This window comes from Candidatus Zixiibacteriota bacterium, assembly GCA_040752815.1.
Lineage (GTDB): Bacteria > Zixibacteria > MSB-5A5 > GN15 > FEB-12 > JAGGTI01.
Genome location: JBFMGC010000002.1, coordinates 1 through 115,343, shown reverse-complemented (window position 1 = coordinate 115,343; position 115,343 = coordinate 1). Strand labels below are relative to the sequence as shown.

The following is a 115,343-nucleotide window of genomic DNA, read 5'->3' as shown; positions in this document are numbered from 1 at the left end:
GCCAAGGGCCGGAACTGTATGTCTGACATTATCTTGACACGACCGGAAAAGAGCGGAAATGGCCGTATATTAACCTTGACAGGGGGTTTGGGAAAATTTTGATTTGGGGCCGTTTGTGCCCTGAGAGTGTTCCTGGGGGCGGTCGATTTTCAGTTGCCTCCTCAGCCACATTGTTTCGGGACACAGAAATGATAACGAGAACCATAAGTTCTTAGAGTACCGAAACATTTGCTTGCCGGCGAAAGCCCAGACGTAAATCGATGTGAGCTTTAGCCGGACGGACTAGCACAGGCCGGACCGACCCTGTTGATGTCCGTAGAGTTTAACCCAAGCGTCCAAGAGGATGGTCGGTCGAAAGGAAACAACATATGTTAACGCGTGTGTCGTCAATCCTGGTGGCACTCGCTGTCGCCCTTCTGGTCACGGGTTGCGCCAAGGCCCCGCAGGAAGAGCTCAAAGCCAGCGAAGATGCAATGGCCAACGCTCAATTGGCTGAGGCCCAGGATTACGCTCCGGCGTCGTACCAACAGGCGATGGATTCTCTCAACGCCGCCAAAGTCGAGATTCAGAATCAAGATTCCAAGTTTGCTCTGTTCCGCGGCTATGGTCGGGCGAAAGAACTCCTGGCTGCTGCTCAGAGACTGAGCGACCAGGCGGTGACCGACGCCCAGGCCGCCAAAGAGCAGGTTCGTCTCGAAGACAGCACGTTGATCGCTCAGATCGACGGTCTGTTCGTAACCGCCAAGGACGCCCTGGCCAAGGCCCCCAAGGGGAAAGGCACCAAGGCCGACCTGGAACTGATAGCGTCCGACCTCGCTGCGGTTGAGCAGGCTCATGCTGCTGCGCTGGCCGACTACAACGCCGGCAAGTACCTCGCTGCGAAACCGAAATTCGAGGCTGCGGTATCACAGTTGAACCGCATCATCTCGGACATCGAGGCCGCCAAGGCCAAGGCATCGGGGAAGCGGTAAGATAGTACTGAACCGCAAAAGACTGCCATAAGCGGAGGGTTGCCTGGAAACGGGCAGCCCTCCGCGCAGTTGTAGGAGCCAATGAGACCACGGATGACACCGGGCAAGAAGCGCTGGATCTTTGCGATATCGATACTCCTCCCCCTCCTGCCGGCCGTGGCTTGGATGGCCGCCCTGCATTACCGCACGCCGCCACTGGGGAGTCTCCACAGGGCATACCGGGCGATCGATCGCGCCCGGCTGGCAGGCGCCGAGAAGCACGCCCAAGCTAAGCTGCACGACGCCGAGTTGTTCCTAAAGCTTGGCGAAGATGCTCTCCAGGCGGAAAACGCCTCGTGGCATCCCTTTGGGTCATACCGTTTCGCCGATTCCCTGCTCACTCTGGCGGCGGTCAAGGCAGGCATAGCCCGCGAAGCCACGACGGACATCAAGGAGGCCGCCCGCGATGAAGTAAGCAAGGCGCTCTCGGCAACCGAGCGCGAGATCGACGGCTGGCGGCGTCGTTTGGACAGCGGTCTGGCGCCCATGGACTGTCAGCATCTGCTGACTGCGGCCAGTACGAGTCTGAATCTCGCCCGCGATCTGACTGTCAGGAACCAGCACCACGAGGCAGAGTCGCTGCTGCAGACTACAGATTCGCTCATCGAAAGACTCGCCTCACACTACGAACGCTACCAGACCCAGAACGAGGAGAACCTCCGTCATTGGAACGCCAACGTCCGCCGAACAAAAGAACACTCCCGCAAGACCGGCGAGCCGGCCATCATAGTCGACAAGACCGCCCACAAATTGTACTTGATTCTGAAAGGCGAAGTGGCCGCAATCTACCCCTGTGATCTGGGTTACAAATCGGCCGTGCAAAAGAGGGTGTCGGGTGACGGCGCCACCCCGGAAGGCATGTACCGCGTCACTGAAATCAAGCGTTATAGCAAGTACTACCGGGCGCTGCTTCTGAATTATCCCAACGAGTCGGACCGGCAGCGCTTTCGGCAGGCGCAGCGCGACGGCACGATTTCGAAGCGGGCGCGGATCGGCGGGCTAATCGAAATCCATGGCGATGGCGGTCAGGGCAAGGACTGGACCGACGGGTGCGTGGCCGTCACCAATGAGCAGATGGACAAACTGCTGAAGTACGCGGTAAAAGGTATGTGGGTGACAATCGTACGCATGACGGAGCCGCTGCCGTGAACAGATGGCTGGTAATCATACCGGCGGGTGCAATTACGCTGGTTTTGCTTCTGATGGGGATCCTCCTCTGGACTTCACAGGAGTCGTTCGTGAGTCCACTCCAAACGTCGGCGAGCTCAACGAGCAACGAAAGCGCCATTACCGACAAGACCAAGGGCAAATCCAAACCTAAGAAAACGCGCAGCAAAGTACCGTCGGGGCGGCTCAGGCTCACCAAGCCGTATGTCGTGATCGACCGCTACGCCAACCGGCTGTACTACCGAACCGAAGACACCGTGCTGCTCAGCGCGGACTGCTCCACCGGCTCCGGTGCGGAGCTGATCGACACCCTCACCGGTCGCCACTGGAAATTCGATACGCCGGTGGGTGTCTTTTTCGCCGACAGCAAACTCGAGGGTCCCTGGTGGCGCAAGCCGGACTGGGCGTTTATCGAGGAGGGTGAGGAGATCCCGCTCACCGATGAGGAGCGCATGGATCCGTATGTTATGGGGGAGTATGCGATCGGATTCGGCGACGGTTTCTTTATCCATGGCACGCTGTACGAGCGTCTGCTGGGGGTGAGTGTCACCCACGGGTGTGTCAGGCTGGGGGAAAAGGACCTTGAGTATCTCTACAATCGGGTACAATACGGAACATATATCTTCGCATACTAAGTCGTTCTTGAGGATTGCCCGTGTAACGGTGCCGGCTTTTCTGTTGCTCGCGGCACTGACTGGGGCAGACCCGGTTTTCGCCCAGACCAAAGGGAAAACTCAGCCGGCCAAAACACAGCAAACCAAAACCCCGCCCACCCCGGAGAGCGAATACGCCGCCCGCTACAAGGGAGCCGAGGCCGCCCTCGCCGGCGGAGACCGCCCGTATTTCATACTCGATTCCAAGAAGCTGCGGCTGCGTCTCAAAATCCGTGGCGCTACGGTGAAGGACTATTACTTCAAGCTGGCCGACGGCGACTCCGAGGACGTCAAGGATTTTTGCGAGCTGGCAGGGTCAGGAGATTCGGTTGCGAAGGCTATGGTCCGCCTGCACGTGTTCGAATCCGAGCGGCAGCTCAATGATACCGTGCTCGGTATCGTGGCGGGGGCGACCACCGCACCGGCCGAGCTGATCCAGCGATACCGTCCCGAACGGCTGACAGTGACTTTCCAGGACAGACTCGTGCTCGACGTGCGGGCACTGGACATCAACGGCACGGAATCGTCATGGTCGGCGAACCTGGCGGAGAGACTGCGGCTGTTTGCCGACGATCTACTCGGCGGTGAGACGCTGACCATCTATATCCCTCGCGATGACGCCATGTCGTTTTATGGCGCCTGCCAGAACGCGCCGCCGCTTCTGGTGGCGCCCTGACGCCATTCCGTCAACCGTTCGTGCCGGTGGGCGGCAGACCCCTTGATCTCCTTCACGAGGCAACCCTCTTGGGTTGGACGGGTTTGACCGTCAATTTGGCGGCAAATTCTATCACTATGCCAGAAGAAACTCTTGACAACAGTTTCGGCCTAAAGTATATTAGCATATACTTAAGTAGATCGGAGTTAGGATGAGCCGTGTGAGTACAGCAGAACTATTTAAACTACTGTCGGTAGATAAAAGGATAGAGATTATCGAACTTCTCAAAAAGAAAGCCATGAGTGTCAACGCTATGGCCGAGGCTCTGGGAACGACGCAATCAGCGGTATCCCAACACTTGCGAGTTCTTAAAAGCGCCGGTTTTGTAAAGAATGAAAGACGAGGATATTGGATATATTACTCCTTAAATCGAGATAGCCTTGAAAGATGCCGTCAAAGGCTCAACCGCGTGTGCACCTGTGGCTGCTTAGGAAAACGTGTCAAGATGGAGCGGCCGCAAAAAGAGCCGTACAAAACAAAGGTAGGGTGAATTTTTTCCCCCATATAAATAAGTAACTACGCATAGACTTAATCGGAAAGGAGGTGAGAGGCATGACAAGGGACAATAGAGCATCTAAAAAGAAGAAGCCGCAAGTTAAGAACGACGCTAAGAGCTCCTGTGGTTGTGGTTGCGTTCGGCCCGTGAAGACAAGGTAGACAGGAGCTTTGGTTAAGGGAGGGCGGGTTATCCAAGACAATTCGCCCTCCCGGTCAAGAAGTGCCTGGAGGACAATATAATTCCCGTAGGTCCGGACCCTTGCGGTCCTGACATCTTGGTGTCAGGAGGATAAACCTCCTGACCTACAAGGCTGGGCTAATCCGCCTCACCCCACCGGCTGCGGGACGGACACCAGCGGCTCGAAACGGGCCTGGAAGAAACGGAGTTGCTGAGGCTCGAACGTGAACTTCAGACCCTTGATTTGATCGCGACGCTTGTAAAGCTGCGCGATTCCCTCGGCGGTGTAATCGAGATGACTCTGCGTGTACACGCGCCGTGGAATAGTCAGCCGGACCAGTTCGAGTTTCGGGCGGCGGTTCTGGCCGGTCTCCGGGTTGCGCCCCGATGACACATTGCCACGTTCCATAGTGCGGACGCCGGTCTCAACATAGATTTCCGCGGCCAGCGCCTGTGCGGGGAATTGATCCTGATCGATATGGGGTAGGAACCGTTTGGCGTCGATAAAAATCGCGTGCCCGCCGTGCGGAATGACGTGCGGGATGCCGTATTGGTTCATCAGTTCACCAAGGTAGTTGGTCTGCTCGACTCGATAGCGGATGTAATCATCGGTGGTCACCGCCTCGCGAATCCCCTGCGCCAGCGCCGCCATGTCACGGCCGGCCAGTCCGCCATACGTGTGCAGCCCCTCGTAGATGACCACCTGTGCCTTGGCGTTGATGTAGAACTCCTCGTCGTTCATGGCGAGGAAACCGCCGATATTGACCAGGCAGTCCTTCTTGGCCGAACAGGTACAGCCGTCGGTGTAGGAACAGATCTCCTTCACGATCTCTTTCACCGACTTGTGGGCATAACCCGGCTCGCGCTGCTGAATAAAATAAGAGTTTTCGATCGTGCGGGTGTTGTCCAGCATGATGGCGATGTTGTACTTGTCACAGAACTTGCGCAGCTCGCGAAGATTGGCGATAGAAATCGGTTGGCCGCCCGCCATGTTCACGCAGGTTTCGTAGCTGATATACGGTATCCGGTCGGCGCCGACTTCGTCCACCAGCCGCTGCATCTTGGCGATATCGACATTCCCCTTGAACGGATGGTTGCTGGTGGTGTCGTGGGCTTCGTCGATGATGACATCGACAAACTTCCCGCCTGCCAGTTCCTGATGCAGACGGGTGGTAGTGAAATACATGTTTCCGGGGACATAGTCGCCCGGACGGATCAGCAGCCGCGACATGATATGCTCCGCGGCGCGCCCCTGGTGGGTCGGGACCACGTACTTGTAGCCGAACACGTCGCGGATAGTCTCTTCGAGATCGTAGAAGTTCTTGCTTCCCGCGTAGGCCTCGTCGCCGAGCTGAAGCGCCGCCCATTGGGCATCGGACATGGCCGACGTGCCGCTGTCGGTCAGGAGGTCTATATAGACATCCTCGCTCTTGAGCAGAAAGGTGTTATAGCCCGCTTCCTCGATCGCCTTGCGGCGATACTCGCGGGTGGTCATCTTGATCGGTTCGACTGTTTTGATCTTAAAGGGTTCCGGTATGTACTTCATAGTTGTCTGTGCCTCATCGCTTCCGGCCGCCGATGCTGAGTAGACCACTATCGGCGCCTGCTGCCAATTCTTTCCGTCGCAATAAAATCGTTACAAACCGGCCCGTAAAGCGGATTTGTGACGCGCCGATTGGCCTTCTGCCCTTGCCAGCCAGATTAGCAGTTCTTATTTTGATATCAGGCTGCTTCTGCCTGCGATCGACGCACTACCTTGTTCCTGAAGCAGACGGCGCTTTGTCGAGGCCGAACTGGGACCACAGGCTTGAAACTAGAGCAAAAAAGTATGGAATCGCTTAAATCACTTACGTGGTATCGCGACCGCGATGCCGCTCGCAGGGGCGAGCCGGGAATCGTTCATTCGTACATGGCGAGCGAAGCCACTGTCCTGCATCACCTGTCGGGTGCGCTGGATCCGGTGTGGCTGATGGGAAGCAGTGGCTTCGCTTTTCGCATCATGGCCTCTCCAACCCTTTGTCCGAGCGCCATGAGTGTGTTCCAGTGGAGAAAAGTCCTACCCGAGGCATTCGAGCAAGTTGGCTACGGCTGCACCCACATTTCACGATTGTGGGATGAGGGAGAAAGCGACGCGGAACGCCGCGAGGAAGCCCACAGGTGCATTACCGAGTCCCTGGATTCCGGGGTTCCCTGCGTGGTCTGGGATATGCACCAGAGCGAATGGGGGGTCATCTCAGGGTACAACCACCGCCTCCAGGTGTATTTGGGACTAAGTTATCTAGGCGAGCCGGTGAGCCTCCCATTCGACAATCTGGGTCGAAACGGTATTGACATTCTATCAGTGATCATACCTGGAAACAGAACCTATCAGTCGAAAAGCGAAGCGGTACTCAGGGCGCTCCGCACGGCTGTTGATCATGCCGACCAGCGCAAATGGAATGATCGCCCCAAATACCAGGACGGGCCGCTAGCTTATGACGCATGGTCGACTGCGCTTGGCCGCTGGGCCGATATCGTTGAACGCGGTGACCCGGACCGGATCGGTGTCGACATTTGCGCACATGCGCGCTATTACGCCAGCCACTACTTTTCCGCCCGCTGCTACGCGAGGGAGTTCCTGGCAAGCATCGCAGGAGATATTTCAGATCTGGTGAGAGCGACCAAGTGCTTTGCTGATACGGCCGTCTGCCTGAGACCGGTCTGGAATGACTCACCTCGGTCCCGCGACGCGGAAAGCGTTGTCCTCAAAACTCTGTCGTCAGCTGTCAGGGATGCAAAGGCGGCCGAATCCGAAGGTATAGAGTACATAAGAAACTACCTGGCGACGTGTCAGTGAGTGCAGTCTCTCTTGATGGAGTGCATAAAGATGGTCCGACTTTTTATAGCCCTCCCGTTACCGCACGAGGTTGAGATCGAGCTTGACCGCTTGCTTGCTGTTTTTCGCCCCAAAGGACCCGATGTAAAGTGGGTGCCGGCGAAAAACATCCATCTGACGGTCAAGTTTCTTGGCGACACCGACCTGAAGCTGGTGCCGCGGATCACGACGGCGATTAACCAAGTGGCCTCTCACTTCCAACCGTTCGAAACGAAACTGGACCGGGTGGGCGGCTTCCCGAATCTGAATAGACCGCGAGTGATTTGGGTGGGAGGGTCTGCGCCGCTTGAAGGTGCCGCGCAGATGGCGCGGGAAATCGATCACAGGATGCATGAGCTACGATTTGAGAAAGAGAAGAGGCCGTTCAAAGCGCATCTGACCCTGGGGAGGGTGCGGGAGGGTCGCCGGGTGGATGATCTGGCGGCCTACCTGGATTCTTTTATACCGCGGCCGATTCCGACAAAGCTTGACCGTTTGGTGCTTTTCAAATCGACTCTGACACCTCAAGGGTCGATTTACGAGCGATTACACGAGGCGATGCTGGGGCAGGCAAAATCCCAAGAGTAGGATGCCAAATCTCGTTTCTCCTCGTGAGAGTGTGGTCTGGCAATAGCAGCATAAGGAGCGAGCTCTAAGTCTATTACATATAAACAGTTATAGGCCTCTATATAAGGGGCGGCGCCCTTAGACTCCCCACTTTCATTTGTGTCAACCCGCATTTTCACTGACAGGATCTGACAGTGGTCAAAATGATTATTGGGGCAGGCGCAAAAGTGATATATTTGACCGTTCGTATAGACGAACTTTCGCGTCATGGAACGAGGTAAGATCCAGCTTAAGAAAGGCAGGTCGGAGATGGCCCAGTCCTCATCAACCGCGGCCGACCGCAAAAAAGCGCTTTCCGCCGCGCTCACGCAAATCGAACGCTCCTTCGGCAAAGGCTCTATTATGCGTCTTGGCGACGGCACCGTGCTCGAAGTCGAGACTATCCCCACCGGCTCGATCGGGCTGGACCACGCCCTGGGCGTAGGCGGGATACCGCGCGGGCGGGTGATTGAGATTTTTGGCCCGGAAGCGTCGGGCAAGACCACGCTGGCGCTGCACATGATCGCCGAGACCCAGAAACTGGGCGGGCAGGCGGCGTTTATCGACGCCGAGCATGCGCTCGACGCGCAGTATGCCCATGCGCTGGGGGTCAACACCGAGGATCTGTTGGTGGCCCAGCCCGACAGCGGCGAGCAGGCACTCGATATCACCGAGACGCTGGTCCGTTCCGGTGCGGTCGATATTATCGTGATCGACTCGGTGGCGGCGTTGACGCCGCGCTCGGAGATCGAGGGTGAGATGGGCGACGCGCACATGGGGCTTCACGCCCGGCTAATGTCCCAGGCGCTGCGGAAACTGACCGCGATTACGTCCAAGTCGCACACGGCGATTGTCTTTATCAACCAGATCCGCATGAAGATCGGGGTGATGTTCGGCAACCCGGAGACTACCACCGGCGGCAACGCGCTGAAATTCTATGCGTCGCTGCGGCTTGATATCCGCCGTATCGCGGCTATCAAAGACGGCCAGGAAGTGGTCGGCAACCGAACCCGTGTGCGGGTGGTGAAGAACAAAGTGGCGCCGCCGTTCCGCGAGTGCGAGTTTGACATCATCTACGGCAGGGGTGTTTCGCGTTCGGGCGAACTGCTCGATATGGCGGTGGAGCGGAACATTATCGAGAAGTCCGGCGCCTGGTTCAGCTACGAGGGGGCGCGACTCGGCCAGGGACGGGAGAACGCGCGGCAGTTTATCGAGACCAATCAGCAGGTATTCGACGAGATTCTGGCGAAGGTGCGCGCGGTGCCGAGCGCAAAGCCGGAGGCGGCCGGCAGCCGCCCGGCGGACTCGGAGGAAGGCGCCGAAGGGGAGTTTTGAGCAAGTTGGTGGCAGAAGGATTGTAGGGCGGGGGCCGCTTCGATGCCGCCATTAATCAGTTTGTGAATTTGTAGATTGTGTTCACGGGTAGGGTGCGGCGCACTCGATAAGTAGCTCGCCAATCAGTATTGGGGCCACCTGTTTGAACTTGATATGCCAATTTGGAATATCAAGTTGTTCTGGAGCGCGCCGGGTCGTGGTGGATGAGGACGTCCACCACGCACGGGTTATTTGCCCATCCCCGCTTCGCTAGTCCAGGTGCGAGGCAATACCACCCTCGCCCGCTCGGTTGACACCAGCCGGCCAACCGCCTACCTTGCTGGTTCATGAACACGCCCAACCTGCTCACCCTCATCCGCATAGGCCTGGCGCCAGTCTTCATGTTTTTCTTCCTGGTCGACAACTTCTACATGCGGATGATCGCCCTCGGGCTGTTTCTGGTGGCGGCTTTGACTGACCTGGCCGACGGTTACTACGCTCGCAAGATGGGTGTGATCACCGGGTTCGGCAAGTTTATGGACCCGCTGGCGGACAAAATCCTGGTGTCGTCGGCGCTGATCTCGTTTATCGCGCTCGGCTACGCCTCCCCGCTGCCGGTGGTGCTGATTGTCGGGCGTGAGTTCTCGGTCACCGGGCTGCGCCTTTTGGCCGCCTACAAGGGGGTGGTCATTCCCCCCACCTGGATGGCCAAAGTGAAGACCTTCCTCCAGATGACCGTAGTCGGCACGGTCATGGGATATATCTGCCTGATCAGCAGCCTCGAGCATTTCGACCATCCGGCGCGCGTGTGGCTTCAGTTCGACTATCGTTACTATTCCGGCTGGCTGCTCTGGATCACCGCGGCGGTGACGGTCTGGACCGGGGTGGACTATATCGTGAAATACTTCCACATGATCAAATCGGTACTCAAATAGGACTGGGCATGAAGAACTTTGTGATCAAGCTCCTGGCGTCCGGATTCTTCACCGGCTACCTCAAACCATTCCCCGGCACCTGGGGCACGATTCCCGCCTGGCTGATCGGGTGGTTTCTGCTCAAAGGGGATCCGTCGCTCACTATAGGCGCCGCGGTTCTGTCCTCGCTGCTTGCCATCGCGGTGGCGTCGCTGGCGGAGCCGATTATGGGCCACGACGCCCGCCGGATTGTGATCGACGAGTGGGCCGGGATGTTTGTGTCGCTGCTGTTTGTGCCGTACTCTCTGCAGATGTATATCGCCGCGTTTGTGGCCTTTCGAGCTTTCGACGTAGTCAAACTCTGGCCCGCCCGCCAGCTCGAAAAGCTGCCTGGCGGCCTGGGAGTGACTATGGATGATATCGCCGCTGGGGTCCACACGACCATCTTCGTGCAGATTGCCATTTACGCCGTGAACCGATTCGCGTAGCTTGACCCCTTCAGGAAGTGCGGACAGATGAAAGCTGAGATTATCACGATCGGCGACGAAATTCTGCTGGGCTACACGGTCGATACCAACGCCCCTTTTATCGCCCGGCAGCTCACCGGTCTCGGCTTCACGGTCCAGGCCACGAGCGTGGTCGGCGATCAAGTCGAAGCGATGGAAGAAGCGTTTCGTCTCGCGCTCAAGTGCTCGCAGGTTGTGATCGCCACCGGCGGGCTGGGGCCTACCGACGACGACCTCACCAAGCGGGCCATAGTCAAGGTCTTCAAGCGGAATCTGATCCTTAACGACGATGTTCTGGAGGCGATCCGCCGCCGTTTTGCCGATCGCGGCATGGAGATGCCCGCCCTCAGTCAAAACCAGGCGCTCCTGCCACAGGGGGCGACATTTTTCCCCAACCGGATTGGATCGGCGGTGGGAATTTGCATTGCTGAAAAGGGAAAAGTGTTCATCGCGCTGCCGGGGGTGCCGGCGGAGATGCGCCAGATCATGACCGATGAGGTGGCGCCGTATCTGGCGAGGCTCGATATCGGCCAGGTGGTAAGTACTATTACGCTGCGAACCACGGGAGCGGGGGAATCGCGCCTGTCTGACCTGATAGCGCCGGAGCTGAAAACCGAGTCGGGTGTAAAGCTGGCATACCTGCCGCATTTCGGCTCAGTGGACCTGCGCATCATAGCGACAGCGGCTTCCAAACTCGACGCCGACGAGAAAGCGGCTCGCCTGGCCCGGCATGTCGAGAAAGCGGTCGGCAATTACATCTACGGGCGCGACGATGATACTCTCGCCGGAGTTGTCGGGCAACTGCTCAGGGACAATGACAAGTCAGTGGCAGTCGCCGAGTCGTGCACCGGGGGACAGCTGGGCATGGCCATTACCGATATACCGGGGGCATCTGTGTATTTTCGGGGCGGTGTCGTTGCCTACGATAACGACGTCAAGACAGCGCAGCTTGGAATCACCGAGGACATCCTGAATCAGCACGGTGCGGTTTCCGAGGAGTGTGCGCTGGCGATGGCGACCGGCTGCCGGAAGCTCTTCAAGAGTGACTACGCGCTTTCGATCACCGGAGTAGCCGGCCCCGACGGCGGCACGGAACTGAAGCCCGTGGGCACGACATACATCGGGCTCGCCTCGGCCCACACCGCGTACGCGAAGCACTACCGTTTCGGTACCGAGCGGCCGATCAACCGCACGCGCGCGGTCAACGCGGCGCTGGAGCTGCTGAGGCGGGACATCCTCGACATCAAATAGGACATGACAACGCTGGCACCCCACCCAACCCACGGATATCTCACTCGTGAGCGGCAGACCTCCCGGTCTGCCCCTTCCGAATCTGTCCTCGATACTCGGGCAGACGAGGACCTCGGATCAAGTCCGGGGCAGGCTCTGCCGCGCACGGAACACGCGTCTTGTGAACTACGCTTTATGAACACAGCTACCCTCATCGGTCTGATTGCCGGAACCTGCACGACTACCGCATTCGTTCCGCAACTCCTGAAAATCTGGAAAAGCAAGTCGACCCGCGATATCTCTCTCTGGATGTACGTGGTAATCTGCACCGGTATCGCCCTATGGCTCATCTACGGGATCATCATTGATTCCCTGCCGGTGATACTGGCGAATGTTGTCACGCTGGTGATTGCCTCGGCGATACTGATTCTGAAGATCCGTTACAGGTAGCCTCGCTACGGAGTGCTGGCAAAATATGCCGCTCAACGCTCGGGTCCGCCCACCACTTAGGTCACCCCGAGCTTGTCAAAGGCTGACATGGTCAGAACAAACGTCATGCTTCGACAAGCTCAGCAGGATGTTTTGCGCCGGGTCGACATCACCCTAATCACGTCGAAATCAGCCGGTGCACGGTAATCTCCGACGGTGCGCCGATTCTGATCTGCGGTCCCCAGTAGCCGGTACCACGGCTGACATAGATACGAGTGTCGCCGTGCTGGTGCATCCCTGAAACATACGGTTGGGCCAGCGCGACCAGAAAATGGTACGGGAAATACTGCCCGCCATGGGTGTGGCCGGACAGAACATAGTCATATCCCGCTTTGACCGCCTCGAAAACACTGCGCGGCTGGTGGGCCAACAGGATTTTCGTGTGTGTCGGCGGCGCGCCGGCCAGAGCGAGATGCGGATCGGTGGTGTGATCCGCGCGGAATTGGCCGCCGGAATAATCTGTCACACCCGCCAACAGCAGGCGGGCGTCGCCGCGCTCGATGACCCAGTGTTCGTTCAGGAGCACGGTGAAACCGAGCCGGGCGGCCTCATCGACCCATTGCTGGACTCCGGAATAATAATCATGATTGCCGGTGATGAAGAATCGACCGTGGGGGCCGTCAGGTCGGCGAGCGGCGCGACATCGTCACGAAGCCGCGCGACCGAGCCGTCGGCCAAATCGCCGGTGAGCGCCACCAGGTCCGGATTGAGGCTGTTGACCGTGTCGACCACCGCCTGCACCCACGGGCGCTTGATGGTGTGGCTGACGTGAAGGTCCGTGATCTGCACAATCCGGAAGCGGTCGAGCGCGGGCGGCAGATTAGCCAGGGGTACATCTACTTCGATCACCCGCGGCGTGCGCGTCGCCTCGAAAAGACCGTAGCCGGTCAGGGCGCCGGACACACCGAGCAGCCCCACATTGACCGCGTTCGTGAGCATTCGGCGTCGCTCCGGATCGACCGAGTCGGCGACAATGTCCGCCCCGTTGAAGAGGTGCGCTATCCAGTGCGCCGACTTCTGAACCACGCCGGCCACCAGAAACGACACGTCCTTCGCAATCAAGAACGCGAACAACAAGGTCATGAACCCGAAGCTCAGGTAGGCCGCCCAGGCCAACGGGTCGGCCCAGAACGGGTGCGAACCTTGCATCCGAGTGAAGATGGGCACGAAGGGAAGAATCAGCAGGGCGACAATTAGTGCCCAGAGCAGTAAACTAACCGGCAAACTGAAAGTGGCCGGCACGATCATGCGCCAGCCGATATAGCCGTACACAAGGGTCAGGGCAAGGATGACGACGACGAAGAAACCCACGGTGGCCTCAGATGTCCTAACGAGTTGTCCTGGCGGCGGGTTCCGGCCGGGCGCGGTCTCTCCGGTGACCAAGCCGACGTGCCCCCCAGCCTGCCGGGGGGCCCCCCGCTTGCGGGTGGGACTGAGATGACTCTCGCGTAAGAAACCCCTCGGTGCCCTAGAGCTTGCCCTGGGGTGAGTCTGGTAGGCGTTGCTCCAAGAGCGCGATGCCCTCCGCCGGCAGATGTGGACATCTGCCGGGCACGTTTTCCGATCCGTCGGCAGATAAGGACCCCGCGCTTCGGCGCGGGGCCGGGCACGATCACACCTCCGCCTGCAGATGTTGGACCGCAGCGAGAAATGTTACCACCCGCTCAGCGGTGTTCGTGAGATTGTGGCGAGGTCTCTGGTTCGACCTCATGCCCATGCGATTCACCCGCCGCTAGGGCGTAAAGTCCCTCGACATAATGTATATACGACACGTACGCCTCGACAAACTCCCGTCCGGCGTCGACATCGTCGGCCTTGTAGTTCTTGCCGACCATGGCTGCCTCGAATCGCGCGTGAAGACCTATGTGAATCGCGTCGAGAATAAGCCCCACCACCGGTTCGAGATTGCCGTCGACCAGCGCCTTATCGGCTGCCGGGAGGACCGGGCCGATTTCCCGTCCCACCGGCTTGAGGCCAGTGTACGGTGCGCCCTCGCCGGCCCGGTGAACGCGCACCAGCGTCTCGAAGAAATACATGTCGGCCAGGGCCATTGCCTCTGGTCCTAGTTTGCGAACAGCGAGGGTCTGATTGAACGCCTCGAAGATCGTCTGGGCGTCCTCGGCCTGCACCCAGACCAGCACGAAGTTTATGTCGCCGGTTTCCAGCGCCTGTCTGGCGGCAGTCACCACCGGACCATCGAGTCCGTCGCAATGGGCGCCTGCGACTCCGGCCATGAGCAGCCAAAGCAGCGTCGCCAGGAGCACCGTCGTCACGAGAAAAACTCTGGAACGTTTCATAACCAACCTTCCTCTCCGTTGGTGATAGCCGCACAATCAGAGCGCCAGCAACCTGCGGACGGGTGATTGCGGGTTAATCTACAGTTATATCTACAATAAACGAGGGCCCGTCTGGGCGCTAGGGGGAGGCACGTATTTCTGCGGCAGGGATCGAAATGGTGATTGAATTGGTGGGTATTTGGTGCCGGGGGCGACTCGCAACTCGGCTGAGGGTGCTTACGATCTTTGCAGCGGATTTGTCGGGTTTCGCGCTCAATTGGGCAACGCGCGGAACCCGACCGACAGCTTCTTGCGCGAGGGTCGTATCAATCCCACTCCGCTGCCGGCTGAGTGGGCCATCGGGGCGCTGGTCGAGTTACGGTTGCTATCATGGTGCGGAGGATGTACCTTTGCGGGTGGACTTGATTGAGGTATGAGCGTTGTTTCAGAGATCCCAAGTACCTACAGCGGAGTCGTAGGCTACCGGTTTACGCTTCAGGCATGAAAGAGTGAACGATAGGGCGTTATTTTGGAATCGTCACCCACTGCAAGCGGCAGGGCACCTGGCTCACCGCAAGGTACATGACCGCCACAGTCCCTAAACGACCTTGCGGCGGGCCGGGCGCTCGGTAGTCTCGAAGGCGGCCTGCTCGTACTCGTCAATCAGCGATAAGACGAGCTCTTTCACCGAGACGATCTCCGTCACCCGGTGTACGTTAGCGCCGGCGAAGGCAAAGCCGCTTCGGAAGCGACCCCGTTTGGCGCTTATGAGAGCGTGAGCTATGCAGTAGGGGGAGTTCTTGTAGTCGCAAGTGTGAATGCAGTGATACGGACAACTGTACGGTTTCTTGATACCGTCGCTGACATCGTCAAGGTAGGCGTTGCGGATCGCCCGTCCGGGCATCCCGACCGGACTGTGAATGATGACGATATCTTCCGGGCGGGCGTCAATGTACGCCTGCTTGAAGGCCAGACTGGCGTCGCACTCGTGCGTGGCGACAAAGCGAGTCCCCATCTGGACACCGTCGGCGCCAAGCTCCATGATAGCGCGAATGTCGGCGCCCGTGTATATCCCGCCGGCGGCGATCACCGGAATCGGTTTGCCGTAGCGTTCGGAGAATCCTCGTACTTCCGCAACCACCTCCGGCACGAGTCGTTCCAGCGCGAAGGCCGGATCGAATATCTGAGACTCGGAAAAACCGAGATGTCCGCCGGCGCGGGGCCCCTCGACCACGACCGCATCGGGCAGGTAATCGTACTTGCTCAGCCAACGTTTGCAGATCAGCGCGGCCGCCCGCCCGGAGGAGATAATCGGCACCAGCCTGGTAGTCGAGTTGCTATCGAGATACTGGGGCAGGTTCATTGGGAGTCCGGCGCCGGAGAAGATGATGTCGATTCCTTCGTCGACCGCCGTCCGCACCAGGTCGCCGTAGTTGGAGAAGGCCACCATGATGTTCAGTCCGAGAATGCCGCCGGTCAGCAGTTTGGCTTTGCGGATTTCACTTGCCAGCGCGCGAGTGTTGGCCTGAAGATAGTTGGTATAAAAGTCGCTCTCGTACATGCCGATACCGGCCGCGGCGATCACGCCTACACCGCCCATGTTTGCCACAGCCGAAGCCAGACCGGATAATGAGATGCCCACGCCCATTCCGCCCTGCACTATCGGCAGCGGGGCGATCTTATTGCCAATGACCAACGGACTCAGTTTTGCGGATAGCACGATCGGACACTTCTTTCCACCAGGCATATGGCACGGCGGGAAGTATCCGAGCAGATAGTTCTGGTTACTTGGAGGTTAGCAGGACTGCCGGGGCAGGAGGTCTTATTGCGGCAAAGGATGTATCGCGTTCGGAGTCGCTCTCTTCAGTTGGGGTCAGTAATTGTCTTTTCCATTGTAACTAACAACTATCCGATCTCCAACTATAATCAGAGCCACAAAACTGTAAACAGGGGCCGGGCGCCGATACATGTGGCCGACCCAAGGTCCTCTGCCGAGTAGGCAAGCATCTGAACGATAGTGACTTGGACCTACGATTCCAATGATCCGACACCCATTCGCTTTGAGGTTGACCGCACCGAGAATTGTCCTTACCCATCATGTATAAGGACTTAATCTTGGAAAACTGGCCCAAAATCAGTGTTGTTCTGCCTATCCGCAACGAGGCGAAGTATATCGCCCGAACCATCCAGTATCTTCTGGACCAGGACTACCCGCGAGACAAGCTGGAGATCATTGTGGGAGTCGGTGACTCGATAGACGACACGGCAGAGATCGTGCAGCGACTTTCGATGAGCGACTCACGGGTCAGGTATCTGCACAATCCGAAGCGGTGGTCGTCGCCGGCGCGAAACCTCGGCGCCCGCGCCGCGACGGGTGACATAATCACCTTCATCGACGGCCACACCTATATCGACAACGATCAGCTCCTGAAGAGTACGGCGCGTTTGATGGCCGAGCACAATGTCGCCGTGCTCAGCCGACCGCAGTTTCTCGAAACCCCGGAGAACGCGACATTTCAAACCGCGGTGGCGCTGGTGCGGCGGTCGCCTCTTGGCCACGGGCTTGATTCGACAATCTACACCGACAAGGACATGTTCGTAAATCCGGCCAGCGCGGGAGCATCGTATCGGCGCGAGGTGTTCGAAAAAGTCGGCTATTTCGACGAGACTTTCGACGCCAGCGAGGATTACGAGTTCAATTACCGAGTGGCCCAGGCAGGATTCAAAGCGTTTACCTCGCTGAAGCTGGCAGTCTACTATTATCCCCGAAACTCAATCGCCGGCCTGTTTCGACAGATGGCCCGCTACGGCACCGGGCGAATGCGCCTCGCGCGCAAACACCCGGCGACTCTCGGAATCGGCACGCTCATTCCGCCACTTTTCGCCCTCGGCCTCGTGGTGTTGCCGTTGGTGGCGCTGTGGTTGTCAGCGTTCTGGTATGTGTTCGCCGTACTGTACGGGCTTTATGTCGCAGCGGTACTGGTGTCATCGATGGCGATTGCACTGCGCCACGGAATTGTTCACCTGGTGCTGGCTCCGCCGATATTCCTAACCATTCATCTCGGCCTTGGCTGCGGCTTTCTCCAGGAGCTGGTTCGTGGCCGGGAATCTAACGCTGGGGAGAGACCTTCATGACAGGCAAATGGCGAATGGTGCTGCTGGTTTCGCTGATCGGCAACCTGACGATAATCTATGTCGGCTACAAGGCCTGGCAGTACCGTACGAATATCAACTACTGGTTGGATAAATACCTGTACGTGGTCGACGAATTCTCCGGGCGGAGTACCTACGAGTCTGCCGACGCGGCCCTGAAGTCGGATACCATCGTTCCCGGCCGGATCGTTTTCTTCGGATCCCAGGTCATGGCCGAGTGGCCGCTCGCGGAATACTTCCCGGATTTTGAGGCCATCAACCGGGGTGTAACCGGACAGCGCGTGGCCGGGTTCCTGCTTCGGTTCCGGCCCGATGTTATCGAACTTGGGCCGGAGTATGTGGTAATCGAGGTCAGCTCGTACAACTTTCGCCCCAATAGCCGGCCCCGGGAGATTCTCGACTACGTCATCTCACTGGCCGAGATGGCGCGATGTTACGGTATCGAGCCTGTCCTGACCACCTGTATCCCTCCCAGAGATGATTTCGAGGTGGACGAACACGAGGATTATATCGTGCGGGACACGGTCGCGACGTACAGCCAATGGCTGGCCGAGTACGCCCACAAGCACCGAATCACAGTAGCTGACTGGCGCTCGGCCGTGGCCGACACGGCGGGGTATCTTCGGCATGACCTGGCCCGGACCAAGGTCGACCTGAACCCCGACGGCTACCGGGCGATTGCTGCGACGGTTCTGGAGGCTTTCCGGACCGCAAATCATCGGCCTGCCGACAGCGGGGATCGCCATGAATAGCGCCGGTTTTACCGGAACTCGGGCAGTTTTTTGAGTGAACCTTTTACCTGTCGATACGGTTGACCGATAAGTAGTTCAGAAACAGCAAGAACCGGTTTACATTTACTTAGAGCGGGTATCATCTTGGTCAAGCAAAATCGTCCCCGGCTGGGCATTATCGGCGGCATGGGTTCAGTGGCGGCGGCCTACTTTTTCAAGCGTCTGATCGAGCTGACCCCGGCCAAGACTGATCAGGAATATGTCGAGACGTTTGTCCACAACAACACGCAAATCCCGGACCGCACCGCCGGCATTCTCTACGGCCAGCCGAGCCCGCTGCCTGAGCTTCGGCGTTCGGTTGAAATCCTCAACCGGATGGGCGCCGACTACATCGTCCTGGCCTGCATGACGTCGCACTACTTCATTCCCCAACTGCAGGAGCACTCGCAAGCGACTATTCTCGACGGCATCGCCCACACCGCTGAGCGCTGCCGCGATCTGGGTCTGAAAAGAGTCGGCGTGATCGCATCGACAGGAGCAATCAAGCTCGGCCTGTTTCAAAAGCAACTTCTCCAGCGCGATATCGAGGCGCTGGTGCTACGCGATAAGGACCAGGAATTCTACTTCACCGAACCGATTTATGCCCCCTGGGGAATCAAAGCCGGTAATGTTACCGGCCAGCCCAAAGAGCGGCTGCGCCAGGGCGCACAGATTCTGATTGAGTCCGGCGCCGAGGCGATTGTTGCCGGGTGCTCCGAACTCCCTCTGGTATTCAAGCCAGAAGAATTCCCGGTACCGCTGGTGGATACAATTGACATCCTGCTTGAAACCGCGATTCGGAAATGCCTCCAGCCCGACGCGCCAAGCCGTCTGACCCCGGGCCGGTAAAGCGGATTCCTCGATTACACGACATACCTATCATGAAAGAAGCATATCGCGTTCTCATTGGCAGTGTCGGCGACGATATCCACGCGGTCGGCATGGCCCTCCTGACTCTCGCTTTTCGCGAGGCCGGTTTTGTCGCCCGCAATCTCGGCATTTTGAATCAGCTCGACGACTTTTTTCATCAGGCGCCTGGATACGACATTATCATGATCTCCTGCAACAACGGCCACGCTGATCTCTATCTCCACGGTTTCGCGCGCAAGCTCGCGGCGTACAAACTGGCCGACTCTACACCTCGGCTGTGGTATCTGGGCGGCAATTTGTCCGTAAGCGACGATGCCGAGATCACCAAAAAGAAGTATCTCCAAATGGGTTTCGATTTTGTCGCTCCCAAGCCGGTGACGCTTGAAGTCATCATGGAGAATCTAACCGCCGACCTTCATCGCCGGGGCATGAAGCAGCAGCCGGTAGCGGATCGTGTCGCGGACGACTTTCCCATACTGGCCAATCTCGAAACTGTCAGCGATGACCCGATGTCCGACGAGGTCTTTGCTGCCACCCGTACCGAAGTGCTGGAGTCATGGAAAACCGGCAGCGCCGTGCTGACGACCGATGTCAGGAAGAACCACACCGTTCCTTCCAAAAACCTGCACAACGTGATCGTAGACCGAATGCAAAACGACGGCGGTCCTCTACTGCAGCCTCGCACCGGTGTGGCCCATGTCAGCGACCAGATCGACCTTCTCCGGTACCTGCGGGGGTTCGGGCTCGATGTTTCGTCGATTCAGCTCGACGCCGCCAGCCGCAAGAATATGTACGCCCAGGCGGAGGAGGGAGTCCGCCGAACAGAAAAAGGGAAGCGGTCGTTTCTCAACGGGTACCCGGTGCCGGTGCACGGCGTGCCGGGAGTGGAGCAGATCGTGCAAGCAATCGAAACCCCGTTTCAAATCCGCGCGGGCTCGCCTGATCACCGCTTAGTCTATGAGATTGCGCTGGCCGGTGGGGCGACCTCACTCGAGGGCGGGTTTATCTGTTATCTGTTCCCCTACGACAAGAAGCTCTCGCCGGTCGACAACCTGAGGTACTGGAAGTACGTCGACAAGCTGACCGGGTTGTACTTCCGCCAGTACGGGATCGTGATCAACCGGGAGTTTTTCGGACCGCTGACGACCAGCCTTATCGAACCGACCATTCCAATCTGTGTGAACATAGTCCAGTCAGTGCTCTCCGCCCGAACAGGCGTCCAGTGCCTTAGTGTCGGTCTGGCCGAGCAGGGCAACCGGATTCAGGACATCGCCAGCCTCAGGGTGCTCGAAACCGCCACACAGCAGTATTTGAGCAGGTATGGTTTCCCTCACTGTACCGTCTCGACGGTCTACCATCACTATATGGCAGCCTTCCCTACCGATCCGGCCAAGGCTCGCGAGGTAATTGTTAATTCCTCGACCACGGGAGCACTGGCGAAAGCCTCGCGGTTTATGGTCAAGTCCCCGGTCGAAGCCTACAAGATTCCGTCGAAGGAAGACAACGGCGAGGCCCTGCAGTTGACTCGTAAGGGAGTTCAGCAAGCGGCCCATGTCAAAGTTGATCAGGCCCGGATCGAGGCCGAAATGACCCGCCTCCGTAAACAGGTGGATGCGGTTATGGCGCAGATTGAATCGCTCGGTCGCGGTTCTTTGGCTCGTGGGGCGATTCTCGCATTTCAAACCGGCCTTCTCGATATTCCGTTCTCGCCAAGCACTTACAACCGTAATCAACTACTCACCGCACGCGATTGCGACGGTGCAGTCAGGTTTGTCAATCCTCAGCGGATGCCGTTCGACGAGGCCACACGCGATTTCCACCTTCAGCGCATTCACGAGCGCAAGACCCGCGAGCGTGTGACTAGGGACTCGCAACTGCTTGCCCGCGACCTTACCCGTATCGGCAAGAACGACTTCGCACACTGGCCGCTCGACGGCGGCTACGTGGTTTGATTGGGAACCATTTCCCCGCTTTGTAGGTATTATCCCCGAGAGGTATAAGGGGCATTTTATTGTGTTCTTTGCTTGACAGATCGAGAAGGGTTCGATAGTTTTCGCTTAAGGTTTGCCGATTATCGTACTTACCTTTGCCGACCGGTCATGGCTGGTGATAGGACTCGGCTAATCAGGATCTACTGATCTGCAGGCAGGCAGCCCCAAACAAACATTCTGTCGCGTTGGAGTGGCCCAAGCGCTTTGTGTGGAAATGAGTTATTGCGTTAGGCTATACCATGTTCGAGCGCGCGTTTTCGCTTTCCTGAAAACGCTTCGCCCAATTCTGGCCATTCTGCTTCTGCCCACCTTGGCACTTAGTGAGGACCAGGCGGTCGCCGGTCCCGACGCCACCGGCGGGATCAAGCTCAAGTGGACGGCTCCGGGCGACGACGGCTATGTCGGCAAGGCGACTGGCTACGATATTCGCTTTCAACCGCTTAGCCTGGGCCCACTGAATACCGAGGCCGAATGGCAGGCTGCTACCATGATCGCTGCGGTCCCTATCCCTTCCCCGGCAGGCCAGAAGGACTCGGTGCTGGTCCTGGGTCTTACTCCGGGACTCGGCTACTATTTCGCACTGCGCACGTGTGACGAGGTCGGGAACAAATCTCAACTATCCAACTCCCCGTTGATTGTGGCTACGTCCGTGGTCTGCTGCACGGGAAGAGTGGGCGATGTAAACGGCCTTGACGGCGACGAACCGACTATCGGCGACGCGACCACGCTGATCGATCATCTCTTCGTGAGCAGGAGAGCTCTCTGGTGTCCCGGCGAGGCCGACATGAATCTGTCGGGCGGTTCCAATCCTCAGCAGGGCGCCGACAGCGATATCTCGATCGGCGATATTACCATCCTTATAGACTATCTCTTCCTGACCGGGCGACCTCTGCCGTATTGCATGTAGGCTGACGCCGTGAACCGACGGGAGCGGGGCTCCATCCATCGTTGACGACTCGTATTACGCGATGCGAGAGGGATCGCACCGTCTTGCGATGCGCTTCGGGAGCGTAAAGAGGGAAACGTACTGACGCGAAGCCTCGCGGACTTCTTTGCCGAGCTTCCCACCGGGGGGCGCCGCCCGTCACCAGAATCCTGTTGACTTCCGGCGGTTTTGCGCTACTTTTCACCCCCATAACAGGTGTTTGGCCCCTGTCTGTTGACGGCGATGTCGGGTGGCCGGCCCAGCCAGAACCTATCTCCTCAACCTGGCATTTCCGTTAACTGTTTAAGGGGTAGCAAGATGGCTGGTAGTAACGGCTCGGTAATAAACCGCAATGTTCTGATGCTCAATCAGAACTATGAACCGCTGACGGTCTGTTCGGCGCGACGGGCGATTGTGTTACTATTCCAGGGAAAAGCTGAGATGGTGGAAACCGCCGACGGTCTCAAAGTACACTCAGTCTCGCGCAGTTTCGCGCTGCCGTCGGTGGTCAGGCTGGCCGAGTACCGCCGGGTGCCCTTTCGTTATATCATGCTCACCCGTAAAAACATAATCGTCCGCGACGGCCACCGTTGCCAGTATTGCGGCACCGGACGCGGGGCGATGACTATAGATCATGTCATCCCGCGCAAGCTTCACGGGACCGATACCTGGGAAAACATGGTGTGCGCCTGCATCAAATGCAATAATCTCAAGGGCGACCGCACCCCTGAGCAAGCCGGGCTGCAATTGATCAAGAAACCCACGCGCCCCTCGCATATTACCTTCATTCAGCGCCATCTTAGCGCCAACGATCATCGCTGGCGCCGCTATCTCTTCATGGATTAGCGACTTAACTATACCGCCACCCCCGGAACATCATCTTAGTCCGAGCGTTTCAGTTTGCGTATAACCGTCAAAAGACCTATGATGGGTCGTTTAAGTTGAGTTTGTTTGAAACCGTTGTTGTGACAAGTCGACCGACTTTAGGAGATAGATTTGGGACCCGAAGTACCCGGTCAATTAGCTATATGGCTGGCGCTGTTGATGAATCTTATCAGCGGCGCGGCCTTTTTCCTCGTGGCCCGCGGCCGCGAAGAACTTAGATCGCTCGCCACACGAGCGTATTATGCCTTTCTGGGCTTCACCGTACTGGCTGTCGGCTGTTTGTACTACGCCTTTTTCACTCACAACTATGCGTTCAAGTATGTCGCGGCTTACTCGGAGCGGGCGCAGCAACCGTTCTACGTTCTCTCCGCGTTCTGGGGCGGACAGGAGGGGACGTATCTGCTTTGGCTTCTCCTCTGCGGATTCTGGGGGCTGCTGATTCTGCGGCGGGGCGGCCGCTACACGAACTACGGCATGGCGGTCTACTCGACAGTCAACTTATTCCTGCTGTTCCTGCTGATAAAGCTGTCTCCCTTTGCGCTCATTCCGGGTGGGGTGCCGGCCGACGGCCAGGGGCTCAATCCGCTTTTGCAGGATCCGTGGATGGTGATCCATCCGCCGATCATGTTCACCGGTTTCGCGGCGACCGCGGTGCCGTTTGCGCTGGCGCTGGCGGCCATGATCAGGAACGACTACACCGATTGGACCAAGCGGGCCTTCCCGTGGGTCGCTACGGTTGCCCTGTTTCTCGGCATGGGGAATGTCATGGGTGGCTACTGGGCGTACAAGACGCTCGGCTGGGGCGGATACTGGGCGTGGGATCCGGTGGAGAATACGTCCATGGTGCCGTGGATGATCTCATTAGCACTGATTCACGGACTCATAGTTGAAAAACGGACCGGCGCCTTGCGCAAGAGCAATCTGCTGCTGGCGATATTCCTGTTCATGCTGGTCATCTACGGTACGTTTTTGACCCGCAGCGGGGTGCTTGCCGATTTCTCGGTTCACAGTTTTACCGACCTGGGGATCAATGTCAACCTGATCGGTTTCATGGCGTTCTTTGCCGTGTCTTCGATGGCGGTCTTCTTCTGGCGGGCGCGCAGCATTCAGTCCGCTCCGATCAATTACAACTATTTCGGAAAAGAATTCTCGCTGGTGGCCTCGGTGGCCGTGCTGTTCGTATTCGGCCTGATCGTGCTGTTCTGGTCATCGCTGCCAATACTGTCCGGATGGTTCTCGGATGAACCCCGTGCCGCCGAAATCGTGACCTACAACAGCTTCGCCGTGCCGCTGGCGGTGGTTATGGCGTTTCTGCTCACCCTTGTGCCGCATGTGAAATTCTCCGGATACCGTCTCGAAAACGGGCTTCAAAAGAGCCTTGTAGTAGTCGGGTCCTGTGTGGTGATCGGGTTCGGCTTGTTCTATCTGATTCTTGACGCTACGATGGTGTTTGCGGTCATGTTCAGTCTGGTTGTCGGCGGCATGCTCGTGTATTTGTTCAATCCGGAGTTTCGCAAGCCGCTCATACCCGCCCTGGCACTGTTCATAGCCTCGGTCGTGATTTCGCTGATTGCGGGCGTGCGTGACTACATGACGCTGTTGTTTTACGCGGCGGCTGCGATGGCGGCGGTGTCAAACTTGATTCATCTGGCCGGGTACCTTCCCGACCGGATTCGTTTCGCCGCAGCGCCGCTTACGCACTTTGGATTCGGTGTCATGCTGGTCGGCGTGATGGCCTCGTCGGCATTTGACTCCAACGAGCGGTTGGTTGTCGAGCAGGGGAAAACAGTGGCCTCACAGCATTACGGCGTCTCTGTGGGCTACAACGGGATGAGGGATGCTATTGATCATCCCAAAAACGAGCTTTTGTTGTCGCTCGATGATGGGTCCGGTCCGCGCGAGGTGCGGCCGCAACTGTATTACTCGGCGCGCATGGACGGCATCATGCGCAAGCCGTACATCAACCGCGCGCTGGCGTACGATCTGTATCTCGCCCCGATGCAGGTGGAGGAGGGCAAGTCGGGCGGCGGGCTGGCGTTGCGAAAGGGTGAGACCAAGCTGGAAGGCGACTACACCTTTACGTTTGAGGAATTCGAAATCGGCGGTCATGACGAGATGGGCGCAGCCGGGATGTCTGTTGCCGCAAAGATAATCGTCGCGCATGGCGACAGTGCGCAGACCATCGCTCCCAAGGTGATTCAGGGCAGCGGCGATACGGGCGTGGAGAGCCAACCGGCCGAGATTTCGCTCAACGGCCGGAAGTATCAGGCGTCGATTCGTCAGATCATAGCCGACCAGGGAGTGGTGGTGCTCGATATACCCGGCTTATTGCCGGGGATTTCACCGGAGAAGCTGATTCTCGATATCTCGAAGAAGCCGATGATCACGCTGGTGTGGGTGGGCACCACGCTGATATTGCTGGGGTCGCTGACCTCGTTATACCGCCGCCGCACTGAGCTGGTGGCCGCGGACGACGGCCAGTAGAGTGTGAGCGGAAGATCTCGCCGGGCTGTCGCGAGAGTCAGCGACGATATGGGGGATTCTCGCCCCGTCTTCGATCGCAAACGGCAATTACCGGTTATTCGTTTCGATGATTAACTCCAGGCGTTGCGGAATTCGCCTATTCGGGATAGGGCCGCTGCCGTGATTTCACGCGGTACAGCGAAGTGTTCAGCCACTGCGTTAACAAGGGTGTTGCGGTCGGGGAGTTGCCGGGTGCTCCAGCGGGAGCCGGCAGATTCGAGCACGGTCAAATTGTGAATCGCCAGCGACCGGCCCGGCCAGAATCGCACCAGCAGAAGCGCATTCATAAAAGTGGCCTCGTCGCGATACGAATCAGCGATGACACCCGAGAAATAATCTATAGCCCGGTGCTGAGGCTTGATTGTGTATCCGTGTTTCAACTGACCATCGCGAATAAGATGCATCACTGATCGGCCATCGCCGTCCTGTGGCTTCAGCAAGTACCTGTCGCGGCCGAGCGAAACTTCGTAGTCCTGGGACAGGTCGCGCGGCAGGGGTTCCAGAAACGGAGCGGCATAGCCGGCATCAACAATATACTCCCGACCCTCTACAACGACCAGGTTGACGACGTGTACGTCCGAGTAGTTCATGTCCGCCCCACAGAGCTTCACCTGATATCCAAGATTCCGGAGCAGGAGGTGGAAGTAGTAGTTGTTGGAGTAGCAAGTACCACCAAAGTGACAATGCTCGATTCCGTCGAGGTATTGCTCCAGGCCGGGTAGCGCACGCAGGTTATAGTGTTGCAGGTAATGGAGTTTTGAGATATTCTCGAAAGGAATGCGTGTCAGATGGGCCGCTACCAGCTCGGTTAACGCTTGAAGACTGGGAGATTTCGGAGCGGTTCCGAGGATGCGAAGGAGGCGTTCAAAGTGATCCATAGTTACCGTTGGTGACGGCAGGGTAGTTTCCCCCACCTGATATCCAGCCAATCAGCTCAGAACTCACACCAGCTTCGATTTCAAGATGTCATGCAAATGTATCACGCCCGTCAAGCGGCCATGGTCGTCGACTGTCGGGAGCTGGGTGATCTCTTTCTGCTCCATGAGCGCAAGGGCGGCGTCGAGAATGGCATCCTGACGAATCGTCTTGGGGTTCTTCACAATGACATCCGACGCTCTCAAACCGAATATGGCTTTGTCGCCGACCCTTTCCAGCAGGCGGCGCAGGTCTCCGTCACAGAAAATCCCAGTCACCCTGTGATCTGAATCCGTCGTGACCACACAGCCCAGCCGCTTTTCGCTCATAATCACCATCATCTCGGAAAATGTGGCGTCGGGGCGGACGAGCGGGATCGAGTCACCCGTGTGATGATATTCCAAAACTCGCTTAAGCAGCCTGCGCCCAAGAAACCCGGCCGGGTGCAGCTCGGCGAAATCCTCTTTGGTGAAATGGCGGGCCTTGAGAAGTGCGAGCGCAAGGGCGTCGCCCATAACCAGTGTGGCGGTCGATGATGACGTCGGCACCAGGTTATTCGGACAGGCCTCGCTGGCGACCGAGCAGTCCAGGGCGATGTCGGCCTTCTGGTACAGATCCGATTCGGTATTGCCGCCGAGCACCATGATCGTCACACCGAGTCGCCGAGCCACCGCGATTATCATCTCGAGTTCCTCCTGACGGCCTGACTTGGAGATGATCATCAGGATATCCTCGGCGCGGATCAGGCCAAGGTCGCCGTGGAGGGCATCGGCCGGGTGCAGAAAGAACGACGAGATACCAGTCGAGTTGAAAGTGGCGACAATCTTGCGGCCGATCAGGCCCGATTTGCCCAGCCCGGCGACAATGACTCGTCCCCTGCACTCAAGTATTGCCTCCACCGCCTGCTGGAAGCTCGGTCCCAGGCGATCTGCCATGGCCGCAACCGCTCCCGCCTCGCTGCGGATCACCTCCTGCGCATACCTGATCAGGTCCATCAGATCACCAGCTCTTTCGGATTGACTCCAACAGCCTCAAAGTAGCATTCCAATACTTCGCGCACCGCGCCGTGCCCGCCCTTTCGTTCGGTGACATAGGCTACTTCGTCGAGCAGGCCTTTGGCCGAGTCAGCTACAGCAATCGGCAGCGCCACCCGGCGAGCGAGTTTGATATCGAGAATCTCGTTCCCCATGAATGCCACCTGCTCAAAACCGATGCGCAGGCCAGCCAGGAGCGGGGCGATCATCTCGACTTTATCTTTTCTGGCCTGCAGCACATGTTTTATGCCGAGATCTTTCATGCGGGTATCGGTTGCGGCTGAGTGGCGGCCGGAAACGATCGCTAGTTCGAGACCGTGGCGCATGGCCAGCACCATGTAGAAGCCGTCGGAGATGTTAAACCTCTTCAGCTCGAATCCGTCCGGGCCGAAGTAGATCGAATCGTCAGTTAGCACGCCGTCGACATCAATAGCCAGCAGCCTGATCAATTTCAGACGCTCGACGAATTCGGTACGCGTGAGTTTATTCATAACCAGCCTATTTGAGGGCGTCCCTGATACGCAGTACTGAATCGAGCAACTGCTCCATCCGGTCAATTGGAAGCATGACACCGGCGTCACATAAGGCCTTAGCCGGTTCGGGGTGCGTTTCGACAAAGAGCCCGTCGATTCCCACCGCCATCGCGGCCCGGGCCATCGGAATGACAAACTCCGGCTGCCCCAGCGAGACACCGTCGCCGCCGCCGGGCAACTGCAAGGAGTGGGTGGCGTCGAAAACAACCCGGCAGCCGGTTTTCTTCATGATTACAAGCGAGCGGAAATCGATCACGAGATTGTGGTATCCGAATGTTGAACCGCGCTCGGTAAGCATAATCTTCCCGGAGCCGGCCTTGGCGGCGATTCGGGTCATGTCATCGGGTGCGAGGAACTGGCCCTTCTTGATGTTGATCCAGCGCCCAGTCGCGGCGGCCTGCACGACCAGATCGGTCTGACGGCATAGGAACGCGGGTATCTGGAGGACGTCGGCGACTTCGGCAACTGGACCGATTTCCGGCGTTTCGTGGATGTCGGTCAGCACCGGGATACCGAGTTCAGCCTTGACTTTCTTCAGCACGATCAGACCGGCTTCGAGTCCCGGACCCGCGTAGGTTCCCGCCGCCGACCGGTTGGCTTTCTTGTACGATGACTTGAAGATATAGGGCAGATCGTGCCGGCGGGCGAGATCATTGACACGAGCGGCGACATCAAGACAGAGCTGTTCCGATTCGATCGCGCACGGGCCGGCGATCAGAAAAAACTCGCCCCGTTCAATACGCTCGAGTGTGTTATTCATGGTAGTCGGAAATATATGCCGACCCCGGCAAAACGCCAGCCGGAAATAGACATGAAAACGGCCCGGCGGCTTGCGGCTTCCGGGCCGTGTCAGTGACGACAGGGAGTGCCGCCGCTTACGTCTTCGGCAAGACTAGCAGCCCTTCTTCTTGCTCTTCTTGGGCTTCTTAGTCTCTTTTTTCGGTTTGTCTTTTCCCTTAGCCATAATGACCTCCTTTAAGGTGCTGGCAGAATTAAGAGATACTCCGTTGTACGCGCAACATTAAAGTGAATTCACATATAGATAATACCCGGTCGCAGCCGGGATCATATCCCGACCTTGCGGTAATGCCAGCGTACGCGGTCGTTGGTCCGCGTGAGATACTGGTCGCAGGCAACCCGTGCCATCGTGTCATTGACCGAATAGAGCCAGAAGTATTCGGCGCTGTTTTTGGCGTCGCCGATCGCCACCACGAACGCCCCGCCGGCGGTGACACGGTAATCGACCCGGTGCTTTGCCAAAAGCAGGTCAAGTACTGTGGTTGAGTCGATACCGACCAGATCGATCACGAGACTGTCCTGCGGCGCTGGTTGGGCCGAAGCGGCGGTGTCAGACAGGCGATTCTCGGCCTGCTGACCCCGGCCGCAGCCGGTGATTATGGCGAGGAAAGTCAGGATGGAAATGACCGGAATCAACCTACTGACCGAGTGCATGATCGGCGCTCTCACAACATCCGTAAGTGTCACACTTCGGCAATGAGTAACGTTATACTGTCCCGGAGGCAAGCTCAAAACGTGTCACGGATGAACTGTGTACGGCTAGCCGGCGCACCGGGAGACGCGCCGGCCACAGCTGTCGAGCCGGGTCGCCCGACAGCACAAGACGGCGTCACGTCATCGCCCGACCCCCGACCGGTTCGCGAGCCAGGTCGTGCTCAGGACCCGACGCAACAGTTCACAGCCACGGACTCTTGCAGCTACCGACTCTTGTAGGGAAGAACCCATGGACCGCGCGCGTCAGCACGCGGTCGGCGGTTCTGCCATCCCTGGCTAGTGGATATCCCCGTCCACCAGCTCGCACGCCATACATCGCCGTTGCGAGCATATTTAACAACTCCGTATATTCGGCCGACATAATCTACCCTGGAGGCTGATATGGGCATTGATTTCGGCGCAATCATACAGAAGTCATTTGAGATGGCCTGGCGCTTCAAGACGCTTTGGATCTTCGGGCTGTTTGCGGGCGGAGGCGATGCATTCAATTTCAACTGGACCGAGAAGGTGGACTCGGACGAGCTTGACATGAGTTTTGCCTACGACTGGTTTGACCAGATGGGCCTGCCCACCGACCTGGTCCCGCCGGAATTCGCGGTCCTCAGCGCGCTGCTCCTGTGGGTCGTGGCGCTGGGGCTTCTATTTTTCATCTGCTACTTGATCGCCCAGCCGGCTATTATCGACGCGGTCAACAAGATCACGCGGGGCGGACAGTACAGTTTTGGCACGTCGTTCTCACGCGGCACAGATTTCTTCTGGCGGTTCTTCGGCATAACCATGGTGGAGTTTTTCGCAGCTATCGCGCTGATCGCGGCGATCGTAGTCCTGGCGATTGTACTGACCCCGTTCAGTCTTCTGCTCACTATTCCAGCCGGTCTGGTTGTATTCTTCGGTATATACCACACTTTCAGCCTTGCGGAGGTAGCGATGGTGGCGCGCGACAACGCCATCGCCGACGCCATTGTCGAGGGCTGGAATCTGCTCATGCGGAACAAGGCCAACTGCTTTATCATGAGCCTGATCATGATCGGGCTGGGAATAGGCATTGCTATCGTGGTTGTTATCCTGGCGGCGATCTTCTATCTACCGATTAACCTGCTCGTGCTCGGGGTGACTGAGAATCTCGTGGCGATATTGTTTCTGGCGCTGTTTATCGGTCTGCCGGTGGCGCTGGTAATCGGCGGGTATGTTGGGGCGTTCTTTAACGCCCTGTATGTGCAGTTTTATTTTCGACTGGTCGAGCCGCCGCAGGCGGCGGCGGTGCCCGGGTCAGTTGTGAATACGTAGCACAAGAAGGGCGGATCCGCTTTTTAACCGCCTCTCCAGCATAATGGGTTGCGTCAGTTCTTGCCCCTTTTGCCTTGACCGTTGAGCGAGGCAAAAGGGGTGTGAACTGACGCTCGCAATGCTTATGAAGTTGACGGCGTCAGGTCACCGCCCGACCCTGGCCGCTTCGCGGGCCGGGTCGTGCTCTAGACCTGACCCAACAGATCATACCCACGTGCCGTGGCTGGTGGATGTCCTCGCCCACCAGCCATCCGCCAAATCACCCACGCTAAATCCTTGCGATCGGTCGCCGGGCCGTCTTTATTACAATGGATATGGTCTTCCGAGTGTCCATCCTCCTCGTGATGACCCTCGTGTCGTCGGTAGTCGCACAAGAGGCGGCCAAAGATACCGCCGCTGCGCGACTGCGTCAGGTGCAATATGATCTGCCGGTTCCGGAAGTCCGGTTCAACAACCGGTCGTTCATGTTTCAGTCTGAAATCTACCCCGAATTCTATAAGACCCACTCGGTCTTGCAGGATCTTCGTTGGGTGCGGGAAAACGATTCGGCGCTCGCCTGGTTCTGGGAAGTCAAGGGGGACAGCATCCTGTGGCTCCTGACCCAGTTCTCGGGACTCGATTGGGTGGAGGATCGTTTCGACCTTTACGTTCTGCGATATTACCCGTCGTTCGGCGGCTCCGAGCCGTTCGTAATTCCGGTCGGCGGGATGCGGCGCGGTGAGATGGCAATTGCCGCACCGCAGGGGGCTGTTCAAGAGTTCAACCTTATATACCACCTGGCGCACCGGATGCTCGCCCAGGCGGAGAAGGCGGACGACCCGTTGTATCGCTCGATGGCGGCCCATCCGCTCATGCAGCCGGGCCCATACCGCCGCGACAACCTTGCCATGCTGCTCGCGCTGGTGACATCGCAGACGATCATCGGGCTTGATTCCACATTCGAAGCGTACCAGTCGGAGTTCTGGAGGAGTCAGAGTCTCGGGCGCGAAATATTCGAGAAATACCTGCTCACGCAGTGGGTGCTGGTCTTCGACCATCCGCTGGTTCAGTGGCTGCTCGACGAGTCACCGCTTTCAGCTCTGGTCGAAGCCACGCGGGCGCCTGCGAGCTCCGCCGAGGGATCGATGGGGGACGGCCAGGGGAGTGTCGAGGGTATTCCGATCAAAGGGCAGCTTGGATTCGCCGTAAGTATCGGTGACAATAATCGGCTGACGGTGAACAAAATCGACACCACCCGTCTGGGGTACGCCTGCGGATTACGCGAGGGGGACATTATCCGCGCGGTCGACGGCAAGCGGCCGCGGAATCATCGGCAGTTGGTCGAGTTTCTGCTAGTGGGACTGGACCGCGGAGGTGCCACGTTGTCTTTGCTGCGCAACGAAGTAGATCTAACCTTGGTTGTCCGCCCCGGCAAGTTTGCGTCGGACAAAGAGGACGCTTATCGGCGGTTTCAGAACGTCGAGGACACTTTGATTATCGAATCAACCCCGCCCGACACCGGCCGGACCGTTCCGCCGCCGCGACACTGATCTCCGGCTGTGGCTGCAGTCAGCGACCCTTGCGGTTGCGGCAACGGTCCCCAACGGCTTAGGCCCGGCTGCTTGCCTCTCCCCAACAAGTTGCCTACACTATCTTCAGAAGTGAATGTCCTGAAGTCCACAAAACGCACGGCCGTCTATTTTCTTGTCAGGCTGTTGTCCCGTCTGTTGAATCGCCTGCCGAGACGGAGCGCGATCACCCTCGGCGGATGGCTTGGACTGGCCGCGTGGGGGCTGGCCCCGCGAGATCAACACCGGGCGGTACGACACCTCACACTGGTCTACGGTGGACAATTGACACACCGGCAGAAGCTGCAGATCGGCAGGGATTTCTTTGTCAACAGCGGCAGGAACATGGCCGACGTGCTCCGTTTTAGGAGGCACTTTGGGACCGAGCTCAGAGCTTTGGTGCAGGTCGAGGGGCTGGAGTATTTCGACATCGCCTATCGCCGCGGCAAGGGTGTGATCGGGGTAACCGGGCATATCGGCAACTTTGAACTGCTGGCAGCCTATATCGCGAGCCTCGGCTACGAAGTCGCGGTCATAGGACGCGAGCTGTACGATCCGCGGCTGGATCGCCTCTTGAGCGCCAATCGCGAGGCGGTGGGACTGGTTAATATCGCCACCACCGAGTCGCCCAAGATCATACTCGGATGGCTCAGGCAGGGAAGAGCGCTGGGTGTTTTGATTGACACCGATTCTCACCGGGTGCGCGGCCAGTTTGTCCCCGCGTTCGGGCGGTGGTCGTACACGCCGGTGGGCCAGAGTGTGCTCGGGCTTCGAACCGGGGCGGCGTTCGTACCGATGGCCTGCGTGAGGACCCCCGATAATCGTTACCGGCTCATTATTCAACCGCCGGTTGAAATCAAACCGAGCGGTGACTTCGAGGCCGATGTTTACAACATGACGTTGAAGTGCACGCAGGCGCTCGAAGAGTTTATCCGGGCGTACCCAGACCAGTGGCCGTGGCAGCACAACCGCTGGCGAACCAGGAAGATTCCAGCCGCTTGACTTGCCGCTGATTTGAGCGATCTTATTTGTCGATATACGTATAATAGCCTCAAGGCAGTACTATGGTTAGAATCGACCTCATTACGCTCATTCTGGCAACCTCACTTTGGTGGGGGTGCGGACGGAAAACTGTCTCGCAGGTGGACCAGACCGCCGCCGATTCGACCTTGCGCCCCGACTCCGAAGTCTCGGGGGCCACGATCCTTCTGTACGACCGCGACCTGGTGACGGCGGAAATCCGGTCCCACCTGATGCGACGGTTCGAGGCGGTCGACTCGACTGTCGGCTACGTCCTGGACATAGACTTTTTCGATTCGGCCGGCCACAAGACATCCAATCTGATCGCCGATTCGGGGGTCATTCGTGAGAAGAACGACCGCCTGGAGGTATTCGGGAAGGTGGTCGTCATCACCGAGGATTCAGCCCGCCTTGATACCAAGTTCCTGCGCTGGAACCCCGAAAGGCACAAGATCGAGTCGGACGCCTTTGTCAAGTTCACTCGTCGCTCCGATGTCATGACCGGTTGGGGGATGGAGGCCGATCCTGATCTGGGGCGGCTCAAGATCCTAAGCCAGGTTTCTGGCTCGGTGACCGAGGTTTCTGACTCCACCGGACAGTGAATTCTGCACACATTTGACGCTGGGGAGTGAATACGTCGGCCTTTTTGCGCGTATTGAAGTAGAAGTTTTGATTTCGTATCCGATGTCCCGCTCCGCGTGCGGCGGATGGGATGGCAAGCGTATCGGGCAAGGACAGGTTATGAATTACGCACATTCGTTTATCAAGTATCGCAACATGTGGGGGCAGGTTGGGCTGATGATAATCACTCTCGGCCTGTATGCGGTCTACTGGTTTTACCAGACCGCGGTCGAACTGGCTCGGCTGGCCGACGACCGTCGGGCGGAACCGGGGCTCTGGACGCTCCTGCTGTTTATCCCGTTTGCGGGGCTGTACTCCTATTACAAGTATGGCGAGCTCTACGAAGCGGTCAGCCGCGACCACATGAATCGCTGGATTGTCTGGTTTCTGTGGGTGTTCTTCTGCCCGGCAGTGTGGCTAATTATCCAGTCCGATCTTAATCGCCGCGCCCTCGCCCCACCTGCTGCCCAGCCAGCCTAACTGACGGGACGGCTTGTACTTCTCTGGCAATGTGGGTGGGATGGGTGGCCCCATGCCCCGGACTTCCGATCGATCGCCCGTAGCGCGACCATACTCCGCCTCTTGTGTTCTCGAACCCCTCAGCATATTTTCCGCAAAACCGAGTTGATGACGCGATGGGCAGGCTGGCGGATTTCTTTCAATTCTCGACCGCGCAATTGCGCTTTCTGATCGTACTGTCCGCGACCGCACTGGTGATGACGCTCTACCTGCTGATCCGAAGCCTCGCCAGCCCCACACCCGAGGCCCTGGCCATGCCCGTATTTCTTGGCGACGAGGACACCGAGTACACCGGCGTATTCGTTCTCGATCCCAACACCGCGCCGGTCGATTCTCTCGAACTGCTGCCGGGAATCGGGAGGGTGTTGGCCGATCGCATTGTCGAATATCGCCAGAAACATCGTTTCGTGCGTACGGTTGATCTTACCGAAGTCAAAGGCATCGGACCACGCCTTCTCGAACAGCTGCGCCCTTATATTCGCATCAGTAATCCATGAACCGGCGACGCATCGGTGTAGATTTTCACGCGGATTTTGTCCGTGTTGCAACCACCCACAGCGAATTCGGCAGGACCGTTGTCGAAAAACTGGAGCAACTGGCGCCACCAATTCCGGAGGAATGGGCGCGCGATACCGGCGGCCGCTTCGCGCTCTCCGTTCCCGATTCCCAGACAATGGTCAAGGCTTTGCGAATTGATCCGAGCGGATCGATCCCCCTCGCGGACAGGCTCCGTTTCGAGCTTGCGCAGTCAGTGCTTGAGAGCGAGTCGCTTTTCCACATGGATACTATCGGGACGGTCCTGCCTGACCGGCATCTCGGCATGATTTTCCGTCGCGAACACGTCAAGGAACTGACCCACAAGGTCGGTCTGGCGCCGATCCTGGAGAGTGAAGGTGTATCAGTTCAGTCGCGGGCGATTGCCTTAGGGCGAGGTTACCTGACGTTCTGCATGTGCCAAGACGGCGGCCTGGTAGTATTGGCGGACGTGTCGGCAAAAGCAGCCTCGATCTGCCTCCTTTATGACCGCCAAATCGCCGATGTTACATCACTGCCGATGTTGGACTATAACATGGCAGACGATTCCGGTCGCGCCCGATTCGGCGCGGATCTGAAGACGATTCTGAATTACCGGCAGTCGCTTTTGCGCGAGGCCGGTATCTCGGTGCCACCATCGGCGATATTCGTCGCCGGTGAGATGTCTGAGGAGACTGTCTTAAAAACTCTGCAGCCGCACTTTGCGGTTGACGTATCCGCCCCCCGGTTGATCGAGGGGTATTTTGCCGGACTTGGACAGGCTGACCATAGTGTGCTTTCCGCCTACCTGGTAGCGCTAGGCCTGACTGTCAATTAGCTTGCGAGGGGTGCGTTTTGGCTCTATGTTATCCGGCCCGGCGACCGAGTCGCCGCGCAGGAGCAAGGTGTAACCATGAGTGACCACAGAGACGCCCGCCGCGGCCTTTACCCCGGCACCTTTGATCCGGTTACCAATGGCCATCTGTCGCTTATCGAGCGGGCCTGTCACATATTCGACGAGGTAATCGTGGCGCTGGCGGTAAATGTGGGTAAAGAGCCTCTGTTCACGTTGCCGGAAAGACTCGATCTGATGCGCCAGTCGGTGTCGCCTATGCCGAGCGCAGCACAGATCCGTGTCGTGTCATTCGACGGCCTCTTGGCGGATTTTGTGCGGGAGCAGAAAGCTACCGCGATTATCCGCGGCCTGCGCGCGGTGTCCGATTTCGAGTACGAGTTCCAAATGGCGCTGATGAATCGCAAGCTGGCCCGGGAGGCCGAGACGGTCTTCCTGATGCCCGCGCTGTCATGGGTCTACCTGTCATCATCGATTGTCAAGGATGTGGCCGCCAATCGCGGTGATGTCAGCGGCCTGGTTCCGGACCCGGTGGCCGCGGCCCTGCTGAAGAAATTCCCCCGAAAGTAGCGCACGAGGAAAGGCGCCTGACGAGATGCCTCGGGTCTCGCCAGGCTGGATTGTCATGAGCGAAGAGAAAGAAGAAACGCCACCAGTCGAGGAAATCCAAATTCCGCTGACCGACCTGGTGCGGATTCGGCGCTCCAAAGCGCGCGAGTTGATCGCCGCCGGCATTAACCCGTATCCGTACCGCTATGCCAACCTACGCTACATAAGCGATATTCTTCGCGATTTCGAGAAGTTCACGGCTGAGGCGGCCGTTGTCAGAATTGCCGGGCGAGTCATGCTAAACCGGAAAATGGGTAAGGTGTTTTTCGCCCACGTGCAGGACAGCAGCGACCGGCTCCAGATTTATGTCCGGCGCGATGATGTCGGCGAGGACGCTTTCAAGTTGTTTGACCAGATCGATCTCGGCGATATCATCGGGTGCGAAGGCACACTATTTGTCACCAAGACCGGTGAACGCACCCTGAGAGTGGCCTCGGTTGAAATCTTGACCAAGGCGCTCCATCCGCTGCCCGACAAGCACTCCGGCCTGACTGACAAAGAGACGCGGTATCGCCGCCGTTATGCCGACCTGATAGTCAATCCGGAGGTGCGAGAGAACTTTCGGAAACGGTCACGCATCATCCAGGTCATTCGCGACTTTCTGAACGGCGAGGGATTTCTCGAAGTCGAGACGCCGATCTTGCAGCCGCTTTACGGGGGCGCCAGCGCCCGGCCGTTCAAGACCCATCACTATCGGCTTGATATTCCAATGTACCTGCGTATAGCCGATGAGCTTTATCTGAAGCGTCTTATTGTCGGCGGATATGACAAAGTATGGGAATTCTGCAAGGACTTCCGCAACGAGGGGCTGGACAGGCTGCACAACCCGGAATTCTCGATGATCGAGCTGTACTGGGCGTTCGCCGACTATCGCGACATGGCGGCGTTGTTCGAGAAGCTCCTGCGCCACACGGTGAAGGCTATCAACGGATCGTACAAGCTGTCCTACGGCGGCCGGGAAATCGATTTCGAGCCGGAGTTTAGTTGGGTGACGATGATTGGCGCGATCAAGGACCGCACCGGAGTAGATTTTGCCGATCTCGACTTCGCGGCGGCCAGGGCGGCGGCGAGGAAGCTCGGTGTCGAGGGCGACGAACTGATCAACCGAGGGAAGGTGATCGCGGCGGTTTTCGAGGCGAAGGTGGAGCCGACCCTGATTCAACCGACATTCGTGGCCGATTTCCCGGTGGAGATCTCTCCCCTGGCCAAGAAGCACCGCTCCGATGACCGCCTCACCGAAAGATTCGAGCTGTTTGTCGCGGCGCAGGAGATGGGTAATGCCTTTTCCGAGTTGAACGATCCGATAGACCAGATGCAGCGCTTTTTGCAGCAGGGTAAGGCGCTGGCGGCGGGCGACGAGGAGGCGCAGCCGTTAGACGACGATTTCATCACCGCCCTCGCCTACGGCATGCCGCCGACCGCCGGGCTCGGTTTTGGAATTGATCGGCTGGTCATGCTGCTGACCGATGCGCACTCGATTCGCGATGTCATTTTCTTCCCCCAAATGAAGGATTTGCGCGAGGGTTCGGTGCTGGTATCTCACATCCTGGCGCAGCTTTTGGAAGAAGAACAACTGTCTGATTGAGCCGTTTAGTGGATATGCGGCTTGGTGTCTTGCGTAATACGGATCTTGTCACGGCCTGTGTTTGCGTAGTGCTGGCAATCACCGCCTGCTCAGTGTATCGTTCCCGATATTTCCAGCGCGTCGACAACGAGGAAGTTCGGTTGGATAGTTTTCGCATCTCGCCACGAATCTTTGCCTTCAAAGATGAAAAAGCAGGCTCTGCCCGAGCTGTGAAGGGGACATTTACAGTTACCGTGCGTGTCGAAGACGCCCTTGCGAATCCGGAAGACCAGCTCTGGCAGTCGGGGCAAGCCGTAATCGACAGCCTCGCGGACCGGTTTCTCGATCGGGTCACGGCGGTTTTCGTAGTCGACTCTCTCGTGCTGCATGAAATCCCATCGACTCGAATCGAGTACGATTCCGTGGGGCTTGACGAAGTGGAGATGCACGTTCTGGATGACGGCCCGCCGTTCCATCGGTTGTTGCTGCAGCCGGACCGGAGAAACTACTCGCCCCGCCGGGAGACCTTCCTGACGCTCAAGTTCGGTGAAACGGTCCTGGGCGAGACCACCGCCGCCGTGCGTGCCGTCCTTCATGTCACTCGCCCCGGATCGCCACATCCGGCCGACTCGGCTGTCTTCCTGATGAGTCGGGTAGATTCCGAGGGTAAGGGCCTGATGATGTTCCGCGAGAGTGTGCAGGGGTACTAATCACTTTGAAAAAACCGGTAGTTGGGATAGTCGAACAATGTCCGCCACAGCCTACAAACCCCCAATGAACCTGTTCGATGACATCCGCACCATTGCCGTGGCGGGTGTCTCGCGCCGAAAAAACAAGTTTGGCTCGGTCGCACTTCGAGAACTGACGAAGCGCGGCTATGAAGTCTATCCCGTGCACCCAGCGCTCGACTCGACAGATGGCATCAGATGTTTCCATTCGCTGGCCGATCTCCCCGTGTTGCCGGACATGGTCTTGGTGACGCTCAAACCGGGTGGGGCAGTCGATATAGTGGACCAGGCGGCTACGCTGGGGATTCGCAAGGTCTGGTTCCAGCAGGGGGCGGATTTCAGCGAGGCCATCTCCCGGGCCAGAGACGCCGGAATGGAGATTGTCAGCCGACGCTGCGTCCTTATGTACGCCGGGCCGTTGACCGGCATTCATCGGGTTCATCGCTTTTTCAGCAGGCTGTTGGGGCAGTACTGAACTTTTCGGTGTTGCATTCGTCTGGAAGTGTAATTCGCATCGAGCTCGAATTGGAAGAGGTGTGAGGTGTCAGAAGTCCGTGTTCTCAAAGACGAAGAATTTCCCGAAATGATCCGCATCTGCGCCGAGGCCTACCCTTCTATGGGTATGGTCACCCCGGAGGACAAGCGGCAGTGGGAACAGAAGTTCAGATCCTCTCGGCGCGACCCGACCTGGACACCATACGGCCTTTTCCGCGGCGGCCAACTGGTCGGAGTTTGGCGGAATTTTGATTTTACACTGAACGTACGCGGCAATCTCATCTCCGCCGGCGGGCTTGGCATGGTGGCGGTGCATCTCGCCCACAAAAAGGAACATGTCGCCAGGGAGATTGTCGAGACATTTCTGGCGCATTATTACGAACGCGGCGATGCCATGACCACGCTCTGGCCGTTTCGCATCGACTTCTACCACAAGATGGGTTTCGGTCTCGGGGGGCGGCGATATCAATACCGGGTGCGGCCCGAAAGCCTGCCCAAAGGGCGGGGCAAGGAGCACGTAAGATTTCTCGGTGAAGCGGACATTCCTGCTTTGAACGAGTGCTACAACCGTATAGTCGAAAAGCAGACCGGGATGATTCTTCACAACGAGGGCCGCTGGCACAACCGGTTCGAGTTCTGGGAGAAACTACGCAGCGTCGGTTGCGAGATCGACGGCAGACTGGAAGGTTATCTGATTTACTCCTTCAAGACCCCCGACAATCCGGTCAGCTTCATGGATGCCGAACTTGTCGTCAACGAACTCATCTACCACACCCCAAAGGCGCTATCTGAGCTCCTGGCTTTTCTCCGTTCACAATTGGATCAGGTGTCGTTGATTACGCTCGAAGTGTCCGAGGACGAGTTCTATTTCCTGATGTCGAATCCGACAATTGCCTCCGGCGATAGAATGGCGCCAACGTATCACGAGAGCCATGTCGCCGGCCTCGGTATCATGTACCGGGTCATGGATCTCAAGCGGCTGTTTGATGGGCTGAGGCAGCCGTCATTTGCGGACGATCAGATCACCATAGAGATCGACCTGAGCGATACCTTCCTGCCCCAAAACGATGGTCCTCGGGTGGTGCGTTTCGAGAACGGAGTGGGTAAACTGATTGACCGTTCGGCTGCCGACGTGAAAGTCAGCCTCGATGTGGCGGAGTTTTCGTCGCTGCTGATGGGGGCGGTCGGATTCCGCAATCTGCACACCTACAGCCTGGCCCGGATATCTGATCTGGGGTTTATCGACCGAATCGACAGGTTGTTTGCTTACTCTCAACGGCCGTCCTGCGTGACGGCGTTCTAGGCTCGACACGCCTGCCCCTGACTCTGCCGCTGCTGTTGTTCAACAACTGATCAGAGAGAGGGGTAGAGGTCGATATTTGGTCTTTCCCCGGATCGTGCGGCTAAAGAGACCTGCGGCACTGACGATTTCAAGCAATAACCGTTAACTGACAGACGGCCTGCCCCCAAAAAGCGGCCCGTCTCACCCTGGCGATCCGGAGGACCTGCATGCTTAGTCTGCGCGACCGCTCTATCAGAGCTAAACTAACTCTCTTGGTTTTGCTCGTAACCATGGTGTCTCTCTTCCTTGCATCCGCAGCTTACATCGTAAACGACCGTAAGAGCTATCGCAACGAACTCGTCCAAAACTGCTCGCTGCTTGCAGCGGTCCTGGCCGGTAACTGCGCCAGCGCGGTAGCGTTCGATGATGCCGAATCGGCCAGGGAGGCACTGGCGGCTATCGAGAACGACCGCCATTTGGTCTGGGCGCTGGTTGCGCTCCCCGACGGCCGTGTATTTGCCAGCCATGCCCGCTCCGGTTCCGCCGCGCCTGCCGTTCCGCCGTCGCTTGGCGATGGCCAGCACACGTTCGATGACGACCACTTCGTGGTGGGTCGCTCAGTCAGAGCCGGCAACAAGACTGTCGGCAGTTTGATGATCTGTTCCGATTTGAAGCGCGCCGAAGAGCGGACAGCTTGGTTTCTCTGGACCAGTCTGGCGATCTGCGTGGTCATCTCCCTGGTGGGGCTGGTCATAGCGACCCTTTTCCAGCGGGTCATTTCCGGCCCGATCAAAGAGCTTCAGAGCGCGGCGAGCCGGCTGGCGGTAGGTGATCTGGAACTGAAAGTGGCTTACGGTTCGCAGGATGAAATCGGGCGGCTGGCCAGAGCAATAGTCGACATTCGGGACTATATGAAGACTCTCTCCGGTGCGGCCCGGCGGATTGCCGACAATGACCTGACCGTGGCTATTGAACCGCGTTCCGACCAGGATATCCTGAGCCAGTCGTTCTCGAGCATGGTGGCGAATCTATCGACGATGGTTAACAAGCTGCGCGAGCTCACCACGCGGGTTGTGAGCGCCGCCACCGAGATCGCCGCGTCCGCCGAGCAAATGTCAGCCGGCGCGCAGAGCCAGGCAGACAAAGTTCGCCAAGTGACAGCCGCAGTGCAGGAAATGGCTGCCACCATTACCGAAGCCACTCGCCACGCCACCGATGCCACCGAGGCGTCGCGCAAGGCATCCGAAACCGCTGGTTCGGGCGGTCAGATAGTCGGCCAGACGATCAAGGGGATGGGCGAAATCGCCAACCTGGTCAGCGAATCGTCGGAGTCTATCGGACGCCTGGCTGAATCGGCCGAGCAAATAGACAAGATTGTAAGCGTGATCGAGGATATTGCCGACCAGACCAACCTGCTGGCGCTTAACGCGGCTATCGAGGCCGCCCGCGCCGGCGAGCAGGGGCGGGGATTCGCGGTCGTGGCCGACGAGGTCCGCAAACTGGCCGAACGCACCAGCCGCGCCACCGGCGAAATCAAAGATGTTATCTCTGCCGTGCAACAGAAGACCGGCGATGCGGTCGGGGCGATGGAGACCGGAATCAGAAGTGTTGATAAAGGTCGCGAACTGGCCGACCGAGCAGGCAGTTCCCTTCAGGAGATTGTCACTACGTCTCAAAATGTTATGGCCATGATCGAGCAGATCGCCTCGGGGGCGCTCGAGCAATCGGCTACGGCCGCGGAAATCTCACGCAGTGTCGAGGATATCTCCGTGGTAACTTCGGAGACCGCCAAGGGCGCCGGAGAGATGGCCGAAGCGGCGGAGGATCTCAACCGTCAGGCGGACTCGCTGCGCGAGATGGTGGCGCGATTCAAGACAATCTCGTAGACCGAGCAATCGCTCGTCTGAGGCATGGGCGCGTCGGGCCGCAACGCAACGCGTCACGCACCTGAGCAGACCCCGCGCCTCAGTGCCACGCGCCGATAATAACGCCTATCAAGATAAAACCGACCAGGTGGTAGAGGATATTGATGGCCGACAATAGCCGAGGTCGCTGCTCAAAGAGATCGTTAACACCCATTGACGTCAGCACGAAGCAGATCCCGGCAAGCAGTCCCAGCACGATTCCGTCCCACACGGTCGCAAGTTTCGCCCACACATAAATCCGAGCGATTCCATAAGCGACAAGGAAAGATAGTATCAGGGCCCAGACATAGGTCACCGGAGAGAAGCCGGCGGCTATCTGTTCTTTGGTCTTGCCGATACCGTTCATCCAGGCGCCGGCGAAAAGCGGTGGCGAATACCAGACCGCGCCGAGAGCCATATAGGCGATTGCCGCCACTATCACCGCCCACCAGTTCATTGAGATTGCCGCCATACAAGGTTACCTCCTTGTTTAGCGTTTACCGGGCCGGATTATGAAATTGTGGTGTCAATAAGTCAAGTTTTTTATATTGGCACAGTGACTTGCGACCACACAGGGCAACTATACAACCAATCGGGCAGTGGTATGTCCGACGCATATTCCTTAAACTTGCGCCTGATCCCCCAAAGGAGAACCGCTATGCGCGCTTTTGTGTCATTGTTGCTCGCTGCTTCCTGTTTTCAGATGTTCGCCCTGGCGTATCCCCTGGCTGCCCAGGACGACACGTTGCCGGCGTTCCTAAAAGACCGCGGCACGGGAATTCCGACCTCGATGTTCGGCACCTACGTTCGCGAAGGGGAACTACTCATCTACCCGTTCTTTGAGTATTACCTCGACAATGATCTCGAGTATAAGCCGGACGAGTTGGGGTACGGTGCCGATATCGACTACCGCGGAAAGTACCGGGCCTCGGAAGGGCTGATCTTCCTGGGCTACGGCATCTCCGACCGGCTGGCTATCGAATTCGAAGCGGCCGTAATCGACGCCTCGCTGGAGTCTGCGGAAGACGACACTACCGACGTTCCCGATAAAATACAGGAATCGGGGCTGGGCGATGTCGAGGGACAACTCCGCCTGCGCTGGAATCACGAGAGTGAACGCAGCCCTGAGTTTTTTACTTACTTCGAGGCGGTCGCGCCGAATCAGAGGGACAAAGTGCTGATCGGGACGCCCGATTGGGAGTTGAAGCTGGGATCGGGAGCGGTCAGGGGATTCTCGTGGGGTACAATGGCTGGCCGGCTGGCCATGGAGTACTCGGTGGAGGAGGACAAGTTCGAACTAGGGGAATTCGCGCTCGAATACTTGAAGCGGTTGTCGCCGACCTGGCGTGTCTATCTTGGGGCGGAAGGGGCGCAGGATGAAATTGGGCTTATCGCCGAGGCGCAGTGGCACGTTACCAAGTCGGTGTTCTTCAAGTTTAACAACGGGATTGGGATAACGTCGAAAGCGACCGATTGGGCTCCGGAGGTAGGGGTGGTGTTCTCGGTGCCGGTGAGATGATTTAACCTGTAGGTAGAGACGCCTCTCGGTGGCACTCTATTTCCGATGGGATTGAGAAAGTGCTCGGTGCCCCACCCCTTTGGGTGGGATGGAAGTAATTCTCGAGTGAAGAACTGCCCTTCCGTCGGCAGATGAGGGCATCTGCCGGGCACGGTTATGAAGCCCTCGGTGGCCCAGCACTCTTGGTGGGATTGAAATGCCTTTGTAACTGATCGGCAGGCCTCCGCGCCTGCCGCAGGTCGACGCGGCAGGGATGGAACCCTGCCGATCAAAAAAAAAAGAGATTCATCTCGCGAAAAGGAGATCCGGCAGGCTCACCTTTTAAGGTGGGATTTATAATGAGCGATGTCGGGTTTCTCGCTCAAATGGTCAATGCTCGGAACCCGACCTACAAGCCTGAGATTGGCAGGTTCGAGGCGAACCTGCCCTACCGGATCTACCCCTTCATCACCCCCACCGGGCGCAGGCGGGCGACTTTCCGCGCGATCCCGGCGTTGTGTGCGATCTGTACGACCTCGTCAACGTCTTTGTAAACTCCTGGCGCTTCTTCGGCCACACCGCTCTTGCTGGCGGCGCGAAGGTAGATACCCTGTTGTTCCAGTCTCGCCCGCACCTGATCGGCCCGGAACATCTTTGTAGCGGCCGTGCGCGACATGCGGCGTCCCGCTCCATGACAAGTGGAGCCGAACGTCTCCCGCATCGCCTGGTCCGTTCCCACAAGCAAATACGACGCGGACCCCATGTCGCCCGGAATCAACACCGGCTGGCCGACATTTCGATAAGCCATCGGCACCGCTGAATTTCCCGGCCCGAACGCCCGAGTCGCGCCTTTGCGATGCACATACAGTTTGCGCCGTCGCCCTTCGTATTCATGCTCCTCGAATTTGGCCATGTTATGAGCGATGTCGTAAATGAGGGCGAGCCCAAGACGGTGCGCATCCTCGCCCAGCACCTGTTCAAAAGACTCGCGCACCCAGTGGGTGATCATCTGGCGGTTGGCCCAGGCGTAATTGGCACCGCACTTCATGGCCGCAAAGTACCTCCGCGCCTCGGGTGACGATGCCGGGGCGCAGGAAAGCTCACGGTCAACCAACGGAATGTTGTATTTCTGATTGGCGCGGCGCATCGTATCGAGATAGTCGGTGCAGATTTGATGGCCGCAGCCGCGCGAGCCGGTGTGGATCATGATCGTGATCTGGCCTTGTTCGGTGATGCCGAACGCCTTGGCGGCGTCGCGGTCGAAGATTTCATCCACCTTTTGGATTTCGAGAAAGTGGTTGCCTGCCCCGAGCGACCCCAGTTGCGGCGCGCCCCGTTTCTTGGCGTTTTCCGAGACCGCCTCAGGATCGGCCCCGCGAATGCATCCGTTTTCCTCGGTGGCCTCGAGATCGCCCTTCCAGCCGTACCCCTCGGTAACCGCCCATTCAGAACCGCGCGCCAGGACTTCGTCGATCTCAGTGTGCGACAGCTTGCGCTTACCTCCGGCGCCGACCCCGGATGGGACATTGCTGAACATCGCGTCCACCAGCGGTTTGATGTGCGCCTTGACGTCATCGAAACGCAGCGATGATCGTATTAGCCGCACCCCGCAGTTGATATCATAGCCCACTCCTCCCGGCGAGATGATCCCCTCTTCGGCGTCGAACGCCGCCACTCCGCCGATCGCGAAGCCGTAGCCGTGGTGAATGTCCGGCATGGCGAACGAAGATCCGACAATGCCTGGCAACGTGGCGACATTGGCCACCTGATCGGGGGAATCATCCTGGATGATCTGGTTGAACATCGGCTGATCGGCATAAATCAGCCCCGGCACCCGCATACGGAGATTGGCCCGTTTCATGGCGTCCGACTGATAAGTCGGCTCGATACGAAACCGGCAATCATCTACTTTGGTCGCTACTCCGCGCCACACCATGGCTGACTCCTTTGGCCGACGATATTCCAGCGTGCCATATCGTAAACCGTGCCTGGCAGATGCTCACATCGGTCCCGCTCAGCGGCGGGGACGAGTGGCGCGGCCGTTGCGACCGCAACGGACGTGACACGCGGCTCCGTCCGCTGCAGCGGCTGGTTGGGCGACACCAAGCCTACTCGAGCCTCAGCCGCATCCACTTCTCGGGGGCCTCCTGCGATACTCCTAACGGGAGCGATTTCTCGGGCCGCTTAAGGTGCACGAAGAGGTACACGTCGGCACCAAGCTCGCGACGGTCGAGCTGGAACTCGAATGCCTCGGGTTCAAGGAACCGTTGACGATCCCCCTCCACGATCGTCCCGACCACATTCGCCGACCACCAAGAATTGCGACCCCACGACATCTCCGCCCAGCGCCCCTCGTCGAGCACTTTCTCCCCAAGTGCTGAAGAGACGTGCAACATCCGCGTCCGCTCATGCGATCGGAGATACAGGTCTACACCCGTGTGCCGAGGCCCCTGGAAGGCGATGGCCAGGAACAGGCCACTACCGTCTTTGTGGACTCGAATCTCGGTGTCTGCGTCGAGTCGCGCACTGGCCGAGCTGTCCCATTCTCCGTCACCCAGAAACCCGTTGACAAGTACGCAACCGCCATCAGGCACGGACACGACAGTCAGAGTAGTGGCGATCACCAAAGCAAGTACAGTCACAGATCCTCCTTTCGGCTGAGCGCTCTACGTCGTAGTGTCGCCCAACTGCCAGATATGCTGACACTATATATCAAACAGCACCTGCACATGGCAAGGGGTGTCGCCAATTCCCTCATTGATCTCCATCAGGTGATACGAAACACCCTTGACCACTATGCCGCCGCCGTGCCGTTTGGAGTCAAACGGCTCACCGAAACAGACCGCTAACAGGCGGCGATCACTATCGAACGTAACTCGAAACTCACTCAGCACGATGTTCCGGGTCTCGTGCATGACTATCAGCTCTGAGAGGAACGTGACCAGCAGCCCTTCGACATCGATAGACTCGACTGTAATGTAATGTTTCTCCACCGCTCGAATCTCCGCTCCGCCGGTGATGATGTCGAACATCGCTCTCGCGGCGTTGGCAAACGCCTCCGCTAAGGTCGCGCCTTCGGCGCGGGCGATTATATCGGCGGTGTGGTCTTTGAATTCGTACGGTTTCACGACTTTCATAGTCCAGGAGTAGATCGGGACCCTCGTGGTCCCGACAGCGCTTCCGGCCCTATGCGCGAAAATAGGTCAGCGCACGAAGCGACGCAATCCGCCGCCTGATCGCGTACCGAGTCAGGTTTGCGGTCGCGCGGCAACTGAAATCCTGAACGCAGAACGACGCCATCACGGTCCCGGTCGCCATTGCCCGGCGAAAAGCGTGTTCGTCGAGGCGGTCGGCCCCGCAAAGGCTGCCTATAAACCCGCCGGCAAAGGTGTCGCCCGCGCCGGTGGGGTCTTTCACTTTCATCAGAGGCAGCGCCGGCAAGGCGAAAAACGAGTTTTTGCCGTACATCTGAACACCGTAGCCGCCTAGCTTGACGATAACACGTTTGGGGCCGAGCTTGAGAAGCGCCCGCGCCGCGTTGGGAAGCGCATGGCAGCCGGTGAACTGGCGGGCCTCGGCGTCATTGATACAAATCACATGAGAGCGGCGGAAGATCCGTTCAAGTCGTGACCTCTCTGACTTTATCCAGTAGTTCATCGTGTCGCACAACACCAGGCGCGGCCTTTTCATCTGGCGAAGCACCTGAAGCTGCAGGTCGGGCTGGATGTTGCCGAGAAACAGAAACGGCGCCCGACGGTATTCGAGCGGTATAATCGGCGTGAACGCCTGGAACACATTCAACCGAGTGGCGCGTGTGTAGGCGTGGTTCATGTCGCCCTCGTAGAAGCCCGACCAGTGAAAAGTCCGTCCCCGCGGGACCACCTGCAGCCCCTCGAGATCGATCTTCCGTCGCTCTAACAGATCGAAATGCCGCGGCTCGAAATCCCCGCCTACTACTCCGACTATTCCGGTTTTGGCGAAATACGACGCCGCCACCGACGCGTACGTCGCGGTGCCGCCCAGGGCGCGGGAGACCTTGCCGTGCGGCGTCTGGACCGTGTCGAGCGCGACCGATCCTACTATGACCAGATCAACCAAACTCACTTCTCCTGTCGCGAGGGGTGCCGATTCAACCTCCGGGCCGTCCGCCGTCAGTCGGGGTCGGCAGGCAACACATATAGCGGCCGGCCATTAAGCGGGAAACTCGACTTTGGCGAACCACTCCAATTCGATTTCCGGGAAAAGCGTGTCACGTTTGGCGCAGTCGCGGAAATACTGCCACTCGCCGTCCGAGACCGGGTCCCCGGCAATCAGCTTTTCAGCCAGCGTGGCCAGCCGCTTGAAATCTTCGTAATGTTCAGTCAGCCTCAGTTCAGCGTAGTCACGAGCCGCAAAAGTCGAAATCAGGAACTGCCAGTCTGACGCCGACAGCAGCATCAGCTCCCGTGCCGCCTGCTTGAGTACCTGCTCCAGTTCGGAGGTCCGCCGCGCCGGTTCGTCGAGCCAGATCCGGGCCAGCTTGCACATCCGCGATTCGGCCTCGTAAATGTGCACCCAGGTCCACTCCGTGTGCTGGTTGAGCCATATGTAATGGTGATTCCCCTGACCCCAGCTTCCTTCGGGGACTGAAACAACCTGGGTCGGTTTGCGGCGGTCAAGATCTTCGGACAGGAAAGAGAGGTCGATATTCTTTGACTCGCATGCCTTCCTGAGGACCTGTTTGAGAAAGAGCGGCCCCTCGAACCACCAGTGGCCGAACAGTTCGGCGTCGTACGGCGCCACCAGAATGCCGGCACGCTTGCTCTCGTCGTGGTAGGCACAGAGGATTTCTTCGGCCTTGCCGGCGAAATGGGCGGCGTTTTCTTCCAGTCGTCCCAGTGCAGAATGGCGGTGGTACTCGACCTTGTCGGCCAGGTCGGATTTCGCCGAGGTAACCGCCCAGTAGCGCAGGCCGCCGGGGAACCGCTTCTTATGGAAGTCAAGATAGTGCCCGTCGCCGGGATAGCCATGTTCACCCGACCAAACCAGAAGGCCGGTCTCGGGGTCGCGGGTGAACACCGCGGTGGGCGCTTTGCCCTCGGTGTTGGAGGCGGCGAAGTAGACCTCGCGGGGAGTCTTGTCGAACTCTTCGGCTCTCGGTTGATAATACTTCTCGAACTGGTCCCAGAGCAGTTTGAGGGCGTCGAACCGATCGATATACACGCCTATCGATTTGCCGCCCTTGAGCAGGGCCGAGTCAATGATGAAAAAGTCGAGCCCGTTTTCGGAAAGAAACTCCTCGACCCCTTTCCGGTGGTATCCGTTCCGGCTGCCGTGTATCGGCACGGGTGGTGTCCATTGATAGCGCGGCCGGTAGGCACATTCAGGAAGCCAAATGCCGCGCGGTTTACGGCCGAAGTGTTTCTCGTAGTTTTTGACCGCCGCTTTGGTCTGTGCCTGCAAGGATTCATCGCGAGATAACAGCGGGAAGTATCCGTGAGTCGCCCCGCAGGTGATGATCTCCAGATAGCCGTCGTCTTGAAGTCGGCGGAACTCATACAGGATGTCCTGGCCTATGTAATTGAACTGCTCGAGCGTCTTTTCGTAAAACGCCTCCCACATGTGCGATGTGGCCAGCAGGTTTTCCTGGCCGTACTTGTAGAACTCCTCGCTGTCGTGACGAGCGGCGCGGATTTTCTGGTTGAGATAAGCGACAAACTCTTCCTTGAATTCGCTGTCGGAGAGCTGTTCACACAGCACCGGTGACAGCCCGATAGTCAGTTTTGGGCGGTACCCTTCGGCGACCAGCTCGTGGAGGGCGCGAATCAACGGCTGATAGGTCTCGGCAGCGGCCTCGCACAGCCAGTCCGTCCCGTGGGGCCAGCGGCCATGAGAAAGAACATACGGCAGGTGTGAGTGCAGGACTACAGTGAAGTATCCCTTTTTCACTTGGCCGCTCCCATGGAACCGGTTTCAAACCCGATCGGCTTGGCGCCGGTTTGCGGGCCGCCGTGCATCTTGATCTCCCCGAACTGTTCCTCATGTTTCTTGATGTTTTGTTCCAGTGTCTGGAGCAGCAGCTTGGTGTGCATGGGGGTCATGATAATGCGCGCCACCACCTTAGCCTTGGGGGCGGCGGGCATTACGCGCGCAAAATCGAGCACCATTTCCGTCGGCGAGTTGTGGATCATTGCCAAATTGGCATAAGTTCCCTCGGCCTCTTTTTCGCCAAGTTCGATATTGATCTGCTGTCTGGGTGGGGTGGTCATCGGTATTTTCCCTCCGGGAAACCGGTCTGTGGTTCTTCGCTTGTAACAGAACCACCATTGTAATATATTCGGCCCCCGAGTCAACCTCTTTGTCGATAAGATCGTACGAGGTCGACTGAGGGCCGACTCCAAACAGGAGCCACATGTCCTTAAGCCGAAAGCGCATCCAGCAACTGACCGCCGCTATCGGGCACGCCCGGGTGCTAATCCTGGGCGATATCATGCTGGACGAGTACCTCTTTGGCTCGGTGGCCCGGATTTCCCCCGAAGCTCCGGTACCAGTGGTGGATATCGAGTCGACGCGCCAACTGCTGGGGGGCGCCGCCAACGTGGCGGCCAATATCCGGGCCCTGGGGGACAAGCCGATTCTGCTCGGTGTGGTGGGGCACGATCGCGCAGCGGACCAACTGCGCTCTCTCATGCGGGAGCGTGGGATGGCCACCGACTACCTGGTTGAGGACCGTTCCCGTCAAACGACCATCAAAACCCGAATCATGGCCCACAGCCAGCAGGTGGTGCGTGCGGATCGCGAGACTCGCCACGATCTGGATCCGTCGGCCGAGCGCGAAATAATGGCGCGCTTTGAAAAGGCGGCCCGAACCGTTTCGGCGGTGATAATCTCCGACTACGGCAAGGGGATGATCACCCTGTCGCTGCTCCAGAGTGTGGTCGAATACTGTCTCAAGAAGAAGATCTTCGTGGCGGTCGATCCGAAGGAAAACCGCTTCCACCATTATCGCCGAGTATCACTCATAACGCCGAACCACCACGAGGCCGGTTTTGCGTTCGGGCGGCGGATTCTCAACATGGATGACCTCCTGGCGGTCGGTCAGGGGCTGCTCGACAAGCTCGAAGCAGAAGCTATCCTGATCACCCGCGGCCCGCAGGGGATGTCCCTGTTTCGGCGGGGTCACCCGCCTACCCATATTCCGACCTTTGCGCGCCACGTGTACGACGTCACCGGCGCGGGGGACACGGTTATCGCGGTGTACGTTTCGGCGGTGGCGGCTGGGGCCGATCCGGTCGAGGCGGCGATCGTATCCAATGCCGGCGCCGGGGTGACAGTCGCCGAGGTCGGCACGGCCTCGGTTACGGTTGCACAGCTCCGCGAAGAGCTGGAGCACCATCTAAACAGCGGGCGTCTCGCCGAGGCGAAGCCGACCCTCAAATCCAAAGGACGTAAATCGTGAGACAACTCATCTGTATCGCCCTGCTCGCTCTGGCGGCTTGTTCTGCCAACCAGGAACCACCACAACCCTTGAGATTCACTTACCACCCGCCCGATTCAGTCTCTTTTGTGGTCGAGTTGGCGATGACCCAGGTGTCGGCTCAGGACCAGCAGCAGATGGTCGACAGCACCTGGACCAGAACCCGTCACTCCCAGGTGGCAGTCCCCGGCGGGTACCAACTGTCCGGATTGACCGATACGGTGATCGTTTTCCGCGACGGGCAACCGGTGATTAATCCGCTGGTGGGACTTTTTTCCCAGGGCCATATCGTGTTCCAGATAGATGCATCCGGCCGGATAACGCGGGTGTCCGGTTTCCAGGAGCTGCTTGACAAACTCGACCAGTTGGTCGGAGCGGATACAGCCGCGGCGGTGCGACAAGCCGTCACGGCCCAGGTCCTTGAGCAGCAGGAAATCGAAACCTGGAATGCCAAGTTCTCCCCGTTTGTGGAGCGCGAAATGCGCCTGGGCCAGGCTTACTGCGATACCACCTATCCCACCCTACCGGTCGAAGGGAGGCTGACATCGTACGGTATCAGCGAACTGGTGGATACTGTCAGAATCGGATCAAAACTGTGCGGCAAGCTGCTGATCACGTCCAGCACTAATCCGGCCGAACTGGCCCGGCTGTCCGATAGGACAGTCGATGACGTCAATAAGCTCTTCGGTTTGGGAGGAGACGCCGCGTCACAGGCCGCCCAGCGGCAGGCTGGGCTTTCGACACGGCGGGAGTGGCTGGTCGAGTTCGAATCGATGCTTTCTCACACGGAATCGTCGCGTCAGGAGGCCTTTTATTACGAGCTGACCGCGAGCGGCATGCCGGTAAAAAACACTATTTCTGAGTCACAGAGCAAGAAGTTCGTGTATCCGTGAGTATCGGGAAACGCAAGGACCGCGGCGTAACGCCTCGGATATTGCCGATTGGAAATCACTGTCTCACGACCAGAGGTTTGCACCATATGAACAGCCTGGGATTACGGTTCAATCAAACACGACTGACTATGTTGGTCGCAGCAATCCTGCTGCTTTCGCATTCTGTGCTAAGCGCACCCGCCACTCGAGTGCGCGATTCGATCCCGGAACAGTACAGGTGGGACCTGAGCGATATCTATCCGAACCGGGCGGCTTGGGAACGTGCGTACGACTCGGCCTCCGGCATGATGGACTCTTTCGGTTCGTTCAAAGGGCGGGCCTCGAAAACCCCCAAGGATCTGGCGACAGTGCTCGAGTTCCGGGATCAGGTGGGGATGAAAGTCGACCGGGTCTCGCTCTTTGCCGATCTGAATCTGGCCACGGCGATAGGCGACAACGAGCTAACCGCTCGCAATCAGCGGGCCGAGAACCTGCGTTCTCGCCTGGCCGAAGCCGCATCCTGGCTCGAGCCGGAATTGCTGCAGCTATCCTCGGAGACGGTTCGGAAATGGCTGGACCGGGAGCCTGCTCTAACTCCGTACCGCTACTGGCTGGACAACCTGTTTCGCATGAAGCCGCACTATCTGGATGAAAAAGGGGAACGGCTGCTTTCATATTTCGGAACTTTCAACAGCTCTGTGGACGCTGTTTATTCTGGTTTCGTTTACTCCGACATCCAGTATCCCACGTATATAAGCGTGAGTGGGGATACGCTTCTGCTCAGCGAAGGCCAGGTCTGGTACCAGATGCGCACCAACCGGGACCAGGAGGAGCGCCGCCGGATATTTCAGACTTTCTACAAGGCTTACGACAGCTATATCAACACCTATGCCGCCATGTACAACAGTATTCTTCAGCGCGACTGGGCGCTGGCTCGGGCGCGCAATTACGAACTGACGCTGGAGGCGGCTCTTGACGGCGATAATGTCCCCGGCGAGGTGTACCGCAATCTGATCAGCACGGTGCGAAAGGGCACAGGACCGCTCCAAAAATACCATCAACTGCGCAAGGAGGCGCTCGATCTGGAGCATTACTACTGGTCTGACCGCCAAGCGTCGCTGATTAGCTCCGACCACAGCTACGAGTATGATCAGGTCGTGCCGTGGATGTACGAGGCGATGGCTCCGCTAGGCGACGATTACGCCCGGCGGCTAGGGCAGCTTTTTGGCGGGCGGCGGATCGATGTCTACGAAAATGAGGACAAGTACACCGGCGGGTTTCAGTCGGACGCCTACGGCACCCCACAGTACATCCTGATGAACTTCAATGGCACGCTGGAGGAGGTCTTTACCCTGGCGCACGAGGCGGGACACGCCATTCACGCGAACTACTCGGGCGAGAATCAGCCCTACGCCACCGTATACTCGACTATTTTTGTCGCCGAGGTGCCGTCGACTCTCAACGAAGCGCTGCTGCTAGATTACATGATGCAGCGCACCGATTCGCCGGAGGATCGCGTGGCCATGCTCCAGCGCGCGATTGAGAACATCGAGGGGACATTCTACCTGCAGACCATGTTCGCCGATTTTGAATGGCAGGCCCACCAGCTCGTGGAGACAGGCGAACCAGTGACCGCCGAATCGCTCCGCGGCATCTGTGGGCAACTCATGAGCGATTACTACGGAGAGGCGATTGAGGTAGACAGCCTTTACTACTCGTACTGGACCCGAATCGGGCACTTCTTCTCCAGCCCGTACTATGTTTACAAGTACGCCACCAGCTTTGCGGCGTCGGCGCAGATCGTACAGGGGATCCGGTCCAGCGATCCTGAAACCCGCGACAAATCTCTGGACGCATACCTGGCCCTGCTGAAAGCGGGCGGCAACAATTACCCGATGGCGCAGTTGAAAGCAGCCGGTATCGATATGACATCGCCCGAGGCCATTCAGGCGGTCATCGACCAACTCGACACTCTCGTAAATCGCCTGGAGGCCGAGCTCGCCAGGATCTGATTTATTGCTGGACAGGCCGTTCATGCTCGTACCTCGCAACAAGATAGCCGCCCTGGCTGACCGTCTCCGGCGCAAGGGCAAGAAGCTGGTGTTCACCAACGGTGTGTTCGACATCCTTCACCGTGGCCATGTCGAGTATCTGGCCAAGGCGAAGTCGTGTGGCGACGTGCTGATAGTGGGCCTCAACAGCGATACGTCTGTCCGCCGCCTCAAGGGATCTGCGCGCCCAGTCCAGAGCCAACGCGATCGCGCCGCGATATTGCTCGCGCTGAAATCGGTGGACTATGTCGTAGTCTTCCATGAAGACCGGCCGGACCGGCTTATTGAGCAGGTGCGCCCGGATGTGCTCGTGAAAGGGGCGGACTACAGACTGAGCGAAATCGCCGGCGCCGCGTTTGTCAAAGCGTACGGCGGCAAGGTTAGCCGTATCGGGCTTACGCCGGGTCGCTCCACCAGCCGCCTTCTGAAAAAGCTGGGCTGAGTCGGCGTGGTGTGTTCGCTAGCGGAGCCGTAAGTATGTCTCAAGTTGAAACTCGGACCGAATCCGCGCTTGTAGACCGTCTGGCGGCGGACGGGTACTGGGTCGCGATTGCCGTCAAACGCCTGAGCGAGGGGAAATACGCCGATGCCATTGCGCTCTGCCGAGAAAACCTCGAGAGCCGGCCCGATCTGGTGTCCGGGCGGCTGGTGTACGCTCAAGCGCTCTTCCGCTCAGGTCAGGCCGAGAGCGCGGCTGCACATTTCCGGCGGGTCCTGGCGCTGGATCCGGTCAACATTGTCGCGCTCAAATACCTGGGAGATATCGCCTTTGAGGCCGGTGATGTCGTCTCGGCTATGAGCAACTACGGCCGCATACTCGAGATCGACCCGTTCTGCCGCGGGTTAAGATCCGATATCGTACGCCATCGTACGGAAACAACTCGAACCATCACACTGACACGCCGCGCCGAGGCAAAAGCCGACTCGGTGGCGGAAAACCTGCGGGAAATACCGTTTTATACCGAAACGATCGGCGACCTTTATCTCGCCCAGGGGTATCCTCGACTGGCGGCGCGAGTGTTTCGCAAGCTGAGCCTCGAGAGTGACTCACCCCGCATCACCGAAAAACTTAGCCTCGCTGAGAGCAAAAAAAGAGATAAGGATGACTGACTATGTCCGCAAAACGTCTTGCTGCTGTTCGCGCCCAACTTCAGGAAAGCAATCTCGACGGGCTGATTGTTGTCAACCGCAATCAGGTTCGTTACCTCACGGGTTTCTACGGCCACGATGACCTCGATGGCCTGCTGGTTCTGGCGGGTCGAAGTTCATTTCTGTTCACCGATTTCAGGTACACCGACGATGCCAGAAAGTCGGTGCGTGGCGCGAAGGTCGAGATCGTCAAAGGCTCCAAAATCGCTGCCCTCAAGGAGTGCCCGGGACTTGGTGGGGCCAACTTTCGCCTGGGGTACGACGCCGCCACGATGACTATGGCGATCGCCGAACAGGTGCGCAAACACCTCCCCGGCTGCCTGCTGGTGCCCGCCGAAAAGGTCTTCGCCGAGTTCGGCTGGGTCAAGGATGGGTCGGAATTGGCCAGCATACAAGAAGCGGTCGACATCTCCGACCGGGCGTTCGAGCGCATTCTGAACCTGGTTATCCCCGGAATTCGGGAGCGGGAGCTGGCGGCGGAACTCGAGTACCAGATGGCCATGCTTGGTTCGGAGAAGCCGGCGTTCGAGACGATTGTGGCCTCCGGGTACCGCGCAGCCATGCCCCACGGGCTGGCATCCGCAAAGAAAGTGCAGAAGGGTGACTTTGTGACCTTCGACTTTGGAGCGACTGTTGGCGGGTACCTTTCTGACATCACCCGCACCGTAGTAGTCGGCAGGGCCACCAGCCGTCAGAAGAAAGTGTATAATACGGTACTGAAGGCTCAGTTGGCTGCGATCCGCAGGATCAAGGCCGGGGCGAGCGGCAAAATGGTCGATAAAACCGCCCGTGACCTGATCAAACGGGCCGGCTATGGCAAGAACTTCGGCCACGGGACCGGCCACGGGATCAGCATGGAAATCCATTCCGGTCCCCGGCTCTCGCCTCTGGCCGACGATAACCTCAAGGCGGGCAACGTAGTAACAGTGGAGCCCGGCATTTATATCAGCGGCTGGGGCGGGGTCAGGATCGAAGACGATGTACTTGTCACCCGCAATGGCTGTCGGGTCCTGAACCGGGCGCCAAAAAACTTGTTGGAGCTATAACCCGAAAACGGTATTATCCCTATCGCTTGGGTTTTGCCACTGTCGGAGGCCCTGCGCGGCCGCCGCTATCGGCCGTCAGGGAGGAGTCCAATGAGAGAGAAATATATCAAAAGCCTGATACGCCTGGTTGAAGAGTCAGATATTGAATCGCTGGAAGTTTCCAGTTGGGGCCGCAAGGTGCGCATCACCCAGCGTCTCGGCGCGCATCCCAACGGCCACAACAACGGCGGAAACGTCGTTCCGATGCCCTCCCTGGGGTCCCCCCAGGCCACCGCGTCGACCCCGCCCCGGGAAGTTCCGGCTGAACCATCCCAACCAGTTGCCGACAATACCAGTAACCTGGTCGAGATCAAGTCGCCCATGGTAGGCACGTTTTATCGGTCACCGGCGCCCGACGCCGACCCGTACGTGTCCCTCAATGAGCGAATTACCGAGGGCCAGGTAGTGTGTATTGTCGAGGCAATGAAACTGATGAACGAGATTGAATCGGAAGTCAGTGGTCGGGTGGTCAAAATCACGGTGGAAAACGGCAAGCCGGTCGAATTCGGCCAGGTTCTCTTCCTGATCGATCCCACGAGCTGACCTCCCGGTTCTCGGGAAAGGCGCTTCCATGAATCTCAAGCAGATGCTGGTTGAGATGCTCAACCGCAAGGCTTCGGATTTGCATATCCGGGTCGGGGTACGGCCGCACCTGCGGGTCAACGGTTCCCTTCAGCATATCGCCACCGATCCGATCACGATCGAGGCCATGGAACAGGTGGTCGGCCAGATCCTCAACGAAAAGCAATTCGAGCGCTTCCAGCGCAAGAACGAGATGGATCTGGCGTTGTCGGTGGCCAAGCTGGGTCGATTCCGTATCAATCTGTTTCGTCAGCGCGGCACCACCGGTATCGCCATTCGTGCGGTCAACACGGTTGTACCCGGTTTCGAGGAATTGAACCTGCCCAAGATAGCCAAGGACCTGGCCAGGGAGCGGCGCGGCCTTATTATTGTCACCGGCACTACGGGTTCGGGAAAGTCGACGTCACTGGCGGCGGTCATAGAGGAAATCAACGCGAATTCAGCCATGAATATCCTCACCGTCGAAGACCCGATCGAGTATATCTATCGCGACAAGAAAGCGATCATCTCGCAGCGCGAAGTCGGCGGGGATACCGAGTCATTCGCCACGTCACTTCGCCATGCTTTCCGACAGGACCCGGACGTGATCATGATCGGCGAGGTGCGCGATTTAGAGACAATGTCAATCGCGCTGACCGCCGCGGATACCGGCCATCTGGTGTTGACCACCCTGCACACGTTGAACGTCGTCGAGACCATCACGCGTATCGTGTCGTTCTTCCCGCCTCACCAGCATCAGCAAATTCGTCTGTTGCTGGCGGGCACGCTCAAGGCTATCATCTGCCAGCGCCTGTTGGCCCGTTGCGACATGCCCGGCCGCGTGCCTGCGCTGGAGATCATGGTCAATCATGGTGCGATCAAAGAGTGCATCATGGATCCCGACAAGACTGTAGATATCCCGGACCTGATGGAAGCCGGCAACGTACAGTACGGCATGCAGACGTTTGATCAGTCGATCATGCGGCTGTACAAGCAGGGGATGATCTCGTTCGAAGAGGCGATGGCGAACGCGTCGAACCCGGATGATCTCGATCTGCGCCTGAAGGGGATCGTGGGCGCGGCCGACCGCTGGGCGGACGAGCAAAACGCAAGCGAATCCGCGGATTCAGCGCCTCGCACACCTTCGCGCCGCGGCTCCGAGCTCCCCGGCGGCTTTGCGAAGTACTGATCTTGCTTATGATCGGCAACCCTCCGTGTCTGCCGAAAGTTCCGTGAGCGGCAGAAGTCCGGATCAATGGTGGGCGGCAGATCCTGCCCCGGACTTGATCCGGGGTCCTCGTCTTTCCCTGACTACCAGCTACAGATTTGTGCGTGGTGAACGTCCTGTCCACCACGGCCCCATGCGTCGCAGAACGACCGGTATGCCCCAGGGACCTGGCGCACCGGGAGGTACGCCATGCACGACTTCGAACGCTAAGCTAGCGCCCGTGGGGTGGAACCCTGCTGGTCAACGTCTCCCAATCTGCTTGTCGCCTGAACCCGCGGAGGTGCTGGTAGAAATCACCGCTGCACTGATCGTCTCAAACGCAGAGCCCACCGTCAGCGATTTTCACCGCGTCACCGCCAATTTGGATCTCGTTATCGGACGGATTAAATCTGGCAATCACCAGGCCGCCGCGAGTTGCGAAATCACCCTGGTGGATGCGCAGTTGATCGATGCTCTCTCCAGCGTGTCGGTAGAACGCCAGAATGGCACCGGCCGCCCCTCCCGTGACGGCATCTTCCGCACCCAGAAGCGAAGTTGTGAAGTGGTGCGAACGTACCAACGGTGGTTGGTCATTTCCATACGCGCACAACACGACTTCTGTTATCCCGAGCGTGCGGCAGATGGCTATTACCTGTGCACGAGCGAGGTCGACACGCTCCAGTTCCGAATGCCGCACGTCCAAGATCAGGCGCTTTCGCCCCAGGTCGACAAACGCCATCATATCCGGTTTGATTCGAGTCCGACCAAGAAGTTCACCAATCTGCAGACGTTGGTCACTTGGGAGTTCAGTAATCGTCGGCCTTCCCAGGGAGCAAAAAACTGACAGTGAGTCGTGCCGCTCGATCACGACTTCCCTGTTGCCAATTGCGGTTTCGACGGTGTGCTGGCCAGATAGAATGTCCCGGTCCTCCATCAGGGCGTACACCGCCCCGACCAGGCCTTGTCCGCATATTTCGAGTTCCTGGTAGGGTGTGAAGGTACGCGACGTGAAAAGCAGGTCCGGCCGGCTGCCGGGCAGGAGGAAGATAGTGTCGGGGAGGGAAAGCTCATTGGCCAGACGCTGCATCAGGTCAGTCTCGAGGGAGTGGTCGGCATAGACAACACCGGTTGGGTTGCCCTCGAAAGGTCTCTGTGCGGAGACGTCATAGATCTGGAATCGCATAGTGGGATGATATCCCGCCGGCTGGATTGCGTCAACACTGGCACGTACATCCGCGATTGCCGTTTACGGCGACTCTTTGCGCGACGCCGGAGACAGCGCCACCCTTTTAGCTTGCCCTAAATCGCTCAAACCGGTAAACTTACCGCCGACAACGCACGATATAGGCTGTAGGCACTTTATGGTCGTCGGGACCGGCCCATAGATTACAAACGTGGCTAAAAGGACTTAACTTGGGATTCTTCGATCTGCTCTCAAACGACATTGGTATCGATCTCGGAACGGCCAACACGCTGGTGTATGTCCGCAATCAGGGGATCGTACTTAACGAACCATCGGTGGTGGCGGTGGAAAAATCGTCGGGCAAAATCCTGGCGATCGGCTCCGCCGCGAAAGAAATGACTGGCCGTACGCCCGGCGGGATCGAGGCGATTCGCCCGCTAAAAGACGGCGTGATTGCCGATTTCGACATGTCCGAGCGGCTGATTGCCGACTTCATCCGCCGCGTGGTCAAGCGCAAATATATAATGAAGCCACGCGTGGTGATTTCGGTGCCGTCAGGGATAACCGAGGTCGAAAAGCGAGCGGTGAGGGACTCCGCCGAGGGGGCGGGCGCCCGCGAGGTGTATCTGATTCAGGAGCCGATGGCCGCGGCGATCGGGGTCGGCCTGGCGGTCGATCAGCCCAGCGGCATTATGGTGATCGATGTCGGCGGGGGGACATCGGAGATCGCGGTGATCGCCCTGAACGGGATAGTCAATGATACGTCGATTCGTGTCGCCGGCGATGAGTTCAACGAGGCAATCATCAATTACCTGAAGAAGAACTACAACCTGCTTATCGGTGAGCTGACCGCTGAGGATATCAAGATCAAAATCGGTTCCGCTTACGCGCTGGACAAGGAACTCTCGATGGAGGTCAAGGGGCGCGACCTGGTGGCAGGTGTGCCGAAAAACCTGACTGTTTCATCGGTGCAGATTCGCGAGGCGCTCTCCGAAACGCTGGATATTGTAGTCGAGGCGGTCCGGCAGGCGCTCGAACAAACTCCTCCCGAGCTGGCCGCCGACATTCTGCAGCGCGGGATTGTGCTTACCGGCGGCGGGGCGCTTCTCCGCGGGCTGGATAAACGCCTTCGCCAGGAAACCAACCTGCCTGTCAATATCGCCGAGGACCCGCTCACCTGTGTCGTTCGTGGGACCGGCAAGGTTCTGGAGGATTTCATTAAGTACACCAAGGTTCTGGAAAAAAGTCGGCGCGACTGAGCCGCGCCGCTTGCCAGTTTTCGGCCGGAACTCGTTCCGGCCGTTTTCTTTTGTGGGCATTAATCTTTCGCCCCGGTAAATTGTCATCAAGGTAGAAATGGTGATATGACGGATTCAGCCCCAGAGACGATGGAAAGTCTGGTCGAAAAGGCGCTGGCCGGTGATCGGCAGGCTTTCTCCGTCATCGTGAGGCAACTGATGACACGCGTAACTGCCTTGACATATAGAATGACCGGCGACATGGAAATCGCTAAAGAGCTGGCCCAGGATACTTTCGTTTCGGCCTGGGAGAATCTGCGGACCTACAGGGGCGACGCCGGCTTTGCCAATTGGGTGTTCCGAATCGCAACCAACAAGTCGCTCAACCATCTGCGAAGTGCAGCCCGGCACGGAACTGAGAGCGGGTCAACTCTCGACGATCTGGAATCATCCGCCCCCGATCCGGAAAGACAGTTAAATCGCCGCGAGCTGGCCGACAGGGTGCGGGAGTTCATGTCCGGCCTGCCGCCGCAACAGCGGGCAATTTTCGAGCTTCGGTTTTACAAGCAGATGCCGTTCGAGCAGATCGCCGAAGCGCTGGATCGGGCGGTGGGGACGGTCAAAACCGGTTACCGCGAGGCGGTTATCAAGCTTCGCGCCCACGCCCTCGAAAAAGGATGGCAGGTATGAACTGCGATAAGGTGCGCGAAGAGCTCGAGCTTGATTTCGGGACCAATCAGTCTTCGGCTGAGGTTGCAGATCATCTTCGCACTTGCGAATCTTGTCGCGCTTACCGTGATGAGCTGATCAATCTCGCTCCGAGACTGGGTGACGATGACAATATCGCCCTGACGTTTGCTGAGATCGAGCACGCCGTTCGGATGGTGGAGGGTCGGATTGCGCCTCGCCGGTCATATCGTCCGGTTTTTCGCCGATGGCTTCAACCACTGGTGCGCGTCGCGGCGGCCGCGGCGATCGCCCTGTTCGCCTACGGCGCTTACGAACTTGGTCAAATGCAGGGCATGAGCGAGGATGGCGTGTCGTTAACATCGACAGGTGTTACAACTGACAATCTGACATTGTTGCTCACGGGTGATCTTGGCACTGAGCTTGATGACGACATGGTCAGAGTGCTGATAGATGAGTTCAGCTCAAGCGCTCCCCTCGGCGCGAGTGAGAGCTTACTGGACGACATAAGCGAGGAAGAAATGAAATATCTCGAAGAACATTTCGAGATTGGAGATTTGCTATGATGAGCCTGAAGCTAATTGGCGCTGTGCTGATCAGCGGTGTCCTCACATTCGCAGTGACGGTTGCGGATGACCTGACTGTTCCGTCGGCGGAACCGGCCGGCCACTTCGATTGCCGTCCGATGCCCGGGTGTATGCTGGCGCAGGCACCAGACGAGGGAATGATGATGCCGCGCGAGCAGCGTCGCCGGATGCATCACGAGATGATGCAGCAGCGGAAGCATCTCGAACAGCTGCGTATCCTCAAAATGCTCGAGCTGCTCGATCTGAAACCCGATCAGGAGGTGCCGTTCCTGACCGCGTTCAATGCAATGCGGGAGCGTCAGCGCGAGCTCGACACCCGCACCGACCAGGCGCTGGATTCACTCGCGCAGGTGATACACGACGGTGCCGGCTCTGACGCTCGGATCAACGCTCTGATCGATCAGGTGAAGGCGCTCGAGGTCGAGCGGCACGGCAACATCATGGCGTTTGTCGATCGGATGCGCGGGATGCTGACCCCGGAACAGACCGGTAAGTTCATCATCTTCCATAAGCGTTTTGAGGCGGAGCTGCTGGAGCAGGTGGGCCGCTTCCGTCGCGGCATGGGTGCGCCCGGATCACCGGAAGGCGAGGGATGAACTATGATTGTGGCATCTGTACCCCACCCAACGGGTGGGATTCGCAACGGCAATAACCCGGTAGTTTTCGTAGGGCAGGAGCCCTGCGCTCGTGCCATCAACGCATCGCGGTGACTATTATAATGGCAGGACCACGGGGGTCCTGCCCTACGAATCATAAGACCGGTAGCCCACAGCTCTGCTGTGGGTCGATGGATATGGCTATGACGCAATCATTAACATAAGAAACTGAATGTCGGTAGAAAGGAACCACACTATGAAAAAACAACTGTTCGCAATCGCGGCGGTCGCACTTCTTCTGCCGCTGGCCGCATTCGCGCAACCGGGATCCGGCGACGGTCCGTTTTGTCCGCAGGGTCGTGGGATGGGGCAGGGACCCGGTCAGTGCTGCATGGGCGGCGGGATGCATCGCGGCGGCCCTATGGGGGATGACGATCACCCCGGTATCGGCCATCTGATCGGGCTCGCTGACGAACTCGGCCTCAGTGAGCAGCAGCGCGATCAGCTCAAGAAGATGCAGGTCGAGTTCCGGATGCAGATGATCGACCGCGAGGCGGAGGTCGAGAAGGCGGAAATTCGTCTGCGCACGCTGATGATGGACAAGAACGCGCCGGAGGCTGAGGTTGGCCGGATGATCGACGATGTCGCGCGCCTTCGCGCCGACGTGCAGAAACTGAAGTACGGCCACCACAAGCAGATGCGCGGCGTGCTGACTAACGAGCAGTTCGAGAAACTGCAGAAGATGCGCGAGGAGCGCCGCGAAGAGCGCCGGGGCCACGGCATGGGGCACGGCATGGGCCAGGGCATGGGGCCGTGCCAGGGACAAGGCATGGGGCAGAAGGCGTGCCCTCCCGGTTGCGGCAAGCACAGCATGGGCGGCCGTTCGTAAGACTTACGCTAGGGTGCCCCACCCCTTGGGGTGGGTTGAGATTTCGTGCCGTCGGGCGACCCTGCCCGACGGCTCAGGATTGCGAATCGCAACCTTCCTCCTCGTTGCGGCTCATGTGTCACGTGAGCCATTGTCAAGGCCCGCACCCGCAGGCCTTCCTTTTGGGGCCTCGTGAACGAAGAGTCTTGTAGGGCAGGTCTGCTTCAAACCTGCCAATGATGGCAGGACCACCAAGGGGCCCTGCCCTACGAACCTGGAGATCAATTCTCTATGATTACTCCTTCTGGGGCTTCCTACTGAATACCCTATCCCACCATGAATTGACCGGGGTCTCATCGGACGTTTGTCTTTCGAAAATTGAAAGAGGTGAAGCAGAGAGAATTTTGATTGCTTCCTCGCAGAGATACGGCAGCCCCTTATCAGCCGATACCTCAGACATCTGGGTTTTATAACCCTCGAAAGATCGAGAGACCGTTTCCTTAAAAGCATAGACTTCTTCGAGGCGAATCATGTGGCCGAAATTTCTGCCAAAAAACCAACCGGCCCAAATAAACGGAAATGTCAGCGGAGTTCTCTGGAGTACGTGTTGCCACCAGTCGGCGTTAGTTTGCGTGGCAGTGCCTGAGGGATACTCCAGAACTATCAAGATAACAAATCCAACCAAACTAAGTATCGACGCCGCGAAATAGATGAACCATAATTTCTTCGTTTTCGCTATGTCCTCCTTCCGCTGACGGAATGCATGTGCCAATCCCGCGCTCGTAGTACCGGGCAGTAAACTCTCTGCGCGATCGTGCACTTGATTGAGCTTTTCCACCATATCATCTCTGGTCTCAAAGGTATTTTTCAATTCCTTATTCAGCCTAGAAACCAAGTCGTCAGCTTTGGTGTTGATCTCAGCAACCGAGTCTTTGTATTCCTTGATCTCGCCGTCCCGGAGGTCCACCTGTGTTTTCACGGCCTCAATCGAGGATAGTAGTTTGGATACCTTGTCCCTATCTGTCTCTATCTGAGTAACAGTATTAGTAGCGGCACCACCAAGGGTATCTATATCGGTTTTCACTTTGGTTGACTCATCCGCGTTCTGCTTGATCAGGGTATATTGGGTAGCAAAGTTGGTCTGAGCTTCCTCCAGCTGTGTAACCAAGTTCTGGAGTTTATCCCGTAGATCGAGGGCTTGTGTCAGTTCGTTCACGACACGTTGTGCTTGAATCTCGAGGTTTTTGAGACGGTTCTCTGTATCTTTGTATACCGCGGTTTGACCGGAGAGGTCTTGCAAGCGACTTTGCCAAGTGAGAGTAAACAAGCGTTCAATAGACGAGCTCAAATTCACAACCTCATCCACGCCGCCAGCCAGGGACACCAGAGCTTTTGAGATCGCAGTTAGTTCACCGTGGATCGAATTTTGAATAGATAGAGGTATTTGTATTAGCTTCTTGCTCTGGATGGCATCCTCTAGAAGCGCTTTCATATTTTTTAGATTTATGAGGGATTCCTCAAGGGAAATTTCGCCGCGCGTTTTGTCAAAGCCCAGTTCCTCACACTTTCCGAGCGCGGCAGCAATGGCCTCCTCACTGAACGTTGTGAGGATTGGCCAAATCTCGTCGATTTTTACCATTCTGTCCTCCTGAATACCATACTAGAGCAACAAGAGGGAAAGTAGGAACATCGGTCTGCTTTCAGCAATCAGAAAAAGTAGGGTCTGAAAAGACTTGTCGAGGTCACCAACATGGGTGACGTACCCAGTCAACCTTGTCTGGACTCCTGCCTCCGCAGGAATGACAGTTTCTATCACCCTGCCAAAATGGCAGATTAGGGCTTGACTGACATGGGCCGCCGCTATAGCTTAACCCCATGCCCCTGAACAAGAAAACTATCCTCGATTTCATCCGGGCTCAGGCCGACCGCCCCATGAAAATCAAGGAAATCGCCACCGCCATGCGTGTCCCGCAGACGGATTACCAGGCGCTGCGACGCGGCGTCAAACAGCTCATCGACAGCGGCGAGCTTATCAATCTCAAGCGCGGTCGCGTGGGTGTGCCGGATCAGTTGGGGGTCATAGTGGGCACCATGTCGATCACCCGCAAAGGGATCGGTTTTCTCATGCGCGAGGGTGTCGAGCCGGACATCCTCATTCAGTCGTGGGACCTTCACACCGCGCTCGACGGCGACCAGGCCATGGTCCGGCTCAAGGGCAAAGTCGAAGGTCGCGAGGCCGGCTCGGTCATCCGCATTGTCAAGCGGGCCGACCGGAACATTGTCGGCGTGTTTCACTCTGAGCGCAAATTCGCGTGGGTGACTCCCGACAATCCGCGCATTCATCGTGACATCTATATCCCGATCGATGCTACCGACGGCGCACAGAACGGTGAGAAGGTCGTGGCGAAGTTGACCCTCTGGGACGATCCGCATCTCAATCCGGAAGGGCGGATTGTCGAGCGGATCGGCTTCCCCAACGATCCTGGGGTCGATATGCTGACAATTGTCAAGAGTTACGGCTTTCCCGAATCGTTCCCAGCCGAGGTCATGGACGAAGCTGAGCGCGCCGCCGCAAAGTTAGCAGAAGATTCACAGTCGCACCGTCTCGATCTCAGCCACGAGTGTATCTATACGATCGACCCGTTCGACGCCAAAGATCATGATGACGCAGTCGGTGTCGAAGAAACCGCGTATGGGTATCGTCTCGGCGTGCATATCGCCGATGTCTCGTACTACGTGGAGGCCGGGTCGGCGCTAGATGTCGAGGCGTTCAATCGCGGCAATTCGGTGTATCTGCCGGGGATGGTCATCCCGATGCTGCCGGAAGTGTTGTCGAACGATATCTGCTCGCTCAAGCCGCACCGCAAGCGGCTGGCCCATTCGGTGTTTATCGATTTTGACCGCCAGGGCAGGATGCACAAGTGGCAACTGGCCGACACGATTATCAACTCCAAAGCCAAGTTGTCGTACGAGGAGGTGCAGGACCTGTTCGACGGCAAACCGGTGGCGAGTCATGTCGCAACAGTAGCCGACAATCTTCTGTTGGCGCGCCGGCTCGCACAACTGCTGAGCAAGCAGCGTTTCGCGGAAGGTTCGCTCGATTTCGATCTGCCCGAGGCGAAGATCATTCTCGGCAAGGACGGCGAGGTAATCGAGCTTGGCAGCCGTGTGCGCTTGGAATCGCACCGCCTGGTCGAGGAGTTTATGTTGGCGGCCAACAAGGCGGTCGCACTTGAGGTCTTTCGCAAGGCTCAGCCGTTTCTCTATCGCGTGCATGACAAGCCCGATTTGGAGAAGCTGGAGGCGTTCTCGTACATGATGGAGCGGCTCGGTTACAAGTTTCCAGTGTCGAAAACGATGCGTCCCATACAATTCTCGCGCTTTCTCGATAGCGTGAAAGATGCGCCGGAAGTTGATCTCATCAACGAGCTCTTGCTGCGCTCGATGGCCAAGGCGGTCTATCAGCGCGAGAATATCGGACATTTCGGTCTGGCCTTCTCGCACTACACGCACTTTACATCGCCCATTCGCCGCTACCCCGACCTGCTCGTGCACCGGCTGCTTCGCAAGCTCAAGGGGAAACGCTACCCGGTGGCGTTTGCACGGCGAGTTGAAAGCGTGATTGACAACGTGGGCAAACACTGCTCCGAAACCGAGCGCATGGCGGAGGCGGCCGAACGCGAGGCGGTCCGAGTCAAACAAGTCGCGTACATGGCCGCGCATCTCGGCGACGAGTACACCGGAGTGATCAGCGGCGTGATGCCCTTCGGTTTCTTCGTGCGGCTGGATCGCCTGGGAGTTGAAGGCCTGGTACGGGTGTCATCCATAGATGATGACTTCTATCGCTACGATGAACAGAACTTCCGGATAGTGGGCACGCGCACGAAGAGAATCTATCGATTGGGCGATGCCGTGAAAGTCGGCGTGATGAAAGTCGACCGGACCCGCAATGAGATCGACTTGTTTTTGATCCGTCCAAAGCCGGAGAAGGCAAAAGCGAAAAAAAACGGCGTTGGCAAAAAACGCCGCCGCAAGCGAAGCTGAGTCGGTCTGTATAGCGATTGGGAGACAAACGCAGAGATATGATTTCAGATGTTGTTATCCTGACCGATGAAAAACAGCGCCCCGCGACAGGGATCAGTTGGGCGTCTATCGGTACGCCGGTAACGACTATGGCGCAGGTTTACCAGCTCGTGCGCGAGCGGACAATCAGCCTGGTGCTGGTCGATCTGAATCGTCACGATGTCAACCAAGCGGTGGCGATCAAGATCCGCCGCCCGAACGGTCTGACTGATATATGGAAACTGGTCGAGAGCGACACGTCGCCCCACGAGGTCGAGCCGTTTTTCGACGGCGCCATGCCCTCCGATCTTGGCACTGACGGTATCGCCAAGCGCATCTCGCAGATCATCTCGGACAAGAAACTGCTGGAGAAGTACGGGATTATCGGCCGATCGCGCGCGCTCAGGGCGCTGGCGGGGATGATCGACAGGATTGCACCGACAGATGTATCGGTGCTGATTGTCGGACCGTCCGGTTCCGGAAAAGAACTGGTCGCCAGGGCGGTGCATCAATCATCGTCACGGTCAAAAGGACCGTTTGTGACCATCAACTGCGGCGCAATCTCCGAGGGGCTGCTCGAGTCGGAGCTGTTTGGCCACGAGAAGGGAGCTTTCACCGGCTCGGTCGGCAAGCGCGATGGACTTTTCCGCAAAGCCGAAGGCGGGACCATCTTCCTCGACGAAATCGGCGAAACCAAGCCGGACATGCAGGTGAAACTGCTGCGCGTGCTCGAAGACGGCACGTTTTACCCGGTCGGTTCGTCGGTGCCGGAGCGCGCCAACGTGCGGGTGGTCGCGGCCACGAATCGTGATTTGACTGAAGCCATCGCCGATCGCCGCTTCCGCGAGGATTTGTATTTTCGGATTTCGGCGGTTAAGCTGGTGGTGCCGCCGCTGCTAGAACGACGCGGCGATATCCAGCCGCTGCTGCAGCACTTCTGGCGCGATCAGAAGGGGCTCGATTATTCGGGCGGTGCGCTGGAACGACTCATGAAGTACGATTGGCCCGGCAACGTGCGCCAGTTGCGCAATTTTGCGTCGCGCATGGCCGCACTCAAGCCGGCCGGTCTGGTGGAGACCGACGATGTCGAGAAGTTTCTCGCAGAACAGCACGCTGCGGCGCAGCACCTGCCTGTATCCACCGGCCGCACTGCCGAGGAGGCCGGGCAGGAACTGATTTACAGGGCGATACTGTCACTCGGCAATGAGATCAGGCTGCTTCGGAATTTGATCACCGCCAATCTGCCGGGCGAGCAGCCGGTCGGGAGCGCCGAGCCTATGGGGCCTGATTCACTTGACGCGAACACTACGATGGAAGAGATGGAGGAGGCTTTGATTCAGCAAGTGTTGCAGCAAACCGGCGGGAACCGCAAAGAAACGGCGCGGCGATTGGGAATTGGGGAACGAACTCTGTACCGCAAATTAGCCAAGTTCGGCCTGAGGTAGCGCATGCGCCTTCCGTGGGGGACCGCCTGCCTCATCATGGTGCTTATGTGCGCCTCCGCCCGCACTCAGCAGTTGTCGGAGTCGGTGCTCACTTCAGACGACGAACTGTGGGAGGCGCTGCAGGAGGGGGTAATCACATATGACCAGTACCTGGTCCTTCGTGAAATCATCGAGAACGGTCTCGACTCGACCAATCGTCATCTTTTGGACGAGATCCCGAATCTGTTCTACTTGTTTAAAACCGATTCCATGCGCATCGATCCCATAGAGCAGGAACAGGTTTCCGGTTTTCGCTCAGTAGAAATCAAGAAGGCTCAGTCTCCTCGAATACGCGGGCAGGTGGGCCATCGCTACACCATGTTTCTCGACAATGAGCAGCGGACATGGTACCGCAGTCGCGCTGATCTATCTGTCGAGAACCGCTGGCGATTTCGGTTGCAGGCAATCCGTGAGCGCGGTGGGGCGGAGCGGGTGGTCAGTCGGTCGGTTGGCTACCGAAATCGAACCGGGTTGGTTCGACGAATCGAAGTCGGCAGTTTCACGACCAGATTCGGCCTCGGTACGCTGTTTGGGCACCGGGGGCAGATACTGGATGCCTCGTCGAATATCAACGCAGAATCATGGTCTTATCCCAGTTACGGCGGATACAACGGCCTGCTGGCGGAACTTCGAAGCGGAGGATGGGAGATTCGTTCGCTCGCTTCGCTGACGCGTGATTCGTCGCACCGTATGTTCACGGCTGGACTAATGATCGAGCGAGCAGTGGGGAAGATCCGGCCGGGCCTGGTGGTAGGGCAGGTCAACCTGGTAAATCGAGGCAGCGGCGTATCGGTCGAGATACCCATGGCATCAGCTCTCGTGTACTATGATTACAGGACGGGCTACGCCGCAGGCGAGCTAAGTCATCAAGGCTCCGAGACTTCAGCGACCAGCGTTGTCTTAGAGGGCAGACATCGATTCGAGACTGCTGAATTGCGCTATGCGGCGTGGCGGTACGATGATGATTTCGTCGATCTCACAGCCGGGAGTAAGTCGGCGGTGCTTTCGGAACCGGACACATTGGCGGCCGTAGCGTTCAGTTATCGCAGTCGACGAGTGGGACAAAGGGGCGGTTTGGTCAAGACCACGATCGAACCGAGCGGGCGGATGGCGTTTTCCAACTCCCTGCTCCGGGCCGAGAATACGCGCGATGCCAGCCGTCAGCAATTCTTCAGCGGCCTGGCTTACAATCTGTCCCCTGACTGGCAGTGGCGCCTCGCCTATCTCGGAGATTGGCGGCACGACCCGGGCACAGCACCGGCCGACCGGTCTGATCATCAGCTCCGACTCGAAACGAGATACACAACTGCGCGTGTCCGGGCGAAGTGTTATATTGGCGTGGATGTTGATGGCCGCGACAGCGATCATGCCGTCCTTTTCGTTTCGGCCAGGTATGTGATGACCGACGGAAGCGCGTACGAAATCTGGTCCAACCTCGGTGAGATCGATACCGACGGCCTCCAGTACTGGTATGCCTTCGCGCGCGGCTCATGGCCTCTGGGGAGTTACCTGACTGCCGCAGCCAAACTTAGCAATTCGTATCGTCGTGATGGGCCGGACAGCAACGCCACCCAAATGTCCTTAGAACTGAACGCAACACTATGAGACACGTCGCGACTGTCATCATATGTACTTCTCTTCTGGCGGCATCGTCTACAGCGGATGTCGTAATTAACGAAGTGCTGTCCAATGAACCGGGCGGGGCGCAATCGTTGGAGTGGGTGGAACTGTTTAACGATTCGCCCGATTCGAAGAACCTGACGTTTTACCAGTTGCGTGCTTACTCGGCCACTGACTCGTCAACGCACCTGCTGTCGGGAATGCTTGCTCCGCAAGCATATCATATACTCTGTCGGGATACCGTTCGCTTCGAACAACACTGGGGTGATAGCTCCGGCGTTTGGGGCGATGTACCGTTTGAGCAGGCGTTTTCGATTGGAAAAGTGTCGTTCCAACTGTCCAATTCGAGCGGTCGAGTAACTCTGAGCGATCCGGTCGGCCCCGTGTCACAGTTACGTTGGACCCAATCCGGAAGCGATGGCTACTCCTGGGAGCGGATTCATCCGCTGATCGACTCCAGCGCGCCGTCAATTGATCCATCTGGATCAACCCCCGGGCGCATGAACTCAGTTACGCCGCTGCCGATCGACCTAGCGCTGGAAAGTATTTCGGCCAGTGCGGTCGAAAACGGCGCGGAGCTGGTCTTCCGCATAACCAACATTGGCCTGACATCAATCAACAGCTCAGTTCTCGAATTGTACGAGTTCGATTCGCTCGAACCGGACAGCCAGGGCGTGCTGATAACCGGCGAATCGGTAGGCCCGGTGGATTCGGGGCTTACGGTACTGTTGGTGGGGCAGTATTCGCTCAGTGGGTATTATCAGAGGCTGGTGGCAAACCTTTTCGTACTCAACGACGACCGCCCCAATAACAATCGCAGAATATTCGTCGCTCCGGGCGAAGATTATCCGCCGGTGATTCTGTCAGAGTTGCTGGCTAATCCGGATCCGGCGTTTGGCAGCGAGTGGGTCGAGCTCAAGAATGTCAGTGATATGACAATTGACCTGGCGGGTTGGTTTCTTGGTGATTCCGTCGGATTTGCTGAGATCGCGGTCGCAGAACTTTCGATTGACCCTTATCAGTATCTCGTCTTGGCGGAAGACACGGTCGGATTTGTAGCTGCGTACCCGTTATTCTCCGGCGATCTGCACCAACCGGCCGCCTGGCGCGGGCTAAACAACTCCTCCGACAGCGTACGCCTGGTCGATGCTTTCAACATACAGGCTGATCGATTCTACTATATCGATGTCCATGACAACAACCACACCTGGGCGCGGAGCGAGTCAATGGACAACCTGGGGCGCTGGGGGAGATCCGAAGATGCCGGCGGCACTCCGGGCGAGCCTAACCGCGTCCGGTTCGCGCCTGACGGCTCTCGCACACTCAGCATATCAATTGAGCCGCGCATTATCTCTCCCGACGGAGACGGCCGTGATGATTCCACGGTCATCAAGCTCGAAGCTTCTCCGGCCGAGTCATTTTCGCTCAGGCTTTACGACAGCAAGGGCCGAAAGGTGCGCACTTTTGAAGACAAGGTCATTGATCTCAAAGAGCAGTATGTCTGGTGCGGTGAGAGTGACAGCGGCGAGAAGCTGCCGATCGGCATTTACATCCTGTACTTCGAGGCGGCCGGGGTCGAATCGGCCAAGAAGACAGTTGTGGTGGCGCGATAAATGAAGCCCTGGCCGGTATACACGCTGCTGCTTATCTTGATGTCGAGTGCGTCCGCGTATGATTTGATCAACTCGCGCTCCGGCGGCCTGGGACGATCGGTGCTCCTCTCTCATCCATCGGCAACGGATCTCGTTAATTCACCCACCGATGCGCTTGTTCACAACGCCGCGCTCTTTGACATGGGTTACGATCGCCGCTTTGAACTGGCTGACCTGGATAACCTGTTTATCGCGGGCGGCTGGCAGTACCGCCGGTGGACCGTCGCGCTCGGTCTTTCCCAGTTCGGCAGGACCGATTTATACGCGGAGCAACTAATCAAGGGATCGGTCGTGCTCCACTACCGCGAATTTGCGCTTGGCCTGATGCCGTCGGCGATGCAGATTCAATTCGGCAACGGCTACGGCAGCCTTCGGGCAGCTACGTTTGGATTAGGCGCAGGCTACAGCGGATACGATTTCAAGGTAAGCATGGTGTCCGATAACCTCACGCGGCCGAGATTTGTCGACAACGGTGATCGAACCGGCATGACATTCACACTTCTGACCGAATACCATGGTCATCGGGCATTTTCGCTGCTGGGACGTCTTCAGGCCGAACCGACCCAGAAGCCTCAATTCGGACTGGGGCAGTGGATCAGGCTCTCCGGCCGCAGCGCCTTCTTCTGGGGTGTGGCGGGTGAACCGACCGAGTACGGCGGCGGACTGGAGATCGAAATCCCCTTCGGTGCGATCACCTATGCGGCATCGGTTCATCCGGTGCTGGGCCTGTCGCACACGGTGTCCCTGACGTATCGTCCGGCACGGAGATCCGGTGAGGATGACTTTGATTAGGCGCGAGGATATCGAAGCGCGGGAGAGGCTCACGCTCGCCTGTTACGCTGCGCTGGCAGCGAACTCGCGGGGCCGAGTGTTTCCTCAGCCGGAGCATCCACTGCGCACCGCCTATCAGCGCGATCGTGATCGGATCGTGCACTCGGCCGCGTTCCGCCGGATGGAGTACAAAACCCAGGTGTTCATCCCGCATCTGGCCGATCACTTTCGCACGCGCCTGACCCACACTATCGAGGTGGCGCAGATCAGTCGCACACTCGCCCGCAATCTCCGTCTCAATGAGGATCTGACCGAAGCGATAGCTCTGGTGCATGATCTCGGCCATACGCCGTTCGGGCATTCCGGCGAGGATGTTCTCAACGAGCTTCTCGCTGATTTCGGCGGCTTCAACCACAACCGGCAGACGCTTCGGGTGGTTGATCTTCTTGAGGAACGATATCCCGATCATCCCGGTCTGAACCTCACCTACGAGGTGCGCGAAGGGATTGTCAAGCATGAGACCCGTGGCGGCAGGGTCGGCCCGGAGTTTCATCCGGAGGAACGGCCCACGCTCGAGGCAGCGTTGGTAGACAAAGCCGATGAGCTGGCTTATATGGCTCACGATATCGACGACGGCCTCAATTCCGGTTTGATTACTCTTGAGGACATCCGTCCTCTGGCGATTTGGGATACGCCCGGCAGCCCGCTGAAGAGAGCCCCTGAGTTCAACGCTGCCGCGGAAAACGATCGTCTGCGCTACGAGCTCGTGCGCTACCTGATTAACACGCTGGCTACCGATCTTCTGGATACCACCTCCGGCCGTCTGTCGCATATGGGAATTGCCGACCATCGTTCGCTGCGCCTTGCTCCCGGGCCGATGTGTGTCTACTCCGATTCCATAGCGCCCATGGCGGCTGAACTAAAGCAACTGCTCAACACCCGCCTCTATCGCCACCCGCGCCTGGTGGCCATGGCCGACCAGGCCCAACGTACTATCAGGAAGCTGTTTCGGCTTCTGACAAAGAACCCGCGCCTGATGCCGCCTCGGTATCAGGTCATGATAGGCGATCACCCGCTTGAAATCGTTGCGGCGGATTATCTCGCAGGCATGACCGACCGGTTCGCGGAGAAACTGGCACAACACCCTGATTAGTTTCTGTTCGAATTCCAAGTCCTCGCGGTAAGACATCATGTACGAAACCCCGCTACGCGCTCAAGAATCTCCCAGACCGGAGGATTATCCCCGACCTTTGATAAAGTACGGTTGGCTGCGGGCGCTTCTGGCCATGCCCGCCTGGATTCTGGCGCAGGTGGTGGTCTCGACTGTAGTGTTTGTTCTGGCGCACGGCAATCCGGCTACAGAAGATACGGTCGGTCGCCCGCTCGGCATTGTCACTCAGTTCTTGCAATTGATTGGGACGCTGGCGGTCGTAGTTCTGTTTCGGAAGCTGATTGACCGGCGGTCTTTCGTGTCTCTTGGATTTGCACTCGATAAGAAACACCTCAGGGACCTGGCTGCGGGCATTATCTGGGGGATAGCCCTGATCTCAGCCGTCTTTATCGTCGTGTTGTTGGCAGATGGAGTTCGTATTACCGATCTGAGTCATCCGTTATCGGCGCTTGCGAACATGACCCTAATGATGATCGCGGTTGCATTTAACGAAGAAGTTCTTGTGCGTGGATATCTGCTAAACAACGTAATGGCCTCGGTCAATAAGTTTGTCGCCCTGTTTTTGACCAGTCTGGTGTTCGCGCTTGGTCATCTTCTAAATCCGAACGCCACTATAGCGGGCCTCGTAAACATCATATTGGCGGGACTGGTATTGGGTATCTACTACATCCACCGACAAAACCTCTGGTTTCCGATCGGCCTGCACTTCGCCTGGAACCTCTTTCAGGGTTCCATTTACGGCTCGGCGATCAGCGGTGTCAATACGCCCAGTATCATCCAAACTGAGATCGTGGGAAGCGATCTACTCACCGGCGGGACATTCGGGTTTGAGGCCTCATTAGTGACCACTATGGTGCTCTCTCTGGCGGTATTGGCGCTGCACCGAATTTACCGGCGTCGGCGTCCGGAGGTACGCTAGCGCTCGCCGGTTTATGAATCCAGTTGCACAACGCTGGAATCGAACTACTGTGCTGTTGCCCCAAGCTTCTGAGATACAATCGCTTAAACCTTTTCACTCCCTATCGGGTCAGGGGCACGGCACTTGCCCTGCGGGTCGATATGGAATGCTACTTTGGAGCCCGCCCCCTGCCTAATTCCAACCCGGATGGGAAATCATCTATAGTGATGTTCTACATCCCGGATGTCGGCATCCGCTTCAAGGCGCCGTTTGCCGGTGTCGATCAGGATCACAGCGATCTTGCATCGATGCTGGCGCTGCTCGAGTTCATCGACTCCAATCAAAAATACCTGGCCAAGCAGACTTACCAGATCTACGGGGACAACCTGGCGGTGATCAATCAACTCAACGGCCGCTGCGCGATACGCGAGGAGTTCGGACCGCTTATGTCCAAGGCCGCCCAGTATCGCGACAAATACCGCTTCTCGCTCGAATGGGTGCCACCCTCGGAGAACCACGCTGTCGACGACCTTTTAGATTGACCCATGCGGCGACGCCGGCTTTCTTGTCGGCATGGGTCTCTCGTCCACCCAGACACTGAGAACTGATATCACCAAAGGGAAGTTTAAGAGCCTCTACTACTTCTTTGGTGTCGATGACTACCGCATTTCCGAGGCGGTAAAGTATGTCGCCCAACAGTTCCTACCCGATAAGCAACTGACCACCAACTTTCGTCGCCTCGACGCACGCCGAACCAAATGTGCGGACCTGATGGCTGAGCTGTCGGTATTTCCCATGCTGGGTGAGCGCCAGGTGTTCGCGGTCGCGGATTTCCAGAGCTACAAACCGACCGAGATCGACCGCGTTCTAAAATTGATCGATCCGCCTGACTCGAATCGGATCGTTATCTTCACGACACCGGCGGAACGTGCCCCCGACAAGCGCAAGGCTTTCTTCAAGCGCGTCAGCGCCGCTGCGGAGACAGTGGAATTCCGACGTCTAACGTCGGAGGAGACCCAAAGACAAATTGCTCTCAAGTTGGCCAAAGTCGGCCTGGAGATGGATCCAGGGGCTGCGGAGTTGCTGGTCGGGCTTCTGGCGGGCAACCGTGGCGCGCTTGAAAACGAGATCGACAAGCTGGCCAACTATAAAAAGCCGGGGGAGACGATCACGCCGATCGATATTCAAACCGTGGTGTCTGGTTACGAGGCGCTGACCGTGTATCAGTTGGCCGAACTGATAGCTAAAGGTGAGACGTTGAAGGCGCTGGCTCTGATCAAGCGTCTGCTGGCCGAAGGCTCCACGCCGACGTCGCTCTTGTACTTCGTAGGGCAGCATTTTGTCGATTTGTATCTGGTGAAAACCGGGCACTCGCTGGAGGCCTGGCGCCGCTGGCTCGAGTCCGGCCTTCGCACCCAGGCCGCGCAGTTCACCGAGGGACAGCTTGGCGAGGCAATTCAATTGATTGCCCATGTCGATGCCGAACTGCGGTGGAAACGAACCCTTCCCGAACTGGCGCTAGACCAGCTCGTTCTCAAACTGATGGCCCGTTGAGAGTTTGCCGGTGAAAAAAATCCGGGAAGAAAAGGCGTGCACAAAGGTAGAGGGATCGGAGACCGGGCCGGCCGAGCAGGAGCTAATTCGGGCCGCCCGGGGCGGCGACAAGGGGGCTTTCGGACAACTGATTCGTGGCCACCAGAAACGTCTCTTTCGCTTTGTCTACGGGCTGGTGGGCTCGTTCGATCAGGCGGAAGATATAGTTCAGGAAGCTTTTGTGAAGGCGTACGAGGCTCTCGATAAGTTTGAAACGGGAAGGGATTTTTACCCCTGGCTGGCGACAATCGCCCGCAACAAGGCGCTCAATATGATCGCCCGCGAGGAGCGCAAAGAGTCGCTGGATAAGATTCAGGAACAGGGCTTCGATACACCCACCGGCCAGGCTGACCCGCTGGATCAGCTCCTCGCCGATGAGAACCAGCGCCGGTTCTACGCGGCGCTAAAGGGGCTGCCGGAGACGTATCGAATAGTGTTCGTGATGAGGCACTTTGAGGAAATGAGTTACGACCAGATATCTGAGCAGTTGAAGATTCCACCGGGAACGGTTGATTCGCGACTGTATCGGGCGCGTCAACTACTTGTGGAAGCTCTTAAGGATCTCTTGTGAGCGGGTGACGGCGGTGGACCACCAGTATTATCAGGATAGACTGTCAGCTTACGCCGATCATGAACTGCCCGAGGCGGAGCGCGCTCTCTTGGACACCCACATGGTGGAGTGTGCCGAATGCCGCGCGCGCCTCTCTGAATTGAACCGCCTGAGCGAACTGGTTGAAAAGCACAGCCCCCTTGGAGAATCTGAGTATTGGGAGTCTGCCGCCGCGCGAATCGAGAACGCACTGCCTGATAAAGGACGGCTGATCGATCTCAGTCGCGAGCGCGCCCGCCGCTCAACGCTTTGGTGGAAAGTCCCGGCGATTGCGGCATCGGTACTGATCATTGGCTACATCGGCCTGCACGAGAGCGACATTCTCAAGGATGAAATGCTCGTCCCGCCCAGGTCCGCGCCTGAGCAGCCGGTGCGGTTGTCCACCCCGTCCGCAGACACGTCACCGACTGCACCGGACACGGGCCGCCCCGGAGACGATGTCGCAGGCAGCCGTGTTCTTAGGGAGGATGTCGCCGAAAGCACGGCGGACAGGGGACAAGTTCCAGTCAAAGTCGAAAGCAAGACCGCACTCCAGCAAAAAGCGGCTGCTCCAAAAGGCGACACCCCGGAGACAGCCAAACCCGAAACCACACCGCAACCATCGGCGATGCCACCTGAGCCGGTCTCTCTTCAGGCAGAGACAGAAGCGAAAGACATCGCGGAAAGCAATTATGTCGAGCGCTCCCGCGAGCGGGCGCCAGCCTCGCAGGGCGAGACAGTCTCCCATGAGGAGCAAAGGGCCGCACAGGGGATGTCTACCAGTCTTTCCAAAGAGGCCGATGTTCCGACCGAAGATCTGGCGCTCTGGCGGCAAAAGCGCGATTCCCTTATTGCGGCGATCTCCAAACTGAGTGACACCAGTTCGAAGCCTCTTAGCGACGCGCTCAAGTTCTCGGCGGTTCCGCCAACATCAGGCGAAAAAGCCGGGCCGCTGTCTTTGGCGGGCCGTCAGTCCGACACCAAAGCTCAGCGCGAACTTGCTGAGAAGTCCCTGATGGAAGTCTGGTACGCGATCTGCCGCTACTCGCCTGACTCGACCGAGGTGAACCGGGGAATGGACTACTTCAAATCGGTGGCAACTGACACTAAATCAGGCAACCGATCAAGGGCCCAGGTTTACCTGGAAGAGCTTGAAAAACAAGGTGTTGGGCGGACTGAATAGGTGCAACCTTGAGCGGGCTGATGCTGTCAGATGGGGTAGTAGGAGTGAGTTCCGTTTGGGACTAAGACCATGAGCAGACGACTGTATCGCTCCAGCACCAACAAAGTGATCGCCGGTATCTGCGGCGGGCTGGGCGAACATCTCGATATCGACCCGACCCTGGTCCGGCTTGTCGCGGTGATAGCGGCCCTTGCCAGCTTTGGCGTGGTGCTGATTTTCTATCTGCTCGCCTGGATAATAATACCGCAACCGCCACCCGGGCAGCCCGGGTATGACCCGGAGCCGGTGGGTGAGTCGACCGCGGCCTCGTCGCGCGGCGGCTGGCGGATCTATCTGCCCGGTTTGATCCTGGTCGGGGTTGGACTGATGCTGCTGCTTCGCGAGTATGTCTGGTGGTTCCAGTGGCATGATATCTGGCCGATTCTGCTTGTCGTGCTCGGACTGATGCTGATTCTCCGCAACAGTGCCCGTTCTCGCGCTCGATCCGATTCCCACATCCCACCGGCGGGTGGAGCGGGAATGCCTGGCGGCGACGGAGGCATCCGCCCATGACACCGGCTCGGTTTCGATGGGGCATGTTGTTTATCCTGGTGGGGACGCTACTGCTTCTTGTTAACGCCGACGTGCTCAATTGTAACTTCTGGATCGATTTTGTCTATCTGTTGCCGTTCCTTCTTATCGCCATCGGCCTCGAGAAGATTTTCGCTCCCACCAGGTTACGCGCCATCTCCTATCTGACAACAGTAGCGCTGGTTGTCGGAGCCCTATGGGTGGCGTTCGAAGGCTCCGCGGTCCGCGAAGGGGGCAGCTTTTTTGAATCAATGACCCTTACTTATGACGAAGACGAGGAATTGGTTGATCTGATTGATGCTGATCTGGAACTGGGGGCCACGTCGCTCACTATCCGTGATGCCGGCGACGAGCTAATGACGGCCCGGTTCGGCGAGTGGAGCCGCAAACCGATGTCCTCGATGGAGGTTCTGGATCGCCGCGCGGTGATCGACTTGAATAACCGGACCGGCTCGCGCCGCTACTGGGGCGGGGCGGTTCAGATCGACACCGATCAGTCCGAGGACTGGCGCGTGTCGTTTTCGCGCTCGGTGCCGCTCAAGCTTAGCGTCAGCGGCGAGGACAGCGAACTTCATCTGAACCTCGCTACCACCCCTCTAAAGGAGTTGGATCTCAGGGCAGACGATGCTGACATCTATATCAAGCTCGGCGATCTGCAGCCGGAGGTGAGAGTTAAGGTCTCGGGCGACGATTCCAAGCTGCGCGTGCGCGTGCCGCAGGAATCCGGCCTTCGTGTGACCGGTGTGGATGATCCCAGTTACCTCGAACAGATCGGGCTGGTGATGCGCGAGGGGAGCTACGTGAGCGACGGTTTCGATACATCGGCGGTACGTATCCAGATCGAGCTGGACGACCGTTTCCGGTCTCTTTCGCTCGATTTCTACTGAGAAAACCAAAGGTCTCTTCCTCCCCGTGGAAAACGGTTTCCGGGTATATCCGGAAACCGTTTTTCTTTGGGCGAGATACTGGTTGATTCCACGGGTGTCGCACCCCACTATACGCGGGGTGTGAACGACTTATGATCACGAAGATGATAACACCCCTCCTCGCCGCTCTCATTGTGCTGGGATGCTCGTCGCAACCTGAGCCGCCGCGACGGCCGCCTGATCACCTGGTTTTCGGGCTCGAAACTTGGCGGCCGCCGTTTGCGTATTGGGATTCCGCAACCAGCGCCCCGGTAGGATTCGACATTGAACTCGCTACGTTACTGTGCCGCTCGTGTCGTTGGTCGTGTGATATAGTTCCTGTTCCGGCCGAAAGCCTGGCAGTCGCCCTGAAGCGTGGTGAGATTGATGTGGCCATGCGAGTCGCCGAGGGAGAGACTGTTTATGCACAGGACCTTGTGTTATCTCATCCCTATTATCTCACCGGTTTGGGGTCGAATGTGCAGGTTGTCGACTCGGCCACTAAGGCAGCAGTTGAACGTACGGCAGGCCGGCGAATAGTCGATACCGTGTTAAGCCCGGAATACTATTGTCTGGCCATGCGCTCATCGGATACGCATCGCCTGGCCCGACTAAATGACGCTCTGGCCGCGCTTATGGGCGGATACGTCTACGAACGGCTGCACGTCAAATGGTTTGGGTATCCGCCTCTTAATGTCGCGGCGCCGGACTCGGTCACGGCTTCCTGGAATCGCCCCTGATCAGCTCGTGCGCCGCTTCGGAACGAGCATTTGCGGTTGCCACCACGGTGACCAGTGCGTAAATTTTCCGCCATGACATCGCGACCCTACCGCCTCTCCAAATTCAAAGGCCGGGTGATCGCTATCGACGGGCCGGCCGGTTCCGGCAAGTCGACCACCGCCAAGATTCTGGCGGCCCGGCTCGGCTACCAGTATCTCGATACCGGGGCCATGTATCGCGCGCTCACCTGGTTCGCCATCCAGAACGGGGTGGCGCCGTCGGACGGTGCCCGCCTTAGCGTGTTGGCGCGCTCTGTGGAGATCAAATTCGAAACCCACGAAGACGTCAACCGTGTCTTCATCAACGGCCGGGAGGTGACGGATGAAATTCGCAGCCCGATGGTCACGCAACTGGTTTCGGAGGTGTCGGCGCACAAGGGTGTCCGCGAGGCGATGGTGGACAAGCAGCGCGAGATGGGGGTGCGGGGCGAGATTGTCGCCGAGGGGCGCGATACCACTACTGTCGTTTTTGCCGACGCCGATGTCAAAGTGTACCTTGACTGCGATGTCGCCACGCGGGCGCAACGGCGGCTTATCGACATGGCTCGGTTGGGGGTATCGACCACGCTCGAGGAGCAGATCGAAGAGATACAGCGTCGCGACAAGCTGGACTCCGAGAGAAAGCACTCGCCCTTGACACGCTCGCGCGACTCCTATCTGGTGGATACCACCAACACCACAATCGAAGAGCAGGTGGAGCGGGTTCTGGCTCTTCTCAAAACCGTACTGAAGTGAACATCCGACCGGTTTATTTCGCCGGGTACTGGCTTACCCGGATACTGAGCTGGCTGCTTTTTCGGCCGATGATTATCGGCGCCGAAAACGTGCCGCGAAAAGGCGGCTTCATTCTGGCCTCCAATCATATTTCATACTATGACCCACCGGTCGTGGGCAGTTGGCAGCCGCGAAGACTGTATTTCTTCGCCAAGAAAGAGCTTTTCAAAAACCCACTATTCGGGGCAGTGCTCCGGGCTTGCAATGCGCTTCCGGTTAAGCGGGGGACAATAGACCGTCAGGCGATGGAGCGGGCGGTGGACGCTGTCCATCGAGGCTTCGGCCTCACGTTTTTTCCCGAGGGTACCCGTTCCCGCACGAACGAGTTTCTGCCCGTTAAGGCTGGTCTGGGAATTGTGGCGCACGCCGCGGTCTGTCCCATCGTCCCGGCGTATCTCCATGGCACTAATAGGCTTATGGATTGTCTGCGGCGACGGACCAGAATGGCGATTGCCTACGGGGCACCGCTCTCGGCGGAGTGGGTCAAGTCGTTTTCACAGGATAAGGCCGGCTACAAGGCGTTGTCTGAAGCGGTGATGCAGCAGATCACGATACTTCGCGAGCAGGTGAAGTCCCTTCAGAAACGCTCGTCCGTCTCCGACCAGAATTGAAGGCTGCCGGCCCCAAAAATCCGTTTGGAATTTCCGGGCGATTGCTTATATAGCATGGCTGTCTTGGGCCGGGAGACCGGCGGAGGCAGTTGTTCGTCGGTCTTTTCACGTCCCCCGGGGGCGAGAAAAAATCCAAGACCGCCGGATACCCTGTAAGGAGGTTTTTTTAGACAGATGGCTGAAGCCAAAAGAACTACGCGAACCACAAAATCAACCAAGCCCACCAAGGCCGCGCGCACCTCGAAACGCAAAGCGACCAGTGGCAAGAAGACCACCAAGGTCAAAACCAAAATCACGAAGACGGGAGTCCAGACCGAAGAGCCGGATCTGATGGCCCTTCAGGCTGAGGAAACCGCCGAAGAACGACTCATGACCGCCCGCCGCCAGCGCGTACTGGTGAAGGCGAAGGCGAAAGCCGAAGAGGTCGTGGTGGTCGAGCCGGAGGAGACGGTCGAAGCGGTGCGTATCACCGATGTCTCAGGAGTCGTCTACGACAAGGCGCAGTACGACGCCATGGTCGACATGTACGACGCCACAATCAAGGATATCCGCGAGGGCGAGATTATCCACGGCACAGTAATGGGGGTCAACCCCGAAGATGTCATTGTCGATGTCGGCTTCAAATCCGAGGGCCGAATCCCGATCGAGGAATTCCCCCAGCCGCTCAATATCAAAGTGGGCGACAAGGTCGACGTGTTCCTCGAACAGATCGAGGACAACCACGGCCAGTTGCTGCTGTCCAAGCAGAAGGCCGATTTCATGCTGGTCTGGGACCGGATTCGCGATCTGCACGATGCCGGCGAGACGGTTCAGGGCCGGGTGGTGCGCCGGATCAAGGGCGGGGTCATAGTCGATATCATGGGAGTCGATGCTTTTCTGCCCGGCTCGCAGATTTCGCTCCGCCAGGTGCCTGATTTCGACGCCCTCATCAACCAGATGATGGATTTGAAGATCATCAAGATCAATAAGAACCGCCGCAACATAGTTGTCTCGCGCCGGGTCGTGCTTGAGAAAGAGCGCGAGAAGATGCGTGACGAGCTGCTCAAGGAGATCGAGGTCGGTCAGATTCGCCAGGGTGTGGTCAAGAACATCACCGATTTCGGTGTCTTTATCGATATGGGCGGTGTCGACGGCCTTCTGCATATCACCGACATGTCCTGGGGCCGGGTGCGCCATCCTTCAGAGATGGTAAACCTGGGCGACACTATAGATGTCAAGATTCTGGATTTCGACCAGAACACCACGCGCATTTCCCTCGGGTTGAAACAGATGACTCCGTACCCGTGGGAAAACATCGAGGAGAAATACCCGCTCGGTAAGAAAGTCACCGGCAAGGTGGTTTCGATCACCGATTACGGTGCGTTTATCGAGCTGGAGAAAGGGATCGAGGGGCTGATTCACATCTCCGAGATGTCTTGGACCCAGCACATCAAGCACCCATCGAAGATCATGAACGTCGGCGACGAGGTCGACGCGGTGGTTTTGTCCGTAGATAAGGACAACGAAAAGATTTCGCTCGGCATCAAGCAGATGGAGCCGGATCCGTGGCTCACTATCGAGGGCAAATACCCGATCGGCAAGATTCTCACCGGCAAGGTGCGGAACCTGACCGCTTTCGGTGCTTTCGTGGAGCTTGAGGAAGGTATCGACGGCCTGGTGCATATTTCGGATATGTCCTGGACCAAGCGCATTCAGCACCCCTCCGAGGTGATGAAGAAAGGCGACGTGGTACAGGTCAAGGTGATCAGGATCGATCACGACAACCGTCGCATATCGCTGGGCTTCAAGCAGCTTGTCGAAGATCCGTGGCCGATGCTGGCCGAGCGGTTCAAGGTCGGCGCCGAGTGCCTCGGCACGATCAACAAGGTGTTCGACCGCGGCGTGGTTGTGGACCTCGGCGATGATGTCGAGGGGTTCGTGCCGACCAGCCAACTGGCGGGCCGTGACCTGACCGATCCCACCGGCATCTTCAAAGAGGGCGAGCAGATTCCGCTTCACGTAATCGAGTTCGACCAGCATCAGCACAAAGTGGTCCTCTCGGTTCTCGCCTATTACAAGAAACGGGAGCGCGAGGAATTCGAGCAGTACCTGGCGCAGCACCGTCCGGCTATGGCCTCTGTCGGCGATGTCATGCCGCAGGCCATAAAGGCGGCAGCCGAGTCCGCCCCTGCGGCCTCCGAGCCGGAAATGCCGGTGATGCCTGCCCCGTCGATGGATCAGACGGACGGCCAGATCGAGGCGGAAGAAGCATAGGGATCTGACCATACTCACAAAGCAGACGGCGGCCGCAGAAATTGGACCGCCGTCGTTTTTTGCTCGGCAGTCCCCGGCATTTGCACTGCATGGCCGGTCCGCCGGAGGCTTGCGTGGCCGGCAGACGGCCTCGTCTGCCGCATGCTGTCGCTTCGGCGCGCTTCATTCCAAGGGCGGACCAGGAGAGGCTGTCTCATAAGTTGGAAAAGTTGCGGCAGGTCCTTTGTAGCGTTCGTCGAAAGACGGACGCGAACGGAGTCCTGCCGCTGCAGTCCTCTCAGCGTCAATGGCGTCAGGTCACCGCCCTATCACTCCCGGTCTCCGGGAGTGATAGGCTACGGACCTGACACAACTCAAACCATGACTTTTGGGACAGCCTCAAGAGGTCTGCCGCCCACCGTACCTATAGGCGCTTGCCCAGGCCGTTGCGGATATGTACCATTGCTTAGTCCGAAACGTGATACTATGACCATGCTCACCAGTCCCACAGGTTTCTGGGCCGAACTGAAACGGCCGATCCTGGCGCTCTCGCCGATGGACGACGTCACTGACGCCGCCTTCCGGCTTTTGATTGCCCGCCTGGGCAAGCCGGACGTCATGATCACAGAATTCGTTTCGGTCGACGGTTTGTGCAGCGAGGGGCGAGAGCATCTGCTCAAAGACCTTCGTTATGATCCGTGTGAACGGCCGATTGTCGCGCAGCTATTTGGCAGCGATCCGGAGCTGTTCCGTCGGAGCGCGGAACTTGTCAGGGACCTTGGCTTCGACGGGGTCGATATCAACATGGGCTGCCCGGTTAAGGCGGTGTGCAACACCGGGGCGGGATCATCGCTTATCAATGAGCCGAAGCTGGCTCAGGAGATAATCCAGGCGTCAATCGACGGGGCGCGCGGCCTACCGGTGTCGGTCAAGACCCGTATCGGGTTCGGCAAGATTCAGGCTCAGGAGTGGGCCGCACAGCTGATTGAGGCGCGACCGGCCGCGATCACCTTCCATTTGCGCACCAGGAAAGAGCTGTCGCAGGTACCGGCTCACTGGGAAGAAATGCCCGCTATCGTTGCTCAGGCCAGAGGGAGCGGAGTGCTCATTCTCGGCAACGGCGATATTAAATCAATCGAGCAGGCCACACGCGTGACTGACGAGACCGGTTGCGACGGGGTCATGATTGGCCGGGCGATTTTCGGTAATCCCTGGCTCTTCAACCGCAGCCGCAGGCTGGCGAGTATCTCTCTGGATGAACTGCTCAAGACCATGCTGGTGCATTGTCGTCTCTATGACGAGGTGTTTAACGATGACAAGAAGTTTCTGGTCATGCGCAAGCACCTGATGGCGTACGCGTCCGGCTTCCCCGGGGCAAAAGACCTGCGCATGTCGCTGGAGAAAGTGTTCTCGACAGCGGATGTTATCGCGGCGGTGGAAGCGTTTCGTCGGCGAGCGGAAGGAGTCGCCCTTCGACAGACTCAAGGTGACCTGTGACGTGCGCGGCAGACCTCCTGGTCTGCCCGGTCTTAGCTTTTTGCCAGGAGGGGCAGACGAGGATGTCTGCCGCCCACAAGTATGAGCGGCGCGACGCAGAAAAAAGTCTCCTTCCACACCGTAGGGTGCCGGCTCAATCAGTATGAAACTGAGCAAATGGCCGCGGCGCTGTACTCTTATGGCTTTCGCCGAACTACGCGCCACGAACGAGCCGACCTATGTATTATCAACACCTGCACGGTGACCCGCCGCGCCGATACAGCCAATCTCCGGCTCGTGCAGAAGGCGGCGCGGGAGAACCCCGGTGCTAAAATCGTTCTGGCCGGATGCTATGTCGATGCCAACGCCAAGTGTGTCGGCGATATTCAGCATGTTGATCTCACCGTGGTCAACCGCGAGAAGTCTCAGCTTGCCGAAATCCTGTCTCGGGAGTTGTCCGACCTGTTTGAAGTCGAGCCGCGTTGCAACATAGGCGAGCCGCTTGATCTATTCGCGCGGCTCAATCGCGCGTTGTTGAAGATCTCCGACGGGTGCGACCAGCGGTGTGCGTTCTGCATTCTGCCAAGAGTGAGAGGTCCACTGAAGAACCGTCCGCCGCTGGAGATAGTCGACGAAGTTCGCCGGTTGCGGCAGCTTGGATTTGAAGAAGTGGTATTGACCGGCGTTAATATTGGACATTACCGGCATCGCACAGGCGCGGATGAGCCTGAGGCGCGTTCACTCGCGCAGTTGTGCCGGTTGATTTTGGATGAAACCGACCTGCCGCGCTTGCGACTGTCGTCGGTCGAGCCGCAGGCGATACGCGACGAGCTGCTTACTCTATGCGCCGAATCGGGAGGTCGAATCTGCCGGCACTTCCATATCCCTCTGCAATCGGGGTCATCGCGGCTGCTTCGGCTGATGCATCGGCCCTACGACCAACAAACGTATCTGAATCGCGTGGATGAGGCCCGCGCGACCCGTCCCAATACGACTATCGGTGCGGATATCATTGTCGGCTTTCCCGGCGAGACCGACCGTGACTTTGCGGAAACTCTCGCATTGGTCGATTCCGGCCTGCTTGACTATCTGCACGTGTTCAGCTACTCGGATCGCCCCGGCACGGCGGCCTCGGCGATGCAGGACAAGGTTCGGCCGAAGATTGTCAGCGAGCGACGAGACCTGCTTGTCGCGCTTTCCGATCGCCTTTGGGCAAACGCCCATGTGCGGCAGGTGGGGGAGACTCTGGGGGTGATCGCTGAGCGCGGAAGGCTAAACCGCACCGCCCGTTACGGTATCGCCGATAACTATATCAACGTGAAGCTGCCGACCGACTTCGCGGGCAGGCGGGAGATTCAGCAAGTGAAGATCACTTCCGCGACAGATGGGTATGCGGAGGGGGAGGTGGTTTCGCCACACTCGACAGGTATCCCAATCGTTCCGGTTCCTTTGGAAATTCTTTCCGTCCACACATCCTGACAATGGTCGGTCGCACTCAAGCGGTCGGCCCTAACGTCTTTAATCACAACAACATCCTCCGCGCGCCTCGCTCTCGGCACGCGGCGTGCAATTAGGCCCGTGGGAAAATGCTGTTTTGTAGAGTGCATTAATGGTAGCCGATACTGACAAGTCCAAAGAGACCCCGAAAGCCGACGAGGCCGCACAGGCCAAATCCGCGAGCGCCGGTAAGCCCTGGCTCAAATACCTGCTTCTTGGTATCGGCGGGCTGGTGGCGGTCGCGGCTATCGCGTTTGGCACGCTGATGCTGGCCGGCGGTGTTTCCGAGTCTGCGAGTACCGGTCAAGAGAGCGCCGAAGGTCAGACCGCGGTCGATAAGCCGCAGCCTTCAGACAGCCACATACCGCCTGCAGCAGCCGACACATCGATGAATCTCGACAGTCTTGCGGCGCTGATCGCGAACGACACCAGCCTGTCGTTTCTCGAACAGGGACAGGCGGCTTTTGAGTCGATTGTCTCGAACCTCGAAGCACTCGATCACGCCCCCGCCGAGACCATGCCATCGGACGACGCTGCGCTGATTACCTCCGATGATCTGGCGAAGAAAACTGACTGGGTGAAGCAGGAAGAAGCGCGCCTCGCCGCCCGCGCGGGCGAACTCGACGCGCGTGAAAAACAGCTCAACGTCAGAGAAACCAAAATTCAGCAGGGGATCGCGCGCATAGAGCAGGCTGAATCATCGCGTATCACCAAGCTGGCCGGGCTTTATGACAACATGGAAGCGAGCGCGGTCGCCAAGTTGCTGGCCAATCTCGATGACGAAACGGTGGTGGCCATTGTGCCGCGCATGAAGCCGAAAAACGCCTCGGCCGTGCTGGCGCTCATGCCGCCGGCCCGTGCCGCGAAGCTGTCCAAAGAAATGGTATCTATTGCGGATGACTGATGTTGCCGGTGACCACTAACATACTCGACCAACTGCTCGGCGGTTTTGAAACCAATCCGCTCGCCTCTGCAGGATTGACCGGTGCTTCCGATAAGGCGGCGCCCGGCGGGCTGTTGTTCGGTGAACTGATGGCGCAATTGTTTGCGAACGCCGCACCGGAAGCCACTCCGCACAATAATAAGATCATCAATAGTCTGTTCCCGTCAATTGACCAGCCGGCTGCACAGGATGGGGCTCCGGCTGGTCTGACGGTGTATTCGGACACATTAATAGAAACAAACCCTACCCCGTTGCCACTGCTCCCTCTCGACCTTCACTCGGTGACGAGTATCGAATTATCGTCGAACGCGGATTTGCCTCGAGCGCCGATTCTTCCGGCGGCCCTGAGGGCGGAGATATCTCCGGCGCAGTTTGAATTGCCTGCTATGCCTCAGACAATCACTGGAGCAGAGCTCCCGGCCGGAGTCTATAACATTTTAGACGCTCGCGTTGACGGCGGGCAGATCGTGTTAATAGCGACTGTGCCCGATTCCGCCGCTGAGCCGGTGCGTATCTCTGTCCCGGTACAGATGGTCCAGCAGGCTCTGACCGAGAGAACTCAAAGAGTCGATTGGGCTGCCGGTGATCCATGGAGTGCGGTACCGGTCTCAAGCGCTGAGAAGCTGGCGGTCAACCCACTCGATACGCTGCTGAGGAACCTGAACCTCAGGACACTTGAGATCAGTAATGCAGCCGATCTGCCGCCGGCGAAATCAGATCCCGCAGGCGTCGGTATATCGTTGATCACCGAAAACAGCGGCACGCGTCTAACCCTGTTTCCCAGGAGCGCCGGTCGGAACACCACTCAGGCGATCGCAGTCAGATCGCCGCTTGATTCGATTTCGTCGCTCGAGCCTTCCGATATCACATTTCCTGCGGATCATCCTGACTCGCAGGTGCCCGCCACTCAACTGGAAGCCGAAGTGGTGATGCCACAGAACAAGGTCGTTGCCGAACAGAAGTTCAATCTGTCCGAACGCCTCATGACCTCACTCAAGTGGGAGAGTCCGTCGAGCACCTTCCAGACTGCTCCGTCCGCGAATGACACTGGCGCCAACAATGTGCATGCCACACCGCGTCAGACGCTGTCTCCGACTGTCAAGCTAACCCTTCCGGAGGCGATCCACAGACCGCTTTTCTCGACCGGTCAGACCATAATGATCAAAATCGAGCCCGAGCACCTTGGCCCGGCGCGGCTTAATCTCTCGGTGCGGGATCACATGGTAACCGCGCGTGTCACGGTCGATACGCCCCTGGCGAAAGCGGCGGTGGAGCGGTCGCTCGATCAGCTCACCGAACAGTTGTCCCGCGCGGGGTTCGATGTTGATAGGATAGATGTGATGCTGAGTGATCACGGCTCCCGCGATCAGTTCTTCGACAGGCGGCCGCTCTGGTCACACGGCCACAAATTGCAGGACCGCCGCGAGGCCGATCAGTTTGATGCAAGCAGTGTCGTGTCGCCGTCACAGTCCATGATGGCCGTGAGGCAGTATGTCGAACACGACGGTGTAAATGTGCTGGCTTAGGAGGAATGGAAGATGTCGTTTGTATCACCAGTCAGAGTCGACGCCTCCGGTGTCGAGCGCAAAACCGGCAGCCAGCAGATGCTGGGCAAGGACGATTTCCTTCAACTGCTGGTGACCAAGCTGCAGTACCAGGATCCGCTGAAGCCGATGGAGGACGAGGACTTTATCGCGCAGCTGGCGCAGTTTTCATCGCTGGAACAGATGAATAATATCGCCGAGGGAATCGAATCGTCCAACCAGTGGGATTTCCTGCAGATGCAGTCGCTCAATAATGTCATGGCCTCGGGACTTATCGGCCGCGAGGTCACCGCCGATTTCAGCGGCGTCTATCTTGACAGCAGCAACCAGCCGAAGATTTCGTATACGCTGTCCAGTCACGCGGCCGAGATCGAATTCGAAGTTACCGACAGCCAGGGGAACCTTGTCGCCACCATTACCGAAAAGAACATCGGGCCGGGCGCGCACACGGTGCGCTGGGACGGCAAGGATAATCTCGGTAACAGAGCGCCCGAAGGGTACTACACGATAAAAGCGGCCGCCACCGGTTCCGACGATTCGGCCTTCACGCCGACCCTGCAAGTAATCGGTGTGGTGACGACAATTACCTATCGCGACGGTGCCGCCTATGTGATGATAAACGGCACTGAAATCTCACTAGGCGATATCCGTTCGGTTGGGCAACCTGATAACGACTAATCAGAGACCTTTGGCTATGGCAAACGCGGTCAAAATAAATAACTACACCAGGCCGGTGGACCTGCTCGAGATCGCCCAGCGCGACAAGGCGAGCCGGGCCCAGAAGAGCGGTTCGGTATCATTCAAGGAAATGTTCTCTCTGGAACTGGCCTCCGGGCGGGAAGTAGTCTTCTCCAAACATGCCAGTCAGCGTCTGCACTCAAGGGGAATCGAGCTTACGGCGGAGCAGTTGAGCCGCATATCTGAAGCAGTCGACAAGGCCTCCGCCAAGGGTTCGCGCGAGACGCTGATACTCACCGATGATGCCGCGCTGGTGGTTTCGGTGGCCAATCGAACGGTAATAACAGCGTTCGATCGCGAACACCTGCGCGAGGGTGTGGTGACCTCGATCGATTCCGCGGTGATTATTTGAAAACAATGAGATATAGAGATACACATAACCAACTCGGTTCAGGACTGGACCCCATTACAGATGGGGAGGTCTTGCGAGTACGCAAGGAGGTTGATGCACTATGATGGCATCATTGTTTGCTGGTGTTTCCGGGCTTAAGAACCACCAGGTGAAGATGAACGTAATCGGCAACAACATTGCCAACGTTAACACCATCGGTTTCAAGCCTGGTCGCGTGAATTTTCAGGAAGCGCTCGTTCAGACCACCAAAGGGGCGGGCCGCCCAAGCTCAATCATGGGCGGCACCAACCCGCAGCAGCTCGGCCTCGGGATGCAGGTCGGCACGATTGACAACATGTTCCTCCAGGGAGGCCTGGAGACGACCGGACAGATAACCGATATGGCGATCCAGGGGGCCGGTTTCTTCATCCTCTCGGACGGCAATAACAATACGTTCTACACCCGCGCGGGATCGTTCGGTTTCGATGCGGGTTCCAACCTGGTTGACCCTGCGACCGGCTTGTTTGTGCAGGGTAAGATGGCCGACTCATCGGGAAACATCCCGTCGCTGGCTACCACGGGCAGCATCATGCTTCCGTTTGGCCAGCAGGATCCGGCCAAGCCGACCGAGGTCATTCGGATGGCCAATAACATTGACGTCACCGCGAGCGATTCGCTCGCCTCGCTGTACTCGGCGGGATCATCGGGTGTGGCAGAAGTAAGTGGGTATGCCCTCGATGGTGTCGGCGGGCAGCATGTGATAGAGATCACCGGCACTCAGGCGGTCAATGCGTCGTTTACCGGTTCCACGCTCGGCAATGCCGGCGATGGCTCGAACACGCAGGTGGCGGCGCTGGGGCCGAACATGACGCTCGGCTCCCTGGGTGTGACGATATTTGATGACTTCGGTATTGCGGTCGACGGCGGCAGCGAGCAGAGAGTTTCGGGTCTAACGGCGTCATCCACGGTGCAAGACCTGTTAAATGGTATCAACCAGATCTCGGGCCTGACCGCCGAAATAGTCGGCGGCCAGATACGGATCACGCGCGACAAGGCTGGTGACAACCTGCAGTACTACTTCCAGAATATGACCGCCGGCCAGGTAACGCTTCACGCCAACGGCGGCGCTATCGCGGGCAATATCGCGGGCGTCCTGTTCGGCCTGAACGGCACCACGTTCCAGTCCGCGGGCGGCGCGGCAACCACATTCCAGGCGACCGACACGTTCACACCGTCGCGCGGCTTTGGTGCCGCCACCGGTCCGGTCACGAGCCTCCTCGACTTGGTCTTTGATGAAAGAACCGGTCTGGTGATTGGGCTGTCCGGCCTTGGCGGCGGCGGTGTGGAAATAAAAACCGATTCCTCGGGCCTGAGGGCCACCAGCGGAAATAGCCTGATTATCGATACCGAGGATACTCTACACGCGGCATCGATCAATGTGTTCGATTCGCAGGGCGGCAAGCATACGCTCACGATCGAGTTTTTCAAGTCGATCATCCCCAATCGCTGGGAATGGTCAGCCAGCACGCTGGGTGTTGAGGAAGTTACCGCCGGCCAGTACGGTTACGTGTCGTTCAATCGCGACGGCTCCCTGAATGCGTTCGAGTATTTCGGCGGCGCTGATTCGATTACGATTGATCCGCGCAACGGCGCCGAACAGATGGACATTCGAGTCGACGCCGGTTCGATTTCAAGTTTTGACGGACTGACCGGGTTCTCGGGCAATCACACTGCTTCGATCATCAACCAGGACGGTTACGGGCTGGGACTGCTCGACAAGATCGCGATCGACGAGTCCGGCAATATCTCCGGCATCTTCACTAATGGTGTGACCAGAATCCTGGCGCAGATCATGCTGGCCGATTTCAACAACCAGGCCGGTCTGGTGAAGGCCGGGCGGTCCTTGTTCCAGGAATCGCCGAACTCGGGCGATGCCATTGAAGGTGTTGCCGGTGCGACCATCTCAGGCCGCATTACCTCCGGCGCGCTGGAATCATCGGCCGTGGATATCGCCCAGGAGTTTACGGGCATGATCACGGCCCAGCGTGGTTTCCAGGCCAACGCCCGAATTATCACCACGTCGGACCAGATGCTCGACGAGCTGGTAAACCTGAAGAGATAGTGATTAGATGATACGTGTTACCCGCATAAGCGACGCCGAGTTGGTAATCAATGCCGACTTGATTGAGTTTGTCGAGGCGATTCCCGAGACCATGATCACGCTCACGACGGGCAAGAAGATCATGGTGCGGGAGTCGGTGGATGAAATCATCCAGCGGGTGGCGGAGTTCAAGCGGATGGCGACAGCCCGGGTGCACAGCCCGGGCGACGCCGGAGTAGCCGATAGGAGATAATTATGCCTCCTGAAGACGAGAAGACTACAATTGCCGGCAAGGAGGGCGCGTCCAAAGAAACGGCGCCCAAGAAAGGCAAGGGCAAGCTGTTCTTGTTCGCTGGAATCGGTCTCGGAATTGTCGTTGTCGGGGTCGCGCTGGCGCTGTTTGTACTCAAGCCGATGCTGGCCGGATCTGGTGATAACGCTGACAAGACCACCCAAGTGGATGGCAAGTCTGCCGCATCGGGTGAGCAGGCGGCGAAACCCGAACAGAAGAAGAAACCGCGCAGGAGCGGGGAGCATGGCGAAGAGGGCCGATCCCTCGTCTATGCCATCAAGGATATCGTGGTGAATCCGGCTGGTACTGGCGGCACCCGGTTTCTATCAGTGTCATTCGGTTTTGAGCTTGGCTCGCCCGAGCTGCGCTCGGAATTCGAGGAGCGCGAAGCGGTGGTCCGTGATGCGCTGATCACCATACTGTCGTCCAAGACTGTCGCCCAGCTCACCGATGCCAAAGAAAAGGAAATCGCGCGCCTGCAGATCAAAAAGCGCCTCGAGCAGTTGATGACCACTACTGACATTGCCGGCGTGTATTACACCGATTTCGTACTGCAATAGGAACCGATGCTGTGGCTAAGATTCTATCACAGGATGAAATAGACGCGCTATTGACGACGGTCTCGGCCGGGGAGAGCCACGGCCCCGAGGCGGGTCAGTTCCAGGATGAAAAACTTCGTTCGATTGTCGCCTACGACTTCAAGCACCCCAACCGGGTCTCCAAAGACCAGATTCGGACGCTTGAAAACATGCACGACAACTTTGCCGGGCATTTCGGCTCGGCGCTCTCCAGCATCCTGCGTACGATTGTCGATGTCGATCTGGTGTCTGTCGACCAGATCACATATTCCGAGTTCATCATGTCCTTAGTGACGCCCTCGTGCACGTACACTTTTGCGGCGCCGCCCCTCGACGGTGTATGTCTGGTGGACTTTAATCCCACCCTGACGTTCTCGGTGATCGATCGCATTTTCGGCGGCCATGGCAAAATAATGGAGACGGAGCGAGAGCTGACTTCGATTGAGCGTTCGGTCATGGCCAACTTAGTGCAGAGGATGTATCTCGAACTGCGCAAGTCCTGGGTCAATTTGGTTCCTATCGAGATTGATCAGAAGAGCTTTGAAACCAACCCTCAGTTCATCCAGATCGTTCCGCCCGGTGAGACGGTAGTGGTGATTTCATTCCAGATCAAGCTGTTCCAGGCGACCGGCCTGCTCACGATCTGCTATCCGTATGTTTCACTCGAACCGATTATCACGCGTTTGTCGGCCCAGAACTGGATCGACGCCACGAAGAAGAAGAATCTGGAGCAGGATCGAAGCACCAACGTGCACAATGTCAAGAAAGTCCCGGCGCAGGTAAGTGCCGTGCTTCTGAGATCGAAACTCAAGATGCGCGACTTCCTGCAGCTTGAACTGGGTGACATCGTGCCCTCAGAGAAGAAAATTGACGAAGCCATCGAAATCACCGTGAACCAGCGACGCAAGTTTATAGCCCGACCCGGTCTGGCCGGGAAAAAGCGCGCTTTCCAGGTCATCGCGGTGCGCGACAATATCGCCGAGGAGATGAGAAATGACTGACGAACAGGAAAAGGATTTCGCTGCCCAGTCTGACAATCCGAACGATTCAGGCAGCCCGGATTATCCGGCAAACGCCGAGAGAGCGGGTGGATCCGATGTGGGTGTCGCGGTCTCGCCAAGTTCCGAAGAATCGCGGCCGGTCACTAATGACGGCGATGCTTCCGAGGCGGACGCCGAGGCAGCCATGCTCGAGATGCTCGAGGATTTGCCTCAGGAGAATTCGCGCCCGAAGGCTGATGAGATCAACTTCAGCTCGACCTCGGCCTCCAAAGCCGAGTTCCAGCAGTTGCAGCAGCCGGTTACGCCGCCTGAGTCGCGCAATATCGAGCTGCTCATGGACGTGGACCTGCCTATTTCAATCGAGCTCGGCCGCACCAAACTCTCGATTGCCGACATCCTGGCGCTCGGACCCGGCTCGGTGGTAGAGTTGAACAAGCTGGCGGGCGAGCCGGTCGATCTGCTGGTCAATCAGAAAGTGGTCGCACGCGGCGAAGTGGTCGTGGTTGACGAGAATTTCGGGCTGCGCATCACCCAGTTGATGACCCCCGAGGAAAGGCTGCGCGCCCTTGCCGAAGAATAGCGCAAGCAATCGGCGTGTCTTTATCGCCGTGATTATCATCGCCATTCTGGCTCTGGCCGGAGTGACCATGATCGAAGTTGATCCCGCACGGGCCGATCGTGTGCTGGACGTCGACGCATTAGCCTCACAAAGTAAGCCGGAGGGAGCGTCGGCAGACGGGTCAGGTGTCACCCCAAAGGACGGCGAGGATTTGTCGCCAAAACCAAGTGTTGCCGCCGCCGTGACCAAGATGATAAGCGCTTTGGCGCTCGTGATTGTCGCTGTCTATGGCGGCCTGTATCTCCTGCGCAGAATGATGGGCCGCCGCTATGGCGGAGCGCACGGGATAAACACCCTGGAGGTACTCCAGACTACGTACGTGGGCCAGCACAAGGCAATTTCGCTGGTGAAAGTCGGCAAGCGCTCGGTGCTGGTTGGTGTGACTGACAATCAGATCTCGACGCTTACTGAACTTGATGCTGAGGAAACGGACGAAATCCTCGGCGAAAGCGCGCCGGCCAACACAAACGAGAGCTTCTCCCGAGTGTTCACCAGTGCCGCAGAAAAGCTGAAAATGCTCCGCCTGAAGAAGAAGCAGGCCGCGTTGGAAACGTAAAACAAGACCGACGACCTTCTGATCCTGCGGGATCAAATGCCTGCGCGCAACAAGGAAGTTGCCGCTGTCGCCGGTAAAGCATATAGGACATGAACAAGAAGCTGCGGATCATTCTAACTGGTCTCGCTGCCCTTCTGATGGCGGCGAATATCGCCACGGCCCAGACCTTGCCCAAGGTCTCAGTCCAAGTGGGGGAGTCTACCGATCCCGGCGACCTCTCCACTACGCTTAAGATCGTCATCCTGATGACCGTCCTGGCCCTGGCGCCGTCGCTGCTCATCATGGTGACATCGTTCACGCGCATAACCGTGGTGCTGTCGTTTTTGCGCCATGCCATGGGTGCGAACCAGATGCCGCCCAACCAACTGTTGATTGGGTTGTCGCTCATTCTGACGTTTTTCATCATGGCGCCCGCGGCCAACCGCGCGTACACCGAAGGAATCAAACCGTACACCGAGAAACAGATCTCCGGCGAGGAAGCTTACGTCAAAACCCTCGCGCCGTTTCGCGAGTTCATGCTGGCGCAAACCCGCGAGCAGGACTTGGCGCTGTTTGTCGATATAGCCGGGCTGAGTGCGCCCAACAATTCGGATGATATTCCGATACACGTGCTGGTTCCGGCCTTTGTCATCTCCGAACTGCGCACCGCCTTTCAAATCGCTTTCGTGATCTTCATTCCCTTCCTGGTCATCGATATGGTGGTCGCCTCAGTGCTGATGTCGATGGGTATGCTGATGCTGCCGCCGGTGATTGTCTCGCTGCCGTTTAAGATACTGCTCTTCGTACTGGTTGATGGCTGGTATCTGCTCGTGAAATCACTGGTCGAGTCGTTTCATGTGTGACGAGGATGATGTATGACACCGCAAATGGTGGTGGAAATCGGGCGTGAGGCGCTGACTGTGACGCTGCTCGTGGCGGCGCCGATGCTGGGCCTGGGTTTGGTTGTGGGGCTGATCATATCGATCTTCCAGGCGGTCACTCAGATCAATGAAATGACCCTGACATTCGTACCAAAAATTCTCGCCGTCGCTGCCGCGCTGCTGATCTTCCTGCCGTGGATGATCAACGTCATGACCGACTTCGCCCGCCACATGTTCGATCTCATTCCCGGTCTGGTCGGATAGTGGCGTCCAGCGCAACTGTTGGACAGCCGTGAACTATTTTCCGGCAATCAAGGCAGGATTTTCCCCACCAACCGAAAAGACCGGTCAACGCTCCCCGTTTTCGAATCTTAACTCGCTGTTCCTGAACAAGTTAATATAGCCGGGCCGTCCGTTTCACTTTGGCACAAGGCTTGAATTAGGGCGGGGGACGATAAGCCATACGTGTAAGTGGAAGGCTACCCCTTGTTCGATTTCATCCATTACGGCGCTGCGCAACTGCAGGTTTTCCTGCTGCTGATCATCCGCGCATCAGGCTTGTTCCTCGCCGCGCCGGTGTTCAGCCATCGCGCCGTCCCGGTTCAATTGAAAGTAGGACTGGTCGTGCTTCTCGCGGTGGTGACTATGCCGGCGGTCGCTGCTCTGCAGGTTGAACCGGCCCAGTCACTGGCCGAGCTGGCTACACTGGTGCTGCGGGAATTGATGGTCGGGCTGCTGATCGGGTTTGCCTTTCGCCTACTATTTCAGGCGGCGGAGCTGGCCGGTTCACTGGCCGGCTACCAGGTCGGGCTGGCGATCTCATCGGCGTTCGATCCGAATGTCGGCGAAGAGGTCGGCGCCTTCGGCCGCTACTGGATCCTCGTAGCCACGCTGGTCTTCCTGACCATCAACGGCCACCATCTGGTAATACGAGCGTTCAACGACAGCTACCGGGTCATCCCGCCGGGACAGATGCAGGTGGTAGACACCACCGCCGATCTGCTCATGCGCCACACCGCATACGTGCTGGTGCTGGCGATCAAAATCGCCGCGCCGGTTCTGGTGACGCTCGTGCTCATGGATGTCGCGCTGGGCACGGTCTCCCGGGTGATGCCGACCATGAACATCTTTATCGTCGGTTTCCCCCTCAAGATCGGCTTCGGCCTGCTGGTCGTGGCCATGTCCCTCCCGATTCTCGCCTATGTCCTTGAAAAGTCTACCGGCTATTTCGATAACGCCGTCCATGAACTCCTGGCCTCGATGGGAAAGGTGTAGCCGCTGATGGCCGACGAGAGCTTCCAGGAAAGAACGGAACAAGCCACCCCGAGGCGTCGCCAGAAGGCGCGCGAGCGGGGATCGGTGGCGCGCTCGGTCGATTTGACCGCGGCGGGCGTCATCTGTCTTGGCTTTACGGCATTGTTTTTGGTCGGCCCCGGTATGATCAGCCGCCTGCAGAATGCGTTGCGCTACACCATGGGCAATGCGCCGTCGATTGCGCTCTCCGATCCCGGATTCCAGACCACGATGGTGAACAGCGTGTACGATTTCTTCGCCGCCATGGGGCCGCTGTTTGTGGCGCTAACAGCAATCGGCGTGGGCATCAATGTGCTGCAGGTCGGTTTCAAAGTTTCGCCGAAAGCGATGGAGCTGAAGCTGGACCGCCTGAATGTCGCCGCCGGCCTCAAGCGTCTGTTCTCGCTTCGTTCCGCGGTCCAGTTGGTGCGTGACCCGCTCAAACTGGCGGTGGTCGGACTAGTCGCCTATCTGGCGATTCGAAGCGAATTTGACAGCTTCCTCCTTCTGGCCGACCTGAGCGTCCTACAACTCGGCGCCACCCTGGCGCGGCTGGCGCTCTTTATCGGTCTTAAGATCGGCGTCGCCATTCTGGTCATCGGCGTGCTCGATTTCGTTTACCAGCGTTGGGAGCATGAGAAGTCGATCAAGATGTCGCTCCAGGAAGTCAAGGACGAGATGAAGGAGACCGAGGGCAATCCGGAGATCAAGGCGCGCACTCGTCAAATCCAGAGACACAGGGCGCGCCAGCGCATGATGGCGGCGGTGCCGGAGGCCGACGTGGTGGTTACCAACCCGGTACACCTGGCGATTGCGCTCAAGTACGATCCGTCCGCCATGGATGCGCCCACCGTGCTGGCCAAGGGTCAGCGCCTGCTGGCGGAAAAGATAAAGCAGATAGCGCGGGATCACGGCATCCCGATCATCGAAGACAAACCGCTCGCCCGCGCTCTTTACAAGATGTGCGAGGTGGGTGACGTCATCCCGGCCAAGCTGTATCGCGCGGTGGCCGAAATTCTGGCGCATATCTATCGCCTCAAGGGAAAGGCGGTGCGGTAAGGCATGGCTGAACAACAGGGAGTCCTTCAGAGCCTGGCCCGGCGGTCGGATATCGTGCTCGCCGCCGGTGTTATCGCCATCGTCACGGTGCTGGTGATACCGCTCCCGCCGCGCCTGCTCGATTTCGCCCTCGCCTTCAACATCACCTTCTCGCTGGTGGTGCTGCTGACGACTCTCTACATCCGGCGGCCGCTGGATCTATCTGTATTCCCCGGGATGCTGCTCATAATCACGCTGCTGCGGTTGTCGCTCAACGTTGCGTCCACTCGGTTGATCTTAGGTCAGGGGTATGCCGGCGAGGTCATCAACTCGTTCGGCAATTTCGTGGTACAGGGGAACTACGTGGTCGGCTTCATCGTGTTCGTCATCCTGGTAGTTATCCAGTTTGTGGTGATCACGAAGGGCGCCGGCCGCATCTCTGAAGTGGCCGCCCGGTTCACCCTCGACGCCATGCCCGGCAAACAGATGGCGATCGACGCCGATCTTAATGCCGGCATCATTTCCGACAAAGACGCCCGCGCGCGCCGCGAAGAAATTGCCCGCGAAGCGGACTTCTACGGGGCGATGGACGGCGCTTCCAAGTTTGTGCGCGGCGATGCTATCGCCGGAATTCTCATCACGATCATCAATATCATCGGCGGATTTGTCATCGGCGTTGCCCAAAACGGTATGGATCTGTCCGACGCCCTGCGCACTTACACGCTTCTCTCGATCGGCGACGGGTTGGTCACACAGATACCGGCGCTGCTGGTATCCACTGCGTCAGGCGTGATAGTAACACGCGCCGCCTCGACCTCCAACATGGGGGTGGACCTTGCTCAACAGTTCACGCGGCAGCCGCGCGCCATACTCGTGTCATCAGTAGCCCTGATGCTTTTCGGTCTGGTGCCGGGGATGCCGACACTCACGTTTGTCGTGCTCGGTATGGCGGTCGGCGGAATTGGCTACCTGGCGCGGGAGTCACGCCGCAAGCAGGTGATTGCCGAAGAGGAAGTAGCTCGCGGTGAAAAGGCCAAAGCTGCGGCGCCGAAGGAAAGAACTGAGGATCTGCTCAAAATCGACACAATCGGGCTTGAGATCGGCTACGGCCTCATTCCGTTGGTCGATGTCAATCAGGGAGGCGATCTGCTCGATCGGATCGCCAATGTGCGTAAGCAGCTGGCCTCTGAGCTGGGTATAATCGTGCCGTCGGTGCGCATCCGTGACAACGTGCGCCTCCGTCCGAATGAGTACCAGGTCAAGATCAAGGGGATCAGAGTCGCCGGCGCCGAGCTGATGCTCGACCAGTTGCTGGCCATCAACCCCGGATTCGTGGATAACGAGATAGAGGGCTTCGCCGTCAAGGATCCGGCGTTTGGTCTCGACGCCCGCTGGATTATCCCCGCTTTGAAGGAAGTCGCCGAGGCGCGTGGCTACACCGTAGTAGAGCCGGCCGCCGTACTGGCCACCCACATTACCGAGTTGATTCGCTCCGCCGCGCCGGAGATTCTCACGCGTCAGGATGTGCAGCACCTGGTCGACACGCTCAAGGAAGATTATCCCGCGCTGGTTACCTCGGTCATACCCGAGATGCTCAGCCTCGGCATGCTCCAGAAGATTCTACAGGCGCTCCTCTCCGAGCGGGTTCCGATTCGCGATCTGGCCACGATTGTCGAAACCGCGTCCGACTATGCCGGCGCTACCAAGGAAGCCGATGTGCTCGCCGAGTACGTGCGCATGTCGTTGAAACGCCAGATCACGGAGATGACTAAAGACAACACCGGCAAGGTCAATGTCTTCACGATTGATCCCGCCCTGGAACAGCAGCTTGCCGAGTCAGTCCAGAACACCAAGCAGGGTCTCATGCTGGTACTCGATCCGCAATTGACCGAGAAGCTGCTCGAACGGATCGGCCGCGAGGCGGACAAGATGCAGACGACCGGTTTGACACCGGTTTGCATCTGCTCGCCCAACGTGCGGCTTGCGCTGCGGCGCCTGGTCGAGACGAGCTACCCCAGCCTGGTGATTGTCTCCTACAACGAAATTTTGTCCAACGTGGAAATTGTCTCTACCGGAATGGTGAGGTTGCAGGATGGTAATTAGATCCTACACGGCTGAATCAGTTGCCGCCGCTCTCAAGCAAGTGCGTTCGGAAATGGGCGGCGAGGCGGTGGTACTCAAGACCCGGATAGTCGACGCCGCCAACGGCGCCCGGCAGTACGAAGTGACGGCCTGCCTGGATAAACCGACAGTGCAGCAGGCAAATGTCGTGCTCGCGAACGAAAAGAGCGGTGAGTCGGCAAAGACTGAGTCGCCAAGGGCCGCCCGTTTCGACATTTCGTCGGGGCCCATCGCTCCGGTTGTTGAGTCGTCCGATATCGAAAAGCGCCTGAGCGCGATTGAAAACCTGCTGAGCTTGCTGGTGCAGGCCGCGAAACTCGATCCGGTCCACTTGCCCGAGGAACCGTCGCCGAGTGTCCGCGCCGCTGAGGCGATGCAGGCCGCTGACGTGCCCCACAGTTTCATAACTGAATTCTTCAAGTCATTGAGACACGATCTGCCGGCCCAATCTATCGACGACAAGACCATTCGTCGTCGCCTGATAGCACATCTTGAGTCGATTATCGATAAGAAGATTGAGTTGAAACGGGGTGACCGCGTCTTAGTGGCCGGTCCGGCCGGCGCGGGGAAAACGTCAATCATCGGCCGGATCGCGGCGGGCGTGATCGGCGAGCGACACCTGCCGGTGAAACTGATATCACTCGACAGCCACAAAGTCGGCGCCATGGACGAAATCGCGAGCTACGGCGACGTGCTCGGGGTGAAGGATGTTGCCGCTCACGCCGGCGACAAGGCGCAGTCCGAAGCGGACGGCGACAAAGTTACGCTCATCGATACTGCCGCGCTGCCGCGAGATCCCAAGAAACTCGCCGAACTTCGTCAGAAGATCCAGCCGATCCATACGACGTATCGCCTGGCGGTCTTCTCGGCCCTCATGCGGACTTCCGATGTCGATACCTATGCCCGTGAGCTCGCCTGGCTGAAACCGACCCACCTCGTTTTCACCATGACGGATCTCACCCGCAGACTGGGTTCGCTCTTGTCCGCTACCGCTTCCACCGGGCTCAAAATTACCATGATCACGAACTCGGCTAACGCGGCCGGCTCATCGGATGCACCCGACGCCGAATCGATCGCCGATATCATTCTCGGCCAGGAGGCGGGCCGTGAATAGGTTCGACTCGCCCGGTCGCGCCGAGGTGACCCCGGCGTTCAATCGCCCGATCGTCATATCCATCCTTTCGGGCAAGGGAGGCGTGGGTAAGTCGGTTATTGCGTTCAACCTGGCGGAGCGGGCCGTAGCCATTGGACAAAAGGTCTTACTGGTCGACGCCGACTTCGCCTGCGGCAACCTGCATGTCCTGGGCAATATCGATGCGTGCTATGGTCTGGAAAGATTTCTGTCCGACGAGAGTTCGCTCTCCCAGTGCGCCAAGGCGGTTAGTCCCGGATTGTCGATGCTCGCCGGCTGCCACATTGCTCGGATCGACGCCATGGAGAGCGTATCGCAGATAGCCCGGTTCGCCGCACGGCTTCGCCGCGAGGGCGCCGAGTATGATCTGATAATAATCGACCACAGTTCCGGAATCACATTGGCCGCCGCCATTATCGCGAGCGCGTCCGATCTCAACCTGCTGGTTCTCGTGCCGGAGTTGACGTCGATAGCCGACTGCTACGGCCTGTACAAATACCTCTATCAGACCAACCATTCGACTCAGTGTCGCTTCCTGTTCAATCGAATCGAAACTGATCACGAGGCCACGTACCTGTGGTCCCGTCTTGCGGCCATGGTCGAACAGTTTCTGGGCCGAACCCCGCAACTGGCCGGGGTGCTAACCGAGGACCAGGTCTTCCGTCAGGCCGTGGCTGCTCAGAAGCCGGTGTCCGTAGTCAGACCCGATTCACCGGTACTGAATTCACTGGAAAGACTCGTCCGCGGGCTGGTCGCAACAGAGGTCGACACACCTGCGAACCACCAATCCGAAGAAATAAATATTCTAACGGCAACAGCCGATACAAGGGAATAGCGTTCATATGGTTAAAACTGCAAAAACGACTCGCAAGATGACCCGCAAAACCAAAGTGACCCGCCAGGCGGTGACCACTTTGGAAGCCTCGGCCGCCGCCACACGCACGAACAGCCGTGGCCGTCGGTGGGAAGTAACCATGCGCGACTGGCGCCGGTATCAGCAGAATCCCACCGACGAAATGCGCCAGCGTCTATTATCGAAATATGTCCCCCTCGTGCGGAATGTGGCAACGCGCATGGCAATGGGCTTCCCGCGGTCGGTGGAGTTAACTGATCTGGTAAACACCGGCGTGATCGGCTTGATCGAGGCGTTCGGCAACTTTGACCCGCGGCGCGGCGTCAAGTTCGAAACCTACGCGGTGCCGCGAATCCGGGGCGCCATTCTCGACGAGCTTCGTGCGCTCGACTGGGTGCCGCGCTCTACGCGGGCCAGGTCGCGGGAAATCGACAAGGCCCTGACCGAGCTGGAAAACGTACTGGGGCGGGTGCCGGAAAAGTCGGAATTGGCCAAACATCTCGACATCAGCGAAGCGGAACTGTATCACGCGCTGGACGATGTCTCCGGCACGAACATCTTGTCGCTTGACGAGATTGTCTATCCCGAAGACGACAACCGCCAGGTTCCGAGGATCGAGACCGTGCAAGACAGCGGCAGCCTGAGCGTGCTTGGGATTATCGAACGAGGCGAATTGCATTCATTCCTGGTGACGGCAATCGATAACCTCACGCAGCAGGAGAAGCTGGTCATCAGTTTGTACTATTTCGAGGAGTTGACCCTGAAAGAGATCGGAGAAGTGATGGTGATATCCGAGTCACGCGTTTCGCAAATCCACACCCGGGCGGTAAAGAAACTGCGGGGTATGGTCAAAGAGCGATTCGCCATGGCCGGATGATAGCCACTCTTCCCGGAGGAAGAGCCATGCTGGGACCGGATGGAGTCGATCGGATACAACCTCTGCCGCATGACAAGATCATTCAGACGCAGCACGCTGATCCGGACAAGCGGCAGAAGTTCTCGCGGGCGCTCGAAGAAGAGGAAGAAGAATTGGAGCGACGGCGCAAAAAACAACCGCATGACCAGGTCAAACTCGAATCCGACAGCGGCACGGGCGGTCCTGCCGAGGGCGCCGATAGCGACCTCAATGAGGAGCAGTCGACCGGCAGTGATGAACAGACAGTGGAAGAGCCTAAACACATTGACGTGAAAGCATAGAAGAAACGGCAGGCATGACATGGACGTTTGGAACGAGCAATACGTTGACATCGGATTGACCGTGATCGGGTTCCTGGCAGCGGCGGGCCTGGGTATGGTGATACACTCGGCGATAGCGGGTCGCGCCCGACGAGCCGCTGTCTCGATTGGTGAGGTCGGCGGCGATGGCGCACCGGTGACGAATGCGAATGCCGCGCCCCAGGTCCAGTTTGTCGATTTGCGACGGCTCTCCGCGGATACAACGGGCGCAGGTAGGAGCAAATCCAGTGCAACAGCAACGGTCACTTCCGAGGGGCGGCGCGACCGAGTGGAAATCGTTCGCCTGGCTCGCCAGATGCTCAAGGCGGGCACGCCGGTCGAGACAGTGCGCCGTGCGCTGCCCATTTCTGAAATGGAGCTGGCCCTGCTCCAGAGCACGAACCCCAACTGATAATGCGGAGACCAACCATGGCGAGCGAAAGCCCCTTTTTGATTTTCAAGATTGAGTGTCCGGTCTGTAAAACGATCAATGAATTCGAGCAGATCAAGGTCGGTGCCTATGTCGAGGGCGGGCGCGATACCGATTTCTGCCCGCAGGACATCCAGTGGCGGTTTCCGAAGTATCAAGCTTATAACCCGCTCGTGTTCTTTACGGCCACGTGCAGCAACTGCTACTACACCCGCGAATTCACGAATAAGTATCGCGAATGGAAGACCGACAACGCCTTCCGCACATTCCAGCTAAAGAGTATCAAGGCCAAACATCTCGAGCAGTTGTCGGTAGCCGATTCGATTGTCCGCCGACTGGGCGAGGCGATCGACATTCCGCGTTATCCCAATGAGTCGGCCATCCTCAAGCTGCATCTGGCGGTTTTCGACGGCCTGATTGCCGACCGCCCGAGCTATCTGGATATCGGCCGGCTGTATCTCCGTATCGCCTGGGTGTTCCGAACCATGAATCAGGGGAGCGATCCCACCCTGGCTGCGCTGACCGGTCTTGTCCGCGATATCGAGAGTAAAGCCGCGCGCCTGGAAGGCGTTGTTGGAGAGTCCCAGCAGTCGCTCGATTCACTCAACGCGGCCGTCAAAGCTCAGTTTGTCGTGGATAATCTCTCCGCGGACCTGCAGTCGAAGATGTTCAGTTATCGCGACCGGTATGACAGCCGTCTGGCTGAAATGAACGATCTGATAAATCAACTGCGCGCAAAGCAGGGTGGCTTCAAATCGCTTATGAGCGAGTACCGCGAAGCGCTCCTCGGCGGAACCACCGCCCAGGGCCAGCCGGCCTATCGCGAATACACATCGCTGGCCGACTTCCTCCTGAAGCTGCAACAGGGATGGAACGGTATCGTGGTCAACGAGCGCGAGGCGCTGGAGCAGGCAATTCACCATTACAAAGAGGCTTTTGAAGGCGCCCGCGACATTGCCGCCGGTAACCAGCAAATTCAGGCGGCCTACCTTATCGCCGAGTTGTCGCGACGGATCGGCGACTTCGACGGGGCCCGCCGCTATTTCACCAGCACCATCAAGGCCGGGCAGGAATTCATCTATCAGAACCGCCAGGACCCGTCGCGCACGCAACTGGCCCGCAAGATCCTCGAGCTGGCTATCGAGCAGGGAAGGGTCAACCTGCAAGCGACAAAGGCGGACTAGCCGGATAGGAATCAAGTCACCGTGCACGCCGTAAAGAACCAGACCATCGTCGAGCTCCAGATCTGGGATCGCGTCTCTATTCTTGTAGGTTACGGCCACGAGACCGGCGTGTACGAGGCCCGCGTAGAGGATATCATAAACGGTGGTATAATCATCACCAATCCGGAGTTGATCTCCGGCCACACTCTACTTAGGAACAACCTTCCCGTGATCGTGCAATTCACGCGTGATGACGCCGCCTATCAGTTTCGATCACGCATTCATGTGCACGGCGACAACCGGGCCCGGAGGATCATCCTCACTCCGCCGAGCGGATTCCAGCGCGTACAGCGGCGCATGTTCGCCCGGATTGATCTCGCGGTGCGGATTGCTTATGCGATCCTGCCGGTTGACGGAAGGTGGGAGCTATGGCAGAGGGAGGCGGTCTGGATTGAAACCGAGACCGTGAACGTCTCCGCCTCGGGTGTGCTCCTGCGAGCGCGCCACCGCGGGAAGGTAGAAGACCTGATTGCCGCCCGCTTCGATATCGCCGGCCCAACCGACTTTCCAACTGACGTTATTGCGGTCTGCCGTCGGACGATCGAGCAGGACAGCTGCTTCCTCGCCGGTTTTGAGTTCATACTCAGGGACGATCTGCACCGATACTTTTCCCGCCGTGACCTGGGACGTATTCCCAGGAAGTATCGCTGTTTCGATCGTACGGCCCAGGACCGACTCGTAGCCTACCTCTTTCATAAGCAGATCGAGTTCAGACACAAGGGGCAAACCGGAGATGTCGAAGGCTAACCGGATAACGACAATGTCCAAGTATGACTTCCAGGTGGGGAGCCTCGACCTTTCGCAACTGGTCGGATTCCACGTAAGGCTGTTTACCAAGCAGTTCCCCGGCCGGGAGCTGTACGCGCGCATTGTCGCCGCTGTGGGGCAGAAGTTAGTTGCCGAAGGCGGCCAGCGCAATGACGTCATAGATAATCTCGTTAACAACCAAACCGTCGTGCTGCAGTTCCCTTATCGCGGGGAGACCATCTCCGTGAAGGCCAGACTGCAGAAGTCGGGCGGCGGTCAGTGTGCTTTCGATCTGGATGAAAAGGCTACGCCGCTCTCACAGCGCCGATTCCATCGTGTGAGCCTCACTTTCAAAGTCAACATGGCGTCATTTGCCGCGGCAGGCGTTCTCACGCGCAAACTCGACCGCCTGCGCTGGATGGAGACCAATCTGGTGAATTTTTCTGCCGGCGGGGCGCTCCTCTCGGTACCGACCATCCTGCCGGACACCGTCCGCTTGCTGGTTAATATCCAGCCGGAAAACTTTCGGTTTCCGACTTTGATCATGGCCGGAGTGCGCCACAGCTATCAGTATGATGATATCAATTGCCGCGCGGGAATAGAGTTCGTCACGAAGGAAAACGCCCAGCGCATGCTCTCGCCGTATCAAATGGCCGAGATGCCGCCGGTACTCTTCAGCTATACCGCGAATAATCGCGAGACGCTCAACCACAGCATATATGAGTGGGACAGATTACTTTCGAGCACTGCCAATACAGGAGCCAATAATGAAAACTGACAGGAAAACGAGGCACATCAGGGACGTCGCTGCCGAAAAGGCGGTAATCCGCGCGCGCCGGCCATTCAAGGTTTCCCAGGAAGAGAAACGGCGCTTCATCAGGCTGGAGATTTCCACGCCGATGTCGCTGCACAAGATCAAGGATCGTGACGGCCAGTATTGGACCCACGGCGACTGGCAGACGATTTACGGCTCCATCCTGAACATCTCGGCCGGCGGCGTGCTGGTGGACCTCGATCAGGTTATCGAAGAAGGCGACGTGGTTTCGATGCACTTCACGCTTCAGGGCGTCGAAGGACTCGACAACGTGCTTGGACTGGTTAAGCGGGTCGATATCGACTCCGAGGGCTGTCTGGCCGGTATCGAGTTCATCTCGCGGGAATTCCTGGTCGATTATCTTTCGCAGGCTGAGCTGGAGCTGCTCGGTAAAGAATACACCAACTTCGACTACTCCATCCGCCGGGTTCTGGATCGCTACGTTTATCACGAAACCACCTCGACGGGAGTGTGAGTATGACGTTGCAGCGGCTGGTACTTATTGCGGCGCTTGGGTTGTTGGCCTGCGAGGCCGGCTTCGCCCTGCCGCGAGCCCTCGTGCTCAGGATAGACCAGGCCGACCTGGCCTGGGGCGACAGCCGACTCGTGGCCAAACTGACCACGGCGCTCACTCGTGATCCGGAAATCAGAGTCGTCGTCGCGGATCACCAAGTTGACAGCTTCCGACCCTTCCCGCCAGAACTCCATAATCTGGACTCGCTTCTGGACTGGGGAACAGGGGTTGGCGGCCGCTACTTGCTGTTGATACAGGTCGACCGCGAAGGCCTCGAGTGCCGCAAGACCTTCAGCGTACCGGTGCTCTTTCACCGGTGGGAAACACTGGCAGTTATTACCGGAGAGATGCGCCTGATTGATCTGCAGAAGCGCCGTTTGGTGCTGGCCGAGCCGTTCCATGAGAAACTCACTGCGTCGCGCCAATTCCAGAGCTCATCGGAGGACAACAGCCACGATCCCGCACTGCATGTCAGCGCCGGAGAAAAGACCGAGCTGTTCGACGCGCTGGAGAGCCGGCTGGTCGATCAGTTGTCCCGAAAAGTAGCGCGTCACACGAGGGGTCGCTGATGGCCCAGCCGGTCGGCGCCTATGGGGAATCCGGCGACAGCCCCGTCACGAGAGCGTGGGAGAAGATAGAGCTGATTGCCGAGATCTCAGCCGCCTGTCGCAGTCTGAGTCCGGAGACGCCGCACTTTGTCGATGTGCTCCGCCTTATCCAGACCGTTGTGCCGTTCGACGCAGCAACCCTGTATCTCCGCGATTCCGACTCGGGGCGCTTTTTGGTAAAAGCGATCCTGCTGGACGAAGTGGCGCCGCCTCCGGCTCTTGTCCTGCGAGACGAGGCCTTGCCCGACCGCTGGAAACCTCACCTTCAGCAGCCGGTAGTGTGGTCGTCGGGCGATGGCGAGGCCCCGCAGCCTGAAACCGAGTTTGCCGCGATCATGTTGCTCCCGCTGATACTTGAGGACAAAACCATCGGCCTGTTGTGTCTGGGTTCGTACTCACCCGGCATCCTGGTCACTCGGCAGATCAAATTGATGGCGGTAGTCGCCGACCAGTTGGCCGTATCGATAGAGAGATTCGAGCATATCGCCCGGATCGAGGCCCAGAACCAGGCTCTCATGCGCGCCCAGCAGCAACTGCAGATCATGCACGAGAAGCGAATCGCCGATGAGAAACTGGCCGCGGTTGCCGAACTGGCGGCGTCAATCAACCACCAGATCAATAATCCGCTTTCCGTTGTCGTGGGTAACATCGACTGCCTTACGCTGGAAGAGCCCCGGCTCAGCGACAAATCCAGGGAACGCTTGAAGCGGGTGATGAGCGCGGCGATGAAGATTGCCGAGGTCAACCGCCGCTTGCTTAATATCCAAACCATAGTGACAGACGCCGCGAGAGTGATGTCGCCGGGCGCAGTCAGCGGTTCCCCATCGGGGATCGAGGGGTGAGGGGGCAGCCATGGAAAACAGTTTACCACGCGCCGAACAGGGAATTCGCAGCGACGCCCTCGCCCTGCTCGAAACCGTCGATGCCCTTGGCGAACAGACCAAGGACCTGGCGCTGAACCTGGCTCTCTATCTGGCAAAGGTCAAGGCCCGCAAGTCGTCGGAGAAACTGCGCCGGATGGAGCCGGAGTTCATCCGGCTGGTCAACGGCACGGTCAAAGTGGTGCAGGAGTTGACGGTCATTTTGAAAGCGGCCCGCCACCAGGAAAAGATGGTTTTCGAGCCTCCGTCGTCCGACCCTAGTGCCGATCGGCTTCTCTCGCGCCTGGAGGCGATCGCCCTGCAATGCAGCCAAATACTGGAATCGTTGCACCAGAACAGAGACTTGCTGGGATGATCTCGTGCCCGAAGGCCGCCCGGGCCGGGCTGCGGCTGAAGAAAGAGGAAGCGAAAGTCGATAAACAGTGTAGAGTCGGGAATATCCGCGTCGAATCCCAGTGGGGCTTCCGGGCGCCGGTATCCTTTTGTCTGAGAGTGGCTATATGACACAGACCAGCCTTGTCGAACTGACTGAGAAAGCCCGAAAGCGGGGCCAGCCGTTCCGCATTCTCATTGTTGACGATGAGCAGTGGATTCGCGACGTCTTCCGCGATTTCTGCGGCCTGTCTGATGCCTTCGAGGTGGAAATGGCCTCCGGGGGCGTTGAAGCGGTCGCCAAGGTCAAGCAGGCCGAGTATGATCTGGTGACACTCGACTTAATCATGCCGGAAATGTCGGGACTCGAGGCTCTGGACCAGATCAAGAAAGCATCGCCGCGCGTGCCTATCATGGTAATAACCGGCAACGCCACCGATCGCCTGGTCAATCAGGCTGGAGTGCTGGGAGCCTGCCGGGTCATGTATAAACCGATTCAGTTGGAAGAATTCATCGCGGAGGTGGCGTCGGCGCTTTCGCGCTGAGAATACGATCGGCCGCCAACGATCCCCGCATTTAGCCGACCACAGCCCAAACTCATGAGATAGGCACCCTGTGAAAAGAGAAATTGTCATACTTGTTGTCGACGACGAGCCGATGATGCAGACGCTCCTGGAGAAGATCCTGACCCGCGACGGTTACCGTGTCCTGGTCGCCAACGACGGCGCTGAGGCGCTCCGTACGATGTCCACCACCGATGTTTCGATCGTGATTTCGGATCTCCAAATGCCCAGCATGAGCGGAATGGATTTGCTCAAGGCCTTGAAGAAAGACTATCCCCACCTTGGCATCATCATGATGACCGCCTACGGCGACACCTACTCGGTCAAGGACGCGCTCCTACTGGGCGCCGATGAGTATATAACCAAGCCGTTTAAGAGCTTCGAGATTTCCATGGTCGTAGAGCGCGCCTACTGGCGCCTGCTGGCCAAGGAAAACAGACTGGCCACCGAAACGGATTGAGGGTTTCACAGTGGCGGACACGGCTACCAGCAAGCGAACCAGAGTCGCGGTCACGATCAGCAAAGACAGCATGACCGCGTCGATCTTGCTCCGCGCCCCGCAGGACGGCGACGGCCCGATTACTTTCGAAGAAGTGATGGAGGAGCTAAAGGCGAATAACGTCGCCTTTGGAATCGACCAGGACGCTATTCGTGAAGCTGTCGCAAACTCGACGTTCAACACGCCGCTGAAAGTGGCGTCGGGCCGGATGCCCGAACGCGGCGCCAACTCGACTTTCGTTTATAACTTCGATACCAGCGCCCAGCACGTGCCCAAAGAGGGCCCCGACGGCCACATCGATTACAAAGACATTGACTTCATCCAAAACGTCGAAAAAGGCGCGGTACTTGCTACCCGGGTGCCCGCCACAGCCGGACGACCGGGCGTGAATGTGAGGGGGAAGGAGATTAAAGGCCCCGATGGGCGCGACGTGCCGTTCAACAACGGCGTAAACACCGAAGTCTCCAGCGACGGACTCTCGCTGAGCGCCACCGCCTCCGGAGCGATCCAGTTCCAGTACGGCAAGGTGTCGGTAATGGACATAATCACCATCAAGGGTGATGTCGACCACACTGTCGGCAATGTCGATTGCCGGGGCTCGCTCCGGGTGAGCGGCAGTATCAAGGCCGGATTCAAGATCACTGTCGACGGCGATCTTGAAGTCGGCGGGAATATTGAAGACGCCGAGATCCACGCCAAGGGCAATATCATGGTCAAGGGGGGCTTCTTCGGTGAGGGCGGTGGCATCATGGAGGCCGGCGGCGATATCACGGTGAAATATGCCGAAGGGCAGCGTCTTGTCGCAGGGAACGAAATTCAAGTGGGCGGCGAGATTGTCAATTGTCGGGTCGAAGCGGGTGAGCGCGTGGTGGTCAAAGGTCGTCGTGGAAAGATCATAGGTGGCACCGTAAGAGCGCGGTGCGAGATCAGGGCGGCAGTGTTGGGATCAGAGGCCGGCACGCACACCGAATTGCAGGTGGCCTACGATCCCGAATTGATCCGGCAGTACTACGAGGCTACAAGAGAGTCGCAGCGCATCCAGGGCGACCAGGCCCGGATCAAGGACGCCCTCTATGTGCTGTATCGCCTGCAGATGGAGAACAAGTTGTCGCCTGATAAGAAGGCCGCGCTTGTCAAGCTCGAGCAATTCCAGAAGGAAGCGCCAGAAAACCTCGAAGCACTCAAAAAGCGCATGGCCGAGATCGAGGAAGAACTCCGCAAGCACCACGACGCTGTTATCATCTGCGAGGAAAAACTCTATCCCGGAGTGAAGGCCGCGTTCGGCATTGTCTACCGGGAGATGCTTGAGGAAAACGGCCGCTGCAAGCTCAATCTCGAGGCCGGCAAGGTGCTGATATCAGATTTTCGGGGCGCCTAATCGGCAGGATTCCAACACGGCAATCCCAATCCACCGCGGCCCGCGCGGCAATCTCAGTGACCGGCGGCCACCTACGTCAGGCGAGCGCCACCTGTTAAGCCAGAGGGGAGAAAAGGCTTGCCCGTGGTGCGGCGAGCGCTATTTTGGGGTGTCGAACCGGTCTCTTGACGCGGAGAGGTGGCCGAGAGGCTGAAGGCGGCGGATTGCTAATCCGTTATAGGGTGTAAAGCTCTATCCAGGGTTCGAATCCCTGCCTCTCCGCCAGAATGGGGTGACATACGGAACATGAAGGGCGTTTCGGAGACCGCGAGGACCCACGCCAGAGCTGTGGGCTACCGGGTGGACCGCCTCGGTCGAGGCCATCATGAAGAAAATATCCAAATGTAAAGAAGCGTTAGATACAGGACACTAGAATGTTCGTCAGCCTTCGGCTGGAGTTTGGATAATAAGGATGAATGCGTCCTTCGGACGTGGATTGATATTTCCCGCGCTGCGCGCGGGGGAAAACCAAAGGTTTCCTGATGGGGTAACGGAATATGGGGTTAAGTGGTTATTATGTAATGGATTGGGTTGGAAGGAGAGAGGTGATAGGCACAGGAATCGGAAATGGAAAGCGAAGTCACATACGGTTTCTACCACTCGAGGCGCTGAGGTCGACTCTAGTGCACCCATGCTAACACCACTGTTTGTCAACGTGTCCACATCTAACAACTTTTCTCTTGACAAGTATCGCTTTTGATTATATGGAGATGTAAGGAACTTAATTGGAGTCTGCCTATGGGGACTCGCAGGCGATATAGGGTGTATTACATTATGACGCTGAGTCGGAGGCCGATTTCGGGGTGAGCCATCACAGTTCTGGTTACAAAGCCACCATACTCCACTTCTGGGCTCGAACGGGTTTTGTTGGTCTTACTCTCCTTGCTGGCTGTTTTCTTCTGACAACCACTCTGGCGGAGCCCCTGCAGACGCTGCTGTTTCGCGAGGGTACGGACACGTTATCCATGCTTGGGAAGAACCTCTGTGGCTTGGGTGATATCAACGGAGACGGTTTCGACGACGTGGCCTTTTCCTCATACCAGCCACTTGGCACTTACGTCTACTTTGGTGGAAACCAGGCAGACACTGCCCCAGCCTATTTCTTGCGGGGTGTTGGGAACATGGCGGCGGGGGTTGATATGACAGGTGATGGTATACCCGACATTGCAATTCAGTCGCCTGAAGATCGAGTTCTTCTATATCGCGGCTTAGGCGATTCTATTGAAAGTGTGCCTTCGGATTCGATCCAGCCTCCCATAGCTTACCGCTATGGCTATTCAGTTAGAACCGGACTTGTCTCCAATGATGCTGTAGGTGATTTAGTATTGATCGACTATTTATATCCTGGTGGTGGGAGGGCTTATTATTACGAAAATCCTTTCACCGCCGACAAGGAACCTGACTGGTCTTTCACGAACCAGAATCTTTCGCATGTTCTAGGTAACGTCGATTTCATAGACTTCGATGGAGATGGTTTTCAGGACATAGTACTCTCTCGTCTGGCAGATCTCGATTCCGTCAGTGCCGTTTACGTTTTCAAAGGCCCGAGTTTCTCTGGTGTGCCAGACATGGTTATTGGTGCTCCTGTGGAGCTGGACACTCTTGGTTATCCAGATGGTAGAAGTAGTTTTGCCCGTCGTGCCTTGAATATTGGTGACTTCAATGGTGATGGATGGGAGGACCTAGCAGTCCTGTACAAGGCCACGTCTGTACTGTACTATGGAGGTCCAACATATGATACTGTTTTTGACCTAGTTTCCGAGGTTCCTAGCTGGGCATTTTCTTCGGCAGGCGACGTCAATGGCGATGGATGGAACGATTTTCTGTGCGGTTTTACACGCACTTGGTTTGGTGCTCTTGATTTGTTCTTAGGGGGTGTCCGGGCCGATTCGGTTTCGGATTACACCGTTTATGAAAGTGATTTTGCTCCGTACCCCGACCACTCTATAGGAGCTGTCGGCAAAGTGGTTGCGTCTGCTGGGGACTTCAATAATGACGGATATGATGATCTTCTTGTTGCGAACGAGAACAACGAATGTTGCGATTGGGAGTTTGGTTCCGTTTACGTTCTGGCTGGTGGTCCTCAGATAGTAGTACCGGTGATTGAACAAGAGCCTTTAGCACTTCCTGCCAAATTCGTCTTGCGCCAGAATTATCCGAATCCGTTCAACCTAGCTACCACGATTAGATTCACTGTGCCAATTCGGCTGCACGTTTCTGTCCACATATACAATTCGCTGGGAGAGGAAGTTGCTACGCTTCTTGACCGAACTATCCAAGCGGGGGATCACACTGTTACGTGGAATGGACGAGACGCGAAGGGAAAGGAGGTATCCAGCGGTATTTACGTCTGTGTCCTTTCAGATGGAATGAAGACATATTCGATTAAGATGTTGCTTCTCAAATAGCTAACTTTTGCCAAGGAGGGATTTGTGCGGATTCTCTTCTCACTCTTTGCGTTCGTCGGTGTCACTTGCTTTGGGATTACAGCATTGGCTGATGAGTTTGTAAAGCTAGCATATTTTGACCCTTATCATATATTAGCGTCCTTCGCAGATCCTAACATGAGTTAATTTCAAAAGGTGTGGAAATTGGCAAAAAAGTAGCGTAGCCTTTCGGTGAGTTTTTAACCGAAACCGGTCCCGCTGGAGGCGGGGCCAAACGAAAGGATACGCTGATGGCAAAGTATCAG

115 protein-coding genes and 1 tRNA gene are annotated in these 115,343 nt (G+C 57.9%); 97 read left to right on the top strand and 19 right to left on the bottom strand.

Going from position 1 to position 115,343, the window contains the following annotated elements; genetic code table 11:
* The first annotated feature begins 368 nt into the window (after positions 1-368).
* The 5 genes from AB1772_01285 (at position 369) to AB1772_01265 (ending at position 4,035) form a co-directional block, all read left to right on the top strand.
* Positions 369-971 (top strand): hypothetical protein, encoded by a 603-nt coding sequence (locus tag AB1772_01285; GenBank protein MEW5794969.1) that lies wholly within the window; start codon positions 369-371, stop codon positions 969-971.
* An 81-nt stretch (positions 972-1,052) separates the two neighbouring features.
* A complete protein-coding gene (locus tag AB1772_01280; GenBank protein MEW5794968.1) occupies positions 1,053-2,159 on the top strand; it encodes a L,D-transpeptidase family protein in 1,107 nt (368 codons plus the stop codon).
* A complete protein-coding gene (locus AB1772_01275; GenBank protein MEW5794967.1) occupies positions 2,156-2,812 on the top strand; it encodes a L,D-transpeptidase in 657 nt (218 codons plus the stop codon). Before AB1772_01280 ends, AB1772_01275 begins: the two co-directional genes overlap by 4 nt.
* Positions 2,813-2,840: 28 nt before the next feature.
* A complete protein-coding gene (locus AB1772_01270) occupies positions 2,841-3,506 on the top strand; it encodes a hypothetical protein (GenBank protein MEW5794966.1) in 666 nt (221 codons plus the stop codon).
* A gap of 190 nt (positions 3,507-3,696) precedes the next feature.
* The gene (locus AB1772_01265; GenBank protein MEW5794965.1) at positions 3,697-4,035 is read left to right on the top strand and encodes a metalloregulator ArsR/SmtB family transcription factor; all 339 of its coding nucleotides are present in this window, start codon (positions 3,697-3,699) and stop codon (positions 4,033-4,035) included.
* 334 nt (positions 4,036-4,369) lie between these two features.
* Here the strand turns inward: AB1772_01265 and AB1772_01260 are convergent, their stop codons facing one another.
* The gene (locus AB1772_01260; protein MEW5794964.1) at positions 4,370-5,767 is read right to left on the bottom strand and encodes a tyrosine phenol-lyase; all 1,398 of its coding nucleotides are present in this window, start codon (positions 5,765-5,767) and stop codon (positions 4,370-4,372) included.
* Positions 5,768-6,049: 282 nt separating this feature from the next.
* Here AB1772_01260 and AB1772_01255 point away from each other — a divergent pair, with 282 nt between their 5' ends.
* The 7 genes from AB1772_01255 to AB1772_01225 all read left to right on the top strand — a co-directional run bounded on the left by AB1772_01255 (position 6,050) and on the right by AB1772_01225 (position 12,095).
* Positions 6,050-7,057 (top strand): hypothetical protein, encoded by a 1,008-nt coding sequence (locus tag AB1772_01255; protein MEW5794963.1) that lies wholly within the window; start codon positions 6,050-6,052, stop codon positions 7,055-7,057.
* Positions 7,058-7,087: 30 nt separating this feature from the next.
* Entirely contained in the window at positions 7,088-7,663 is a 576-nt protein-coding gene (gene thpR / locus AB1772_01250; GenBank protein ID MEW5794962.1) for an RNA 2',3'-cyclic phosphodiesterase, read from the top strand.
* A gap of 288 nt (positions 7,664-7,951) precedes the next feature.
* Positions 7,952-9,016, top strand: coding sequence for a recombinase RecA (gene recA, locus AB1772_01245; GenBank protein ID MEW5794961.1), 1,065 nt, complete (start codon positions 7,952-7,954; stop codon positions 9,014-9,016).
* A gap of 326 nt (positions 9,017-9,342) precedes the next feature.
* Positions 9,343-9,930 carry a CDP-diacylglycerol--glycerol-3-phosphate 3-phosphatidyltransferase gene (gene pgsA, locus AB1772_01240; GenBank protein MEW5794960.1) on the top strand — a complete coding sequence of 196 codons (588 nt, stop codon included), beginning with the start codon at positions 9,343-9,345 and terminating at the stop codon, positions 9,928-9,930.
* Between the two features lie 8 nt (positions 9,931-9,938).
* Positions 9,939-10,397 carry a phosphatidylglycerophosphatase A gene (locus tag AB1772_01235; protein MEW5794959.1) on the top strand — a complete coding sequence of 153 codons (459 nt, stop codon included), beginning with the start codon at positions 9,939-9,941 and terminating at the stop codon, positions 10,395-10,397.
* Between the two features lie 27 nt (positions 10,398-10,424).
* Positions 10,425-11,666, top strand: coding sequence for a competence/damage-inducible protein A (locus tag AB1772_01230; protein MEW5794958.1), 1,242 nt, complete (start codon positions 10,425-10,427; stop codon positions 11,664-11,666).
* 174 nt (positions 11,667-11,840) lie between these two features.
* Positions 11,841-12,095, top strand: coding sequence for a SemiSWEET transporter (locus AB1772_01225; protein MEW5794957.1), 255 nt, complete (start codon positions 11,841-11,843; stop codon positions 12,093-12,095).
* A 157-nt stretch (positions 12,096-12,252) separates the two neighbouring features.
* On the opposite strand, the gene AB1772_01220 is transcribed toward AB1772_01225, so the two are convergent.
* The 4 genes from AB1772_01220 to AB1772_01205 form a co-directional block, all read right to left on the bottom strand.
* Entirely contained in the window at positions 12,253-12,732 is a 480-nt protein-coding gene (locus AB1772_01220; GenBank protein MEW5794956.1) for a hypothetical protein, read from the bottom strand.
* Entirely contained in the window at positions 12,651-13,445 is a 795-nt protein-coding gene (locus tag AB1772_01215; GenBank protein MEW5794955.1) for a hypothetical protein, read from the bottom strand. The genes AB1772_01220 and AB1772_01215 overlap by 82 nt, the downstream gene beginning before the upstream one ends.
* 353 nt (positions 13,446-13,798) lie before the next feature.
* Positions 13,799-14,431 (bottom strand): DUF6448 family protein, encoded by a 633-nt coding sequence (locus AB1772_01210; GenBank protein MEW5794954.1) that lies wholly within the window; start codon positions 14,429-14,431, stop codon positions 13,799-13,801.
* A 577-nt stretch (positions 14,432-15,008) separates the two neighbouring features.
* The gene (locus AB1772_01205; GenBank protein MEW5794953.1) at positions 15,009-16,130 is read right to left on the bottom strand and encodes a nitronate monooxygenase family protein; all 1,122 of its coding nucleotides are present in this window, start codon (positions 16,128-16,130) and stop codon (positions 15,009-15,011) included.
* A gap of 395 nt (positions 16,131-16,525) precedes the next feature.
* Here AB1772_01205 and AB1772_01200 point away from each other — a divergent pair, with 395 nt between their 5' ends.
* The 7 genes from AB1772_01200 to ccsA all read left to right on the top strand — a co-directional run bounded on the left by AB1772_01200 (position 16,526) and on the right by ccsA (position 25,488).
* On the top strand, positions 16,526-17,545 hold the full coding sequence (locus AB1772_01200; protein ID MEW5794952.1) for a glycosyltransferase family 2 protein: 1,020 nt from the start codon (positions 16,526-16,528) through the stop codon (positions 17,543-17,545).
* On the top strand, positions 17,542-18,315 hold the full coding sequence (locus AB1772_01195; GenBank protein MEW5794951.1) for a GDSL-type esterase/lipase family protein: 774 nt from the start codon (positions 17,542-17,544) through the stop codon (positions 18,313-18,315). Before AB1772_01200 ends, AB1772_01195 begins: the two co-directional genes overlap by 4 nt.
* Before the next feature lie 123 nt (positions 18,316-18,438).
* Complete coding sequence (locus tag AB1772_01190; GenBank protein ID MEW5794950.1) at positions 18,439-19,182, top strand: amino acid racemase; 744 nt, start codon at positions 18,439-18,441, stop codon at positions 19,180-19,182.
* Positions 19,183-19,214: 32 nt separating this feature from the next.
* Positions 19,215-21,155 (top strand): methylaspartate mutase subunit E, encoded by a 1,941-nt coding sequence (locus AB1772_01185; GenBank protein ID MEW5794949.1) that lies wholly within the window; start codon positions 19,215-19,217, stop codon positions 21,153-21,155.
* 253 nt (positions 21,156-21,408) lie between these two features.
* The gene (locus tag AB1772_01180; protein MEW5794948.1) at positions 21,409-22,101 is read left to right on the top strand and encodes a hypothetical protein; all 693 of its coding nucleotides are present in this window, start codon (positions 21,409-21,411) and stop codon (positions 22,099-22,101) included.
* A gap of 336 nt (positions 22,102-22,437) precedes the next feature.
* On the top strand, positions 22,438-22,965 hold the full coding sequence (locus AB1772_01175; GenBank protein MEW5794947.1) for an HNH endonuclease: 528 nt from the start codon (positions 22,438-22,440) through the stop codon (positions 22,963-22,965).
* Between the two features lie 150 nt (positions 22,966-23,115).
* Entirely contained in the window at positions 23,116-25,488 is a 2,373-nt protein-coding gene (ccsA, locus tag AB1772_01170) for a cytochrome c biogenesis protein CcsA (GenBank protein MEW5794946.1), read from the top strand.
* A 110-nt stretch (positions 25,489-25,598) separates the two neighbouring features.
* Here the strand turns inward: ccsA and AB1772_01165 are convergent, their stop codons facing one another.
* The 5 genes from AB1772_01165 to AB1772_01145 form a co-directional block, all read right to left on the bottom strand.
* Positions 25,599-26,405: an arylamine N-acetyltransferase gene (locus tag AB1772_01165; GenBank protein MEW5794945.1), complete on the bottom strand. Its 807-nt coding sequence runs from the start codon at positions 26,403-26,405 to the stop codon at positions 25,599-25,601.
* A 63-nt stretch (positions 26,406-26,468) separates the two neighbouring features.
* Complete coding sequence (locus AB1772_01160) at positions 26,469-27,437, bottom strand: KpsF/GutQ family sugar-phosphate isomerase (GenBank protein MEW5794944.1); 969 nt, start codon at positions 27,435-27,437, stop codon at positions 26,469-26,471.
* A complete protein-coding gene (locus AB1772_01155) occupies positions 27,437-27,967 on the bottom strand; it encodes a hypothetical protein (GenBank protein ID MEW5794943.1) in 531 nt (176 codons plus the stop codon). Before AB1772_01155 ends, AB1772_01160 begins: the two co-directional genes overlap by 1 nt.
* Positions 27,968-27,974: 7 nt before the next feature.
* Entirely contained in the window at positions 27,975-28,769 is a 795-nt protein-coding gene (kdsA, locus tag AB1772_01150; protein MEW5794942.1) for a 3-deoxy-8-phosphooctulonate synthase, read from the bottom strand.
* Positions 28,770-29,074: 305 nt separating this feature from the next.
* Complete coding sequence (locus tag AB1772_01145; protein MEW5794941.1) at positions 29,075-29,476, bottom strand: DUF4430 domain-containing protein; 402 nt, start codon at positions 29,474-29,476, stop codon at positions 29,075-29,077.
* 426 nt (positions 29,477-29,902) lie between these two features.
* Here AB1772_01145 and AB1772_01140 point away from each other — a divergent pair, with 426 nt between their 5' ends.
* The 13 genes from AB1772_01140 to AB1772_01080 all read left to right on the top strand — a co-directional run bounded on the left by AB1772_01140 (position 29,903) and on the right by AB1772_01080 (position 42,445).
* A complete protein-coding gene (locus tag AB1772_01140; GenBank protein MEW5794940.1) occupies positions 29,903-30,808 on the top strand; it encodes a hypothetical protein in 906 nt (301 codons plus the stop codon).
* A 326-nt stretch (positions 30,809-31,134) separates the two neighbouring features.
* Positions 31,135-32,337 carry a PDZ domain-containing protein gene (locus tag AB1772_01135; GenBank protein ID MEW5794939.1) on the top strand — a complete coding sequence of 401 codons (1,203 nt, stop codon included), beginning with the start codon at positions 31,135-31,137 and terminating at the stop codon, positions 32,335-32,337.
* 111 nt (positions 32,338-32,448) lie between these two features.
* Positions 32,449-33,357 carry a lysophospholipid acyltransferase family protein gene (locus tag AB1772_01130; GenBank protein ID MEW5794938.1) on the top strand — a complete coding sequence of 303 codons (909 nt, stop codon included), beginning with the start codon at positions 32,449-32,451 and terminating at the stop codon, positions 33,355-33,357.
* Between the two features lie 62 nt (positions 33,358-33,419).
* Positions 33,420-33,977: an LPS export ABC transporter periplasmic protein LptC gene (gene lptC, locus AB1772_01125; protein ID MEW5794937.1), complete on the top strand. Its 558-nt coding sequence runs from the start codon at positions 33,420-33,422 to the stop codon at positions 33,975-33,977.
* A gap of 139 nt (positions 33,978-34,116) precedes the next feature.
* Positions 34,117-34,476, top strand: a complete 360-nt coding sequence (locus AB1772_01120; GenBank protein ID MEW5794936.1) for a DUF4234 domain-containing protein — start codon at positions 34,117-34,119, stop codon at positions 34,474-34,476.
* Positions 34,477-34,631: 155 nt separating this feature from the next.
* The gene (locus AB1772_01115) at positions 34,632-35,012 is read left to right on the top strand and encodes a helix-hairpin-helix domain-containing protein (GenBank protein MEW5794935.1); all 381 of its coding nucleotides are present in this window, start codon (positions 34,632-34,634) and stop codon (positions 35,010-35,012) included.
* On the top strand, positions 35,009-35,866 hold the full coding sequence (locus tag AB1772_01110; protein ID MEW5794934.1) for a hypothetical protein: 858 nt from the start codon (positions 35,009-35,011) through the stop codon (positions 35,864-35,866). Before AB1772_01115 ends, AB1772_01110 begins: the two co-directional genes overlap by 4 nt.
* A gap of 75 nt (positions 35,867-35,941) precedes the next feature.
* Entirely contained in the window at positions 35,942-36,451 is a 510-nt protein-coding gene (coaD, locus tag AB1772_01105) for a pantetheine-phosphate adenylyltransferase (GenBank protein MEW5794933.1), read from the top strand.
* A gap of 55 nt (positions 36,452-36,506) precedes the next feature.
* Positions 36,507-38,075 carry a lysine--tRNA ligase gene (gene lysS, locus AB1772_01100; protein ID MEW5794932.1) on the top strand — a complete coding sequence of 523 codons (1,569 nt, stop codon included), beginning with the start codon at positions 36,507-36,509 and terminating at the stop codon, positions 38,073-38,075.
* An 8-nt stretch (positions 38,076-38,083) separates the two neighbouring features.
* On the top strand, positions 38,084-38,764 hold the full coding sequence (locus AB1772_01095; protein ID MEW5794931.1) for a hypothetical protein: 681 nt from the start codon (positions 38,084-38,086) through the stop codon (positions 38,762-38,764).
* Positions 38,765-38,801: 37 nt separating this feature from the next.
* Complete coding sequence (locus AB1772_01090) at positions 38,802-39,257, top strand: CoA-binding protein (GenBank protein MEW5794930.1); 456 nt, start codon at positions 38,802-38,804, stop codon at positions 39,255-39,257.
* Between the two features lie 66 nt (positions 39,258-39,323).
* A complete protein-coding gene (locus AB1772_01085; protein ID MEW5794929.1) occupies positions 39,324-40,580 on the top strand; it encodes a GNAT family N-acetyltransferase in 1,257 nt (418 codons plus the stop codon).
* 206 nt (positions 40,581-40,786) lie between these two features.
* Positions 40,787-42,445 carry a methyl-accepting chemotaxis protein gene (locus tag AB1772_01080; protein MEW5794928.1) on the top strand — a complete coding sequence of 553 codons (1,659 nt, stop codon included), beginning with the start codon at positions 40,787-40,789 and terminating at the stop codon, positions 42,443-42,445.
* A gap of 79 nt (positions 42,446-42,524) precedes the next feature.
* Here the strand turns inward: AB1772_01080 and AB1772_01075 are convergent, their stop codons facing one another.
* Positions 42,525-42,935, bottom strand: coding sequence for a DUF1761 domain-containing protein (locus AB1772_01075; protein MEW5794927.1), 411 nt, complete (start codon positions 42,933-42,935; stop codon positions 42,525-42,527).
* Positions 42,936-43,121: 186 nt separating this feature from the next.
* Between AB1772_01075 and AB1772_01070 the strand changes: the two genes are divergently transcribed.
* A complete protein-coding gene (locus tag AB1772_01070) occupies positions 43,122-43,982 on the top strand; it encodes a hypothetical protein (GenBank protein MEW5794926.1) in 861 nt (286 codons plus the stop codon).
* A 436-nt stretch (positions 43,983-44,418) separates the two neighbouring features.
* Here AB1772_01070 and AB1772_01065 read toward each other — a convergent pair whose 3' ends face one another.
* The 6 genes from AB1772_01065 to AB1772_01040 form a co-directional block, all read right to left on the bottom strand.
* Complete coding sequence (locus tag AB1772_01065; protein MEW5794925.1) at positions 44,419-45,822, bottom strand: RtcB family protein; 1,404 nt, start codon at positions 45,820-45,822, stop codon at positions 44,419-44,421.
* A gap of 247 nt (positions 45,823-46,069) precedes the next feature.
* Positions 46,070-46,603, bottom strand: coding sequence for a hypothetical protein (locus AB1772_01060; protein MEW5794924.1), 534 nt, complete (start codon positions 46,601-46,603; stop codon positions 46,070-46,072).
* A 63-nt stretch (positions 46,604-46,666) separates the two neighbouring features.
* Complete coding sequence (locus tag AB1772_01055) at positions 46,667-47,089, bottom strand: archease (protein MEW5794923.1); 423 nt, start codon at positions 47,087-47,089, stop codon at positions 46,667-46,669.
* Between the two features lie 58 nt (positions 47,090-47,147).
* On the bottom strand, positions 47,148-48,059 hold the full coding sequence (locus AB1772_01050) for a PfkB family carbohydrate kinase (GenBank protein ID MEW5794922.1): 912 nt from the start codon (positions 48,057-48,059) through the stop codon (positions 47,148-47,150).
* 93 nt (positions 48,060-48,152) lie between these two features.
* A complete protein-coding gene (locus AB1772_01045; GenBank protein ID MEW5794921.1) occupies positions 48,153-49,889 on the bottom strand; it encodes a 1,4-alpha-glucan branching protein domain-containing protein in 1,737 nt (578 codons plus the stop codon).
* On the bottom strand, positions 49,886-50,209 hold the full coding sequence (locus AB1772_01040) for a DUF3467 domain-containing protein (GenBank protein ID MEW5794920.1): 324 nt from the start codon (positions 50,207-50,209) through the stop codon (positions 49,886-49,888). The genes AB1772_01045 and AB1772_01040 overlap by 4 nt, the downstream gene beginning before the upstream one ends.
* A gap of 143 nt (positions 50,210-50,352) precedes the next feature.
* Between AB1772_01040 and rfaE1 the strand changes: the two genes are divergently transcribed.
* From rfaE1 to AB1772_01000, 8 genes are all read left to right on the top strand, one after another.
* Positions 50,353-51,399, top strand: coding sequence for a D-glycero-beta-D-manno-heptose-7-phosphate kinase (gene rfaE1, locus AB1772_01035; protein ID MEW5794919.1), 1,047 nt, complete (start codon positions 50,353-50,355; stop codon positions 51,397-51,399).
* Positions 51,396-52,310 carry a hypothetical protein gene (locus AB1772_01030; protein MEW5794918.1) on the top strand — a complete coding sequence of 305 codons (915 nt, stop codon included), beginning with the start codon at positions 51,396-51,398 and terminating at the stop codon, positions 52,308-52,310. The genes rfaE1 and AB1772_01030 overlap by 4 nt, the downstream gene beginning before the upstream one ends.
* An 86-nt stretch (positions 52,311-52,396) precedes the next feature.
* Positions 52,397-54,301, top strand: coding sequence for an oligoendopeptidase F (gene pepF, locus AB1772_01025; GenBank protein ID MEW5794917.1), 1,905 nt, complete (start codon positions 52,397-52,399; stop codon positions 54,299-54,301).
* A gap of 22 nt (positions 54,302-54,323) precedes the next feature.
* Entirely contained in the window at positions 54,324-54,782 is a 459-nt protein-coding gene (rfaE2, locus tag AB1772_01020; GenBank protein ID MEW5794916.1) for a D-glycero-beta-D-manno-heptose 1-phosphate adenylyltransferase, read from the top strand.
* A gap of 35 nt (positions 54,783-54,817) precedes the next feature.
* On the top strand, positions 54,818-55,450 hold the full coding sequence (locus AB1772_01015; GenBank protein MEW5794915.1) for a tetratricopeptide repeat protein: 633 nt from the start codon (positions 54,818-54,820) through the stop codon (positions 55,448-55,450).
* A gap of 2 nt (positions 55,451-55,452) precedes the next feature.
* On the top strand, positions 55,453-56,535 hold the full coding sequence (locus tag AB1772_01010; protein ID MEW5794914.1) for a Xaa-Pro peptidase family protein: 1,083 nt from the start codon (positions 55,453-55,455) through the stop codon (positions 56,533-56,535).
* A gap of 90 nt (positions 56,536-56,625) precedes the next feature.
* Positions 56,626-57,117 (top strand): acetyl-CoA carboxylase biotin carboxyl carrier protein, encoded by a 492-nt coding sequence (gene accB, locus AB1772_01005; protein ID MEW5794913.1) that lies wholly within the window; start codon positions 56,626-56,628, stop codon positions 57,115-57,117.
* Positions 57,118-57,145: 28 nt separating this feature from the next.
* Positions 57,146-58,324 carry a PilT/PilU family type 4a pilus ATPase gene (locus AB1772_01000; GenBank protein ID MEW5794912.1) on the top strand — a complete coding sequence of 393 codons (1,179 nt, stop codon included), beginning with the start codon at positions 57,146-57,148 and terminating at the stop codon, positions 58,322-58,324.
* Between the two features lie 352 nt (positions 58,325-58,676).
* On the opposite strand, the gene AB1772_00995 is transcribed toward AB1772_01000, so the two are convergent.
* Positions 58,677-59,525 (bottom strand): PhzF family phenazine biosynthesis isomerase, encoded by an 849-nt coding sequence (locus tag AB1772_00995; GenBank protein ID MEW5794911.1) that lies wholly within the window; start codon positions 59,523-59,525, stop codon positions 58,677-58,679.
* 230 nt (positions 59,526-59,755) lie between these two features.
* Between AB1772_00995 and AB1772_00990 the strand changes: the two genes are divergently transcribed.
* The 5 genes from AB1772_00990 to AB1772_00970 all read left to right on the top strand — a co-directional run bounded on the left by AB1772_00990 (position 59,756) and on the right by AB1772_00970 (position 63,522).
* Positions 59,756-60,784 (top strand): rod shape-determining protein, encoded by a 1,029-nt coding sequence (locus tag AB1772_00990; protein ID MEW5794910.1) that lies wholly within the window; start codon positions 59,756-59,758, stop codon positions 60,782-60,784.
* Positions 60,785-60,889: 105 nt separating this feature from the next.
* Positions 60,890-61,453 (top strand): sigma-70 family RNA polymerase sigma factor, encoded by a 564-nt coding sequence (locus AB1772_00985; GenBank protein MEW5794909.1) that lies wholly within the window; start codon positions 60,890-60,892, stop codon positions 61,451-61,453.
* Positions 61,450-62,016 carry a hypothetical protein gene (locus tag AB1772_00980; protein ID MEW5794908.1) on the top strand — a complete coding sequence of 189 codons (567 nt, stop codon included), beginning with the start codon at positions 61,450-61,452 and terminating at the stop codon, positions 62,014-62,016. Before AB1772_00985 ends, AB1772_00980 begins: the two co-directional genes overlap by 4 nt.
* The gene (locus tag AB1772_00975) at positions 62,013-62,633 is read left to right on the top strand and encodes a hypothetical protein (GenBank protein ID MEW5794907.1); all 621 of its coding nucleotides are present in this window, start codon (positions 62,013-62,015) and stop codon (positions 62,631-62,633) included. The genes AB1772_00980 and AB1772_00975 overlap by 4 nt, the downstream gene beginning before the upstream one ends.
* A gap of 256 nt (positions 62,634-62,889) precedes the next feature.
* Positions 62,890-63,522: a Spy/CpxP family protein refolding chaperone gene (locus AB1772_00970; GenBank protein MEW5794906.1), complete on the top strand. Its 633-nt coding sequence runs from the start codon at positions 62,890-62,892 to the stop codon at positions 63,520-63,522.
* Positions 63,523-63,796: 274 nt separating this feature from the next.
* Here AB1772_00970 and AB1772_00965 read toward each other — a convergent pair whose 3' ends face one another.
* Positions 63,797-65,140, bottom strand: coding sequence for a hypothetical protein (locus AB1772_00965; protein ID MEW5794905.1), 1,344 nt, complete (start codon positions 65,138-65,140; stop codon positions 63,797-63,799).
* 236 nt (positions 65,141-65,376) lie between these two features.
* On the opposite strand from AB1772_00965, the gene rnr reads away from it, so the two are divergent.
* The 51 genes from rnr to AB1772_00710 all read left to right on the top strand — a co-directional run bounded on the left by rnr (position 65,377) and on the right by AB1772_00710 (position 115,059).
* Positions 65,377-67,545: a ribonuclease R gene (gene rnr / locus AB1772_00960; protein ID MEW5794904.1), complete on the top strand. Its 2,169-nt coding sequence runs from the start codon at positions 65,377-65,379 to the stop codon at positions 67,543-67,545.
* Positions 67,546-67,583: 38 nt separating this feature from the next.
* Positions 67,584-69,008: a sigma-54 dependent transcriptional regulator gene (locus AB1772_00955; protein ID MEW5794903.1), complete on the top strand. Its 1,425-nt coding sequence runs from the start codon at positions 67,584-67,586 to the stop codon at positions 69,006-69,008.
* A gap of 3 nt (positions 69,009-69,011) precedes the next feature.
* Entirely contained in the window at positions 69,012-70,652 is a 1,641-nt protein-coding gene (locus tag AB1772_00950) for a hypothetical protein (protein ID MEW5794902.1), read from the top strand.
* Positions 70,649-72,280 carry a lamin tail domain-containing protein gene (locus AB1772_00945; protein MEW5794901.1) on the top strand — a complete coding sequence of 544 codons (1,632 nt, stop codon included), beginning with the start codon at positions 70,649-70,651 and terminating at the stop codon, positions 72,278-72,280. Before AB1772_00950 ends, AB1772_00945 begins: the two co-directional genes overlap by 4 nt.
* On the top strand, positions 72,281-73,111 hold the full coding sequence (locus AB1772_00940; protein ID MEW5794900.1) for a hypothetical protein: 831 nt from the start codon (positions 72,281-72,283) through the stop codon (positions 73,109-73,111).
* Complete coding sequence (locus AB1772_00935; protein ID MEW5794899.1) at positions 73,098-74,243, top strand: deoxyguanosinetriphosphate triphosphohydrolase; 1,146 nt, start codon at positions 73,098-73,100, stop codon at positions 74,241-74,243. The genes AB1772_00940 and AB1772_00935 overlap by 14 nt, the downstream gene beginning before the upstream one ends.
* Positions 74,244-74,340: 97 nt before the next feature.
* On the top strand, positions 74,341-75,180 hold the full coding sequence (locus AB1772_00930; protein ID MEW5794898.1) for a CPBP family intramembrane glutamic endopeptidase: 840 nt from the start codon (positions 74,341-74,343) through the stop codon (positions 75,178-75,180).
* Positions 75,181-75,383: 203 nt separating this feature from the next.
* Entirely contained in the window at positions 75,384-75,701 is a 318-nt protein-coding gene (locus tag AB1772_00925) for a hypothetical protein (protein ID MEW5794897.1), read from the top strand.
* A gap of 31 nt (positions 75,702-75,732) precedes the next feature.
* Complete coding sequence (gene holA / locus AB1772_00920) at positions 75,733-76,713, top strand: DNA polymerase III subunit delta (GenBank protein MEW5794896.1); 981 nt, start codon at positions 75,733-75,735, stop codon at positions 76,711-76,713.
* A 10-nt stretch (positions 76,714-76,723) separates the two neighbouring features.
* Entirely contained in the window at positions 76,724-77,323 is a 600-nt protein-coding gene (locus AB1772_00915; GenBank protein ID MEW5794895.1) for a sigma-70 family RNA polymerase sigma factor, read from the top strand.
* A gap of 13 nt (positions 77,324-77,336) precedes the next feature.
* Positions 77,337-78,524, top strand: a complete 1,188-nt coding sequence (locus AB1772_00910) for a zf-HC2 domain-containing protein (GenBank protein ID MEW5794894.1) — start codon at positions 77,337-77,339, stop codon at positions 78,522-78,524.
* A gap of 69 nt (positions 78,525-78,593) precedes the next feature.
* Positions 78,594-79,076 (top strand): PspC domain-containing protein, encoded by a 483-nt coding sequence (locus AB1772_00905; protein MEW5794893.1) that lies wholly within the window; start codon positions 78,594-78,596, stop codon positions 79,074-79,076.
* Positions 79,073-79,981, top strand: a complete 909-nt coding sequence (locus tag AB1772_00900; protein ID MEW5794892.1) for a hypothetical protein — start codon at positions 79,073-79,075, stop codon at positions 79,979-79,981. Before AB1772_00905 ends, AB1772_00900 begins: the two co-directional genes overlap by 4 nt.
* 143 nt (positions 79,982-80,124) lie before the next feature.
* The gene (locus tag AB1772_00895) at positions 80,125-80,739 is read left to right on the top strand and encodes a transporter substrate-binding domain-containing protein (GenBank protein MEW5794891.1); all 615 of its coding nucleotides are present in this window, start codon (positions 80,125-80,127) and stop codon (positions 80,737-80,739) included.
* A 72-nt stretch (positions 80,740-80,811) separates the two neighbouring features.
* The gene (cmk, locus tag AB1772_00890; GenBank protein ID MEW5794890.1) at positions 80,812-81,513 is read left to right on the top strand and encodes a (d)CMP kinase; all 702 of its coding nucleotides are present in this window, start codon (positions 80,812-80,814) and stop codon (positions 81,511-81,513) included.
* Complete coding sequence (locus AB1772_00885) at positions 81,510-82,163, top strand: lysophospholipid acyltransferase family protein (protein ID MEW5794889.1); 654 nt, start codon at positions 81,510-81,512, stop codon at positions 82,161-82,163. The genes cmk and AB1772_00885 overlap by 4 nt, the downstream gene beginning before the upstream one ends.
* A gap of 174 nt (positions 82,164-82,337) precedes the next feature.
* Positions 82,338-84,416: a 30S ribosomal protein S1 gene (rpsA, locus tag AB1772_00880; GenBank protein MEW5794888.1), complete on the top strand. Its 2,079-nt coding sequence runs from the start codon at positions 82,338-82,340 to the stop codon at positions 84,414-84,416.
* A 465-nt stretch (positions 84,417-84,881) separates the two neighbouring features.
* The gene (locus AB1772_00875) at positions 84,882-85,892 is read left to right on the top strand and encodes a tRNA-dihydrouridine synthase (GenBank protein ID MEW5794887.1); all 1,011 of its coding nucleotides are present in this window, start codon (positions 84,882-84,884) and stop codon (positions 85,890-85,892) included.
* An 81-nt stretch (positions 85,893-85,973) separates the two neighbouring features.
* On the top strand, positions 85,974-87,350 hold the full coding sequence (gene mtaB / locus AB1772_00870) for a tRNA (N(6)-L-threonylcarbamoyladenosine(37)-C(2))-methylthiotransferase MtaB (GenBank protein MEW5794886.1): 1,377 nt from the start codon (positions 85,974-85,976) through the stop codon (positions 87,348-87,350).
* A gap of 130 nt (positions 87,351-87,480) precedes the next feature.
* Complete coding sequence (locus AB1772_00865) at positions 87,481-88,272, top strand: hypothetical protein (protein ID MEW5794885.1); 792 nt, start codon at positions 87,481-87,483, stop codon at positions 88,270-88,272.
* Positions 88,272-89,837, top strand: coding sequence for a flagellar hook-length control protein FliK (locus tag AB1772_00860; protein ID MEW5794884.1), 1,566 nt, complete (start codon positions 88,272-88,274; stop codon positions 89,835-89,837). Before AB1772_00865 ends, AB1772_00860 begins: the two co-directional genes overlap by 1 nt.
* Before the next feature lie 12 nt (positions 89,838-89,849).
* Positions 89,850-90,533 (top strand): flagellar hook capping FlgD N-terminal domain-containing protein, encoded by a 684-nt coding sequence (locus AB1772_00855; protein ID MEW5794883.1) that lies wholly within the window; start codon positions 89,850-89,852, stop codon positions 90,531-90,533.
* Positions 90,534-90,549: 16 nt separating this feature from the next.
* Positions 90,550-90,945, top strand: coding sequence for a TIGR02530 family flagellar biosynthesis protein (locus AB1772_00850; protein ID MEW5794882.1), 396 nt, complete (start codon positions 90,550-90,552; stop codon positions 90,943-90,945).
* 100 nt (positions 90,946-91,045) lie between these two features.
* Positions 91,046-93,046: a flagellar hook-basal body complex protein gene (locus tag AB1772_00845; protein ID MEW5794881.1), complete on the top strand. Its 2,001-nt coding sequence runs from the start codon at positions 91,046-91,048 to the stop codon at positions 93,044-93,046.
* 7 nt (positions 93,047-93,053) lie between these two features.
* A complete protein-coding gene (locus tag AB1772_00840; protein MEW5794880.1) occupies positions 93,054-93,278 on the top strand; it encodes a flagellar FlbD family protein in 225 nt (74 codons plus the stop codon).
* Between the two features lie 2 nt (positions 93,279-93,280).
* The gene (locus AB1772_00835; protein ID MEW5794879.1) at positions 93,281-93,877 is read left to right on the top strand and encodes a flagellar basal body-associated FliL family protein; all 597 of its coding nucleotides are present in this window, start codon (positions 93,281-93,283) and stop codon (positions 93,875-93,877) included.
* 11 nt (positions 93,878-93,888) lie between these two features.
* Positions 93,889-94,896: a flagellar motor switch protein FliM gene (gene fliM, locus AB1772_00830; GenBank protein MEW5794878.1), complete on the top strand. Its 1,008-nt coding sequence runs from the start codon at positions 93,889-93,891 to the stop codon at positions 94,894-94,896.
* Positions 94,889-95,476 carry a flagellar motor switch protein FliN gene (fliN, locus tag AB1772_00825; protein MEW5794877.1) on the top strand — a complete coding sequence of 196 codons (588 nt, stop codon included), beginning with the start codon at positions 94,889-94,891 and terminating at the stop codon, positions 95,474-95,476. Before fliM ends, fliN begins: the two co-directional genes overlap by 8 nt.
* A 67-nt stretch (positions 95,477-95,543) precedes the next feature.
* Complete coding sequence (locus AB1772_00820; protein MEW5794876.1) at positions 95,544-96,071, top strand: flagellar biosynthetic protein FliO; 528 nt, start codon at positions 95,544-95,546, stop codon at positions 96,069-96,071.
* 89 nt (positions 96,072-96,160) lie between these two features.
* Entirely contained in the window at positions 96,161-96,913 is a 753-nt protein-coding gene (gene fliP, locus AB1772_00815) for a flagellar type III secretion system pore protein FliP (protein MEW5794875.1), read from the top strand.
* A 12-nt stretch (positions 96,914-96,925) separates the two neighbouring features.
* Positions 96,926-97,195 carry a flagellar biosynthesis protein FliQ gene (gene fliQ / locus AB1772_00810; protein MEW5794874.1) on the top strand — a complete coding sequence of 90 codons (270 nt, stop codon included), beginning with the start codon at positions 96,926-96,928 and terminating at the stop codon, positions 97,193-97,195.
* 222 nt (positions 97,196-97,417) lie between these two features.
* The gene (gene fliR, locus AB1772_00805; protein MEW5794873.1) at positions 97,418-98,206 is read left to right on the top strand and encodes a flagellar biosynthetic protein FliR; all 789 of its coding nucleotides are present in this window, start codon (positions 97,418-97,420) and stop codon (positions 98,204-98,206) included.
* A 6-nt stretch (positions 98,207-98,212) separates the two neighbouring features.
* On the top strand, positions 98,213-99,283 hold the full coding sequence (gene flhB, locus AB1772_00800; GenBank protein MEW5794872.1) for a flagellar biosynthesis protein FlhB: 1,071 nt from the start codon (positions 98,213-98,215) through the stop codon (positions 99,281-99,283).
* A gap of 3 nt (positions 99,284-99,286) precedes the next feature.
* Positions 99,287-101,365, top strand: a complete 2,079-nt coding sequence (gene flhA / locus AB1772_00795; protein MEW5794871.1) for a flagellar biosynthesis protein FlhA — start codon at positions 99,287-99,289, stop codon at positions 101,363-101,365.
* Positions 101,355-102,497: a hypothetical protein gene (locus AB1772_00790; GenBank protein ID MEW5794870.1), complete on the top strand. Its 1,143-nt coding sequence runs from the start codon at positions 101,355-101,357 to the stop codon at positions 102,495-102,497. The genes flhA and AB1772_00790 overlap by 11 nt, the downstream gene beginning before the upstream one ends.
* On the top strand, positions 102,490-103,350 hold the full coding sequence (locus AB1772_00785) for an AAA family ATPase (GenBank protein ID MEW5794869.1): 861 nt from the start codon (positions 102,490-102,492) through the stop codon (positions 103,348-103,350). The genes AB1772_00790 and AB1772_00785 overlap by 8 nt, the downstream gene beginning before the upstream one ends.
* Positions 103,351-103,357: 7 nt before the next feature.
* Positions 103,358-104,245, top strand: a complete 888-nt coding sequence (locus AB1772_00780; GenBank protein MEW5794868.1) for a FliA/WhiG family RNA polymerase sigma factor — start codon at positions 103,358-103,360, stop codon at positions 104,243-104,245.
* Between the two features lie 26 nt (positions 104,246-104,271).
* Entirely contained in the window at positions 104,272-104,565 is a 294-nt protein-coding gene (locus AB1772_00775) for a hypothetical protein (protein MEW5794867.1), read from the top strand.
* Positions 104,566-104,584: 19 nt separating this feature from the next.
* Entirely contained in the window at positions 104,585-104,995 is a 411-nt protein-coding gene (locus tag AB1772_00770) for a hypothetical protein (protein ID MEW5794866.1), read from the top strand.
* A gap of 17 nt (positions 104,996-105,012) precedes the next feature.
* Positions 105,013-106,197, top strand: coding sequence for a DUF2225 domain-containing protein (locus AB1772_00765; protein ID MEW5794865.1), 1,185 nt, complete (start codon positions 105,013-105,015; stop codon positions 106,195-106,197).
* Between the two features lie 21 nt (positions 106,198-106,218).
* Positions 106,219-106,983, top strand: coding sequence for a flagellar brake domain-containing protein (locus AB1772_00760; GenBank protein MEW5794864.1), 765 nt, complete (start codon positions 106,219-106,221; stop codon positions 106,981-106,983).
* 13 nt (positions 106,984-106,996) lie between these two features.
* Positions 106,997-107,761: a hypothetical protein gene (locus tag AB1772_00755; protein ID MEW5794863.1), complete on the top strand. Its 765-nt coding sequence runs from the start codon at positions 106,997-106,999 to the stop codon at positions 107,759-107,761.
* Positions 107,751-108,272, top strand: coding sequence for a PilZ domain-containing protein (locus AB1772_00750; protein ID MEW5794862.1), 522 nt, complete (start codon positions 107,751-107,753; stop codon positions 108,270-108,272). The genes AB1772_00755 and AB1772_00750 overlap by 11 nt, the downstream gene beginning before the upstream one ends.
* A 2-nt stretch (positions 108,273-108,274) precedes the next feature.
* A complete protein-coding gene (locus AB1772_00745; protein MEW5794861.1) occupies positions 108,275-108,880 on the top strand; it encodes a hypothetical protein in 606 nt (201 codons plus the stop codon).
* Positions 108,880-109,761 (top strand): GAF domain-containing protein, encoded by an 882-nt coding sequence (locus AB1772_00740; GenBank protein ID MEW5794860.1) that lies wholly within the window; start codon positions 108,880-108,882, stop codon positions 109,759-109,761. The genes AB1772_00745 and AB1772_00740 overlap by 1 nt, the downstream gene beginning before the upstream one ends.
* Positions 109,762-109,771: 10 nt before the next feature.
* Positions 109,772-110,155, top strand: coding sequence for a hypothetical protein (locus AB1772_00735; protein MEW5794859.1), 384 nt, complete (start codon positions 109,772-109,774; stop codon positions 110,153-110,155).
* A 145-nt stretch (positions 110,156-110,300) separates the two neighbouring features.
* A complete protein-coding gene (locus AB1772_00730) occupies positions 110,301-110,717 on the top strand; it encodes a response regulator (GenBank protein ID MEW5794858.1) in 417 nt (138 codons plus the stop codon).
* Between the two features lie 70 nt (positions 110,718-110,787).
* Positions 110,788-111,195: a response regulator gene (locus tag AB1772_00725; protein MEW5794857.1), complete on the top strand. Its 408-nt coding sequence runs from the start codon at positions 110,788-110,790 to the stop codon at positions 111,193-111,195.
* Positions 111,196-111,205: 10 nt separating this feature from the next.
* Positions 111,206-112,612: a FapA family protein gene (locus AB1772_00720; GenBank protein ID MEW5794856.1), complete on the top strand. Its 1,407-nt coding sequence runs from the start codon at positions 111,206-111,208 to the stop codon at positions 112,610-112,612.
* A 171-nt stretch (positions 112,613-112,783) separates the two neighbouring features.
* A tRNA-Ser gene (locus tag AB1772_00715) sits at positions 112,784-112,876 on the top strand.
* Positions 112,877-113,616: 740 nt separating this feature from the next.
* Entirely contained in the window at positions 113,617-115,059 is a 1,443-nt protein-coding gene (locus AB1772_00710; GenBank protein MEW5794855.1) for a FlgD immunoglobulin-like domain containing protein, read from the top strand.
* Positions 115,060-115,343 lie beyond the last annotated feature (284 nt).

Excerpts from the sequence above, each read along its gene's own strand:
- AB1772_01255 (MEW5794963.1), top strand. The coding sequence starts at position 6,050 with ATGGAATCGCTTAAATCACTTACGTGGTATCGCGACCGCGATGCCGCT.
- AB1772_00940 (MEW5794900.1), top strand. The coding sequence starts at position 72,281 with ATGAAGCCCTGGCCGGTATACACGCTGCTGCTTATCTTGATGTCGAGT.
- fliP (MEW5794875.1), top strand. The coding sequence starts at position 96,161 with ATGAACAAGAAGCTGCGGATCATTCTAACTGGTCTCGCTGCCCTTCTG.
- coaD (MEW5794933.1), top strand. The coding sequence starts at position 35,942 with ATGAGTGACCACAGAGACGCCCGCCGCGGCCTTTACCCCGGCACCTTT.
- AB1772_00860 (MEW5794884.1), top strand. The coding sequence starts at position 88,272 with ATGTTGCCGGTGACCACTAACATACTCGACCAACTGCTCGGCGGTTTT.
- AB1772_00770 (MEW5794866.1), top strand. The coding sequence starts at position 104,585 with ATGGACGTTTGGAACGAGCAATACGTTGACATCGGATTGACCGTGATC.
- AB1772_00875 (MEW5794887.1), top strand. The coding sequence starts at position 84,882 with ATGACCATGCTCACCAGTCCCACAGGTTTCTGGGCCGAACTGAAACGG.
- AB1772_00750 (MEW5794862.1), top strand. The coding sequence starts at position 107,751 with ATGAAAACTGACAGGAAAACGAGGCACATCAGGGACGTCGCTGCCGAA.
- rnr (MEW5794904.1), top strand. The coding sequence starts at position 65,377 with ATGCCCCTGAACAAGAAAACTATCCTCGATTTCATCCGGGCTCAGGCC.
- thpR (MEW5794962.1), top strand. The coding sequence starts at position 7,088 with ATGGTCCGACTTTTTATAGCCCTCCCGTTACCGCACGAGGTTGAGATC.
- AB1772_00950 (MEW5794902.1), top strand. The coding sequence starts at position 69,012 with ATGCGCCTTCCGTGGGGGACCGCCTGCCTCATCATGGTGCTTATGTGC.
- AB1772_00900 (MEW5794892.1), top strand. The coding sequence starts at position 79,073 with ATGACACCGGCTCGGTTTCGATGGGGCATGTTGTTTATCCTGGTGGGG.
- AB1772_01015 (MEW5794915.1), top strand. The coding sequence starts at position 54,818 with ATGTCTCAAGTTGAAACTCGGACCGAATCCGCGCTTGTAGACCGTCTG.
- AB1772_01285 (MEW5794969.1), top strand. The coding sequence starts at position 369 with ATGTTAACGCGTGTGTCGTCAATCCTGGTGGCACTCGCTGTCGCCCTT.
- AB1772_00985 (MEW5794909.1), top strand. The coding sequence starts at position 60,890 with ATGACGGATTCAGCCCCAGAGACGATGGAAAGTCTGGTCGAAAAGGCG.
- lysS (MEW5794932.1), top strand. The coding sequence starts at position 36,507 with ATGAGCGAAGAGAAAGAAGAAACGCCACCAGTCGAGGAAATCCAAATT.
- AB1772_00955 (MEW5794903.1), top strand. The coding sequence starts at position 67,584 with ATGATTTCAGATGTTGTTATCCTGACCGATGAAAAACAGCGCCCCGCG.
- AB1772_00730 (MEW5794858.1), top strand. The coding sequence starts at position 110,301 with ATGACACAGACCAGCCTTGTCGAACTGACTGAGAAAGCCCGAAAGCGG.
- AB1772_00755 (MEW5794863.1), top strand. The coding sequence starts at position 106,997 with ATGTCCAAGTATGACTTCCAGGTGGGGAGCCTCGACCTTTCGCAACTG.
- AB1772_01000 (MEW5794912.1), top strand. The coding sequence starts at position 57,146 with ATGAATCTCAAGCAGATGCTGGTTGAGATGCTCAACCGCAAGGCTTCG.
- AB1772_01165 (MEW5794945.1), bottom strand. The coding sequence starts at position 26,405 with ATGGATCACTTTGAACGCCTCCTTCGCATCCTCGGAACCGCTCCGAAA.
- AB1772_01230 (MEW5794958.1), top strand. The coding sequence starts at position 10,425 with ATGAAAGCTGAGATTATCACGATCGGCGACGAAATTCTGCTGGGCTAC.
- AB1772_00840 (MEW5794880.1), top strand. The coding sequence starts at position 93,054 with ATGATACGTGTTACCCGCATAAGCGACGCCGAGTTGGTAATCAATGCC.
- flhA (MEW5794871.1), top strand. The coding sequence starts at position 99,287 with ATGGCTGAACAACAGGGAGTCCTTCAGAGCCTGGCCCGGCGGTCGGAT.
- AB1772_00820 (MEW5794876.1), top strand. The coding sequence starts at position 95,544 with ATGATCGAAGTTGATCCCGCACGGGCCGATCGTGTGCTGGACGTCGAC.
- accB (MEW5794913.1), top strand. The coding sequence starts at position 56,626 with ATGAGAGAGAAATATATCAAAAGCCTGATACGCCTGGTTGAAGAGTCA.
- pgsA (MEW5794960.1), top strand. The coding sequence starts at position 9,343 with ATGAACACGCCCAACCTGCTCACCCTCATCCGCATAGGCCTGGCGCCA.
- AB1772_01140 (MEW5794940.1), top strand. The coding sequence starts at position 29,903 with ATGGGCATTGATTTCGGCGCAATCATACAGAAGTCATTTGAGATGGCC.
- AB1772_00865 (MEW5794885.1), top strand. The coding sequence starts at position 87,481 with ATGGTAGCCGATACTGACAAGTCCAAAGAGACCCCGAAAGCCGACGAG.
- AB1772_01120 (MEW5794936.1), top strand. The coding sequence starts at position 34,117 with ATGAATTACGCACATTCGTTTATCAAGTATCGCAACATGTGGGGGCAG.
- AB1772_01195 (MEW5794951.1), top strand. The coding sequence starts at position 17,542 with ATGACAGGCAAATGGCGAATGGTGCTGCTGGTTTCGCTGATCGGCAAC.
- AB1772_01160 (MEW5794944.1), bottom strand. The coding sequence starts at position 27,437 with ATGGACCTGATCAGGTATGCGCAGGAGGTGATCCGCAGCGAGGCGGGA.
- AB1772_00980 (MEW5794908.1), top strand. The coding sequence starts at position 61,450 with ATGAACTGCGATAAGGTGCGCGAAGAGCTCGAGCTTGATTTCGGGACC.
- AB1772_01075 (MEW5794927.1), bottom strand. The coding sequence starts at position 42,935 with ATGGCGGCAATCTCAATGAACTGGTGGGCGGTGATAGTGGCGGCAATC.
- rpsA (MEW5794888.1), top strand. The coding sequence starts at position 82,338 with ATGGCTGAAGCCAAAAGAACTACGCGAACCACAAAATCAACCAAGCCC.
- AB1772_00775 (MEW5794867.1), top strand. The coding sequence starts at position 104,272 with ATGCTGGGACCGGATGGAGTCGATCGGATACAACCTCTGCCGCATGAC.
- AB1772_00765 (MEW5794865.1), top strand. The coding sequence starts at position 105,013 with ATGGCGAGCGAAAGCCCCTTTTTGATTTTCAAGATTGAGTGTCCGGTC.
- AB1772_01265 (MEW5794965.1), top strand. The coding sequence starts at position 3,697 with ATGAGCCGTGTGAGTACAGCAGAACTATTTAAACTACTGTCGGTAGAT.
- AB1772_00745 (MEW5794861.1), top strand. The coding sequence starts at position 108,275 with ATGACGTTGCAGCGGCTGGTACTTATTGCGGCGCTTGGGTTGTTGGCC.
- AB1772_01110 (MEW5794934.1), top strand. The coding sequence starts at position 35,009 with ATGAACCGGCGACGCATCGGTGTAGATTTTCACGCGGATTTTGTCCGT.
- AB1772_01175 (MEW5794947.1), top strand. The coding sequence starts at position 22,438 with ATGGCTGGTAGTAACGGCTCGGTAATAAACCGCAATGTTCTGATGCTC.
- AB1772_00975 (MEW5794907.1), top strand. The coding sequence starts at position 62,013 with ATGATGAGCCTGAAGCTAATTGGCGCTGTGCTGATCAGCGGTGTCCTC.
- AB1772_01080 (MEW5794928.1), top strand. The coding sequence starts at position 40,787 with ATGCTTAGTCTGCGCGACCGCTCTATCAGAGCTAAACTAACTCTCTTG.
- AB1772_00935 (MEW5794899.1), top strand. The coding sequence starts at position 73,098 with ATGACTTTGATTAGGCGCGAGGATATCGAAGCGCGGGAGAGGCTCACG.
- holA (MEW5794896.1), top strand. The coding sequence starts at position 75,733 with ATGGGTCTCTCGTCCACCCAGACACTGAGAACTGATATCACCAAAGGG.
- AB1772_00740 (MEW5794860.1), top strand. The coding sequence starts at position 108,880 with ATGGCCCAGCCGGTCGGCGCCTATGGGGAATCCGGCGACAGCCCCGTC.
- pepF (MEW5794917.1), top strand. The coding sequence starts at position 52,397 with ATGAACAGCCTGGGATTACGGTTCAATCAAACACGACTGACTATGTTG.
- AB1772_01260 (MEW5794964.1), bottom strand. The coding sequence starts at position 5,767 with ATGAAGTACATACCGGAACCCTTTAAGATCAAAACAGTCGAACCGATC.
- AB1772_00965 (MEW5794905.1), bottom strand. The coding sequence starts at position 65,140 with ATGGTAAAAATCGACGAGATTTGGCCAATCCTCACAACGTTCAGTGAG.
- AB1772_00945 (MEW5794901.1), top strand. The coding sequence starts at position 70,649 with ATGAGACACGTCGCGACTGTCATCATATGTACTTCTCTTCTGGCGGCA.
- AB1772_01070 (MEW5794926.1), top strand. The coding sequence starts at position 43,122 with ATGCGCGCTTTTGTGTCATTGTTGCTCGCTGCTTCCTGTTTTCAGATG.
- AB1772_01040 (MEW5794920.1), bottom strand. The coding sequence starts at position 50,209 with ATGACCACCCCACCCAGACAGCAGATCAATATCGAACTTGGCGAAAAA.
- flhB (MEW5794872.1), top strand. The coding sequence starts at position 98,213 with ATGGCCGACGAGAGCTTCCAGGAAAGAACGGAACAAGCCACCCCGAGG.
- AB1772_01155 (MEW5794943.1), bottom strand. The coding sequence starts at position 27,967 with ATGAATAAACTCACGCGTACCGAATTCGTCGAGCGTCTGAAATTGATC.
- AB1772_00735 (MEW5794859.1), top strand. The coding sequence starts at position 109,772 with ATGGAAAACAGTTTACCACGCGCCGAACAGGGAATTCGCAGCGACGCC.
- AB1772_00905 (MEW5794893.1), top strand. The coding sequence starts at position 78,594 with ATGAGCAGACGACTGTATCGCTCCAGCACCAACAAAGTGATCGCCGGT.
- AB1772_00970 (MEW5794906.1), top strand. The coding sequence starts at position 62,890 with ATGAAAAAACAACTGTTCGCAATCGCGGCGGTCGCACTTCTTCTGCCG.
- AB1772_00835 (MEW5794879.1), top strand. The coding sequence starts at position 93,281 with ATGCCTCCTGAAGACGAGAAGACTACAATTGCCGGCAAGGAGGGCGCG.
- AB1772_01210 (MEW5794954.1), bottom strand. The coding sequence starts at position 14,431 with ATGAAACGTTCCAGAGTTTTTCTCGTGACGACGGTGCTCCTGGCGACG.
- AB1772_01065 (MEW5794925.1), bottom strand. The coding sequence starts at position 45,822 with ATGAAACGGGCCAATCTCCGTATGCGGGTGCCGGGGCTGATTTATGCC.
- AB1772_00710 (MEW5794855.1), top strand. The coding sequence starts at position 113,617 with ATGCTTGGGAAGAACCTCTGTGGCTTGGGTGATATCAACGGAGACGGT.
- rfaE2 (MEW5794916.1), top strand. The coding sequence starts at position 54,324 with ATGCTCGTACCTCGCAACAAGATAGCCGCCCTGGCTGACCGTCTCCGG.
- fliN (MEW5794877.1), top strand. The coding sequence starts at position 94,889 with ATGACTGACGAACAGGAAAAGGATTTCGCTGCCCAGTCTGACAATCCG.
- AB1772_01090 (MEW5794930.1), top strand. The coding sequence starts at position 38,802 with ATGTCCGCCACAGCCTACAAACCCCCAATGAACCTGTTCGATGACATC.
- AB1772_00855 (MEW5794883.1), top strand. The coding sequence starts at position 89,850 with ATGTCGTTTGTATCACCAGTCAGAGTCGACGCCTCCGGTGTCGAGCGC.
- AB1772_00790 (MEW5794870.1), top strand. The coding sequence starts at position 101,355 with ATGGTAATTAGATCCTACACGGCTGAATCAGTTGCCGCCGCTCTCAAG.
- AB1772_00845 (MEW5794881.1), top strand. The coding sequence starts at position 91,046 with ATGATGGCATCATTGTTTGCTGGTGTTTCCGGGCTTAAGAACCACCAG.
- AB1772_01010 (MEW5794914.1), top strand. The coding sequence starts at position 55,453 with ATGTCCGCAAAACGTCTTGCTGCTGTTCGCGCCCAACTTCAGGAAAGC.
- rfaE1 (MEW5794919.1), top strand. The coding sequence starts at position 50,353 with ATGTCCTTAAGCCGAAAGCGCATCCAGCAACTGACCGCCGCTATCGGG.
- recA (MEW5794961.1), top strand. The coding sequence starts at position 7,952 with ATGGCCCAGTCCTCATCAACCGCGGCCGACCGCAAAAAAGCGCTTTCC.
- AB1772_01280 (MEW5794968.1), top strand. The coding sequence starts at position 1,053 with ATGAGACCACGGATGACACCGGGCAAGAAGCGCTGGATCTTTGCGATA.
- kdsA (MEW5794942.1), bottom strand. The coding sequence starts at position 28,769 with ATGAATAACACACTCGAGCGTATTGAACGGGGCGAGTTTTTTCTGATC.
- cmk (MEW5794890.1), top strand. The coding sequence starts at position 80,812 with ATGACATCGCGACCCTACCGCCTCTCCAAATTCAAAGGCCGGGTGATC.
- AB1772_01225 (MEW5794957.1), top strand. The coding sequence starts at position 11,841 with ATGAACACAGCTACCCTCATCGGTCTGATTGCCGGAACCTGCACGACT.
- AB1772_01115 (MEW5794935.1), top strand. The coding sequence starts at position 34,632 with ATGGGCAGGCTGGCGGATTTCTTTCAATTCTCGACCGCGCAATTGCGC.
- AB1772_01235 (MEW5794959.1), top strand. The coding sequence starts at position 9,939 with ATGAAGAACTTTGTGATCAAGCTCCTGGCGTCCGGATTCTTCACCGGC.
- AB1772_00895 (MEW5794891.1), top strand. The coding sequence starts at position 80,125 with ATGATAACACCCCTCCTCGCCGCTCTCATTGTGCTGGGATGCTCGTCG.
- mtaB (MEW5794886.1), top strand. The coding sequence starts at position 85,974 with ATGAGCGGCGCGACGCAGAAAAAAGTCTCCTTCCACACCGTAGGGTGC.
- AB1772_00995 (MEW5794911.1), bottom strand. The coding sequence starts at position 59,525 with ATGCGATTCCAGATCTATGACGTCTCCGCACAGAGACCTTTCGAGGGC.
- AB1772_01180 (MEW5794948.1), top strand. The coding sequence starts at position 21,409 with ATGAGTTATTGCGTTAGGCTATACCATGTTCGAGCGCGCGTTTTCGCT.
- AB1772_00780 (MEW5794868.1), top strand. The coding sequence starts at position 103,358 with ATGGTTAAAACTGCAAAAACGACTCGCAAGATGACCCGCAAAACCAAA.
- AB1772_00850 (MEW5794882.1), top strand. The coding sequence starts at position 90,550 with ATGGCAAACGCGGTCAAAATAAATAACTACACCAGGCCGGTGGACCTG.
- lptC (MEW5794937.1), top strand. The coding sequence starts at position 33,420 with ATGGTTAGAATCGACCTCATTACGCTCATTCTGGCAACCTCACTTTGG.
- fliQ (MEW5794874.1), top strand. The coding sequence starts at position 96,926 with ATGACACCGCAAATGGTGGTGGAAATCGGGCGTGAGGCGCTGACTGTG.
- AB1772_01185 (MEW5794949.1), top strand. The coding sequence starts at position 19,215 with ATGAAAGAAGCATATCGCGTTCTCATTGGCAGTGTCGGCGACGATATC.